The 115343-nt window shown below is 56.6% G+C and carries 103 protein-coding genes, 1 pseudogene and 1 riboswitch (2 of these 105 running past the window's edge); of the genes and pseudogenes, 49 read left to right on the forward strand and 55 right to left on the reverse strand.

Annotated features, from left to right (window positions below):
* On the forward strand, nt 1-514 hold the 3' portion of the coding sequence (locus tag CDA56_RS05585) for a DedA family protein (RefSeq protein ID WP_014227902.1). 254 nt of this gene lie to the left of the window's left edge; 514 of the gene's 768 nt are visible here — the last part of the coding sequence; the start codon falls outside the window, past its left edge; it ends in the stop codon at nt 512-514.
* Here the strand turns inward: CDA56_RS05585 and thiQ are convergent.
* From thiQ to sgrR, 4 genes are all read right to left on the reverse strand, one after another.
* Entirely contained in the window at nt 501-1202 is a 702-nt protein-coding gene (gene thiQ / locus CDA56_RS05590; protein ID WP_014227903.1) for a thiamine ABC transporter ATP-binding protein ThiQ, read from the reverse strand. The two genes, CDA56_RS05585 and thiQ, sit on opposite strands and share 14 nt — an antisense overlap.
* Complete coding sequence (gene thiP / locus CDA56_RS05595; RefSeq protein ID WP_025106479.1) at nt 1186-2796, reverse strand: thiamine/thiamine pyrophosphate ABC transporter permease ThiP; 1611 nt, start codon at nt 2794-2796, stop codon at nt 1186-1188. The genes thiQ and thiP overlap by 17 nt, the downstream gene beginning before the upstream one ends.
* Entirely contained in the window at nt 2772-3755 is a 984-nt protein-coding gene (gene thiB, locus CDA56_RS05600) for a thiamine ABC transporter substrate binding subunit (RefSeq protein WP_009654640.1), read from the reverse strand. Before thiB ends, thiP begins: the two co-directional genes overlap by 25 nt.
* A 31-nt stretch (nt 3756-3786) precedes the next feature.
* A riboswitch (TPP riboswitch) is annotated at nt 3787-3949 on the reverse strand.
* Nucleotides 3950-3986: 37 nt separating this feature from the next.
* A complete protein-coding gene (gene sgrR, locus CDA56_RS05605) occupies nt 3987-5642 on the reverse strand; it encodes an HTH-type transcriptional regulator SgrR (protein ID WP_025106480.1) in 1656 nt (551 codons plus the stop codon).
* A gap of 87 nt (nt 5643-5729) precedes the next feature.
* On the opposite strand from sgrR, the gene sgrT reads away from it, so the two are divergent.
* Nucleotides 5730-5882 (forward strand): glucose uptake inhibitor SgrT, encoded by a 153-nt coding sequence (gene sgrT, locus CDA56_RS05610; protein ID WP_004098552.1) that lies wholly within the window; start codon nt 5730-5732, stop codon nt 5880-5882.
* Nucleotides 5883-6110: 228 nt separating this feature from the next.
* Nucleotides 6111-7295, forward strand: a complete 1185-nt coding sequence (locus tag CDA56_RS05615) for a sugar efflux transporter (protein ID WP_009654594.1) — start codon at nt 6111-6113, stop codon at nt 7293-7295.
* Nucleotides 7296-7342: 47 nt separating this feature from the next.
* Here CDA56_RS05615 and CDA56_RS05620 read toward each other — a convergent pair whose 3' ends face one another.
* Nucleotides 7343-8653 carry an MFS transporter gene (locus CDA56_RS05620; RefSeq protein ID WP_025106482.1) on the reverse strand — a complete coding sequence of 437 codons (1311 nt, stop codon included), beginning with the start codon at nt 8651-8653 and terminating at the stop codon, nt 7343-7345.
* Nucleotides 8654-8883: 230 nt separating this feature from the next.
* Here CDA56_RS05620 and CDA56_RS05625 point away from each other — a divergent pair, with 230 nt between their 5' ends.
* Nucleotides 8884-9780 (forward strand): LysR family transcriptional regulator, encoded by an 897-nt coding sequence (locus CDA56_RS05625; RefSeq protein ID WP_014227908.1) that lies wholly within the window; start codon nt 8884-8886, stop codon nt 9778-9780.
* A 38-nt stretch (nt 9781-9818) separates the two neighbouring features.
* On the opposite strand, the gene aroD is transcribed toward CDA56_RS05625, so the two are convergent.
* From aroD to leuL, 9 genes are all read right to left on the reverse strand, one after another.
* Complete coding sequence (gene aroD / locus CDA56_RS05630; RefSeq protein WP_014837399.1) at nt 9819-10574, reverse strand: type I 3-dehydroquinate dehydratase; 756 nt, start codon at nt 10572-10574, stop codon at nt 9819-9821.
* Between the two features lie 33 nt (nt 10575-10607).
* Nucleotides 10608-11822, reverse strand: a complete 1215-nt coding sequence (locus tag CDA56_RS05635; protein WP_064380143.1) for an MFS transporter — start codon at nt 11820-11822, stop codon at nt 10608-10610.
* A gap of 11 nt (nt 11823-11833) precedes the next feature.
* Nucleotides 11834-12697: a shikimate dehydrogenase gene (locus tag CDA56_RS05640; RefSeq protein WP_004108154.1), complete on the reverse strand. Its 864-nt coding sequence runs from the start codon at nt 12695-12697 to the stop codon at nt 11834-11836.
* Nucleotides 12698-12707: 10 nt separating this feature from the next.
* Nucleotides 12708-14741: an oxidoreductase gene (locus CDA56_RS05645; protein ID WP_102803125.1), complete on the reverse strand. Its 2034-nt coding sequence runs from the start codon at nt 14739-14741 to the stop codon at nt 12708-12710.
* 403 nt (nt 14742-15144) lie between these two features.
* Complete coding sequence (gene leuD / locus CDA56_RS05650; protein WP_014227913.1) at nt 15145-15750, reverse strand: 3-isopropylmalate dehydratase small subunit; 606 nt, start codon at nt 15748-15750, stop codon at nt 15145-15147.
* A gap of 10 nt (nt 15751-15760) precedes the next feature.
* Nucleotides 15761-17161, reverse strand: coding sequence for a 3-isopropylmalate dehydratase large subunit (gene leuC, locus CDA56_RS05655; RefSeq protein WP_046877804.1), 1401 nt, complete (start codon nt 17159-17161; stop codon nt 15761-15763).
* Between the two features lie 2 nt (nt 17162-17163).
* Nucleotides 17164-18255: a 3-isopropylmalate dehydrogenase gene (gene leuB / locus CDA56_RS05660; RefSeq protein ID WP_025106488.1), complete on the reverse strand. Its 1092-nt coding sequence runs from the start codon at nt 18253-18255 to the stop codon at nt 17164-17166.
* Nucleotides 18255-19826: a 2-isopropylmalate synthase gene (leuA, locus tag CDA56_RS05665; protein WP_004098567.1), complete on the reverse strand. Its 1572-nt coding sequence runs from the start codon at nt 19824-19826 to the stop codon at nt 18255-18257. The genes leuB and leuA overlap by 1 nt, the downstream gene beginning before the upstream one ends.
* A gap of 95 nt (nt 19827-19921) precedes the next feature.
* The gene (leuL, locus tag CDA56_RS31655) at nt 19922-20008 is read right to left on the reverse strand and encodes a leu operon leader peptide (protein ID WP_009654551.1); all 87 of its coding nucleotides are present in this window, start codon (nt 20006-20008) and stop codon (nt 19922-19924) included.
* A gap of 603 nt (nt 20009-20611) precedes the next feature.
* Between leuL and leuO the strand changes: the two genes are divergently transcribed.
* From leuO to mutT, 23 genes are all read left to right on the forward strand, one after another.
* Nucleotides 20612-21580: a transcriptional regulator LeuO gene (gene leuO / locus CDA56_RS05675; protein WP_086073947.1), complete on the forward strand. Its 969-nt coding sequence runs from the start codon at nt 20612-20614 to the stop codon at nt 21578-21580.
* A gap of 391 nt (nt 21581-21971) precedes the next feature.
* On the forward strand, nt 21972-23696 hold the full coding sequence (gene ilvI / locus CDA56_RS05680; protein ID WP_025106489.1) for an acetolactate synthase 3 large subunit: 1725 nt from the start codon (nt 21972-21974) through the stop codon (nt 23694-23696).
* 2 nt (nt 23697-23698) lie between these two features.
* Complete coding sequence (gene ilvN / locus CDA56_RS05685) at nt 23699-24190, forward strand: acetolactate synthase small subunit (RefSeq protein ID WP_004098573.1); 492 nt, start codon at nt 23699-23701, stop codon at nt 24188-24190.
* Between the two features lie 180 nt (nt 24191-24370).
* The gene (gene cra / locus CDA56_RS05690; RefSeq protein WP_004098577.1) at nt 24371-25375 is read left to right on the forward strand and encodes a catabolite repressor/activator; all 1005 of its coding nucleotides are present in this window, start codon (nt 24371-24373) and stop codon (nt 25373-25375) included.
* Between the two features lie 626 nt (nt 25376-26001).
* The gene (gene mraZ / locus CDA56_RS05700; protein WP_009654608.1) at nt 26002-26460 is read left to right on the forward strand and encodes a division/cell wall cluster transcriptional repressor MraZ; all 459 of its coding nucleotides are present in this window, start codon (nt 26002-26004) and stop codon (nt 26458-26460) included.
* 1 nt (nt 26461) lies between these two features.
* Nucleotides 26462-27403 (forward strand): 16S rRNA (cytosine(1402)-N(4))-methyltransferase RsmH, encoded by a 942-nt coding sequence (rsmH, locus tag CDA56_RS05705; protein WP_004098579.1) that lies wholly within the window; start codon nt 26462-26464, stop codon nt 27401-27403.
* Nucleotides 27400-27765, forward strand: coding sequence for a cell division protein FtsL (gene ftsL, locus CDA56_RS05710; RefSeq protein ID WP_002888550.1), 366 nt, complete (start codon nt 27400-27402; stop codon nt 27763-27765). Before rsmH ends, ftsL begins: the two co-directional genes overlap by 4 nt.
* Nucleotides 27766-27780: 15 nt before the next feature.
* Nucleotides 27781-29547 (forward strand): peptidoglycan glycosyltransferase FtsI, encoded by a 1767-nt coding sequence (locus CDA56_RS05715; RefSeq protein WP_004098582.1) that lies wholly within the window; start codon nt 27781-27783, stop codon nt 29545-29547.
* Nucleotides 29534-31021, forward strand: a complete 1488-nt coding sequence (murE, locus tag CDA56_RS05720) for a UDP-N-acetylmuramoyl-L-alanyl-D-glutamate--2,6-diaminopimelate ligase (protein WP_071846144.1) — start codon at nt 29534-29536, stop codon at nt 31019-31021. Before CDA56_RS05715 ends, murE begins: the two co-directional genes overlap by 14 nt.
* Nucleotides 31018-32376: a UDP-N-acetylmuramoyl-tripeptide--D-alanyl-D-alanine ligase gene (gene murF, locus CDA56_RS05725; RefSeq protein ID WP_014837403.1), complete on the forward strand. Its 1359-nt coding sequence runs from the start codon at nt 31018-31020 to the stop codon at nt 32374-32376. Before murE ends, murF begins: the two co-directional genes overlap by 4 nt.
* Nucleotides 32370-33452 (forward strand): phospho-N-acetylmuramoyl-pentapeptide-transferase, encoded by a 1083-nt coding sequence (gene mraY, locus CDA56_RS05730; RefSeq protein ID WP_004098585.1) that lies wholly within the window; start codon nt 32370-32372, stop codon nt 33450-33452. Before murF ends, mraY begins: the two co-directional genes overlap by 7 nt.
* Nucleotides 33453-33454: 2 nt before the next feature.
* On the forward strand, nt 33455-34771 hold the full coding sequence (murD, locus tag CDA56_RS05735) for a UDP-N-acetylmuramoyl-L-alanine--D-glutamate ligase (protein WP_102803127.1): 1317 nt from the start codon (nt 33455-33457) through the stop codon (nt 34769-34771).
* On the forward strand, nt 34771-36030 hold the full coding sequence (gene ftsW / locus CDA56_RS05740) for a cell division protein FtsW (RefSeq protein WP_004098587.1): 1260 nt from the start codon (nt 34771-34773) through the stop codon (nt 36028-36030). The genes murD and ftsW overlap by 1 nt, the downstream gene beginning before the upstream one ends.
* Nucleotides 36027-37097 carry an undecaprenyldiphospho-muramoylpentapeptide beta-N-acetylglucosaminyltransferase gene (gene murG / locus CDA56_RS05745; RefSeq protein ID WP_014837405.1) on the forward strand — a complete coding sequence of 357 codons (1071 nt, stop codon included), beginning with the start codon at nt 36027-36029 and terminating at the stop codon, nt 37095-37097. The genes ftsW and murG overlap by 4 nt, the downstream gene beginning before the upstream one ends.
* A 47-nt stretch (nt 37098-37144) precedes the next feature.
* Entirely contained in the window at nt 37145-38620 is a 1476-nt protein-coding gene (murC, locus tag CDA56_RS05750) for a UDP-N-acetylmuramate--L-alanine ligase (RefSeq protein WP_014227921.1), read from the forward strand.
* Nucleotides 38613-39533 (forward strand): D-alanine--D-alanine ligase, encoded by a 921-nt coding sequence (locus tag CDA56_RS05755; RefSeq protein ID WP_032720383.1) that lies wholly within the window; start codon nt 38613-38615, stop codon nt 39531-39533. The genes murC and CDA56_RS05755 overlap by 8 nt, the downstream gene beginning before the upstream one ends.
* Nucleotide 39534: 1 nt before the next feature.
* The gene (gene ftsQ, locus CDA56_RS05760; RefSeq protein WP_014227923.1) at nt 39535-40368 is read left to right on the forward strand and encodes a cell division protein FtsQ; all 834 of its coding nucleotides are present in this window, start codon (nt 39535-39537) and stop codon (nt 40366-40368) included.
* Complete coding sequence (gene ftsA / locus CDA56_RS05765; protein ID WP_004098594.1) at nt 40365-41621, forward strand: cell division protein FtsA; 1257 nt, start codon at nt 40365-40367, stop codon at nt 41619-41621. The genes ftsQ and ftsA overlap by 4 nt, the downstream gene beginning before the upstream one ends.
* 62 nt (nt 41622-41683) lie before the next feature.
* Nucleotides 41684-42835: a cell division protein FtsZ gene (gene ftsZ, locus CDA56_RS05770; protein WP_004098597.1), complete on the forward strand. Its 1152-nt coding sequence runs from the start codon at nt 41684-41686 to the stop codon at nt 42833-42835.
* A gap of 100 nt (nt 42836-42935) precedes the next feature.
* Nucleotides 42936-43853 (forward strand): UDP-3-O-acyl-N-acetylglucosamine deacetylase, encoded by a 918-nt coding sequence (gene lpxC, locus CDA56_RS05775; protein ID WP_004098599.1) that lies wholly within the window; start codon nt 42936-42938, stop codon nt 43851-43853.
* A gap of 247 nt (nt 43854-44100) precedes the next feature.
* Entirely contained in the window at nt 44101-44610 is a 510-nt protein-coding gene (gene secM, locus CDA56_RS05780; RefSeq protein ID WP_165795103.1) for a secA translation cis-regulator SecM, read from the forward strand.
* A 62-nt stretch (nt 44611-44672) separates the two neighbouring features.
* Nucleotides 44673-47378 (forward strand): preprotein translocase subunit SecA, encoded by a 2706-nt coding sequence (gene secA, locus CDA56_RS05785; protein ID WP_004098603.1) that lies wholly within the window; start codon nt 44673-44675, stop codon nt 47376-47378.
* A 61-nt stretch (nt 47379-47439) separates the two neighbouring features.
* Nucleotides 47440-47841, forward strand: coding sequence for an 8-oxo-dGTP diphosphatase MutT (gene mutT / locus CDA56_RS05790; protein ID WP_046877800.1), 402 nt, complete (start codon nt 47440-47442; stop codon nt 47839-47841).
* A gap of 55 nt (nt 47842-47896) precedes the next feature.
* Here mutT and yacG read toward each other — a convergent pair whose 3' ends face one another.
* The 3 genes from yacG to coaE are packed head-to-tail and all read right to left on the reverse strand — an operon-like array spanning nt 47897 to nt 49464.
* Entirely contained in the window at nt 47897-48091 is a 195-nt protein-coding gene (yacG, locus tag CDA56_RS05795) for a DNA gyrase inhibitor YacG (RefSeq protein ID WP_004098607.1), read from the reverse strand.
* A gap of 9 nt (nt 48092-48100) precedes the next feature.
* Complete coding sequence (gene zapD, locus CDA56_RS05800) at nt 48101-48844, reverse strand: cell division protein ZapD (protein WP_014227927.1); 744 nt, start codon at nt 48842-48844, stop codon at nt 48101-48103.
* The gene (coaE, locus tag CDA56_RS05805; protein ID WP_048262398.1) at nt 48844-49464 is read right to left on the reverse strand and encodes a dephospho-CoA kinase; all 621 of its coding nucleotides are present in this window, start codon (nt 49462-49464) and stop codon (nt 48844-48846) included. The genes zapD and coaE overlap by 1 nt, the downstream gene beginning before the upstream one ends.
* A 348-nt stretch (nt 49465-49812) precedes the next feature.
* On the opposite strand from coaE, the gene CDA56_RS05810 reads away from it, so the two are divergent.
* Nucleotides 49813-50856, forward strand: coding sequence for a GMP reductase (locus tag CDA56_RS05810; protein WP_025106495.1), 1044 nt, complete (start codon nt 49813-49815; stop codon nt 50854-50856).
* A 29-nt stretch (nt 50857-50885) separates the two neighbouring features.
* On the opposite strand, the gene hofC is transcribed toward CDA56_RS05810, so the two are convergent.
* The 4 genes from hofC to nadC all read right to left on the reverse strand — a co-directional run bounded on the left by hofC (nt 50886) and on the right by nadC (nt 54985).
* Nucleotides 50886-52091, reverse strand: coding sequence for a protein transport protein HofC (hofC, locus tag CDA56_RS05815; RefSeq protein WP_032694420.1), 1206 nt, complete (start codon nt 52089-52091; stop codon nt 50886-50888).
* Nucleotides 52081-53466 carry a type II secretion system protein GspE gene (gene gspE, locus CDA56_RS05820; RefSeq protein WP_103814188.1) on the reverse strand — a complete coding sequence of 462 codons (1386 nt, stop codon included), beginning with the start codon at nt 53464-53466 and terminating at the stop codon, nt 52081-52083. The genes hofC and gspE (CDA56_RS05820) overlap by 11 nt, the downstream gene beginning before the upstream one ends.
* Nucleotides 53467-53476: 10 nt before the next feature.
* Nucleotides 53477-53908 carry a prepilin peptidase-dependent pilin gene (gene ppdD, locus CDA56_RS05825; RefSeq protein ID WP_014227930.1) on the reverse strand — a complete coding sequence of 144 codons (432 nt, stop codon included), beginning with the start codon at nt 53906-53908 and terminating at the stop codon, nt 53477-53479.
* A 183-nt stretch (nt 53909-54091) separates the two neighbouring features.
* The gene (nadC, locus tag CDA56_RS05830; protein WP_025106498.1) at nt 54092-54985 is read right to left on the reverse strand and encodes a carboxylating nicotinate-nucleotide diphosphorylase; all 894 of its coding nucleotides are present in this window, start codon (nt 54983-54985) and stop codon (nt 54092-54094) included.
* A gap of 200 nt (nt 54986-55185) precedes the next feature.
* On the opposite strand from nadC, the gene ampD reads away from it, so the two are divergent.
* Together ampD and ampE are read left to right on the forward strand one after the other, a co-directional pair.
* Nucleotides 55186-55737 (forward strand): 1,6-anhydro-N-acetylmuramyl-L-alanine amidase AmpD, encoded by a 552-nt coding sequence (gene ampD / locus CDA56_RS05835; protein WP_009654552.1) that lies wholly within the window; start codon nt 55186-55188, stop codon nt 55735-55737.
* A 9-nt stretch (nt 55738-55746) separates the two neighbouring features.
* Nucleotides 55747-56601 carry a beta-lactamase regulator AmpE gene (gene ampE / locus CDA56_RS05840; RefSeq protein ID WP_004098628.1) on the forward strand — a complete coding sequence of 285 codons (855 nt, stop codon included), beginning with the start codon at nt 55747-55749 and terminating at the stop codon, nt 56599-56601.
* A gap of 30 nt (nt 56602-56631) precedes the next feature.
* Here ampE and CDA56_RS05845 read toward each other — a convergent pair whose 3' ends face one another.
* The 3 genes from CDA56_RS05845 to aroP form a co-directional block, all read right to left on the reverse strand.
* Complete coding sequence (locus tag CDA56_RS05845; RefSeq protein WP_103814186.1) at nt 56632-57582, reverse strand: glycoside hydrolase family 43 protein; 951 nt, start codon at nt 57580-57582, stop codon at nt 56632-56634.
* Nucleotides 57582-58988, reverse strand: coding sequence for a glycoside-pentoside-hexuronide (GPH):cation symporter (locus CDA56_RS05850; RefSeq protein ID WP_014227935.1), 1407 nt, complete (start codon nt 58986-58988; stop codon nt 57582-57584). Before CDA56_RS05850 ends, CDA56_RS05845 begins: the two co-directional genes overlap by 1 nt.
* Nucleotides 58989-59165: 177 nt before the next feature.
* A complete protein-coding gene (gene aroP / locus CDA56_RS05855; protein WP_086544283.1) occupies nt 59166-60536 on the reverse strand; it encodes an aromatic amino acid transporter AroP in 1371 nt (456 codons plus the stop codon).
* 653 nt (nt 60537-61189) lie between these two features.
* Between aroP and pdhR the strand changes: the two genes are divergently transcribed.
* The 5 genes from pdhR (at nt 61190) to CDA56_RS05885 (ending at nt 68736) form a co-directional block, all read left to right on the forward strand.
* A complete protein-coding gene (pdhR, locus tag CDA56_RS05865; RefSeq protein ID WP_004098632.1) occupies nt 61190-61969 on the forward strand; it encodes a pyruvate dehydrogenase complex transcriptional repressor PdhR in 780 nt (259 codons plus the stop codon).
* Nucleotides 61970-62088: 119 nt separating this feature from the next.
* Nucleotides 62089-64752, forward strand: coding sequence for a pyruvate dehydrogenase (acetyl-transferring), homodimeric type (aceE, locus tag CDA56_RS05870; protein WP_004098634.1), 2664 nt, complete (start codon nt 62089-62091; stop codon nt 64750-64752).
* 14 nt (nt 64753-64766) lie between these two features.
* Nucleotides 64767-66656: a pyruvate dehydrogenase complex dihydrolipoyllysine-residue acetyltransferase gene (gene aceF / locus CDA56_RS05875; RefSeq protein ID WP_014227937.1), complete on the forward strand. Its 1890-nt coding sequence runs from the start codon at nt 64767-64769 to the stop codon at nt 66654-66656.
* A gap of 207 nt (nt 66657-66863) precedes the next feature.
* The gene (gene lpdA, locus CDA56_RS05880) at nt 66864-68288 is read left to right on the forward strand and encodes a dihydrolipoyl dehydrogenase (protein WP_004098637.1); all 1425 of its coding nucleotides are present in this window, start codon (nt 66864-66866) and stop codon (nt 68286-68288) included.
* A gap of 163 nt (nt 68289-68451) precedes the next feature.
* Complete coding sequence (locus tag CDA56_RS05885) at nt 68452-68736, forward strand: hypothetical protein (protein WP_014227938.1); 285 nt, start codon at nt 68452-68454, stop codon at nt 68734-68736.
* Nucleotides 68737-68787: 51 nt separating this feature from the next.
* Here CDA56_RS05885 and CDA56_RS05890 read toward each other — a convergent pair whose 3' ends face one another.
* Together CDA56_RS05890 and CDA56_RS05895 are read right to left on the reverse strand one after the other, a co-directional pair.
* Nucleotides 68788-69588, reverse strand: coding sequence for a DUF2950 family protein (locus CDA56_RS05890; RefSeq protein WP_048262386.1), 801 nt, complete (start codon nt 69586-69588; stop codon nt 68788-68790).
* Between the two features lie 10 nt (nt 69589-69598).
* On the reverse strand, nt 69599-71197 hold the full coding sequence (locus tag CDA56_RS05895; protein WP_047724456.1) for a DUF3300 domain-containing protein: 1599 nt from the start codon (nt 71195-71197) through the stop codon (nt 69599-69601).
* Nucleotides 71198-71552: 355 nt separating this feature from the next.
* Here CDA56_RS05895 and acnB point away from each other — a divergent pair, with 355 nt between their 5' ends.
* The 6 genes from acnB (at nt 71553) to CDA56_RS05925 (ending at nt 78844) form a co-directional block, all read left to right on the forward strand.
* Nucleotides 71553-74150: a bifunctional aconitate hydratase 2/2-methylisocitrate dehydratase gene (gene acnB, locus CDA56_RS05900; RefSeq protein WP_025106504.1), complete on the forward strand. Its 2598-nt coding sequence runs from the start codon at nt 71553-71555 to the stop codon at nt 74148-74150.
* Nucleotides 74151-74325: 175 nt separating this feature from the next.
* The gene (yacL, locus tag CDA56_RS05905) at nt 74326-74688 is read left to right on the forward strand and encodes a protein YacL (RefSeq protein WP_103814182.1); all 363 of its coding nucleotides are present in this window, start codon (nt 74326-74328) and stop codon (nt 74686-74688) included.
* A 181-nt stretch (nt 74689-74869) separates the two neighbouring features.
* Nucleotides 74870-75823, forward strand: coding sequence for a 2-keto-3-deoxygluconate permease 1 (locus CDA56_RS05910; protein WP_025106505.1), 954 nt, complete (start codon nt 74870-74872; stop codon nt 75821-75823).
* The gene (dtnK, locus tag CDA56_RS05915; protein WP_102803133.1) at nt 75820-77091 is read left to right on the forward strand and encodes a D-threonate kinase; all 1272 of its coding nucleotides are present in this window, start codon (nt 75820-75822) and stop codon (nt 77089-77091) included. Before CDA56_RS05910 ends, dtnK begins: the two co-directional genes overlap by 4 nt.
* A complete protein-coding gene (locus CDA56_RS05920; protein ID WP_103814180.1) occupies nt 77081-78064 on the forward strand; it encodes a D-threonate 4-phosphate dehydrogenase in 984 nt (327 codons plus the stop codon). Before dtnK ends, CDA56_RS05920 begins: the two co-directional genes overlap by 11 nt.
* Before the next feature lie 9 nt (nt 78065-78073).
* On the forward strand, nt 78074-78844 hold the full coding sequence (locus CDA56_RS05925; protein ID WP_014227944.1) for a DeoR/GlpR family DNA-binding transcription regulator: 771 nt from the start codon (nt 78074-78076) through the stop codon (nt 78842-78844).
* A 23-nt stretch (nt 78845-78867) separates the two neighbouring features.
* Here the strand turns inward: CDA56_RS05925 and speD are convergent, their stop codons facing one another.
* From speD to CDA56_RS05950, 5 genes are all read right to left on the reverse strand, one after another.
* Complete coding sequence (speD, locus tag CDA56_RS05930; protein WP_004098656.1) at nt 78868-79662, reverse strand: adenosylmethionine decarboxylase; 795 nt, start codon at nt 79660-79662, stop codon at nt 78868-78870.
* Between the two features lie 14 nt (nt 79663-79676).
* A complete protein-coding gene (speE, locus tag CDA56_RS05935) occupies nt 79677-80540 on the reverse strand; it encodes a polyamine aminopropyltransferase (protein ID WP_032694411.1) in 864 nt (287 codons plus the stop codon).
* Between the two features lie 165 nt (nt 80541-80705).
* Nucleotides 80706-82469 (reverse strand): FKBP-type peptidyl-prolyl cis-trans isomerase N-terminal domain-containing protein, encoded by a 1764-nt coding sequence (locus CDA56_RS05940; protein ID WP_032694410.1) that lies wholly within the window; start codon nt 82467-82469, stop codon nt 80706-80708.
* Nucleotides 82466-82885 (reverse strand): hypothetical protein, encoded by a 420-nt coding sequence (locus tag CDA56_RS05945; RefSeq protein WP_032694409.1) that lies wholly within the window; start codon nt 82883-82885, stop codon nt 82466-82468. Before CDA56_RS05945 ends, CDA56_RS05940 begins: the two co-directional genes overlap by 4 nt.
* A gap of 345 nt (nt 82886-83230) precedes the next feature.
* The gene (locus CDA56_RS05950) at nt 83231-83578 is read right to left on the reverse strand and encodes a YacC family pilotin-like protein (RefSeq protein ID WP_014227947.1); all 348 of its coding nucleotides are present in this window, start codon (nt 83576-83578) and stop codon (nt 83231-83233) included.
* Between the two features lie 146 nt (nt 83579-83724).
* Here CDA56_RS05950 and cueO point away from each other — a divergent pair, with 146 nt between their 5' ends.
* Nucleotides 83725-85326 (forward strand): multicopper oxidase CueO, encoded by a 1602-nt coding sequence (gene cueO / locus CDA56_RS05955; protein WP_102803134.1) that lies wholly within the window; start codon nt 83725-83727, stop codon nt 85324-85326.
* 100 nt (nt 85327-85426) lie between these two features.
* On the opposite strand, the gene CDA56_RS05960 is transcribed toward cueO, so the two are convergent.
* Nucleotides 85427-87817, reverse strand: coding sequence for a glucose/quinate/shikimate family membrane-bound PQQ-dependent dehydrogenase (locus tag CDA56_RS05960; protein WP_048262377.1), 2391 nt, complete (start codon nt 87815-87817; stop codon nt 85427-85429).
* 203 nt (nt 87818-88020) lie between these two features.
* On the opposite strand from CDA56_RS05960, the gene hpt reads away from it, so the two are divergent.
* Nucleotides 88021-88557 (forward strand): hypoxanthine phosphoribosyltransferase, encoded by a 537-nt coding sequence (hpt, locus tag CDA56_RS05965; protein WP_014227950.1) that lies wholly within the window; start codon nt 88021-88023, stop codon nt 88555-88557.
* 51 nt (nt 88558-88608) lie between these two features.
* Here hpt and can read toward each other — a convergent pair whose 3' ends face one another.
* Complete coding sequence (gene can, locus CDA56_RS05970; RefSeq protein ID WP_004098666.1) at nt 88609-89271, reverse strand: carbonate dehydratase; 663 nt, start codon at nt 89269-89271, stop codon at nt 88609-88611.
* A 107-nt stretch (nt 89272-89378) separates the two neighbouring features.
* On the opposite strand from can, the gene CDA56_RS05975 reads away from it, so the two are divergent.
* From CDA56_RS05975 to CDA56_RS05990, 4 genes are all read left to right on the forward strand, one after another.
* Nucleotides 89379-90305: an ABC transporter ATP-binding protein gene (locus CDA56_RS05975; protein WP_103814178.1), complete on the forward strand. Its 927-nt coding sequence runs from the start codon at nt 89379-89381 to the stop codon at nt 90303-90305.
* Nucleotides 90302-91072 carry an ABC transporter permease gene (locus CDA56_RS05980; protein ID WP_004098668.1) on the forward strand — a complete coding sequence of 257 codons (771 nt, stop codon included), beginning with the start codon at nt 90302-90304 and terminating at the stop codon, nt 91070-91072. The genes CDA56_RS05975 and CDA56_RS05980 overlap by 4 nt, the downstream gene beginning before the upstream one ends.
* Before the next feature lie 121 nt (nt 91073-91193).
* Nucleotides 91194-91634 carry a PTS sugar transporter subunit IIA gene (locus tag CDA56_RS05985; RefSeq protein ID WP_102803154.1) on the forward strand — a complete coding sequence of 147 codons (441 nt, stop codon included), beginning with the start codon at nt 91194-91196 and terminating at the stop codon, nt 91632-91634.
* 57 nt (nt 91635-91691) lie between these two features.
* Nucleotides 91692-92945: a polysaccharide deacetylase family protein gene (locus tag CDA56_RS05990; protein WP_025106512.1), complete on the forward strand. Its 1254-nt coding sequence runs from the start codon at nt 91692-91694 to the stop codon at nt 92943-92945.
* A gap of 1 nt (nt 92946) precedes the next feature.
* Here the strand turns inward: CDA56_RS05990 and panD are convergent, their stop codons facing one another.
* The 9 genes from panD to thpR all read right to left on the reverse strand — a co-directional run bounded on the left by panD (nt 92947) and on the right by thpR (nt 99937).
* On the reverse strand, nt 92947-93327 hold the full coding sequence (panD, locus tag CDA56_RS05995) for an aspartate 1-decarboxylase (protein ID WP_004098675.1): 381 nt from the start codon (nt 93325-93327) through the stop codon (nt 92947-92949).
* A 93-nt stretch (nt 93328-93420) separates the two neighbouring features.
* A complete protein-coding gene (gene panC, locus CDA56_RS06000) occupies nt 93421-94275 on the reverse strand; it encodes a pantoate--beta-alanine ligase (protein WP_032748013.1) in 855 nt (284 codons plus the stop codon).
* A gap of 11 nt (nt 94276-94286) precedes the next feature.
* Entirely contained in the window at nt 94287-95078 is a 792-nt protein-coding gene (panB, locus tag CDA56_RS06005; RefSeq protein WP_004098680.1) for a 3-methyl-2-oxobutanoate hydroxymethyltransferase, read from the reverse strand.
* 119 nt (nt 95079-95197) lie between these two features.
* The gene (gene folK / locus CDA56_RS06010; protein WP_064358590.1) at nt 95198-95677 is read right to left on the reverse strand and encodes a 2-amino-4-hydroxy-6-hydroxymethyldihydropteridine diphosphokinase; all 480 of its coding nucleotides are present in this window, start codon (nt 95675-95677) and stop codon (nt 95198-95200) included.
* Nucleotides 95674-97071, reverse strand: a complete 1398-nt coding sequence (gene pcnB / locus CDA56_RS06015) for a polynucleotide adenylyltransferase PcnB (RefSeq protein WP_074188821.1) — start codon at nt 97069-97071, stop codon at nt 95674-95676. Before pcnB ends, folK begins: the two co-directional genes overlap by 4 nt.
* Before the next feature lie 51 nt (nt 97072-97122).
* Nucleotides 97123-98004, reverse strand: coding sequence for a tRNA glutamyl-Q(34) synthetase GluQRS (gene gluQRS, locus CDA56_RS06020; RefSeq protein ID WP_064358588.1), 882 nt, complete (start codon nt 98002-98004; stop codon nt 97123-97125).
* A gap of 60 nt (nt 98005-98064) precedes the next feature.
* Nucleotides 98065-98520 (reverse strand): RNA polymerase-binding protein DksA, encoded by a 456-nt coding sequence (dksA, locus tag CDA56_RS06025; protein WP_004098689.1) that lies wholly within the window; start codon nt 98518-98520, stop codon nt 98065-98067.
* Between the two features lie 164 nt (nt 98521-98684).
* Nucleotides 98685-99401, reverse strand: coding sequence for a DNA/RNA nuclease SfsA (gene sfsA / locus CDA56_RS06030; RefSeq protein WP_004098690.1), 717 nt, complete (start codon nt 99399-99401; stop codon nt 98685-98687).
* A complete protein-coding gene (gene thpR, locus CDA56_RS06035) occupies nt 99401-99937 on the reverse strand; it encodes an RNA 2',3'-cyclic phosphodiesterase (RefSeq protein ID WP_014837425.1) in 537 nt (178 codons plus the stop codon). The genes sfsA and thpR overlap by 1 nt, the downstream gene beginning before the upstream one ends.
* Nucleotides 99938-100009: 72 nt before the next feature.
* Between thpR and hrpB the strand changes: the two genes are divergently transcribed.
* Nucleotides 100010-102439 carry an ATP-dependent helicase HrpB gene (gene hrpB / locus CDA56_RS06040; protein WP_102803155.1) on the forward strand — a complete coding sequence of 810 codons (2430 nt, stop codon included), beginning with the start codon at nt 100010-100012 and terminating at the stop codon, nt 102437-102439.
* 272 nt (nt 102440-102711) lie between these two features.
* On the opposite strand, the gene CDA56_RS06045 is transcribed toward hrpB, so the two are convergent.
* The 13 genes from CDA56_RS06045 to gspC are packed head-to-tail and all read right to left on the reverse strand — an operon-like array spanning nt 102712 to nt 114330.
* Entirely contained in the window at nt 102712-103509 is a 798-nt protein-coding gene (locus tag CDA56_RS06045) for a prepilin peptidase (RefSeq protein WP_014227970.1), read from the reverse strand.
* 2 nt (nt 103510-103511) lie between these two features.
* On the reverse strand, nt 103512-104270 hold the full coding sequence (locus CDA56_RS06050) for a type II secretion system protein N (protein WP_049083160.1): 759 nt from the start codon (nt 104268-104270) through the stop codon (nt 103512-103514).
* Nucleotides 104260-104745, reverse strand: a complete 486-nt coding sequence (gspM, locus tag CDA56_RS06055) for a type II secretion system protein GspM (RefSeq protein WP_032748031.1) — start codon at nt 104743-104745, stop codon at nt 104260-104262. The genes CDA56_RS06050 and gspM overlap by 11 nt, the downstream gene beginning before the upstream one ends.
* Nucleotides 104738-105931 carry a type II secretion system protein GspL gene (gene gspL / locus CDA56_RS06060; RefSeq protein WP_049083162.1) on the reverse strand — a complete coding sequence of 398 codons (1194 nt, stop codon included), beginning with the start codon at nt 105929-105931 and terminating at the stop codon, nt 104738-104740. The genes gspM and gspL overlap by 8 nt, the downstream gene beginning before the upstream one ends.
* A complete protein-coding gene (gspK, locus tag CDA56_RS06065; protein ID WP_049083163.1) occupies nt 105924-106904 on the reverse strand; it encodes a type II secretion system minor pseudopilin GspK in 981 nt (326 codons plus the stop codon). The genes gspL and gspK overlap by 8 nt, the downstream gene beginning before the upstream one ends.
* Entirely contained in the window at nt 106901-107497 is a 597-nt protein-coding gene (gene gspJ / locus CDA56_RS06070) for a type II secretion system minor pseudopilin GspJ (protein WP_046877781.1), read from the reverse strand. The genes gspK and gspJ overlap by 4 nt, the downstream gene beginning before the upstream one ends.
* Entirely contained in the window at nt 107494-107859 is a 366-nt protein-coding gene (gene gspI / locus CDA56_RS06075) for a type II secretion system minor pseudopilin GspI (RefSeq protein WP_009654631.1), read from the reverse strand. Before gspI ends, gspJ begins: the two co-directional genes overlap by 4 nt.
* A complete protein-coding gene (gspH, locus tag CDA56_RS06080; RefSeq protein WP_025107367.1) occupies nt 107856-108368 on the reverse strand; it encodes a type II secretion system minor pseudopilin GspH in 513 nt (170 codons plus the stop codon). The genes gspI and gspH overlap by 4 nt, the downstream gene beginning before the upstream one ends.
* Nucleotides 108368-108790 carry a type II secretion system major pseudopilin GspG gene (gene gspG / locus CDA56_RS06085; protein WP_004098709.1) on the reverse strand — a complete coding sequence of 141 codons (423 nt, stop codon included), beginning with the start codon at nt 108788-108790 and terminating at the stop codon, nt 108368-108370. The genes gspH and gspG overlap by 1 nt, the downstream gene beginning before the upstream one ends.
* Nucleotides 108791-108810: 20 nt before the next feature.
* Nucleotides 108811-110016 carry a type II secretion system inner membrane protein GspF gene (gspF, locus tag CDA56_RS06090; RefSeq protein ID WP_104011300.1) on the reverse strand — a complete coding sequence of 402 codons (1206 nt, stop codon included), beginning with the start codon at nt 110014-110016 and terminating at the stop codon, nt 108811-108813.
* A gap of 1 nt (nt 110017) precedes the next feature.
* Nucleotides 110018-111511, reverse strand: a complete 1494-nt coding sequence (gene gspE, locus CDA56_RS06095) for a type II secretion system ATPase GspE (protein WP_025107369.1) — start codon at nt 111509-111511, stop codon at nt 110018-110020.
* Nucleotides 111508-113454, reverse strand: coding sequence for a GspD family T2SS secretin variant PulD (gene pulD, locus CDA56_RS06100; protein WP_029946937.1), 1947 nt, complete (start codon nt 113452-113454; stop codon nt 111508-111510). The genes gspE (CDA56_RS06095) and pulD overlap by 4 nt, the downstream gene beginning before the upstream one ends.
* Before the next feature lie 36 nt (nt 113455-113490).
* A complete protein-coding gene (gene gspC, locus CDA56_RS06105; protein WP_103814176.1) occupies nt 113491-114330 on the reverse strand; it encodes a type II secretion system protein GspC in 840 nt (279 codons plus the stop codon).
* A gap of 353 nt (nt 114331-114683) precedes the next feature.
* Here gspC and pulA point away from each other — a divergent pair.
* Nucleotides 114684-115343, forward strand: a pseudogene (gene pulA, locus CDA56_RS06110) (pullulanase-type alpha-1,6-glucosidase) (it continues 2612 nt past the right edge of the window).

Here is a 115343-nt window from a genome sequence, read left to right on the forward strand (position 1 = left end):
GCATCGCTGGTCTTTTTTGAAGAAAAACAAAGCGCTGCTGGATAAAACCGAACATGCGCTGCATCAGCACAGCATGTTTACGATTCTGATTGGCCGCTTCGTCGGGCCGACGCGCCCGCTGGTGCCGATGGTCGCCGGGATGCTCGATCTGCCGGTCGCGAAGTTCATCCCGCCGAATATCATCGGCTGCCTGCTGTGGCCGCCGCTCTACTTCTTACCGGGAATCCTTGCCGGGGCGGCCATTGATATCCCGGCCGATGAGAATAGCGCCAGCTTTAAGTGGCTGCTGCTGGGGGCGGCGCTGCTGGCGTGGCTGGCGGCGTGGCTATGCTGGCGGCTGTGGCGCAGCGCCAAAAGCGCTGGCGATCGTCTCACCCGTTTTCTGCCGCGTTCGCGCCTGCTGTGGCTCGCTCCGCTCATGGTGTGCGCCGCCGGCGCGGCGCTGGTGTTTGCCTTCCGTCATCCGCTGATGCCGGTCTATCTCGACATCCTGCATAAGGTTATTTTGCGCTAATTCCCAGCAGCGCCGAGGCGCTGCTGTTGCCGCTGAGCAGCGCGGCGGTCGCGCCATCCCAGGCAATGCGTCCCTCAGCCACGACCACCGACCGCGGCGCGATGCGCGCCGCATCTTCCACGCTGTGCGAGACCATCAACAGCGTCAGCTGCCGCTGCTGGCAGACGTCGGCAACCAGCGTCAGCATCTCCAGCCTCAGCGCGGGATCGAGCGCCGAGAAGGGCTCATCCAGCAGCAGTACCGGCTGCTGGCGCACCAGACAGCGCGCCAGCGCCGCACGCTGGCGCTGGCCGCCGGAAAGCTCGCCCGGCAGCCGCTCTAACATCGCGTCAATCCCCATCTGTCCGGCAATCGCCTGCAGATGGGCGGATTGATCCGCGTTCAGCTTGAGCCCCGGGTGCATTCCCAGCGCAATGTTCTGGCGGATGGTGAGATGGTTGAACAGATTATTTTCCTGAAACAGCATCGATACCGGACGACGCGCGGGCGGCGTGTGGGTATGGGGCTGGCCGTCGAGCGCGATACTGCCGCTGGCGGGCGTTAAAAAACCGGCAATCAGGTTCAGCAGCGTGCTTTTTCCGGCCCCGCTCGGGCCAAGAACCGCGATGCGCTCACCGCGTTCGACGGAAAGCGTAAAACGCATCGGCAGATGCTGGTAAAGCCAGGTCACATCATTCAGTTTTAGCATCGCGTCCCGGAAGTTTTTCAATCACGCTAAAGAGTAAAAAGCACAGCAGCAGAAGCAGAAGGGCGGTCACGGCGCCGTCCTGGCTACGGTAAGAACCAATTTGCTGATACAGATAAAAGGGCAGCGTACGGAAATCTTCGTTGCCGAACAGCGCCACGACGCCGAAATCGCCAATCGACAGCACGCAGGCGAAGGCCAGCGCCTGGGCCAGCGGCCGCTTTAAAGCGCGAAGCTCGACCACCCGAAGGCGGGTGAAGCCGCGCATCCCCAGCGACTGGCAGAGGGTGCCGTAGCGGGCGGCGATATCGCGCATCGGGTTTTCCAGTACCTTGAGCGCATAGGGGATTGCCATCAGCGCATTGGTGAAAATCACGATACCGTCGGCGGACTCGGGCAGGCCCACGCTGTTATTGAGCAACAGGAAGAAACCGGTGGCCAGCACGATGCCCGGCATGGCGAGGATCAGCATCCCGCTCAGCTCAAGCGCCTGACCGGCCAGAGGGTGACGGCGGGCGCGAAGCTCGCGGCTGCTCCAGAGCAGCATCATGGTAAGGATGACGCTTAAGAGCCCGGCGGCAAGCGCGATACGCAGCGACGTCCACAGCGCCTGCCATAGCGCCGGCTGATGCAGCACGCTCAGCAGATTGCTGTTCAGCCCGTCGCCTATCACCGCCAGCAGCGGCGGCAGCAGCAGTAAAAGCGCCGCGCCAATCAGCGCCGCGTCGCACAGCCGGCTGTACAGCCGGTCGTCGGGATCGCGCCAGCCGCGAATATGGCTGGCCCCGATGGCGAGGGCTTTACTCAGGCGCTGGCTAAGCAGCACCAGCCCGAGGCAGCAGACCATCTGAATAAGCGCCAGCATCGCCGCGCGCGCCGGGTCGTAGTCGAAATTAAGGGCCTGGTAAATCGCCAGTTCGATGGTGGTCGCCCGCGGGCCGCCGCCCAGCGACAGCACGGTCGCAAAGCTGGCGAAACAGAGCATAAAGATCAGCGCCGCGACCGGTGGAATTTGCCGGCGCAGCCACGGCCACTCGACCAGCCGGAAGAAGACGTAGCCGCGCATGCCGAGCTGGGCGGCGATTTGCCGCTGTTCGCCGGGGATATTTTCCAGCGTCTGCAGCAGCAGGCGCGTGGCCATCGGCATATTAAAGAATACGTGCGCCAGCAGGATCCCCTGTAGCCCGTAGGGCGAGAATTCCCATTGCCAGCCAAAAACGTGGCATAGCTGGGCCAGCCAGCCCTGACGACCGTAGACGCTAAGAATGCCGAAGACCGCCACCAGTACCGGCAGAATTAAGGTCATCGCGCAAAGGCGCAGCAGCAGCGTGCGCCCGGGGAAGCGCCGCCGGTACAGGGCGCGGGCGAGGAATATCGCCGGTAGCACCGAAAAAAGCGCGGAAAGGAAGGCCTGCCAGAAGGAGAAACGCACCACGTGCCAGAGATAGCTGTCGCGGATAAGCGCGTTCCAGGAGGTCTCCGGGGCGCTGAACCATAGCGCCAGAAAGGCGGCCAGCGCCACGACGACCAGCACGATGGCCGCCGTGAGTCCCGGCAGGAGCCAGCCGAAAGCTAGCGGCTGACGGCGCGTTGCCATGCGCTAATCCAGTTCTGACGTTCGGCGGCCACCTGTTGCGGTGTGAATTCGAGGGTCGTTTGCGGTTTCATCAGCGCGTCAAAGCCTGCCGGAAGCGCAACCGTCGTCACCGGATACATCCAGTTGCCGGTGGGGATCGCGTTCTGGAAGCCCGGCGATACCATAAATTTAAGGAACTTTTCCGCCAGCTCCGGCTGTTTGCTGGCCGCGGTGCGGGCGGCTACCTCAACCTGCAGGTAGTGGCCTTCAGCGAAGTTTGCCGCGGCGTAGTTATCTTTTTTCTCTTCGATAATGTGGTAAGCCGGGGAGGTGGTGTAGCTCAGCACCAGATCGCTTTCGCCTTTCAGGAACAGGCCGTAGGCTTCGCTCCAGCCCTTGGTAACGGTAACGGTTTTCGCCGCCAGCTTCTGCCAGGCTTCCGGCGCTTTATCGCCGTAGACTTTTTGCATCCACAGCAGCAGGCCCAGGCCCGGCGTACTGGTGCGCGGATCTTCATAAATCACCCGCCATTTTTGCTCGCCCTCAACCAGCTCTTTCAGGCTTTTCGGCGGATTTTTCAGCTTGTTTTTATCGTAAACAAAGGCGAAGTAGCCGTAATCGAACGGCACGAAGGTGTCGTTGTCCCAGCCGCCGGGCACGCTGACCGCGCTGGCCGGGACGCCGCTTTTGGCGAACAGCTTGCTTTGCGAAGCGGCTTCCAGCAGGTTGTTATCCAGTCCCAGCACCACGTCGGCTTTGCTGTTTTTGCCTTCCATTCGCAGGCGGTTGAGCAGCGAGACGCCATCTTCCAGTGCCACGAACTTCAGCTCGCAGCCGCAGTCGGCTTCAAAGGCTTTTTTAACCGCTGGGCCCGGGCCCCAGTCGGCGGAGAACGAGTCGTAGGTATAAACGGTGAGCAGCGGTTTGGCAAAAACGGGCGCGGCGACCAGCGCCAGCAGGGGGAGTAATTTTTTCAACACTTTGCACCTCAGAAAAAGGGGTGGCAAAGGATTTTGAGAGGGCCTCAAATCCCTTCGCCGGCGTTATCCGGATCAGGTTCGACGGGTATTTTCTCAGCCCATACGCTTTATCTTCGGGTTGCTTCTGCGCTAACCGCGCGTTGAGGCAACTTGAATGAGATTGCGTATGTTTATTAGCACCCCGTTGAGAACGGCAGTTAGTGTAATGATTTTGTTTGCCAACGGAAAGCATTACGGCTCCGGCGGCGCGAACCACGCGGACTTAAAGTCAAACCAGCCGAGCGTGTTCATGCGTACGCCGCGCATGCTGCGCTGCCCCTGGATCATCAGCCAGTGGTGGATCAGCGGCACCACGGTTTGATTGGCCAACAGCTGCTGACTCCAGGTGGCCGGGTTCAGCTCGCCCGCGCGCCAGCGAGCGGCGTCATGTTCCCAGTCGATGGGGATACAGTTGCGAATCAGCGGAACTTCATACAGCCAGGCAAACAGGGAGAAATCGATCGGCAGCGTAAAGTTGGCGCTGTTGAGCCAAACGTCGCTGACCACCTCCCCGCGGTGCCACTCCTGATACTCCAGCTCCTGGATCTCCAGCTTAACCTGATGCTCGGCCAGCAGCGTTGCCATGATCCCGCCCATCACGCGATGCTCGACGTGATCCTGGTAGTAGGTCAGCCTGACTGTCTCAAGGCCGGCAGGCTTCTCGCAGGCGTGGCTGCGCGCATGATGCCAGCGGGGCAGCAGGCCATACGCCGGGAACCAGTTGCCCTGATAGTGCTCGCCGGCGTGATAGAGCAGGTTAGCGGGCTGGAACACATAGCTTAGCCACTGGCGTACCGCGCTGTTACCGCCCAGCGGGCTGCGGGCGTCGAACAGCAGGTAATAACACCCCTCTTCCAGGCGGCTTTCCACCGCTTTTTCGCTTTGCGTGGTGCCCTGTAACGTCAACCCGCCGTTGGGTTCTTCGCTGATTTCCGGCAGGACCCAGACGTTCACTTCATCGATCAGCGCCCGGTAGCCGAAATAGTCATCGAAGGCGTGAATTTTGAGCTGATTCTGGTTATTACGCACAACCGAGTAGGGCCCGGTCCCCACGGGGATACTGGAGAAATTCTCCATCGTTCGCCACTCATGCGGAAGGATCATGGCCGGGACCTGGCTTAACAACCACGGCAGCCAGCGGTCGGGCTGGCGGAGATGAATGTCGAGGGTCCATGCGGTGGGAGAGTCGATGCGCTCAATATGAGAGAACAGCGGCAGGGCGTTGCTGCGCTGCAGAGAGGTGATGACATCTTCCATCTCCAGCTCTCGTCCATGATGAAAATGAATCCCCGGACGCAGAAAAAAGCGCCAGTGGGTGGGGGCGATCTGCTGCCAATGGTGAGCAATATCGGCCTCCAGTTCCCCATTTTCCTCATTTACCCGCGTCAGGGCGCTAAAAATCTGCCGGGCAATATGCGTTTCCGAGCGGCGCAGCGCGCTGCCGGGCAGCAGATTTTTCATCGGCCGATAGTAGAGCACGCGCAGGATATGCCGGCCCTGACGAAAGCTGCGGCCTAAATGGGAAACCAGCATTTGCCGGACGGCGGCTTTATCGCCAACCAGCTGCACCAGCTGATCGATTCTGTCCTGATCCAGCAGATCTTCCGCCCTCTGCTGCTGCAGGGCGAGACCGGTATAGAGAAAAGAGAGGCGGGAGCGCTTGCCGCGCCCGGCCTCCGCCTCCCAGGTCAGCCAGCCGCGCGCTTCCATCATGTTGAGTAGGGTACGCATATGGCGGCGCGAGCAGCTTAGCATCTCTGCCAGCGCATTCAGCGTGGTCTCCTGCGACTTGCCATCGCAGCACTGCCACAGGCGGATGAACTGCTGTTGTAAACGACCGGAAGACATAAAAGGGGAACTCCTGATAAAAACTCAGCAATTTATTACTTCCTATATTAAGTCAATAATCAACGTCGATGAAGCGAGGAGGTGAATATGATGGGGTCAACCATGAAACAGTTCTACCAACGCTACTTTTCTGCGACGCAGGATGCGTCCTGGCTGGCCCGCCTGATGGCAGGAAGACAGCAGAAAATGCTCGGCGAACTGATGCAGTGGGGAGTTACGTCGCAGACCTCTGATCATTGACTTGCAGACATCATGTGTGACTGAGTATTGGTGTTATACTCGTCGTCTTTCAAGCTGCAGGTGCGTTGGCTGCGCCCGCTCGCCCAGGCCACATAGTTATCTATGTTTCCAGGGACTTACGTTCTGGCCGCCTGCCCGCAACTCGAAATCCATAGAGTATAGAATCACCCGCCAGCAGAATACTTCTGCTGGCTTTTTTCGTTTTCTTCGCGTGCTTAAGGATATTTCATGCTGTGGTTAATGACGATGGGGCGTCGTCTAAACGGCGTTTACGCCGCTTTTATGCTTGTCGCTTTCATGATGGGGATCGCCGGCGCGCTGCAGGCGCCGACGCTCAGCTTATTCCTCAGCCGCGAAGTGGGCGCGCAGCCGTTCTGGGTAGGACTGTTCTATACGGTTAACGCCATTGCCGGCATTCTGGTCAGCCTGGCGCTGGCTAAACGCTCCGACAGCCGGGGCGATCGCCGGCGGCTGATTATGTTTTGCTGCCTGATGGCGGTGGGAAACGCGCTGCTGTTCGCTTTTAATCGCCACTATCTGACGCTGATTACCTGCGGGGTTATGCTGGCCTCGGTGGCGAATGCCGCGATGCCGCAGCTTTTTGCCCTGGCGCGGGAATATGCCGATAGCTCGGCGCGCGAAGTGGTGATGTTCAGTTCGATAATGCGTGCGCAGCTTTCGCTGGCGTGGGTTATTGGTCCACCGCTGGCTTTTATGCTGGCGCTGAATTATGGCTTCACCACCATGTTTTCGATTGCCGCCGGGATCTTTGTTATAAGCCTGGCGCTGATCGCCGTCAAACTGCCCTCGGTCGCCCGCGTTGAGCAGCCTTCGGAAGGCGCTGACGTGCTGGTGCAGGCCGGAGGATGGCACGATAAAAACGTGCGGATGCTGTTCATCGCCTCCACGCTGATGTGGACCTGCAATACCATGTATATCATTGATATGCCTCTGTGGATCAGCAGCGATCTTGGCCTGCCGGACAGCCTCGCGGGGATTTTGATGGGCACCGCTGCCGGGCTGGAGATCCCGGCGATGATCCTGGCGGGCTACTACGTTAAGCGCTGGGGCAAACGCAAGATGATGGTGACAGCGGTTGCGGCGGGCGTGCTGTTTTATATCGGTCTGATTCTGTTCCACGACCGCGTGGCGCTGCTGGTGCTACAGCTGTTTAATGCCGTATTTATCGGGATTGTTGCCGGGATTGGCATGCTGTGGTTTCAGGATCTGATGCCCGGACGGGCGGGCGCCGCGACGACGCTGTTTACCAACAGTATTTCCACCGGGGTGATTCTGGCGGGGGTGATTCAGGGCGCGCTGTCGCAAAGCTATGGTCACGCCAGCGTCTACTGGACGATTGCCGCAATTTCGCTGGTGACGCTGTTTATGACCAGCAGGGTGAAAGATATCTGAATCGCTCCCCCTGTCCCGGCAGGATGCCAGGACAGGGGCTGGACAGGTTATTTCAACACGATCCTTTTAATATCGCCGATAATAAAAACATACGCGATAACGCCAACCAGCGCGGTTAAACCGATATAAATCAGCGCGTAGAAAAAATTACCGGTCATGGATATGATAACCCCAATAATTAATGGAGTAATAATTGATGCCATATTAGCACAGAAGTTGAAGATGCCGCCGGTCAATCCGCCCATATTCTTCGGGGCAATGTCAGAAATAAGCGTCCAGCCGAGGCCAACCATACCCTGGCCAAAAAATGCAATCGACATAATAATAATGACTGCGGTGTTGCTATCGACCCAGTTAGCAATGATGATGCAGCTCGACAGTAGCAGTCCGGAAATAATTGGCAGCTTTCTGCTAATATTTACTGAGTTGGTTTTCTTTATTATTTTATCGGATACCCAACCGCCGAAAAAGATACCGATAGCCGCGGCCAGGAACGGCCAGGAGGCGAAGAAACCCACGTGAAGCCAGGGGAGGTGACGTTCGTTAGCCAGATAAGTCGGGAACCATGTCAGGAAGAAAACCAGCGTGGTGTTACCGGCAAATTGACCAAGGCTGGCGCCGATGATTTGCCGGCAGCACAGCAGACGTTTCGCATCATGCCAGTTGAAAGGGATATTTTCATTGACGGATGTCGTATTTTCTACGCCGATATACTCCAGCTCTTCTTTATTTGCCGTTTTTGATTCATGTGGCTCGTGATAAAACTTCCACCATACAAAAGTAAACGCAATACCCAACCCACCGGTCAGGAAAAATAGCGTTCTCCAGCCATGATGCTCCAGAATTAAAAAAAGGAGCGGAGAGAATGCGGCCAGGCCAATATATTCACCGACGGTGTAAGTCGCCGTTGCCCGGGCGCGTTCATGCTGCGGAAACCATTTACTGACGACACGGCTATTAACCGGGAAACAGGGGGCTTCGCTGATGCCTAAGCCTAAACGCAGCAGCAGCAGCGATTTTAGGCCGACAGAAAAGCTTTGCAGTAAGGTAAAGGTTGACCAGAAAAAAATAGAAAGCGCGTAGGTCAGCTTATTGCCGAAGCGATCGAGAAACATCCCTCCGGGAATTTGCGCCAGCGCGTAGGTCCAGGCGAAAGCGGAAAAAACGATCCCCATCATGGCCGGGTCAATATCTATTTCGCTCGTTAACTTGGGCGCAACAACACCTAAAATAGTCCGATCGAGATAATTTATCATCGTCCCTATCGATAGTAACATTAAAATTACAATTCGCGTTTTAGTTCGCTTTTGCGTGGCCGACGGCAAAATCGGCCGTTCCTGAGCATCGATCGTCCTCATAGTGATTTCCTTTAAAGTTTAAAATATTTTTGCATGAATTTATGCAGGCAAAAATATTCTATTTGACGTTGACACTATCGATGATAAGTCACGCTTTGTTACGGCTTCTGTGACATGGCATAACAATATTTGATATGACCCCGATATTTCTCCTTTTCGGCTCATCATCGATAGCCTGTATGGTATATTAGGGGCATGAGTTTTATTCTTATATTATACGAGCAAAAATAATGAACCTAAAGCAACTTTATTATTTTAAGCGGCTGGCAGAAACCGAGCACTACACTGAAGCCGCCTCCAGTCTTTTTATCACCCAACCCTCGCTAAGCCACGCCATATCTGAGCTAGAGAAAGAGCTTGGCGTGGCGCTATTTGCCAGGAAAGGGCGTAATGTCAAAATTACGCAGAATGGTAAGCGCTTTCTGCCCTACGTCGAAGATGCCCTGGCCTCATTAGAGAATGGCCGCATGACGTTGCAAAAAAATAGCGACGAGAACAAGGAGAATATTCGCATTGCGTTTATTTATACCATGGGCGAATATGTTGTTCCGCAGTTAATTAATAAATATTCCCTTTCACCATCTCGTCACAATGTGACATTTTCTTTTACTCAGGGAACGTCGTTAACGCTTCTGCAGGAACTGAAGGCCGGGAAAAGCGATCTGGCGATTTGTTCCTATATTGCGGATGAGCCTGATATCGACTTTATTCCTATTATTCAGCAGGAGCTGGTCGTGGTGACGGCAAAAGATCACCCTCTGGCCAGGCTCTATGAAAATGAAGTCGACCTGGTGGAGACTATCCACTATCCCTATATCTATTTTTCGGAAAATAGCGGGTTACGCCCCTTTATTGATAACGTATTTATGCAGCAAAAGCTGGTGCCGGATATTGCCTGCTACGTTGATGAGGATACGGCGATGGCGGGGCTGGTCAGTATTGATTATGGTATTGCGATTATGCCGCGAATTTCCGCGCTCTCGTATTACAACGTGCATATCCTGACGATTAAAAATGCGATTCCTCCGCGTTATATCTATCTGGCAACGATGAAAGAGCGGGTACTTTCTCCGGCGATTCAGTCATTTAAAGATGTCATTATTAATGACAGCCAAAAAATCCGCTAGCAACATCGCCCGGAGGGTGACCCCCGGGCGAAGTTTTATCAGGAAAGAATATCCATCAGTTCACGCAGTTGGGTAATGGCGATTTGCCCTGGCGCAGAAGCCTGGCCGACGGTACCGAAGGTCATTGCTGAACCGAACAAACGGCCGGTTACCCGGCTCACGCCGCCGGATTTACCCATCGACATGGTGATTAACGGCCGAGTCGCGTACTTCTCTTTCATCGTCAGGGTTGCCGAGAGCAGGGTCAGGACATCCTGCGGCGACTGCGGCATAACCGCGATCTTCGGCAGGTCAGCGCCAAGATCCTGCATGCGGCGCAGGCGGTAGATGATATCTTCCTGAGCCGGCGTTTTATGGAAATCATGATTGCTCATGATAACTTTGACGCCCGCAGCGTGGGCATCGCTCACCAGCGAGCGAATTTGCGCTTCGTCGTTGAACAGCTCGATATCAATCACGTCGGTCAGACCGCTAACGGCCGCCTGGCGATTCAGCTCAAAATAGGCTTCGTCGCTGATTTCCGTTTCGCCACCCTCTTTTTTACTGCGGAAGGTGAACAGCAGCGGGATCTCTTTCAGCAGCTGGCGAATCTCGCCCAGCGCCAGTAGTACCTGCTCCGTTTCTCTGACCTGGGTGAAGTGATCGACGCGCCACTCGATAATATCGGCTCCGGCGGTAGCCAGCGCGCGCGCGTTAGTCTGCAGCTCGGCGAGCGTTTTGCCGATCAGCGGTACGCAGATTAAGGTTTCCCCTTCCTGGAAGGTGATGTTTTTTACTGTTACTGCTTGAGTCATGTTGGTATCCATTATTCTTTTTGTCATTGACCATCAGGCGGTTGCTGCAACCCGGGATGTTTTTGCAGCGGCGCGAACCTGAAGCTGACGATAACCGATGTACAGGGCGATCACAAAGCCGACGATCGCGATCAGAAGATCGAACCACATAATGCTGGCGATACCCATCTTCGACAGTTTTGCCGTGATCAGCGGGATCGTAAAGCTGGCCAGACTTCCTGCGGTATAAAAGATCCCGGTGGCTTTGCCTTTTCCGTTCGGGAAGCTCATGGCCATAATGGTCGCGCCTATCTGCAGCACGCCGCCGGCGGCGGCAAAGCCGATGATAAAGGCGAAGCCGGTCACTATCATTGGCGTAGGGAACAGGCAAACGATCAGCAGTGACATCATCGACAGGAAAGTGTAAACGATCATGGCGACGGCCGAGCTAAATACCTCTTTGACAAAGGCCGCGGTGACGAACACGCACGTCAGGGAACCGGCAGTATAGACGCTCAGGAGTTTAATGGCCGACTCGTGCGGGATGCCGGCAACGAACTCGCCGTACTGCGCTAACCACTGGCTGACCAGATAAAAAGTCGCCATACCGATATAGCCGTACAGGGTAAAGATGGCCATATCCAGCTTGCCGGCGTTCGCCTGCGGGGCTACGGCGGCGGCCGACGATTTTTCTGCGGTTTCCTTTTTCGCCCGATGGTCCGGGAAAGGCATTTTTATCAGGTAGATAGCGCTAATAATCATCAATACAGCGGCGATGATAAACGACCATCCGTACCACATATTCGCCCAAATCAGCGCACCGATAATGAACGGCAGCAGGAACTGCCCGGCAGAGACAAAGGCTTTGATCAGCACATTTGCCCGGCTGGCGGAGTTAGGGAAAGACTCCATCAACGCCGGATAGGTTCCGGAATCGAGGAAGCTGTTTGCCAGACCGGCCATAATGCCGAAGAAGTAGGCCATATAAATGTTTTTCGTCAGTAAAATACCGAGGAAAAACACCAGATAGCTGGCGATGCCGAGATAGATAAAAGGTTTACGGCCAAAACGGTCGGACAGGAATCCTGTGACGATCGTGGCGAGCTTACCGATCCCGAGCGACGAAATGACGATGGAGACGCCGGCAGCGTCGGTTCCCCACTGTTCCTGCAGATTCGCCATATTGAGGGTGATTAACAAAACCCCCATGCCGTGGATCAGGTAGTTAAGATAGAGCCCAGCCGCCGTTGGGACATATGGATTTTTCATCGCGCCCATCCTTAGAACAGGATATTTTTGACGTGTTCAACCGGCATTTCTTTGCCCGTCCAGATTTCAAAAGCGCGCGCGCCTTGCCAGAGCATCATCCCCAGACCGTTGATGGTGCGGCAGCCTTTTTTCTCGGCCACTTCCAGCAGATAAGTTTTGCGCGGGTTATAGACCACGTCAGAAACGATCAGATCCGGGCGCAGGAAGCTGTCATCAGGCAGCAGCATCTGGCCTTCAAACGGTTTCATACCCACGCCGGTGGCGTTGGTCAGAATGACGCTGCTGTCGATTTCCGCGCGCAGTTTGTCATGATCGTCCAGATCGAACAGGTGGATCTCGCAGTTGGTGTTGTTACGGATTTTGGCGACGGTCTGTTCTGCATTGGCGAAGAACTTATCTTTGCGGTTAAAGATGGAGATCGCTTTGACGCCATCGAGCGCGGCCTGAACGCAGAGCGCGGTTGCCGCGCCGCCTGCGCCCAGAACGGTCATTTTTTTGCCGATGATATCAATGCCCTCTTCTTTGAGCGCGCGCATATAGCCGGTGCCATCGGTAATGTGGCCGGTCAGTACGCCATTGTCGTTCACCACGGTATTCACCGCGCCAACCAGTTCTGCCGCCGGCGAGAGCTTGTCCAGATACTGGCAAATCTCCGTTTTGTTCGGCATGGAGACGTTACAGCCGCGCAGTTTTAACGCGCGAAAGCCCTGTACCACGTCTTTCAGCTCTTCGTTACCGACTTCGAACGCCAGGTAAACATAGTCCAGCCCCAGATGAGCAAAAGCTTCGTTATGCATGGTTGGCGACATGCTGTGGCGAATCGGAGTCGCAATCAGGCCAATCAGCTCGGTATGTCCGGTAATACGTTCTGCCATGATAAAATCCTCAATATGTTAGAAATGGAATTTTTGTCGATTCGCGGTTGCCGAGAGCCCCCATATCTTCGAGGGTGTCCAGCACGTTGCGCCCTTCGCGCACGCCATCAATGATTCGCCGGGCCATCAGGCTGTCGCCGATGTTCATTATTTTTACGTTATTGGCTCTGGCCCATTGTTCAATCTCAGTGAGACCGGCGGTGTTGGCGCACATTCCCAGGCAGACGAAGCCGTAATCGAAAGGAATGTCGAAGGTGCCATCCGCATTTTTAACGGTGAAATGCTTCGGGGTGACGGCAACCAGCTGCGTGCGCATGTGCTGTTCCACGTGATGTTCATCCAGCATGGTCAACATGGCGTTTTTGGTAATGATGTCCAGATCGCGACCCGGCGCGTCCTGCATCTCGATAAGCACGGCGCTGGCACCGCGCGCGGAGAAGTACTCGATGACGTCCAGACCCACGGCGCCTGCGCCGACGACGGCGATGCGTTTACCTGTAGCATCGGCAAACTGGTCCAGATGATGAATCATGTTGGTAATGGAGAAGACGTTCCCGCCTTCGACATCGATGTTCTCGCGCAGTCCTTCAATGGGCGGCAGCAGGGGCACTGAACCGGTGGCGTTGACGATTAAATCCGGGCGAAGAGCGGAAACGGACGCCACGGTGGCGCGTCTGCCGACCTGCAGCATCAGGTTATCGAGCGAGGCGATACGGTTTTTCATAAACTGCGGAAAATCAGCGATACGCTTTTTCTCCGGCAGCAGGGAGATCTCGCTGGCCAGTCCGCCGATGCTGTGCTTCTCTTCCAGCAGCCAGGTATGGCAGCCGACTTCAGCCGCGGTGCAGGCCGCTTCCATTCCCGCCGTACCCGCGCCGATGACCACGACGTTGGTATCGCGGATCACGCGCTGCTGCTTATACGCGTCGCCGTGGATGATATCCGGGTTGATCGAGCAGCGAAGAGGGCGGGAGCGGGCGATGCGGTGATCCGCGCAGCCAATGTTGCAGGAGATGCATTTCCGCATCAAACGTTCGTTGCCGCTTTGAACTTTTTGCACCCACTCCGGCTCGGCGATCAGGCCGCGGCCAATGGCAATCAGGTCGGCATCGCCGCTGGCGATAATATCTTCGGCGACTTTCGGGGTACGGATGTTGCCGGCAATCACCGTGGGCTTGTGGAATTTGTCGCGTACCGCGCGAGAGAGATAGCGCTTCCAGCCATCTTCCAGAGACATCTGGTCAATCTGGAAATTGAGGTTGTCGTTTTGCGCGGCGGAGACGTTGATAATATCCACTTTTTCCTGGCACAGTTCGAGGATCCGCAAGGAGTCTTCGAGCGTATTTCCACCTTTCAGAAAGTCATCGGCGCTAATACGCAGGCTGACCGGAAAACGCGGGCCTACGCAGGCCCGTACCTTATCGACGATTAGGGTTAATATTCTGGCGCGATTCTCTACGCTGCCGCCAAATTCATCGGTGCGCTTATTAAACAGCGGTGATAAAAACTGGCTAATTAAATAAGAGTGGCCGGCGTGAATTTCCACGCAGTCGAATCCAGCGCGGCGAACGCGCTCCGCCGCGTCACCAAATTTATCGACGGCATGATATATCTCATCGTGCGTCATCGGGCGGGGGATATTCCCGTTCTTTTTGGACGGCGTGCTGGAAGAAGACAGCGGCATTTCGCCGTTCAGGCGATACGCATAGGCCGACGCGCCGGCGTGGTTTAATTGAATACTGACGCAGGCACCGTGTTTATGTAAGGTTTCGGTTAATTTGAACAGGCGCGGAATATATTGATCGTTATCGATACGCAGCTGCGTAGTGCCGTTAGAGGCGAAAGGAAAATCGATGCAAATATTCTCGATAGTGATGAGTCCTGTGCCGCCCCGCGCGCGTAGCTCATAGTAGTCAATCTGCTCCTGCGTGACTTCCCCGTTCAGGCTCGCCAGGTTAGTGCCCATTGGCGGCATGATGATGCGGTTTTTTATTGTCATTCCGTTAATGGTCAACGGGGAAAAAAGATGGGGATAGTGGCTCATATGCTCTCTCCACTGGATGCCTGATAGCCTTTTACGGCGATTCTGGCCTGTCCAAAGTTAATATTTCTCTGTGGGGAAAGATAACGAGGCGTTTAATAGAAAAATAATGCTTTTTTTTGCGCGGAGCTATAGCGTGATTCTATGGGATTAACAATTTATTTACACATTAGTGTTTTTACCTTAAATATTTCAATCGATTTTTTACTTGTACTTGTGGAATGACACAAAAAGAGTAGGGGAATGATTGAATAGATGCCCAATTGATAATGATTTATTTTTATCGCGGCGAAAATGTCGCCCCGTTATAGCGACGAATATTGATATATGTGCGCCAGATCTCATTTTTACCGGCGAAAAAAAAGCCCGGATCGCGGTCCGGGCTGAGATATACATGGCGGCTGCCTTAATTCATAAAGGCCGGCTGTTTTTTCTCATAGGCTGAGATCGCCTCTTCATGCTGCAAAGTCAGGCCGATGCTGTCCAGACCGTTCAGCATGCAGTGGCGGCGGAAAGCGTCAATTTTAAAGCTGTAAGATTTATCGCCTGCTTTAACCACTTCGGCTTCCAGATCGACTTCAAACTTAATGCCCGGCTGAGAGTGGACCAGCTTAAACAGCTCATCGACCTGCGCTTCGCTCAGGGTGACCGGCAGCAGCTGATTGTTAAAGCTGTTGCCGTAGAAGATATCGGCGAAGCTCGGCGCGATGACGACTTTAAAACCGTAATCGGTCAGCGCCCACGGCGCGTGCTCGCGCGAAGAGCCGCAGCCGAAGTTTTCCCGCGCCAGCAGGATAGAGGCGCCTTTATATTCCGGGAAGTTCAGCACGAATTCCGGGTTAGGCTGTTCGCCTTTGTCGTCCAGGAAGCGCCAGTCGTTAAACAGATGGGCGCCAAAACCGGTACGCGTGACTTTCTGCAGGAACTGCTTTGGAATGATTGCATCGGTATCGACGTTCGCGGCGTCCAGCGGAACCACCAGGCCGGTATGTTGGGTAAATTTCTCTGCCATGATGGTTTCCTTATTTCAAGCTACGGATATCGGCGAAATGACCGGTAACGGCCGCCGCGGCTGCCATGGCCGGGCTGACCAGGTGAGTACGCCCGCCGCGGCCCTGACGGCCTTCAAAGTTACGGTTGCTGGTGGAGGCGCAGCGCTCGCCCGGGTTCAGGCGGTCGTTGTTCATCGCCAGGCACATGGAGCAGCCGGGTAAACGCCACTCAAAACCGGCTTCAATAAAGATTTTATCCAGGCCTTCGGCTTCGGCCTGCGCTTTTACCGGACCAGAGCCTGGCACGACCAGCGCCTGAACGCCCGGCGCGACTTTGCGGCCTTTAGCGATTTCGGCCGCCGCGCGTAAGTCTTCGATACGCGAGTTGGTGCAGGAGCCGATAAAGACTTTATCAATCGCCACGTCGGTTAACGGTACGCCAGATTTCAGGCCCATATAGGCCAGCGCTTTTTCCGCGCTCGCGCGCTCTACCGGGTCGGTGAATGATGCCGGGTCCGGGATGATATCGGTGACGGAGATGACCTGGCCTGGGTTGGTGCCCCAGGTGACCTGCGGGGCAATCTCTTCCGCCTGCAGGGTGACAACGCTGTCAAAGGTCGCGCCATCATCGGTGGTCAGGGTTTTCCAGTAAGCGACGGCGTCGGCAAAATCTTCGCCTTTCGGCGCGTGCAGGCGGCCTTTCACGTAATCAAATGTGGTCTGGTCAGGCGCCACCAGGCCTGCTTTTGCGCCCATTTCGATAGCCATATTGCACAGGGTCATGCGGCCTTCCATGCTTAAATCGCGAATGGCTTCGCCGCAAAATTCAACAACGTGCCCGGTACCGCCGGCGCTGCCGGTTTTACCGATGATCGCCAGAACGATGTCTTTGGCGGTGATGCCCGGAGCCGCTTTACCTTTGACTTCGATCTTCATGGTTTTAGCGCGGCCCTGCTTCAGCGTTTGCGTAGCCAGGACGTGCTCGACTTCAGAGGTGCCGATACCGAAGGCCAGCGCGCCGAATGCACCATGGGTTGCCGTGTGTGAGTCGCCGCAGACGATGGTCATACCCGGCAGGGTGACGCCCTGTTCCGGCCCCATCACGTGGACGATGCCCTGGAAAGGGTGGTTCAGATCGTACAGTTCCACGCCGAACTCTTTGCAGTTTTTAATTAACTCCTGCATCTGGATACGCGCCATTTCGCCGGACGCGTTAATGTCTTTCGTCTGCGTTGAAACGTTGTGATCCATCGTGGCGAAGGTTTTGCCCGGCTGACGTACCGGGCGTTTGTGGGCGCGCAGACCGTCAAACGCCTGCGGCGAGGTCACTTCGTGAACCAGATGACGGTCAATGTACAGCAGCGGGGTTTCGTTTTGCGCTTCATAAACCACGTGAGCATCAAACAACTTTTCGTATAACGTCTTCGCCATGATTACACCCCTTCAGCGACATAGCGGGCAATGATATCGCCCATTTCATCGGTACTGACCGCCGTCGCGCCGCGCGCTAAATCGCCGGTGCGTACGCCTTCTTCTAATGCGCGGTTGATCGCATTTTCAATCGCGGTTGCCGCGTTATCGGCATCCAGGCTATAGCGCAGCAGCAGCGCCAGGGAGAGGATCTGCGCGATGGGGTTAGCGATGTTTTTACCGGCGATATCCGGCGCGGAGCCGCCTGCGGGTTCATATAAACCAAAGCCTTGCTCGTTGAGGCTGGCGGACGGCAGCATGCCCATTGAACCGGTAATCATGGCGCATTCGTCAGACAGGATGTCGCCGAAAAGATTGGAGCACAGCAGGACGTCAAACTGGGACGGATCTTTGATCAGTTGCATGGTGGCGTTGTCGATATACATATGCGACAGCTCAACGTCAGGATACTGCTTACTGACTTCACTAACGATTTCACGCCACAAAATAGAAGACTGCAGCACGTTCGCTTTATCAATCGAGGTCACTTTGTGGCGACGCTTGCGGGCGGACTCGAACGCAATATGGGCGATACGCTCAATCTCAAAGCGATGATACACCTCGGTATCGAACGCTTTCTCATGCTGGCCGCTGCCTTCACGGCCTTTCGGCTGGCCGAAGTAAATGCCGCCGGTCAGTTCGCGGACGCATAAAATGTCGAAGCCGTTAGCGGCGATATCGGCGCGCAGCGGGCAAAACTCTTCCAGGCCCTGGTACAGCTTAGCCGGGCGCAGGTTGCTGAATAATTTGAAATGCTTACGCAGGGGCAGCAGCGCGCCGCGCTCCGGCTGCTCCGCGGGCGGCAGGTGCTCCCATTTCGGTCCGCCAACGGAGCCAAACAGGATCGCGTCGGCCTGTTCGCAGCCTTCGACGGTAGTCTGCGGCAGGGGAGTGCCCTGACGATCGATGGCGACACCGCCGACGTCGTGCTGGCTGGTGGTAATGCGCATATCAAAACGGTGGCGAACGGCTTCCAGTACTTTCATCGCCTGGTTCATGACTTCCGGGCCAATACCATCACCTGGTAAAACAGCAATATGGTAATTCTTCGACATTACACGGTTTCCTTATTGTTCTCTTTATTCTGAGCTTTGCGTTGCAATTCTTTTTCGACTTCAGCGGCGCGCCAGATATTGTTCAGGACGTGAACCATGGCTTTCGCGGAAGATTCCACGATATCCGTCGCCAGACCCACGCCGTGGAAGCGGCGGCCGTTGTAGTTCGCCACGATGTCCACCTGGCCCAGCGCATCCTTACCCTGACCCTTGGCGTTGAGGTCATATTTGACCAGCTCAATCTCATAGCCGGTGATGCGGTTAATGGCCTGATAAATGGCGTCCACCGGGCCGTTACCGTTGGCGGCCTCAGCTTTTGTTTCATCACCGCATGCCAGCTTCACGGAGGCGGTTGCGATATCGCTGGAGCCGGACTGCACGCTGAAGTAATCCAGGCGGAAATGCTCCGGTTCTTCCTGCTGTTTATTAATGAAGGCTAACGCTTCCAGGTCATAGTCAAATACCTGGCCCTTTTTATCCGCCAGCTTGAGGAACGCGTCATACAGATGGTCCATGTTGTAGTCGGTGTCTTTATAGCCCATCTCTTCCATACGGTGTTTCACCGCCGCGCGGCCGGAGCGTGAGGTCAGGTTCAGCTGCACCTGGTTCAGGCCGATAGATTCCGGCGTCATGATTTCGTAGTTTTCGCGATTCTTCAGCACGCCGTCCTGGTGAATACCGGAAGAGTGGGCAAAGGCGCCGGTTCCGACGATAGCTTTGTTGGCAGGGATCGGCATATTGCAAATCTGGCTGACGGTCTGGCTGGTACGCCAGATTTCCTGGTGATTAATGCGGGTGTGCACATTCATAATGTCTTTGCGCACTTTAATCGCCATGATCACTTCTTCCAGCGAGCAGTTGCCGGCGCGTTCGCCGATACCGTTCATCGCGCCTTCAACCTGGCGAGCGCCGGCGTGGACCGCTGCGAGGGCGTTACCGACCGCGATGCCTAAGTCGTCATGGGTATGGACGGAGATAATGGCCTTGTCGATGTTAGGCACGCGTTCGTACAAACCGGTGATGATGTTGGCGAATTCGAACGGCATGGTGTAGCCGACGGTATCCGGAATATTGATGGTCGTTGCGCCTGCATTAATCGCGGCTTCAACGACGCGAGCCAGATCGGCAATCGGCGTACGGCCAGCGTCTTCACAGGAAAACTCGACATCGTCAGTGTAGTTGCGTGCGCGCTTCACCATATAGATGGCACGTTCAATAACCTCATCCAGGTTACTGCGCAGCTTGGTGGCGATATGCATCGGCGAGGTGGCGATAAAAGTGTGAATACGGAACGCTTCCGCCACTTTTAATGATTCTGCTGCAACATCGATATCTTTTTCTACGCAGCGGGCCAGGGCGCAAACGCGGCTGTTTTTGATCGTGCGCGCGATGGTTTGCACGGATTCAAAGTCGCCTGGAGACGAGACTGGGAAGCCCACTTCCATGACGTCAACGCCCATCCGCTCCAGGGCCATAGCAATCTGCAGTTTCTCTTTCACACTCAGGCTGGCTTGTAACGCTTGTTCACCGTCGCGTAAGGTCGTATCGAAAATAATGACTTGCTGGCTCATGGTTTAGATCCTTGGTCTGTGTCCTGGCGCCTTGCTTACGAGCATAAAAAAACCCGCGCATTGGCGCGGGTTTTATAGTCTTGCTGGAAGATGACTTAACGATGAACGTCGCCCAACAGCCTACCGCGCAAAATGGATGCGTTTAGTAGTAGTAGGCTGAGAAAGCGAATGCTGCGAATCATTGCGTCATGCTCCAGATGAAATCGTTATGCATTTAGAGTTACTGGATATGGGGTTTGATGTCAACCCTTGGGTGAAGAAAAGGTCTTTTTACCCGCGAGAAGAATTAGCTAATTGTGCTGACGATCGCGCTTTTTTGCCGATGATCCTTTTTAGGACATCAGCGCATGTTGAGATATTTTCACTATTTGATAATTTTGATTTTCGTTGAGAGCCGCAAGGATAGCGCGCCTGGCCAGAATCATATCTTAATGAAATAGCTGAATTTATTTGTTTGCTGAATGTGTCCATGTTTGTAAGGGGGAATTATCAATGATAATAAAATGTGAATGTTAAGGGCAGCTTAAACCGATATTGTAATAGTGCTTAAATTATAGTTAACCGCTGCTGTTATTGTTTATTTTTGATATTTATGGGTACACTTGGTTTTATCAAGTAAACAATATGGTTAGGGGGTTGCGAGTACGTTCAACCGCAGAATTTTCGTCGCCACTCATAACCTTAATATATTCCTAAAATTCATCTTTGCCCTTTTGTAAATGTCATATGCATGGTAAATGATATTTTCAGAATTAATTACTGCACTTTGGCAAAGGGAATTTAGCGTGACAGTGGAGTTAAATATGTTAAAAGAAAATACTGAATATAAGCCGGACTCAGAGGTGGAAAACGCAAAACCTCAGCTGAGAATGGTCGACCTGAATCTGTTAACCGTATTTGATGCGGTAATGCAGGAACAAAATATCACCCGTGCGGCACATTCCCTGGGGATGTCGCAGCCGGCGGTCAGCAATGCCGTATCAAGACTGAAAGTGATGTTTAATGATGAGCTGTTTGTTCGTTATGGGCGCGGCATCCAGCCAACGGCGCGTGCTTATCAGCTATTTGGTTCTGTACGACAGGCATTACAATTAGTGCAGAACGAGTTGCCGGGCTCGGGCTTCGAGCCGCTCAGCAGCGAGCGGGTCTTTAATTTATGCGTTTGCAGCCCGCTGGATAATGCATTGACTTCGGTTATTTTCAATAAAGTTGGCGAGATTGCGCCCAACATTCATTTGGTCTTTAAATCGGCATTGAATCAAAACACGGAACATCAATTACGTTATCAGGAAATTGAATTCGTTATTGGTTATGAAGAGTTTCGTCGCCCTGAGTTTGCCTGCGTGCCTTTATTTAAAGATGAAATGGTGCTGGTGGCGAGCCGGAAACATCCGCGTATTTCTGGCCCAATGATGGAAAATGATATTTATCAGGAGGAGCACGCGGTTGTCGCTCTCGATCGCTACGCTTCATTTAGCCAGCCGTGGTATGACACCGCGGATAAACAATCGCGTATTGCTTATCAAGGTAACGCGATGGTCAGCGTATTAAATGTGGTTTCCCAGACCAATATGGTTGCTATCGCACCGCGCTGGTTAGCCAGCGAGTTTGCCGATAAGCTGGATTTGCAAATATTACCGTTGCCGCTGAAAGTGAATAGCCGTACCTGCTATCTTTCATGGCATGAAGCGGCGGGCCGTGATAAAGGGCATCAGTGGATGGAAGAATTGCTGGTCAATATCTGCCAGCGCTAAACGGTCGCGATACAAACGGGGGCTTCGGCTCCTGCTTTGTGTGACAAAAATTACTAAACGTAGAATTTTATTCTGTTTGCGCTTGTCCGCCCCCGGCGCTGCCCGTTAAAAAATGGATGATTTGCTGTAGTTGGTTATTTTCCCCGAGCATTGACTATCATATTTTCTTATCTCCGAAGTTTTTCACCGTGTTTTAGCTGCGAACCTTTCTTTTATCCTTTTAATGCCTCTTAGGTGCCGACGGTCGCCAATTGCCTGCCCGTTAGCGAGCAGTTATGGTAACGGCATGCAGTCTATTCACCTCAGGACGAAGCTTTTGCGCTTCGTCTTGTGCGAGCGCGCGGAAATCGGATTCCGCTGTCGTTAAAAACTATAAGCCGGGAGGCAAACCATGGAGATGTTGTCAGGAGCCGAAATGGTCGTCCAGTCGCTGGTCGATCAGGGCGTCAAGCAGGTGTTCGGTTATCCCGGGGGCGCGGTCCTCGATATCTATGATGCGTTACATACCCTTGGCGGAATCGATCACGTACTGGTCCGCCATGAGCAAGCTGCCGTGCATATGGCGGATGGCCTTGCGCGCGCAACGGGCGAGGTCGGGGTAGTCCTGGTGACCTCGGGTCCGGGGGCGACTAACGCGATTACCGGCATTGCGACGGCTTATATGGATTCCATTCCGCTGGTGATTCTTTCCGGTCAGGTCGCGACGTCCTTAATTGGCTACGATGCTTTCCAGGAGTGCGACATGGTGGGGATCTCCCGACCGGTGGTAAAACACAGCTTTCTGGTTAAGCAAACCGAAGATATTCCCGGCGTGCTGAAAAAAGCGTTCTGGCTGGCGGCCAGCGGGCGTCCCGGCCCGGTCGTCGTGGATCTACCGAAAGATATTCTCAATCCGGCGAAAAAACTGCCGTACGCCTGGCCAGATACGGTCAGCATGCGCTCTTATAATCCGACGACGTCGGGTCATAAAGGGCAGATTAAACGTGCGCTGCAGACGCTGGTGGCGGCCAAAAAACCGGTGGTTTACGTCGGTGGCGGGGCAATAAACGCGCAGTGTGAACCGCAGCTATTTGCGCTGGTTGAGAAACTGAAGCTGCCGGTGGCGTCTTCGCTGATGGGGCTGGGCGCCTTCCCTGCCTCGCACCAGCAGGCGTTAGGGATGCTGGGCATGCATGGGACCTATGAAGCCAATATGACCATGCACCATTCCGACGTGATTTTCGCCGTTGGCGTGCGCTTCGACGATCGTACAACGAATAATCTGGCCAGGTACTGTCCGAACGCGACGGTGCTGCATATTGATATCGATCCCACTTCGATATCCAAGACCGTTCCTGCCGACGTGCCTATCGTTGGCGACGCCCGCCTGGTACTGGAACAGATGCTGGAACTGCTCGACCATGAAGAGACTCAGCAGCCGCTGGATGAAATCCGCGACTGGTGGCAGCAGATTGAGCAGTGGCGCGCGCGTCATTGCCTGCAGTACGACACGCAAAGCGGCAAGATTAAACCGCAGGCGGTAATTGAGACCATCTGGCGGCTGACGCACGGCGATGCGTACGTGACGTCCGATGTGGGTCAGCATCAGATGTTCGCGGCGCTTTATTATCCTTTCGACAAACCGCGGCGCTGGATCAACTCAGGTGGTCTGGGAACGATGGGATTTGGCCTTCCCGCCGCGCTGGGCGTGAAGATGGCGCTGCCGGAAGAAACGGTGATTTGCGTGACCGGCGATGGCAGCATCCAGATGAATATTCAGGAGCTCTCCACCGCGCTGCAGTACGAGCTGCCGGTGCTGGTGCTGAACCTCAATAACCGCTACCTCGGGATGGTGAAGCAGTGGCAGGATATGCTTTACTCTGGCCGTCATTCACAATCCTATATGGAGTCATTGCCTGATTTTGCTCGCGTCGCGGAAGCCTACGGCCACGTGGGGATTCGTATCAGCGACCCGCAGGAGCTGGAAGCGAAGCTCGCTGAGGCGCTGGAGCAGGTGCGTAATAATCGACTGGTTTTCGTTGATGTAACGGTTGACGGCAGTGAGCATGTATACCCCATGCAGATTCGCGGCGGCGGTATGGACGAGATGTGGCTGAGCAAAACGGAGAGGACCTGATTATGCGCCGGATATTATCAGTATTACTGGAGAACGAATCGGGCGCGCTATCCCGCGTGATCGGCCTCTTTTCACAGCGCGGTTATAATATTGAAAGCCTGACGGTTGCGCCGACGGACGATCCGACGTTATCCAGAATGACGATTCAAACCGTTGGCGATGAGAAAGCGATTGAGCAGATAGAAAAGCAGCTGCACAAGCTGGTAGACGTGCTGCGCGTTAACGAGCTCGGACAAGGCGCGCACGTTGAGCGTGAAATTATGCTGGTGAAGGTCCAGGCCAGCGGCTATGGACGCGATGAGGTCAAGCGCAATACGGAAATCTTCCGTGGGCAAATTATCGACGTCACGCCGTCTATCTATACCGTTCAGCTGGCGGGAACCAGCGATAAGCTGGATGCGTTTTTGGCTTCGCTGCGCGACGTGGCGCGAATTGTTGAAGTCGCCCGCTCGGGCGTAGTCGGATTGTCGCGCGGCGACAAAATCATGCGCTGAGCCGCTTAAACCGACGTAAAAATAGCCCGACACAGCCTGTCGGGCTATTTTTTTGCGAAATCGGTGGGAACTGTGGACTAAAGCGGTTGCTGCGCTTACTTTTCTGCGCTTAGATGTTATAAAAACGAATCCATACCTGAAGAATGGTTATGTTCTGTACTTATTACCCAAGGGGCAATTGTGAAACTGGATGAAATCGCCCGGCTGGCCGGTGTCTCGCGAACGACCGCTAGCTATGTGATTAATGGGAAAGCGAAGCAGTATCGCGTTAGCGATAAAACTGTTGAAAAGGTGATGGCGGTGGTTCGTGAGCACAACTATCATCCGAATGCGGTTGCTGCAGGCTTGCGTGCAGGACGTACGCGGTCCATTGGTCTGGTTATCCCGGACCTGGAAAACACCAGCTATACGCGCATCGCTAATTACCTGGAGCGTCAGGCGCGCCAGCGCGGCTATCAGCTATTGATCGCCTGCTCCGAGGATCAGCCGGATAACGAAATGCGCTGCATTGAGCATCTGCTGCAGCGTCAGGTCGACGCGATAATCGTTTCCACCTCATTACCGCCTGAACATCCGTTCTATCAGCGCTGGGCTAACGATCCGTTCCCGATTGTCGCTCTCGACCGCGCGCTAGATCGAGAGCACTTCACCAGCGTGGTGGGCGCCGATCAGGACGATGCTGAAATGCTCGGTGCGGAATTGCGTAAGTTTCCGGCTGAAACGGTGCTGTACCTTGGCGCGCTGCCGGAGCTTTCGGTGAGCTTCCTGCGCGAGCAGGGATTCCGTACGGCATGGAAGGACGATCCGCGAGAGGTGCATTTCCTCTATGCAAACAGCTACGAGCGCGAAGCCGCGGCGCAGCTCTTTGAAAAGTGGCTGGAAACGCATCCAATGCCTCAGGCGCTGTTTACGACTTCGTTTCCGCTGCTGCAGGGCGTGATGGACGTCACGCTGCGCCGGGAAGGGAAGCTGCCTTCCGAGCTGGCTATTGCCACTTTTGGCGATAATGAGCTGCTGGATTTCCTCCAGTGTCCCGTTTTAGCCGTGGCCCAGCGCCACCGCGACGTGGCGGAGCGCGTGCTGGAGATCGTGCTCGCCAGCCTTGATGAACCGCGTAAGCCGAAACCAGGGTTAAGCCGTATCCGGCGCAATCTTTATCGTCGCGGCAGCCTGAATCGCCGCTAAGCGCGTGACCAGGATTATTCGTAGAGCATTCGCCAGACGGAGACGCGTCTGGCGATAATCCGCTGAGATGACGTAAAAATTGCAGGGTTAAGGATCTTTCAGACAAATCCTTAATCTTCCTGACATCTCTTTTAATTTTATTCTTCGTGCCATTTATTCCACGGTTTAATTAGCCCATAAAAGGATTAGCGTATTTATTTGTATTATTTTGTTACATTCAGCGGGTGAGTTGCTGAATTAACACTCATTTCCTCGCTATTATGGTAGCGATAAGCGCTGTACCCCGCAGTAAGAGTGCCTCTCCTGTGAAAACTGGTGCTGTTAACGGTCATCAGAATGGCCTAAAATGCCGCTCGCGTCGCAAACTGACACTTTATATTTTCCCTTCGAAGATATTTTGCTGCTTTAACTGTTACAAGTTTGTTGGTTGTTTTCTTACCGATATTCATAACGTTAATTTGCCTCGTTTGTTGGTTGATTTTTCCTCAGGGCGAATATCGGCTGTAAATAATGGGTTTTTGAGCTCTGTTGGCATCCGTGCTGGCTTGACAAGCTTTTCCTCCGCTCCGTAAACTCCTTCTTGTGGGAATTTGTGGGGTAAAGTGGCGAAAAGGGGTGAGGCTGGCATGTTCCGTGGGGCAACGTTAGTCAATCTCGACAGTAAAGGCCGTCTGGCCGTACCGACGCGCTACCGCGACGGGCTGATCGAGAACGCTTCCGGTCAATTGGTATGCACCATTGACATCCATCACCCGTGCCTGCTGCTTTACCCTTTGCCTGAATGGGAAATCATCGAGCAAAAATTATCGCGTTTATCGAGCATGAACCCCACCGAGCGGCGCGTACAGCGTTTGCTTCTGGGACATGCCAGCGAATGTCAGATGGATAGCGCCGGGAGGCTATTAATCGCCCCGGTGCTGCGGCAACACGCCGGGCTGACAAAAGAAGTGATGCTGGTCGGGCAGTTCAATAAGTTTGAGCTGTGGGACGAAACGACCTGGTATCAACGGGTCAAGGAAGATATCGACGCTGAGCAGTCCGCTTCCGGGGAACTGTCGGAGCGCCTGCAGGATTTGTCTTTGTAAAATGATGGAAAATTATAAACACACTACGGTACTTCTGGATGAAGCCGTTAACGGCCTGAATATTCGTCCTGACGGTATCTACATTGATGGTACCTTTGGCCGCGGCGGTCACTCGCGCCTGATTCTCTCCCAGCTGGGAGCGGAGGGACGCCTGCTGGCGATCGATCGCGACCCGCAGGCTATTGCCGTCGCGAAAACTATCGATGATCCCCGCTTTTCCATCGTTCATGGTCCTTTTTCTCAGCTGGCCGACTATGTTGGCGAGCGCAATCTAACCGGCAAGATCGACGGTATTCTGCTCGATCTTGGCGTCTCTTCACCGCAGCTGGATGACGCTGAACGTGGCTTCTCTTTTATGCGCGATGGTCCGTTGGATATGCGCATGGATCCGACGCGCGGCCAGTCAGCCGCTGAATGGCTACAAACCGCCGACGAAGCCGATATCGCCTGGGTCATCAAAACCTTCGGCGAAGAGCGCTTTGGTAAACGCATTGCCCGCGCCATCGTCGAACGCAACCGCGTCGAACCGATGACGCGTACCAAAGAGCTGGCGGAGGTCGTTGCGGCGGCGACGCCGGTGAAAGATAAATTCAAACATCCCGCGACCCGTACCTTCCAGGCGGTGCGCATTTGGGTGAACAGTGAACTGGAGGAGATAGAGCAGGCGCTAAAAAGCTCGCTCAGCGTGCTGGCCCCGGGCGGGCGGCTCTCAATCATCAGTTTCCACTCGCTGGAAGACCGTATTGTGAAGCGCTTTATGCGCGAGCAAAGCCGCGGTCCGCAGGTTCCGGCAGGGTTACCGATGACCGAAGAGCAGCTTAAAAAACTGGGCGGCCGTGAGCTAAGAGCATTAGGCAAGTTGATGCCGGGCGAAAAAGAGGTAGCTGAAAATCCTCGTGCCCGTAGTTCAGTTCTGCGTATTGCAGAGAGGACGAACGCATGATCGGCAGAGTGACAGAAGCCCTAAGCAAGGTGAAAGGGTCGATAGGAAGCAACGAGCGCCATGCTTTGCCTGGCGTGATCGGAGACGACCTTCTGCGGTTTGGGAAGCTGCCACTCTGCCTGTTCATTTGCATCATTATTACGGCGATTACGGTGGTGACAACGGCGCACCATACTCGCCTCTTAACCGCGCAGCGCGAACAGCTGGTGCTGGAACGCGACGCGCTGGATATTGAATGGCGCAACCTGATCCTCGAAGAAAATGCTCTCGGCGATCACAGTCGGGTTGAGCGGATCGCGACCGAGAAGCTTCAGATGCAGCACGTCGATCCATCACAAGAAAATATCGTTGTACAGAAATAAGGATTATTGCGACGCATGAAAGCAGCGCCGAAAACGCCGAAAGCAAAACGTCAGGAAGAACAGGCCAACTTTATCAGTTGGCGTTTTGCGTTGCTGTGCGGCTGTATTCTGCTGGCGCTGGGCTTCCTGCTGGGCCGCGTGGCCTGGCTACAGGTGATTAGCCCGGACATGCTGGTACGCCAGGGCGATATGCGTTCTCTGCGCGTGCAGGAAGTCTCTACCGCGCGCGGAATGATAACCGATCGTTCCGGCCGCCCGCTGGCGGTGAGCGTGCCGGTAAAAGCTATCTGGGCTGACCCGAAAGAGCTGCATGAAGCCGGGGGCGTGACCCTGGACAACCGCTGGAAGGCGCTGGCCGATGCGCTGAATATGCCGCTGGATCAGCTGGCATCGCGCATCAATACCAATCCACGGATGCGTTTTATCTATCTGGCGCGTCAGGTGAACCCTGATATGGCCGACTACATCCGTAAATTGAAGCTGCCGGGGATTCATCTGCGGGAAGAGTCCCGCCGCTACTATCCGTCTGGCGAAGTAACCGCTCACCTCATTGGCTTCACTAACGTCGATAGCCAGGGGATTGAGGGCGTAGAGAAGAGCTTTGATAAGTGGCTTACCGGCCAGCCCGGCGAGCGTATCGTGCGTAAAGACCGCTATGGTCGGGTAATCGAAGATATTTCGTCCACCGATAGCCAGGCCGCGCATAACCTGGCGCTGAGCATTGACGAACGCCTGCAGGCGCTGGTGTATCGCGAGCTGAATAATGCGGTGGCGTTCAACAAAGCGGAGTCAGGTACCGCGGTTCTGGTCGACGTTAACACCGGCGAAGTGCTGGCGATGGCCAACAGCCCGTCGTACAACCCGAATAATTTCGCGGGCACCTCCAAAGATACGATGCGTAACCGCGCCATTACCGACGTGTTTGAGCCGGGTTCAACGGTGAAGCCGATGGTGGTGATGACGGCGCTTCAGCGCGGCATTGTTAACGAAAATACCGTACTGAACACCATTCCCTATCGAATTAACGGCCACGAAATCAAAGACGTGGCGCGCTACAGCGAATTGACCCTGACCGGGGTACTACAGAAGTCGAGTAACGTCGGTGTTTCTAAGCTGGCGTTAGCGATGCCGTCCTCAGCGTTAGTAGATACTTACTCACGTTTTGGACTCGGAAAAGCGACCAATTTGGGGTTGGTCGGAGAACGCAGTGGCTTATACCCTCAAAAACAACGGTGGTCTGACATAGAGAGGGCCACCTTTTCTTTCGGCTATGGGCTAATGGTAACCCCGTTACAGTTAGCGCGAGTCTACGCAACGATCGGCAGCTACGGCATATATCGCCCGCTGTCGATTACCAAAGTTGATCCACCGGTTCCGGGCGAGCGCGTCTTCCCGGAATCACTCGTTCGTACCGTTGTTCATATGATGGAAAGCGTGGCGCTGCCCGGCGGCGGCGGCGTGAAGGCGGCGATCAAAGGCTATCGCATCGCCATTAAAACCGGTACGGCGAAAAAAGTAGGGCCCGACGGCCGCTACATCAACAAATACATTGCTTACACCGCAGGCGTTGCGCCCGCCAGCCATCCGCGCTTTGCGCTGGTGGTGGTGATCAACGATCCGCAGGCGGGTAAATACTACGGCGGCGCCGTTTCCGCGCCGGTCTTCGGTGCCATCATGGGCGGCGTACTGCGCACCATGAACATTGAACCGGATGCGCTGGCAACGGCTGAAAAAAGTGAATTAGTGATTAATCAAGGCGAGGGAACAGGTGGCAGATCGTAATTTGCGCGACCTTCTCGCTCCGTGGGTGCCAAATGCGCCGGAGCGAATTCTGCGAGAAATGACGCTGGACAGCCGGGTGGCTGCTTCTGGCGATCTTTTTGTCGCGGTTTTAGGTCATCAGGCGGACGGGCGTCGTTATATCCCGCAGGCGATAGCGCAAGGTGTTGCTGCCATTATTGCTGAGGCCAAAGATGAGGCCCATGACGGCGAAATCCGTGAAATGCACGGTGTGCCGGTTATCTATCTGAGCCAACTCAACGAGCGCTTATCCGCGCTGGCCGGGCGTTTTTACCATCAGCCTTCGGAACAACTGCGCCTGGTGGGCGTCACCGGGACTAACGGCAAGACCACCACGACACAACTGCTGGCGCAGTGGGCGCAGCTGCTGGGGGAAACCAGCGCGGTAATGGGAACCGTAGGCAATGGCCTGCTGGAGAAAGTTATCCCAACGGAAAACACCACCGGTTCGGCCGTTGATGTTCAACACGTACTCTCTGGCCTGGCAGGGCAGGGGGCGACGTTCGCCGCGATGGAAGTCTCTTCCCACGGGCTGGTGCAGCATCGCGTAGCCGCGCTGCAGTTTGCCGCCTCGGTCTTCACCAACCTGAGCCGCGATCACCTCGATTACCACGGTGATATGGAACATTACGAAGCGGCGAAATGGCTGCTCTACTCAACCCACCATTGCGGGCAGGCGATTGTTAATGCGGACGATGAAGTCGGTCGCCGCTGGCTGGCGAAGCTGCCGGATGCGGTTGCCGTATCGATGGAAGATCACATTAACCCGAACTGCCGGGGTCGCTGGCTCAAAGCGACCGCCGTGAGCTATCACGATAGCGGCGCCACCATTCAGTTTGCCTCCAGCTGGGGGAACGGCGAGATCGAAAGCCGCCTGATGGGCGCCTTTAACGTCAGCAATCTGCTGCTGGCCTTAGCCACCCTGCTGGCGCTGGGCTATCCGCTTGCCGATCTGCTGAAAACCGCCGCGCGCCTGCAGCCGGTATGCGGGCGTATGGAAGTGTTCGCCGCGCCGGGTAAACCGACCGTGGTCGTTGATTACGCCCACACGCCTGATGCGCTGGAAAAAGCGCTGCAGGCGGCGCGTCTGCACTGTCGCGGTAAACTGTGGTGCGTATTTGGCTGCGGCGGGGATCGCGACAAAGGCAAGCGTCCGCTGATGGGCGCTATCGCCGAAGAGTTTGCCGATATCGTGGTTGTCACCGACGACAACCCGCGCACCGAAGAGCCGCGGGCGATTATCAACGACATTCTGGCCGGCATGCTGGACGCGGGCCATGCCAGGGCGGTGGAAGGTCGTGCGGAAGCGGTCACTAATGCGGTGATGCAGGCGAAAGAAAACGACGTCGTTCTGGTGGCGGGCAAAGGCCACGAGGACTATCAAATCGTCGGCAATCGCCGACTCGATTACTCTGACCGCGTCACCGTAGCGCGTCTGCTGGGGGCGGTAGCATGATTCGCTTGACTCTCAGCCAGCTCGCCGGCATCACGCATGGCGAGCTGCACGGCCGCGATGTGGCGATTGATGACGTCACCTCCGATACCCGTAAAATCACGGCGGGCTGCCTGTTCGTGGCGCTAAAAGGCGAGCGCTTTGATGCGCATGACTTTGCCGAACAGGCGAAAGCTGCCGGCGCGGGCGCACTGTTGGTCAGCCGTCAGCTGGCCTGCGATCTACCGCAGGTGGTGGTGAAGGATACGCGTCTGGCGTTTGGCGAACTGGCCGCGTGGGTGCGTCAGCAGGTGCCGGCGCGCGTGGTCGCGCTGACCGGATCTTCCGGAAAAACCTCGGTTAAAGAGATGACCGCGGCGATTCTGAGCCAGTGCGGCAATACGCTGTATACCGCAGGTAACCTGAACAACGATATCGGCGTGCCGATGACGCTGCTGCGTCTCACCAAAGAACATGACTACGCGGTCATCGAGTTAGGCGCTAATCACCAGGGGGAAATTGCCTGGACAGTTAGCCTGACCCGTCCCGAAGCCGCGTTAGTGAATAACCTGGCCGCCGCGCACCTGGAAGGCTTTGGCTCTCTGGAAGGCGTGGCGAAAGCCAAGGGCGAAATTTACACCGGTCTGCCGCTCAACGGCATCGCGATTATGAACGCCGACAATAATGACTGGCTGAACTGGCAAAGCGTGATTGGCGAGCGTAAAACCTGGCGTTTTTCGCCGAACGCCGCCCACAGCGATTTCACGGCAACCAACGTTCATGTGACCTCGCACGGGACTGAATTTACTCTGCAGACCCCAACGGGCAGCGTTGATGTACTGCTACCGCTGCCGGGGCGCCATAACATCGCCAACGCGCTGGCTGCCGCGGCGCTGTCAATGGCGGTGGGGGCGACGCATGAGGCGATCAAAGCGGGTCTGAAAGATCTGAAAGCGGTACCGGGGCGGTTATTCCCGATTCAGCTGACCGACAGCCAGCTGCTGCTGGATGATTCCTATAACGCCAACGTCGGCTCGCTGACCGCTGCGGTACAGGTGCTGTCTGAGATGCCGGGCTACCGGGTACTGGTCGTTGGCGATATGGCCGAACTCGGCGCGGAAAGCCAGGCGTGCCATCGTCAGGTGGGCGAAGCGGCAAAAGCGGCCGGGCTCGATCGCGTACTGAGCGTCGGTACGTTGAGCGCAGAGATCAGCGGCGCCAGCGGCGTTGGCGAACATTTTAGCGAGAAGGCCGCGCTGGTGACCCGCCTGCGCGAGCTCACCGCAGAACATAAAATTATGACCATTTTAGTGAAGGGTTCACGTAGTGCCGCCATGGAAGTGGTAGTACGCGCATTACAGGAGAACGGAACATGTTAGTATGGCTGGCCGAACATTTGGTCAAATATTATTCAGGCTTTAACGTCTTTTCCTACCTGACGTTTCGCGCCATTGTCAGCCTGCTGACCGCGCTGTTCATCTCTCTGTGGATGGGCCCGCGCATGATCGCCCGTCTGCAAAAACTCTCCTTTGGCCAGGTTGTACGTAACGATGGCCCGGAATCTCACTTTAGTAAGCGCGGTACGCCGACCATGGGCGGGATCATGATCCTGACCGCCATTGTTGTCTCCGTTCTGCTGTGGGCCTATCCATCTAACCCCTACGTCTGGTGCGTGCTGACGGTACTGGTGGGCTACGGCATCATCGGCTTCGTTGATGACTACCGTAAGGTGGTTCGCAAAGATACCAAGGGCCTGATTGCCCGCTGGAAATACTTCTGGATGTCGGTGATTGCGCTGGGCGTCGCCTTTGCGCTGTATATGGCGGGTAAAGATACGCCGGCGACTCAGCTGGTGGTGCCGTTCTTTAAAGACGTGATGCCGCAGCTGGGCCTGTTCTACGTCCTGCTGGCCTATTTTGTTATCGTCGGGACCGGTAATGCGGTCAACCTGACCGACGGCCTTGATGGGCTGGCGATTATGCCAACCGTATTCGTTGCCGCCGGCTTCGCGCTGGTTGCCTGGGCGACCGGGAACATGAATTTCGCCAACTACCTGCATATCCCTTATTTGCGTCACGCCGGTGAACTGGTGATCGTCTGTACGGCGATTGTCGGCGCGGGCCTGGGCTTCCTGTGGTTTAACACCTATCCGGCACAGGTCTTTATGGGCGATGTGGGTTCGCTGGCTCTCGGCGGCGCGCTGGGGATTATCGCCGTGCTGCTGCGCCAGGAATTCCTGCTGGTGATTATGGGCGGCGTATTTGTGGTGGAAACGCTCTCGGTGATTCTGCAGGTCGGCTCCTTCAAGCTGCGCGGTCAGCGCATCTTCCGCATGGCGCCGATTCACCATCACTATGAACTGAAAGGCTGGCCGGAACCGCGCGTTATCGTGCGTTTCTGGATTATTTCGCTGATGCTGGTGCTGATTGGCCTGGCGACGCTGAAGGTACGTTAATCATGGCAGATTATCAGGGTAAAAAAGTCGTCATTATTGGGCTGGGTATGACCGGCCTGTCATGCGTGGACTTTTTCATGGCTCGCGGCGTGACGCCGCGGGTGATGGATACCCGCGTTGCGCCGGCGGGGCTGGATAAGCTGCCGGAAGCCGTTGAGCGCTATGTCGGCGGTCTGAACGAAGACTGGCTGTTGACGGCGGACCTGATTGTCGCCAGCCCTGGCATCGCGTTGGCGCATCCTTCCCTGAGCGCCGCGGCGGATGCGGGGGTAGAAATAGTCGGCGATATTGAACTGTTCTGCCGCGAGGCGCAGGCGCCGATTATTGCGATCACCGGTTCCAACGGTAAAAGCACCGTGACTTCCCTTGTGGGAGAAATGGCGAAAGCGGCGGGGTTGAACGTTGGCGTCGGGGGCAATATTGGCCTGCCGGCGCTGATGCTGCTGGATCCTGAGCGCGAACTCTATGTCCTGGAGCTTTCCAGCTTCCAGCTGGAAACCACCTCCAGCCTGCGGGCGGCCGCGGCGACGATCCTTAACGTCACCGAAGATCATATGGACCGCTATCCGCTGGGGCTTCAGCAGTACCGCGCCGCCAAACTGCGCGTTTATGAGAACGCCCGGGCCTGTATCGTTAATGCCGACGATGCGTTAACCATGCCGGTACGCGGCGCTGACGATCGCTGCATCAGCTTCGGCGTTGACGTTGGCGACTATCACCTGAACCGCCAGCAGGGAGAAACCTGGCTGCGCGTCAAAGGCGAGAAAGTGCTCAACGTCAAAGAGATGAAGATTAGCGGCCAGCATAACTACAGTAACGCGCTTGCGGCCCTGGCTCTGGCGGACGCGGCGGGTCTGCCGCGCGCCAGTAGCCTGAAAGCGCTGACCACATTCACCGGGCTGGCGCATCGTTTCCAGCTGGTGCTGGAGCACAACGGCGTGCGCTGGATCAACGATTCTAAAGCCACCAACGTCGGCAGTACCGAAGCGGCGCTCAATGGGCTGCATCTTGATGGAACGCTCTATCTGCTGCTGGGCGGCGATGGGAAATCCGCTGATTTCACGCCGTTAAGCCGTTACCTGACCGTCGACAACGTTCGCCTGTACTGCTTTGGCCGCGACGGCGCGCAGCTGGCGGCCCTTCGCCCGGACGTCGCCGTGCAAACGGAAACCATGGAGCAGGCGATGCGCCAGATTGCGCCGCAGGTTGTCGCGGGCGATATGGTGCTGCTGTCTCCCGCGTGCGCCAGCCTCGATCAGTTTAAAAACTTTGAACAACGCGGCGACATCTTTGCTCGCCTGGCGAAGGAGTTAGGTTGATGCGTTTATCACTCCCGCGCCTGAAAATGCCACGGCTGAGACTGCCGCGTCTGCCGGGAATGTTTATTTTCGCATGGCTGTTCGCCGCGCTGAAAGGCTGGGTGATGGGCTCGCGGCAAAAAGATACCGATAGCCTGGTGATGTATGACCGGATGCTGCTGTGGCTGACCTTTGGCCTGGCCGCAATCGGCTTCATTATGGTGACCTCGGCGTCGATGCCCGTAGGCCAGCGTCTGGCGAACGATCCGTTTCTGTTTGCCAAGCGCGATGGCTTATACATTCTGCTGGCGCTAGGGCTGGCGATGGTGACGCTGCGCCTGCCGATGGAGTTCTGGCAGCGCCATAGTACCGCGATGCTGATCGCCTCTATCGTCATGCTGCTGATTGTTCTGGTGGTCGGTAGCTCGGTTAACGGGGCGTCGCGCTGGATTGCGCTGGGGCCGCTGCGTATCCAGCCTGCGGAGTTTACCAAGCTGTCGCTGTTTTGCTACATCGCCAACTACCTCGTGCGTAAAGGCGACGAAGTGCGTAACAACCTGCGCGGCTTCTTAAAGCCGATGGGCGTGATTTTCGTACTGGCGATTTTACTGCTGGCGCAGCCTGACCTCGGTACCGTCGTCGTGCTGTTTGTGACCACTCTGGCCATGCTGTTCCTGGCGGGAGCCAAGCTGTGGCAGTTCATCGCCATTATCGGGATGGGGCTTTCGGCGGTCGTACTGCTGATTCTGGCTGAACCGTACCGTATCCGCCGCGTGACCTCTTTCTGGAACCCGTGGGAAGATCCGTTCGGCAGCGGCTACCAGCTAACCCAGTCGCTGATGGCCTTTGGTCGCGGCGAAATGTGGGGGCAGGGCCTGGGCAATTCGGTCCAGAAGCTGGAGTATTTGCCCGAGGCGCACACCGATTTCATCTTCGCCATTATCGGTGAAGAGCTCGGTTATATCGGTGTGGTACTCGCACTTTTAATGGTATTCTTCGTCGCTTTTCGCGCCATGTCCATTGGCCGCAAAGCGCTGGAGATTGACCACCGTTTCTCCGGATTTCTGGCCTGCGCCATTGGGATCTGGTTTAGCTTTCAGGCGCTGGTTAACGTCGGCGCGGCGGCGGGGATGCTGCCAACCAAAGGCCTGACGCTGCCTCTGATCAGTTACGGCGGTTCGAGCCTGCTGATTATGTCGACGGCGATCATGTTGCTGTTACGAATTGATTATGAAACGCGTCTGGAAAAAGCCCAGGCGTTTACACGGGGTGTTCGATGAGCGGTCAGGAAAAGCGCTTAATGGTGATGGCAGGCGGTACCGGCGGACACGTGTTCCCGGGACTGGCGGTTGCGCACCATTTAATGGACCAGGGCTGGCAGGTCCGCTGGCTGGGTACCGCGGATCGTATGGAAGCGGATTTAGTGCCGAAGCACGGCATTGAAATTGATTTCATTCAGATATCCGGCCTGCGCGGCAAGGGCCTGAAGGCGCAGATGCTGGCGCCGGTGCGTATTTTCAACGCCTGGCGTCAGGCGCGAGCGATTATGCAGCGTTTTCAGCCGGACGTGGTGCTGGGCATGGGCGGCTATGTTTCCGGACCTGGCGGTCTGGCGGCATGGTCGCTGGGGATCCCGGTTGTCCTGCATGAACAGAACGGGATTGCCGGCCTGACGAATAAATGGCTGGCGAAAATTGCCAAAAAGGTCATGCAGGCATTTCCCGGCGCTTTCCCGCATGCCGACGTTGTTGGCAACCCGGTTCGCACCGATGTGCTGGCGCTGCCGCTGCCGGAGCAGCGGTTAGTCGGGCGCCAGGGGCCGATTCGCGTATTGGTCGTCGGCGGCTCGCAGGGCGCGCGCGTGCTCAATCAGACGATGCCGCAGGTGGCGGCGAAGCTGGGTTCTGCTGTTACCATCTGGCACCAGAGCGGTAAAGGGGGCCAGGAGAGCGTACAGCAGGCCTATTCCGACGCCGGCCAGCCGCAGCACAAAGTCACCGAATTTATTGACGACATGGCGGCGGCTTATGCCTGGGCTGATGTTGTCGTATGTCGTTCCGGGGCGCTGACGGTGAGCGAAATTGCCGCCGCGGGTTTACCGGCGCTGTTTGTGCCTTTTCAGCACAAAGATCGTCAGCAGTACTGGAATGCGCTGCCGTTAGAGAAGGCAGGGGCAGCGAAGATCCTTGAGCAGCCGCAGTTTACCGTGGAGGCCGTTGCGCAAACCCTGGCGGGTTGGGATCGCGAGACGCTGCTGGATATGGCGGAGCGAGCGCGCAGAGCCTCGATTCCGGACGCGACCGAACGGGTAGCAGAAGAAGTGAGCGCCGCAGCACTGGCGCGTTAATCGCGGTGATGATCACCGTCCGAATAAAGAAGTTGATGGCGTAAAGAATGAATACACAAGATCTGGCAAAACTGCGTTCTATCGTGCCCGAGATGCGTCGCGTCCGGCACATTCACTTTGTTGGCATTGGCGGTGCCGGCATGGGCGGTATTGCCGAAGTTCTGGCCAACGAAGGTTATCAGATTAGCGGCTCCGACCTGGCGCCGAATCCGGTGACCCAGCAGTTGACTCAGCTTGGCGCCACGATTTATTTCAACCATCGCCCTGAAAACGTGCGCGATGCGAGCGTTGTCGTGGTTTCCAGCGCGATTTCTGCGGATAACCCGGAAATCGTCGCCGCCCACGAAGCGCGTATTCCGGTTATTCGCCGCGCCGAGATGCTGGCGGAGCTGATGCGTTTTCGCCACGGCATTGCCATTGCCGGCACGCACGGAAAGACCACAACCACGGCGATGGTCTCGAGCATTTACGCTGAAGCCGGGCTGGATCCTACCTTCGTGAACGGTGGTCTGGTCAAAGCCGCTGGCGTGCACGCGCGCCTTGGCCATAGTCGTTACCTGATTGCCGAAGCGGACGAAAGCGACGCCTCGTTCCTGCATTTACAGCCGATGGTCGCTATCGTAACCAATATCGAAGCCGATCATATGGATACCTACCACGGCGACTTCGAAAACCTGAAGCAGACGTTTATTAACTTCCTGCACAATCTGCCGTTCTACGGACGCGCGGTGATGTGCGTGGACGATCCGGTGATTCGTGAACTGCTGCCGCGCGTTGGCCGCCAGCTCACCACCTACGGATTTAGCGATGATGCCGACGTTCGCGTGGAAGAGTATCGTCAGGTTGGCGCTCAGGGCCATTTCCGTCTGGTTCGCCAGGATAAAGAGGTCATTCAGGTGACGCTGAACGCACCGGGTCGCCACAACGCGCTGAACGCGGCGGCGGCGGTGGCCGTTGCGACGGAAGAGGGCATTGATGATGACGCTATTTTGCGCGCGCTGGAAAGCTTCCAGGGCACCGGCCGTCGCTTTGATTTCCTTGGCGAATACCCCTTAGCTGAAGTTAACGGTAAAGAGGGTACCGCGATGCTGATCGATGATTATGGTCATCATCCTACGGAAGTGGATGCCACCATCAAAGCGGCGCGGGCGGGCTGGCCGGATAAAAACCTGGTGATGCTGTTTCAGCCGCACCGTTTTACCCGTACGCGCGATCTGTACGATGATTTCGCCAACGTGCTGACCCAGGTTGACGCGCTGCTGATGCTGGACGTTTATTCCGCGGGCGAAGCCGCTATTCCTGGCGCCGACAGCCGCTCGCTGTGCCGTACGATTCGCGGCCGCGGTAAAGTCGACCCGATTCTGGTTTCCGACCCGGCGCAGGCGGCAGAGATGCTGGCTTCAGTATTGACCGGCAACGATCTGGTGCTGGTTCAGGGGGCGGGAAATATTGGTAAAATCGCCCGTCACCTGGCGGAAATCAAATTGCAGCCGCAAAAATCGCAGGAGGAGCGCCATGGCTGATAAAATCGCGGTCCTCTTTGGCGGAACCTCCGCTGAACGTGAAGTCTCTCTCAATTCAGGTTCGGCGGTGCTCGCCGGCCTGCGTGAAGCCGGGGTCGATGCGCACCCGGTCGACCCGCGCGACGTGGATATTACCCAATTGAAAAATATGGGTTTTCAGAAAGCGTTTATTGCCTTGCACGGTCGCGGCGGTGAAGATGGTACGTTGCAGGGGCTGCTGGAGCTGATTCAACTCCCCTATACCGGCAGCGGCGTGATGGCTTCCGCTATCTCAATGGATAAGCTGCGCAGCAAACTGCTGTGGCAGGGTGCCGGGCTGCCGGTTGCGCCGTGGGTTGCGCTAACGCGTAAACAGTTTACCGCGGGGCTTTCCGCTGAGGTAGAACAGCAGATTTCCGCCCTCGGACTGCCGTTGATTGTTAAACCCAGTCGCGAAGGCTCCAGCGTCGGTATGTCCAAAGTCAGCGAAAGTTGTGCATTACAAAATGCATTGGCGCTGGCTTTTCAGCATGATGACGAAGTTCTGATTGAAAAATGGCTCAGTGGGCCGGAATTTACCGTCGCTATCGTCGGAGAAGAAATTTTACCGTCAATACGTATCCAGGCGGCTGGAACCTTCTATGATTATGAAGCAAAGTATCTCTCTGATGAAACGCAATATTTCTGCCCTGGCCTGGAAGATTCCGCGCGCGAGGCAGAAATCCAGGCTCTGGTGCAAAAAGCCTGGGATAGTCTTGGCTGTTACGGCTGGGGGCGAATTGATGTGATGCTGGACAGCGATGGCCAGTTTTATCTGCTGGAAGCAAACACCTCTCCTGGCATGACCAGCCATAGCCTGGTGCCCATGGCGGCGCGTCAGGCAGGGATGAGCTTCTCGCAGCTTGTTGTACGAATTCTGGACCTGGCGGGGTGATATGTCGCAGGCTGCGCTGAATACGCGGAACCACGAAGAGGAAGACGAAACCTCTTCGCGTCGAAGTAATGGCTCTCGTCTGGCGGGTATCTTCTTCCTGCTGGCGGTGCTCTGTACCGTGCTGGTCAGCGGATGGATGGTTCTGGGCTGGATGGAAGATGCACAGCGATTACCGCTGTCAAAGATGGTGGTCACCGGTGAGCGTCACTACACGCGCAACGATGATATCCGTCAGGCGATTCTGGCATTAGGGTCGCCGGGCACCTTTATGACGCAGGACGTCAACATTATTCAAAGCCAGATTGAACGTCTGCCGTGGATTAAGCAGGCGAGCGTCAGGAAGCAGTGGCCGGACGAATTGAAGATTCATCTGGTTGAATATGTGCCGATAGCGCGCTGGAATGATCAGCATATGGTAGACGTGGACGGAAATTCTTTCAGCGTGCCGTCAGATCGCACCAGTAAACAGAATTTACCGATGTTGTACGGCCCGGAAGGCAGTGAGAACGAAGTCCTTCAGGGATACCGCGACATGGGGCAGGTGCTGGCAAAGGATAAATTCACGTTGAAAGTAGCGGCAATGACCGCGCGTCGCTCCTGGCAGTTGACGCTTAATAACGACATTAAGCTCAACCTTGGCCGGGGTGACACCATGAAACGGCTTCAGCGCTTTATGGAACTCTACCCGGTTCTTCAGCAGCAGGCGCAGACCGACGGCAAACGGATAAGCTACGTTGATTTGCGTTATGACTCGGGAGCGGCAGTCGGTTGGGTACCGGCTCCTGTAGAGGAAACTCAACAACAACAGAATCAGGCACAGGCAGAACAACAATGATCAAGGCGACGGACAGAAAACTGGTAGTTGGACTGGAGATTGGCACCGCTAAGGTTGCCGCTTTAGTAGGGGAAGTTCTGCCCGACGGTATGATTAATATCATTGGCGTGGGCAGTTGCCCATCGCGTGGTATGGATAAAGGCGGAGTGAACGACCTGGAATCCGTGGTGAAATGCGTACAGCGCGCCATTGACCAGGCCGAACTGATGGCGGATTGCCAGATCTCGTCAGTCTATCTGGCGCTTTCAGGCAAACATATCAGCTGTCAAAATGAAATCGGTATGGTGCCGATTTCTGAAGAAGAAGTGACGCAGGACGACGTAGAGAACGTGGTACATACCGCGAAATCGGTTCGCGTGCGCGACGAGCATCGCGTTCTGCACGTTATCCCGCAGGAGTACGCCATCGACTACCAGGAGGGGATTAAAAACCCCGTAGGACTGTCTGGCGTACGCATGCAGGCGAAAGTGCATTTGATTACCTGCCATAACGATATGGCAAAAAATATTGTCAAAGCGGTGGAACGTTGCGGTCTGAAAGTCGACCAGCTTATTTTCGCCGGTTTAGCCGCCAGCTATTCCGTATTAACGGAAGACGAACGTGAACTGGGTGTCTGCGTGGTGGATATCGGCGGTGGTACAATGGATATTGCGGTCTATACCGGCGGCGCGCTGCGTCATACCAAAGTGATCCCGTACGCGGGCAACGTGGTGACCAGCGATATTGCCTACGCTTTCGGTACGCCGCCGAGCGACGCAGAAGCCATTAAAGTGCGTCACGGCTGTGCGCTGGGTTCCATCGTTGGTAAAGACGAGAACGTGGAAGTCCCCAGCGTGGGCGGGCGTCCGCCTCGTAGTCTGCAGCGTCAGACGCTGGCCGAGGTGATTGAGCCACGTTATACCGAATTGCTCAACCTGGTGAATGAAGAGATCCTGCAGCTGCAGGAACAGCTCCGTCAACAAGGTGTGAAGCACCACCTGGCGGCTGGCATTGTATTAACCGGCGGTGCGGCGCAAATTGAAGGACTTGCCGCCTGTGCGCAGCGCGTATTCCATACGCAGGTGAGAATTGGCGCGCCGCTGAATATTACCGGATTAACGGATTATGCCCAGGAGCCGTATTACTCGACGGCGGTTGGGCTGCTGCACTACGGGAAGGAATCTCATCTCAGTGGTGAAGCAGAGGTGGAAAAACGCGTAACGGTCGGGTCGTGGATCAAACGACTCAACAGTTGGTTGCGAAAAGAGTTTTAATTTTTTAAGAGAACGCAGAAAATTAGCGTTCTCAGGCGACAGGCACAACGGAGAGAGAAATTATGTTTGAACCTATGGAACTGACCAACGACGCGGTGATTAAAGTCATCGGCGTCGGCGGCGGCGGCGGTAACGCCGTTGAGCACATGGTGCGCGAGCGCATTGAGGGTGTTGAATTTTTCGCGGTGAACACCGACGCGCAGGCTCTGCGCAAAACGGCTGTTGGCCAGACTATCCAGATCGGTAGCGGTATTACCAAAGGTCTGGGCGCAGGCGCAAACCCGGAAGTCGGCCGTAACGCGGCGGATGAAGACCGTGAAGCGCTGCGTGCCGCCCTTGACGGCGCCGATATGGTGTTTATCGCAGCCGGCATGGGCGGCGGTACCGGAACCGGTGCTGCGCCAGTGGTGGCTGAAGTTGCAAAAGATTTAGGTATCCTGACCGTTGCCGTGGTGACTAAGCCGTTCAATTTTGAAGGCAAGAAGCGCATGGCGTTCGCTGAGCAGGGCATCACCGAGCTGTCCAAGCATGTGGATTCGCTGATCACCATCCCGAACGACAAGCTGCTGAAGGTTCTCGGCCGCGGCATTTCTCTGCTCGACGCTTTCGGTGCGGCCAACGACGTGCTGAAAGGCGCGGTGCAGGGTATCGCTGAGCTGATCACCCGCCCAGGCCTGATGAACGTCGACTTTGCGGACGTGCGTACAGTGATGTCTGAAATGGGCTACGCCATGATGGGCTCCGGCGTGGCGAGCGGTGAAGACCGTGCGGAAGAAGCGGCTGAAATGGCGATCTCTTCTCCGCTGCTGGAAGATATCGATCTGTCCGGCGCGCGTGGCGTTCTGGTCAACATCACTGCGGGCTTCGACCTGCGTCTGGATGAGTTCGAGACCGTAGGTAACACTATCCGCGCATTTGCTTCGGATAACGCCACCGTGGTTATCGGTACCTCTCTGGACCCGGATATGAACGACGAGCTGCGCGTAACCGTCGTTGCTACCGGTATCGGTATGGACAAACGTCCGGAAATCACCCTGGTCACCAACAAACAGGTGCAGCAGCCGGTGATGGATCGTTACCAGCAGCACGGTATGTCTCCACTGACGCAAGAGCAGAAACCGGCCGCAAAAGTGGTCAACGACAATACGCCGCAGGCTGCGAAAGAGCCAGATTATCTGGATATTCCAGCCTTCCTGCGTAAGCAAGCCGATTAAGAATTGGCTGGAAGTTGGGCATCTGCGCTCTTTGTGCTAAACTGGCCTGCCGAATGTATAGTACACTTCGGTTGGATAGGTAACTTGGCGAGATTATACGATGATCAAACAAAGGACTCTTAAACGTATCGTTCAGGCGACTGGCGTCGGTTTGCATACCGGCAAGAAAGTCACCCTGACGTTACGCCCTGCGCCGGCAAATACCGGGGTCATCTATCGTCGCACCGACTTGAATCCACCGGTTGATTTTCCGGCTGATGCCAAATCTGTGCGTGATACCATGCTCTGTACTTGCCTGGTCAATGAGCATGACGTGCGGATATCGACGGTTGAGCACCTCAATGCCGCGCTGGCTGGCTTGGGTATCGACAACATTATTATTGAAGTCGATGCGCCGGAAGTCCCAATTATGGACGGTAGTGCGGCTCCGTTCGTTTATCTGTTGCTGGATGCCGGCATCGATGAACTGAACTGCGCTAAGAAATTTGTGCGTATCAAAGAGACAGTTCGCGTTGAAGATGGCGATAAATGGGCCGAATTCAAACCGTACAATGGTTTTTCACTGGACTTCACCATTGATTTTAACCATCCGGCGATTGACTCCAGCAGCCAGCGCTACGCAATGAACTTCTCGGCTGATGCGTTTATGCGCCAGATTAGCCGCGCGCGTACCTTCGGTTTTATGCGTGATATCGAATATCTGCAGTCCCGCGGCCTGTGCCTGGGCGGCAGCTTCGATTGTGCCATCGTTGTTGACGATTATCGCGTACTGAACGAAGACGGTTTGCGCTTTGAAGATGAGTTTGTCCGTCACAAAATGCTGGATGCCATTGGCGACCTCTTTATGTGTGGTCACAATATTATCGGCGCATTTACGGCGTACAAATCCGGTCACGCGTTGAATAACAAACTGCTGCAGGCTGTTCTGGCAAAACAGGAAGCCTGGGAGTATGTGACCTTCGAGGACGACGCAGAAATGCCGCTGGCGTTCCGCGCCCCGACGCTGGTTCTGGCATAAGTCAGACCCGGCAGTAAATTCGACTGGTAACCTGGTACTCTCTCCGGCCAGGGAGCCAGTCGTTTTCTTTTTTATATTCCCGCTGCGTCCTGCTTTGATTTTTAACTGCATTTTTTGCGCGTTCGTTCCTTTTTTAAACGTTTTTCCCCCGCCTGAGACCTCATTCCTGCTGCCGTGACGGCGTATTAATGTTAGTATTTGGACGCAAAATATTTCTTAGGGTTGCTACCAACAAAAGGTAACGTAAGTGAGTGGATTGCTGACGCGCTGGCGACAGTTTGGCAGACGGTATTTCTGGCCGCATCTCCTGTTGGGGATGGTCGCGGCTAGCCTCGGCCTGCCTGCGCTTAGCAATGGTCATGAGCATGAGACCGCGTCGCCCGCTAAAACGACGTCCAGCAACCATAATCCTGCTAAAGTTAATTTTTCTCAGCTAGCGCTGCTGGAATCTTCCAGTCGTCGGCCCAATTTCACGGTTGATTACTGGCATCAGCACGCCATTCGTACGGTCATTCGCCACCTCTCTTTTGCGATGGCCCCGCAGGCGCTGCCGGTAGTGGAAGAGTCTTCACCGCTTCAGGCGCAGCATCTGGCCCTTCTCGACACGCTTAGCGCGCTGTTGACGCAGGAGAGCAAACCTCCGGCCATTGTTCATCTGGCGGCATATAACCCCTCTATTTCCCACTGTGCGTTTCGCGTCTGTACCTGGATTAGCCAGGTGGCCGGCATACGCGCAGGGCCTCAACGTCTCAGCTAAACCAAAAACGGACCATTCTATTTTTTTGTGACTCCGCACCGCGGGGCGTTTGAGATTTTATTATGCTAATCAAATTATTAACTAAAGTATTCGGTAGTCGTAACGACCGTACGCTGCGTCGTATGCGCAAAGCCGTCAACGTGATCAACGCCATGGAACCGTCCATGGAAAAACTGTCCGACGACGAACTGAAAGGGAAAACCGCTGAGTTCCGCGCTCGCCTGGAAAAAGGCGAAGCCCTGGAGAGCCTGATCCCGGAAGCCTTTGCCGTCGTGCGTGAAGCCAGTAAACGCGTCTTCGGCATGCGTCACTTTGACGTTCAGCTGCTGGGCGGCATGGTTCTCAACGACCGCTGTATTGCAGAAATGCGTACCGGTGAAGGTAAAACGCTGACCGCAACTCTGCCTGCCTATCTGAATGCGCTGACCGGTAAAGGCGTTCACGTGGTGACCGTCAACGACTATCTGGCGCAGCGTGATGCCGAGAACAACCGCCCGCTGTTTGAATTCCTGGGGATGACCGTTGGCATTAACATGTCCGGCCTGCCTGCGCCGGCCAAGCGTGAAGCCTACGCAGCCGATATTACTTACGGTACCAACAACGAATACGGCTTTGACTATCTGCGCGACAATATGGCCTTCAGTCCTGAAGAGCGCGTCCAGCGCAAACTGCACTATGCGCTGGTGGATGAAGTCGACTCCATTCTGATCGATGAAGCGCGTACCCCGCTTATTATTTCCGGCCCGGCTGAAGACAGCTCGGAAATGTATAAGAAGGTGAACAAGATCATTCCGCACCTGGTGCGTCAGGATAAAGAAGACTCCGAAACCTTTACCGGCGAAGGGCACTTCTCCGTCGATGAGAAAGCGCGTCAGGTAAACCTGACCGAACGCGGCCTGGTGTTGATTGAAGAGCTGCTGGTGAATGAAGGTATTATGGAAGAAGGCGAGTCGCTGTACTCACCGACCAATATCATGCTGATGCACCACGTGACCGCCGCGCTGCGCGCGCATGTGCTGTTCACCCGCGATGTTGATTACATCGTGAAAGATGGCGAAGTGATCATCGTCGACGAACACACCGGCCGTACGATGCAGGGGCGCCGCTGGTCCGATGGCCTGCACCAGGCCGTTGAAGCGAAAGAAGGCGTTGATATTCAGAACGAGAACCAGACGCTGGCTTCAATTACCTTCCAGAACTATTTCCGCCTGTACGAGAAGCTGGCAGGGATGACCGGTACCGCCGATACCGAAGCGTTTGAATTTAGCTCAATCTATAAGCTGGATACCGTTGTGGTTCCGACCAACCGTCCGATGATTCGTAAAGACATGGCGGACCTGGTCTATATGACCGAAGCGGAAAAAATTCAGGCCATTATCGAAGATATTAAGCAGCGTACCGCCGCGGGGCAGCCGGTGCTGGTGGGTACCATTTCTATCGAAAAATCAGAAGTGGTCTCTAATGAATTAACGAAGGCGGGCATCAAGCACAACGTGCTGAACGCGAAATTCCACGCCAGCGAAGCGGACATCGTTGCGCAGGCGGGCTATCCGTCTGCGGTAACCATTGCAACTAACATGGCCGGCCGTGGTACCGACATTATGCTTGGCGGTAGCTGGCAGGCCGAGGTCGCCCAGCTGGAAGACCCGACTCCAGAACAGATTGCGCAGATCAAAGCCGACTGGCAGGTTCGTCACGATGCGGTACTGGCTGCGGGCGGTTTGCATATCATCGGCACCGAACGCCATGAATCCCGCCGTATTGATAACCAGCTCCGCGGTCGTTCAGGCCGTCAGGGGGACGCCGGTTCTTCCCGTTTCTATCTGTCGATGGAAGATGCCCTGATGCGTATCTTCGCGTCTGACCGCGTGTCCGGCATGATGCGTAAACTGGGTATGAAGCCGGGTGAGGCTATCGAGCATCCATGGGTGACCAAAGCGATTGCCAACGCGCAGCGTAAAGTCGAGAGCCGCAACTTCGATATTCGTAAGCAGCTGCTGGAATATGACGATGTGGCTAACGATCAGCGTCGCGCTATTTACACCCAGCGTAATGAGCTGCTCGATGTGACCGACGTGAGCGAGACGATTAACAGCATTCGTGAAGACGTATTTAAAGCGACCATCGATGCCCATATTCCTCCGCAGTCTCTGGAAGAGATGTGGGATATTGAAGGCCTGCAGGAGCGTCTGAAAAATGACTTCGACCTCGAGTTGCCGCTCAAAGAGTGGCTGGATAAAGAGCCGGAGCTTCATGAAGAAACGCTGCGTGAGCGCATTCTGCAGAGCGCCATTGAAACCTATCAGCGTAAGGAAGAAGTGGTTGGCGCTGAGATGATGCGTCACTTTGAAAAAGGCGTCATGCTGCAAACGCTGGACTCCCTATGGAAAGAGCACCTGGCGGCGATGGACTACCTGCGTCAGGGGATCCACCTGCGCGGCTATGCGCAGAAAGATCCGAAGCAGGAATATAAGCGTGAATCTTTCTCCATGTTCGCTTCAATGCTGGAATCCCTGAAATATGAAGTGATCAGTACCCTGAGCAAAGTTCAGGTGCGGATGCCGGAAGAGGTTGAGGCGATGGAGCAGCAGCGTCGTGAAGAAGCTGAGCGTCTGGCGCAGATGCAGCAACTGAGCCATCAGGACGATGATAGCGCAGCCGCGGCCGCGCTGGCTGAACAAACCGGCGAGCGTAAAGTGGGTCGTAACGATCCTTGCCCGTGCGGTTCTGGCAAAAAATACAAGCAGTGCCACGGTCGCCTGAGCTAAGCTTTTACAATATTGAATACCAGGGCGCAGATATCTGCGCCTTTTTTATGGAATGAAGACAATGAAAACGCTGCAAATTTCAGTGGGTATTATCCGTAATTCGCAAGGGGAGATTTTTATCACTCAGCGGGCCGCCGATGCGCATATGGCGAACAAGCTTGAATTCCCGGGCGGTAAAATTGAAGAGGGCGAGTCGTCCGAACAGGCCTTAGTACGTGAGCTGCAGGAAGAGGTCGGCATTACAGCCAAAGCTTACAGCCTGTTTGATAAGCTGGAGTACCAGTTTCCCGATCGCCATATCACGCTATGGTTCTGGCTGGTGAACAGCTGGGAAGGCGAGCCGTGGGGGAAAGAAGGGCAGCCGGGCCGCTGGATTGCGCAGAGCGCGCTCGTTGCTGAGGATTTTCCGCCGGCAAACGAACCCGTCATTACGAAGTTAATTCAAGGTTCTCTGATCGGGTAGGGGCGCCTGCATCCGGCAAATCAGGGCGGGCCTGTACATGCCCGCCCGAAATCCGTTACTCTTTTTCTTCGCTCCAGCCGTCGCTATCTGACAGATCGCTGCTGCTTGGGATACGTTTCTCTTCCGCTGCCCATTCGCCTAAATCGATAAGCTGACAGCGTTTGGAGCAGAACGGGCGATGCGGGCTCTGCTCATTCCAGACCACAATTTTGCCGCAGGTTGGGCAGTTGACGGTTATCTCTTCTGACATATTGACTCCTTAACAGCAGGCCAGTTCAAAATCAAAACGCTCTGGCACGATGCCGTGCTCGCTGTCCAGCGGCATAAAGCGGATGGCAAAGCGGCTCTTGTGGCCTGATATTTGGGGGTAGAGCTGGCTGGCAAGATCCAACCGCAGACGCAGCAGATCGGCATCTTCGCCGTTGTCCTGATAAAAACCGTTCAGGCTGGTCTGCTTACGGAAGGGGGCCGAGTTACGGATGAGATCGAGAATGAGCATCAGCGATTGCGTCAACGGTTCCAGGCTGGCCAGCCACTTACCGACCTGCTCATCGCGATATTCCTGCGGCATATGCAGCCAGATGTGCAGCGTCGGAAGATCGAAGCTACAGCAGCCGCCCGGGATACTCAGGCGTTGGCGTACCAGGGCGATCAGGCGATCCTCTCGCAGGTACTGGCCGATACGCGGCGCCGACATTAACGTACTGCCTGATTGCTTCAGCTGCTGACGCAGTTCGTTGATACGATCCTGATCAACCCCAGGGACTTCCGCCCAGGATTGCAGCTTCCTCTGCTGGCGATCCAGCTCTTTCATCAGATCGGTACGTACTTCACCGCGTTCAAAAACATCTAAAAGATCGCCGATATTGCGGAAAAAATGCAGCGCATCCGCATGGCTGGTAATGGCGGGATGTACGGTCAGCTGCTGGAGCAAAAACTCAATACGCAGCCAGGTGCGCATTTTTTCATTAAGCGGATGTTCAAATAGAACAGGGGTAGACATTACGGTTTTTCCTGTGAGGCGGCCTGCGTTGCCAGCTGTTGATACTTTGCATGCAGGCGGGCGACAGCTGATGCGATGGCATCAGGTGAACCCATATTTTCAATAACATCATCCGCAACGGCAAGGCGCTGCTCGCGCGTTGCCTGAGCGGCAAGAATATGTTCCGCATGTTGCCGACTGACCCGATCGCGAAGCATCGTGCGCGCTATCTGCGTCTCTTTCGGCACATCGACAACAAGGACCCGATCGGCTTTGGCGGACAAACGGTTTTCGACCAGTAAAGGTACAACCCAGAGAATATAAGACGAGGTGGCAAGCTGCATCTGGCGACGCGTTTCCTGCTGAATTTGCGGGTGCAGCAGCGCGTTTAGCCAGTTCTTATCCTCTGCGTGAGCGAAAATATGCTCACGCAGAGCGCGACGGTTAAGGGTGCCATCTTTATTCAGGATCTGCGGACCGAAGCGTTGAGCAATCGCGTTTAGCCCCGGAGTACCGGGCTCGACCACCTGGCGCGCGATAATGTCAGCATCAATAACGTTAACCCCGAGGTGTGAGAATGCGTCGGCTACGGTACTTTTACCGCTACCGATGCCGCCTGTTAACGCTACCGTGTATGTCATACACCTCAATCCTGAAACTGACTACATGCACATTTTTCAATAACAGAGCCGTGATTTACGACGCGACGACGCCACTGCGACAGTGGTTTTATCGACGTGATATCAACCAATAAATGGCTGTCACCACGTACCCTGGTTCTTTTTGCGCATGTAAATCAAATGGTTAAAAATGATACGCCTGCGATGGGATATCGCAAATTCGCTTTTGGCTGTTCACCAGGTAAATTTATACGATTGTAGCGTAAAAAAAGTGAAAATCGCAGTCTTGCGCGGCCATGATTCGTGCGTATGATAACGTCACTGGAGTTGTGCTCTCACAATAATGCAATTAACCCCAGGAATTCGCACATGCGTATTGAAGAAGATTTGAAGCTTGGTTTTAAAGACGTTCTTATCCGCCCGAAACGTTCTACCCTCAAAAGCCGTTCTGACGTACAGCTGGAACGTGAATTCACTTTCAAACATTCTGGCCAGACCTGGTCTGGTGTGCCGATCATTGCTGCTAACATGGACACCGTTGGCACGTTTGCCATGGCTAAAGCCCTGGCTTCATTTGGCGTTTTGACCGCCGTACATAAGCATTACAGCGTTGAACAGTGGCAGGCGTTTGTTCAGAGCGTATCGGCAGATGTCGTGCAGCACGTCATGGTCTCTACCGGCACCTCCGATGCGGATTTTGAAAAAACAAATCAGATTCTGATCCAAAATCCGCAGCTTAGCTTTGTGTGCATTGACGTGGCGAATGGCTATTCAGAGCACTTCGTGCAGTTTGTCGCGAAAGCCCGCGAAGCCTGGCCGCAGAAAACCATTATTGCGGGCAACGTTGTTACCGGCGAAATGTGCGAAGAGCTGATTCTTTCGGGGGCTGATATCGTTAAGGTGGGTATCGGTCCGGGCTCCGTATGTACAACCCGCGTGAAAACCGGCGTCGGCTATCCGCAGCTTTCCGCAGTGATTGAGTGTGCCGATGCGGCGCACGGCCTGGGCGGGCAGATTATCAGCGACGGCGGATGTACTATGCCGGGCGATGTGGCTAAAGCCTTCGGCGGCGGCGCGGATTTCGTGATGCTTGGCGGTATGCTGGCCGGTCACGAAGAGAGCGGCGGTACCGTGGTTGAAGAAAACGGCGAAAAATTCATGCTGTTCTACGGCATGAGCTCGGAGTCGGCGATGACCCGTCACGTTGGCGGCGTAGCCCAGTACCGTGCGGCTGAAGGCAAAACCGTTAAGCTGCCTCTGCGCGGCCCGGTTGAAAACACCGCGCGCGATATTCTTGGCGGTCTGCGTTCCGCATGCACCTACGTAGGTGCTTCGCGGCTGAAAGAACTGACTAAACGCACGACTTTTATTCGCGTACAGGAACAAGAGAACCGCGTGTTCAACAGCCTGTAATGCCGTTCGCTGGCGCGTTTGCGCCAGCGTTATCCCCCCATCCCGCTAATGGCGTCGCCCAGATGAAAAATGGGTAAATACATCGCCACCACCAGCACGCCGACAATCGTTCCGGTCACTACCAACATCATCGGTTCCAGCAAGGTCGCCAGATTATCTGCCTGCTGATGCGTCTGCTCACTATGGTGACGAGCCAGATTTTCCAGCATGGTATCCAGCGAACCCGAGGCTTCACCGGTACGGATCAGTTGTAGGCAAAGCGGCGTAAAGCCTCCGCCGTTGGCGAGCGCCTGCCAGATGGGATCGCCGTGGGTAATTTGCCGGCAAACCTGCTGGAGCCTCTGCCGCCATAGCGGGCAGCTCAGGGTTTCCTCCACGCTTTGCAGACCTTGCAGAAAGCTGATTCCGGCGCTTTGCGTCAATGCGAGTACGGTAAAAATCTGGCTAAGCCGCTGGCCGCATAGCAGTTTGCCAAACACCGGCAGCGTATGGAGCAGCTTCTGACGGTACAGCAGCCAGCCTGGCCGCTGGCAAATCAGCCGGTTGAGTATTGCAGGTAAAATACCCAGGGCCGCGAGCAGTGGCCAACAGCGAGTTAACCCTTCGCCAATGCTTATTACCGCGCGGGTCAGCCACGGCAGCGGGGTGTTGAAGGTTTGATATATAGCAGCGAATTCCGGTAAGACAAAGCACAGCATTCCCATAACCACCAGCAGCGCCAGGGATAAGATAATCAACGGGTAGCGCAGCGCTTTTTTCACTTTTTCGGTGAGGAGCAGCTGCTCTCGCTGCTGCCTGGCCAACTGAGCGCAGCAAAGTTCCAGTTTACCGGTAAGTTCACCGGTGCGAATCATGGCCAGATAGAGCGGAGGGAACGCCTCAGGCCATTTTTCCAGGGAGCCTGAAAGCGAAATGCCCTGCGCCAGATCCTCCGCCAGGGTTTGCAGCAGCGCCTGCCATTGCGCATTGGGCTGCTGCTGCGCCAGCAGTTCCAGCCCCTCGGCCAGGGGGAGACCGGCCTGAAGAAGCGCGGCCAGCTGGCGGATGATTTCGCCACTGTAGCGCGGATGCCAGAGGGCGCTTTGCACGCTACAGCGGCGCAGCGTCAGCGGGATAATTCGCTGCCGCTGCAGAGCCTGCAATGCCTCAGGGCGATTATCCTGCCAGAGCGTTCCCTGGCAGGGAATGCCCTGGAGAGAGAGACCGCGCCAGCGCCACAGTCGTTTAGTCGCCATGCGGTATCCCCAACACGCGAACGACCTCTTCCAGACTTGTCATCCCACGTTCGACGGCCAGACAGCCGCTCTCAAACAGCGTCATCATGCCGGATTCGCGCGCCAGGGACTCGATCTCTCCGGCGCTAAGACCCTGAGTAATCGCCTGCCGTAACGCGGTGGTGACGGGGAGCAGCTCAAATAGCGCCAGGCGACCGTAGTAGCCGTGATAGCAGTGCTGACAGCCCGGAGCCTGCCAGCGAGGAAGCGCCCGTGGCCACAGGCTGTGTGGAACATCGGCCGAACTGCCGGTTTCCTGGCGGCAGTGCGGGCACAGTTTGCGTACCAGGCGTTGAGCAACCACCAGAGAAAGCGCGGATGAGATCATCCAGCGCGCAACGCCCATCTGCTGCAGGCGAACCAGCGTTTCACTGGTTGAATTGGTGTGCAGCGTTGAGAGAACCAGGTGCCCGGTTTGCGCTGCTTTTATCGCAATTTCAGCGGTTTCTGCATCGCGTATCTCTCCGACCATCACGATATCGGGATCCTGGCGTAGCAGGGCGCGCAGTACGCTGTGAAAGGTTAAGCCCGCCCGCGGATTAATCTGCGTCTGATTCATCCCCACGATGGGGATCTCCAGCGGATCTTCAACGCTGCATATATTGACCTCGTCGCGATTCCGCGCCTGCAGCGCACTATACAAAGTGACGGTTTTCCCACTTCCCGTCGGGCCGGTGACCAGCATCAGCCCCTGAGGTTGGTTAAGCGCCGAGCGAAAGGCGGCAAGCTGCTGAGACGATAGCCCCAGCGCTTCGAGGTCCAGCGCTTGTTCGACCTGGTGTAATAAGCGAAGGACGATTTTTTCCCCGCCGCGGCAGGGAAGCGTGGCGATCCGAAACGAGATCGGGCGGTCTGCGAGCGTGAGGGTAAACTGGCCGTCCTGCGGTACCCGGTGTTCAGCGATATCCAGATTGCTGAGCACTTTAAGTCGGGCGGTGATGGGGGCGGCGAGTTCCGGCGCAAGCGGCGCAAGAGAATGGAGTACGCCATCTACCCTCAGGCGAATTCTCAGGCGATCGTCACCGGGTTCAATATGAATATCCGATGCGCGCTGGCGCAGGGCCTGTTCCAGAAGGCTATTTACCTGTTCAACGATGCTGGCCAAGGCTTCAACAGGCGGGGTGAGGGTTGATATTCCCGGCGTCTGCAGCCGCTTGTCCATCTGGTCCTGGCTCCAGCACTCGATATCAATCCTTTTCTGCGTCGCGAAACGTAACGCTTCCAGCAGCTCCGGGGCGGGGGCGTCAACCACGGCGATAGCGATGGTGTGTTCATTACTATCGAGCAGTAAGGCCTGATAGCGCTGGCAAAGAGGTATCAATTGTTCAGTTTTCATTGCCGCGCCCTCAGTTAAAACGGAACACGTCTTCACAGGCCTGCTTGAGTGCGCTATCGCCGGTAATGTTGCACACTCGCTGCCAGCCGGTGATGCCGTTAGCGTTATCCCAGGTCGGCGTCAGCGTGACGCTTAAGCCATTAAGGCTTTCCTGCCCGGTGAGCGTGACAACGCCTGTGGCGACGGTCATAGCCGAGACGTAGCGGGTTGTGGCGGGCGAGGGAATACCGTTGCTGCCGCCATCGCAGGTGGTTAATCCGCCGTGCTCCAGCGCGCACAGCTCAATGGCGGTGCGGAACGGGACGAAGGTTTGCAGCATATCGGTAAGCGCCGCTTTTCGCAGATAGTTCTGATAAGCCGGAATGCCGATTGCGCTGAGAATGGCGATGATCCCAATGACCACCATAAGTTCGATGAGGGTAAAGCCGCGTTGTTTGTCCATAAGTTGCTCCTTGTTATCTTCGGGAGCACTTTGCCGGGGTTTGTTTAGCGATACGAGCGGCAGATCGCGCCTGGAGAAGCACGCTTCCAGGCTTTTTTTGCGGGTTGCATTGAGGGATTATTGGCGTGCGAGCCGGCTCGCAAAAGTGCGCCCCGGCATCAACGACGAACCGGGGCAGGGGAATTAGCGGAAGCGCATAGAGAGATCGAGAGCGCGGACGTGCTTGGTCAACGCGCCAACGGAGATGTAATCGACGCCGGTTTCAGCAAATTCACGAATAGTCTCGAATGTGACGTTGCCGGAGACTTCCAGCGCCGCCTGGCCGTTGGTGTGTTTGACCGCTTCGCGCATCAGGTCGGTAGTGAAGTTGTCGAGCATAATGATGTCAGCGCCGGCTTTCAGCGCTTCATCCAGCTCTTCAAGGGTTTCGACTTCCACCTCAACCGGCACATCCGGGTGCAGCCAGAACGCTTTTTCAACCGCCTGCCGTACCGAGCCGGAAGCGATAATATGGTTCTCTTTAATCAGAAAGGCATCGGAGAGGCCCAGGCGATGATTGGCCCCGCCGCCGCACAGGACCGCATATTTCAGCGCCGTGCGCAGGCCCGGCAGCGTTTTGCGCGTATCGAGCAGTTGAGTTTTGGTGCCTGCCAGCAGGTCGACATAGCGGCGGACTTCGCTGGCCACCCCGGAGAGCGTCTGCACGAAATTGAGTGCGGTACGTTCGCCGGTGAGCAGGATCCGCGAAGGGCCTTCCAGCTCGAATAGCGGCTGATTGGCTTTTACCGCGTCGCCATCGGCAACGTGCCAGGTGAAGTTAACGTCGTCGCCCGCAAGCTGAATAAAGACTTCTTCTACCCAACGTTTACCGCAAAACACGCCGTCTTCACGGGTGATGACGACGGCATGCGAGCGCGCATCCTGCGGCAATAATTGCGCGCTAATATCGTTGTTCGCATCCACTTCACCGCCTAAATCTTCCCGCAGGGATTGAGAGACGGCATCGGTAATATCAAGATTAATACGCTCCAGCAGCGCGTCACGGCGGCGGTCGGGATTGTAGCGACGAGGCGTCATGATAAAGCTCCAGATAGATAAGATTCAGAAGTGGGAAACATGCTAACCTGAACGACGTTTCTGTACCACATCCGCGTCCTTTCGTCGGCGGCGCCAGCGTGAAGTTTTGGCGTTAGCCAACCGAGCGAGCGTGGGTATGATGCCGGGGATTGTTTGGTCACGGTGCCGCGAATGCATAAGCTAGTAAAAGGAGACTCAACATGCAGTTGAACGGGGGATGGCTGGAAGAGGCGCGTCGGGTTCCTTCGCCGCACCACGATAGCCGCCCGGATAATGAAACCCCCTCTTTGCTGGTGGTGCATAATATAAGCCTGCCGCCCGGCGAATTTGGCGGGCCATGGATTGATGCCCTGTTCAGCGGTACGCTCGATCCCCATGCCCATCCTTTCTTTGCTGAAATCGCGCATCTTCGCGTTTCGGCACACTGTCTGATTCGCCGCGATGGTGAAATCGTGCAGTATGTGCCTTTCGACCAGCGCGCCTGGCACGCGGGGGTTTCCAGCTATCACGGGCGCGAGCGCTGTAATGATTTTTCGATAGGCATTGAGCTGGAAGGGACCGACGAGCTGGCTTATACCGACGCGCAGTATCAGCAGCTGGTTGCCGTTACCCGTCAGCTTATCTCGCGCTATCCGGCGATAGCTGACAATATCACCGGCCATAGCGATATTGCGCCAGTGCGTAAAACGGATCCCGGCCCGGCTTTTGACTGGGTCAAATTTCGCGGTCTGTTAACCCCGTCGTCAGAATAAGGAGATGCCATGACGTTGTTCACTACGCTGTTAGTCCTCATTGCCGAGCGTTTGTTTAAGCTGGGCGAGCACTGGCAGCTCGATCACCGGCTGGAAGTGCTGTTTCGCCGGGTAAAGCATTATTCCCTGCTCACTACCCTACTGATGACGGTCGCGGCGGCGGCGGTCGTGTTTATTATTCAGCGCCTGCTGCAGGGGCAGCTGTTTAACATTCCTCTGCTGGTGTTCTGGATCCTGCTGGGCCTGCTGTGCATCGGCGCGGGCAAAGTCCGTCTGCACTATCACGCCTACCTGAAGGCGGCGGCGCGCGATGATAGCCGCGCCTGCGACGCCATGGCCAGCGAGCTCACCCTGATCCACGGCGTGCCGCCCGGCTGCGACCAGCGTGAATATCTGAGCGAGCTGCAAAACGCGCTGCTGTGGATTAACTACCGCTACTATCTCGCTCCGCTGTTCTGGTTCGTTGTCGGCGGGCCGTGGGGACCGTTAACCCTGATTGCCTACTGTACGCTGCGGGCCTGGCAGACCTGGCTGGCGCGTTATCAGACGCCGCGTCATCGCTTACAGTCGGGTATTGACGGCATTCTGCACGTTGTCGACTGGGTTCCGGTACGTCTGGTCGGCGTGGTGTACGCGCTGGTTGGGCACGGGGAAAAGGCTTTGCCTGCGTGGTTTGCCTCGCTTGGCGACCGCCACTCTTCGCAGTATCAGGTGCTGACGCGCCTGGCGCAGTATTCGCTGGCGCGCGAGCCGCACGTGGATAAAGTGGCGACGCCGAAGGCGGCGGTCTCCATGGCGAAAAAAACATCGCTGGTGGTGGTGGTGATTATGGCGCTGCTGACGATTTACGGTACGCTGATTTAAGCACCTGCCCGCTGGGGGCAGGTTCCGCTTTTAATCCGTATCTGCTGCCGGGATGCCAAAATCAGGCATCCCGTTTTCGTCCCAGCGGACAAGCTTCAGGCGGGTATGGCGATTCGGATCGTACAGCGGGTCGCCTTCGATTTCGGTGTAGTTGCGCGCGTGGTACACCAGCACATCTTCTCCCTCCGGCGTTTGCGTAAAGCTATTGTGTCCGGGCCCATACTGACGATTCTCATAGCTGGTACGAAACACCGGCTGCGGCGCTTTATGCCAGTTTTCCGGCCGCAGCGGGTCGGCGTTAACGTCTATCCACAATAATCCCATGCAGTAGTTTTCGTCGGTGGCGCTGGCGGAGTAGCTGACGAACAGCTTGTCGCCGTGGAACAAGACCGCCGGGCCTTCATTCACCAGAAAACCCCGGCACTCCCAGTCAAACTCGGGTTGACTCAGCCTGACCGGCTGACCTTTTAGCGTCCACGGATTTGCCAGTTCAGCCAGATAGAGGTTGGTATTGCCCTTAATTTCCGGATCTTTTTGCGCCCACAGGTACCACCGTTTACCCTGATGGCGGAAGGTGGTGGCATCCAGCGCAAAGGTATCAAGCGGCGTTTTAATCTGGCCTTTTTCCTGCCATTTACCGGTTAACGGGTCGCTGTCAGCGCATTCGAGCGCGAACATGCGGTGCTGGAACATGCCCTGCGCATCCAGATCGTGGGTGTGGCTGGCGGCAAAGTAGATATACCATTTGCCGTCAATCTCATGCAGCTCCGGGGCCCATATGAGCTGGCTCAGCGGGCCGCTGTCCGGCTTACGCCAGACGACCACCGGCTGCGCGTGGCGCAAGCCTTCAAGGGTTGCAGAGCGACGGATTTCCAGACGGTCATACTCCGGCACCGAGGCAATAAAGTAGTAGCTCTCCTGATGGCGCAGAATATAAGGGTCCGCGCGTTGTTCAATAAATGGATTCGGCCAGTTTTTCATTACGCTTTCCTTACCTGTTCGCCGGTTTTCAGTTCCTGATAGTCGTTGAGCTCGCTGTAGTTGACCCGGCGTTTCTCGAGGTCGGACTGAATTAGCCGCATAAATTCGCGGTTTACCTTCAGCATACGCACCACCCCCGCGGTAATCAGATAGCCGATGCCGGGGATAACGCTGAATAACAATACGATACCGTTAATCGCGGAGGCGCTTTGCTGCTTCGCACCGGCATCGTAACCGTACCAGGAGAGCAGGAAGCCAACCATCGCGCCGGCGATGGCCAGACCGACCTTCAGGAAGAACAGGTTGCCTGAGAAGCTGATGCCGGTGATGCGTTTGCCGGTCTTCCATTCGCCGTAGTCATCCACGTCGGCCATCAGCGACCAGTGCAGCGGCGAGGGGATCTGATGCAGAATGTTCAGCAGGAAGTAGAGCACCATAATCATCATGGTGGCGTGCGGGTCGAAGAAGTAGAAGGCGCAGGAGAAAATCGCCAGCACGATGTTGGTCCAGAAAAACACCTGCAGTTTGCACCAGCGGTCGGTCAGTACTTTAGCCAGCATACTGCCGATCATCATTCCGACTACCCCGAGGCTGATAAACAGCGTGGCGAAGTGGGTGCTTTGCTGCATCACCCAGGTGACGTAGTACATGGTGGCGGCCATGCGAATAAAGCCCGGACAAACGTTGCACAGCGTTAGCAGCAGGATGCGAACCCACTGGTCGTTTTTCCAGACGTCTTTCAGATCTTTTTTCAGCTCGTCGTTGGTCTGGACGGCGGGTTTTACGCGCTCACGAACGGTGGCAAAGCAGAACAGGAACATGCACATACCGATAATCGCCAGCACGGTCATCGCCATCTGATAGCCTTTGGCTTTATCCTCACCGCCGAACCAGTCCGCCATCGGCAGCAGCGTCAGGGAGAGCAGGAGCGTGGCGATACCGACCATCACGAAGCGATAGGACTGGCAGGCCACGCGTTCCTTCGGGTCATTCGTAATCACGCTACCCAAGGAGCAGTAGGGGATGTTGATCGCGGTGTAGGTCAGCGAGAGCAGGAAGTAGGTGACGAAAGCATAGATAACCTTGCTATTGTACGACCACTCCGGGGTGGTAAACATCAGCACGCTGAACAGCGCGTACGGGAAGGCAATCCACAGTAGCCATGGGCGAAAGCGCCCGTATTTACTGCGGGTACGGTCGGCCATCGCCCCCATGATCGGATCGGTGACGGCATCAATAACGCGTACGGAAAGCAGCAAAACGCCCACCAGCGCCGGCGCGAGACCAAAAATATCCGTATAAAAATAGTTAACAAACAACATGATGGCGCCGAATATGATATTGCATCCGGCATCACCCATCCCGTAGCCTATTTTTTCTTTAACTGAAAGCTTATTGCCATTCATCGCAGCGATCTCCCCGTGGCGGTATGGAGAGAATTATTAGCCGGGTAATGGACTAATGCGTTGCAGGATAGGGTTAACGATATGGATAAATCGGTTATCAGGGGGAAAGTGTGAAGCAGATAACAATGCGCCGTGTCCGCCCAGCGGCGGGCGGACACAGCTTGTGGAGATACAGGATTATGCTTTAATGGCGCTGGCGGTTTTCTGTTTAAACAGGTAGCCGACGCCGAGAACGGCAATCCATACCGGGATAAGGTAGACGGAAATCGCCATGCCAGGGGTCATCAGCATGATCACCAGCACTCCCGCCATAAACAGCAGGCAGATCCAGTTGCCCAGCGGATAAAGCAGCGCCGGGAAGCGGGTGACCACGCCCTGCTGCTGCTTAGCGCGACGGAACTTCATGTGCGCCAGGCTAATCATCGCCCAGTTGATCACCAGGGCTGAAACCACCAGCGCCATCAGCAGACCAAACGCGGATTCCGGCGCGAAGTAGTTAATCAGTACGCACAGCGCGGTGACCACCGCGGAGACGAGGATGGTGTTAACCGGCACGCCGCGTTTATCGACGCTCATCAGCGCTTTTGGCGCGTTACCCTGCTGGGCCAGACCGAACAGCATCCGACTGTTGCAGTATACGCAGCTGTTGTAAACGGAGAGCGCCGCGGTTAATACCACAATATTCAGCGCATTCGCGACGAAGGTATCGCCCAGTTCGTGGAAAATCAGGACGAACGGGCTGGTATCGGCGGTTACGCGGCTCCACGGCAGCAGCGAAAGCAGAACGGCCAGCGAGCCCACATAGAAAATCAGGATGCGGTAGATGACCTGGTTGGTGGCCTTCGGAATGCTCTGCTCCGGGTTATCCGCTTCGGCTGCGGTAATACCGACCAGCTCCAGCCCGCCGAAAGAGAACATAATAATCGCCATCATCATTACCAGCCCGGTGAAGCCGTGCGGCAGGAAACCGCCCTGCTCCCACAGGTTGCGTACGGTGGCCTGCGGGCCGCCGTTGCCGCTGAACAGCAGCCAGCCGCCGAACAGGATCATCGCCACGACGGCGACGACTTTGATGATCGCGAACCAGAACTCCATCTCGCCGAACACCTTGACGTTCGTCAGGTTGATGGCGTTGATAGCGATAAAGAAAACGGCCGCAGAAACCCAGGTAGGAATTTCCGGCCACCAGAACTGGACGTATTTCCCGACCGCGGTCAGCTCGGCCATCGCGACCAGCACGTAAAGCACCCAGTAGTTCCAGCCGGAAGCGAAGCCTGCAAAGCCGCCCCAGTATTTGTAGGCAAAATGACTAAATGAGCCGGCTACCGGCTCTTCGACGACCATCTCGCCCAGCTGACGCATAATCAGGAAAGCAATAAAACCGGCAATTGCGTAGCCCAGAATAATACCGGGACCCGCGTTTTGGATGACGGATGCGCTACCCAGAAACAAACCGGTACCGATAGCGCCTCCCAGCGCAATAAGCTGAATATGGCGGTTTTTAAGGCCGCGCTTTAGCCGATCGCCATGCTGTTGACCTTCCATCATGAAACCTCGTGTGTGGTTATGGTTATTATGTTTGTCCGCGTCATCCATCAGGTGACTTCTTCGCTGTCCATCCCTGCCTGATAGCATAGTCAGCGAAATTTCACTGAGCCTGCGGCCCGTTTTGCCCCGAGTGATGTAGCGCACATATTGTTGTGTTTGTGTAATTATCAAATTCCGTAGATGTACTTATTTCTTTACGCAAGGCGGAGAGGGAATTCATGAAAAGGCCTTTCGTATCATGGAGAATAGTGATAAGCGCCGCTGAATGCACCTGCTTTATGAAGGGATGATGACGAAGCGAGCAAAAAGACGCCATTTGTAAATCCCACCCCCATGCGCCAGTGCCTACCCATTATTTGTCATCCATGCAAATTTATTGAATTTATATTCACTTCATAAGGCGTTGAATCGGTTCAGATAGCGTAATTTTTCGTTTCTATTACGTTAACACTACCTCTTTGTGAGTAAACACAACATTTGTGCAAGGTTACATTTTTGAAATGTTATTTCTGTAAGGTTGTTAAAACGTGCCGGGTTTAATGATTTCAATCAAAACCTGTATGGACAGAAGGTGAATACTTTGTTACTTTAGCGATACGAACTATGAATTGGTAAGACCAATTGACTCCGGGCTAATGGCAGAGACAGGGAATATGGCCTACAGCAAGATCCGCCAACCAAAACTATCCGATGTGATAGAGCAGCAGCTGGAGTTTTTAATCCTTGAGGGGACGTTGCGCCCCGGTGAAAAACTCCCGCCAGAACGTGAACTGGCAAAACAGTTCGACGTTTCCCGTCCCTCGCTCCGTGAGGCTATTCAACGCCTCGAAGCTAAGGGCTTGTTGCTTCGTCGCCAGGGGGGCGGAACGTTTGTACAAAGCCGCCTGTGGCAGAGCTTCAGCGACCCGCTGGTAGAGCTACTGTCCGACCACCCTGAATCCCAATTTGATCTGCTGGAAACCCGTCACGCGCTTGAAGGCATCGCGGCTTATTACGCGGCGCTGCGCAGCAATGATGAAGACCGCGAACGCATTCGCGAGCTGCATCAGGCCATTGAGCGGGCTCAGCAGTCCGGCGATCTCGACGCCGAATCCGATGCCGTCGTCCAGTATCAAATCGCCGTCACCGAAGCGGCGCACAATGTGGTGCTGCTCCATCTACTACGCTGTATGGAGCCGATGCTGGCCCAGAACGTTCGCCAGAATTTTGAATTGTTGTACGCCCGTCGGGAGATGCTCCCGCAGGTCAGCAATCATCGTACTCGCATTTTTGAGGCGATAATCGCCGGGGAACCGGAGCAGGCGCGTGAAGCGTCGCATCGTCACCTGGCGTTCATTGAGGAAATTTTGCTGGATCGTAGCCGTGAGCAGAGCCGTCGTGAACGCTCACTGCGTCGTTTACAGCAACGAAAAGATGAGAACTCCGGTTCTTAAGCGCCATTTTTAGAGCGCGGCAACTAAACGCAGAACCTGTCTTATTGCATTCTCTGACGAGAATTCAATGGGACAGGTTCCAGATTAATCAACGATTAGATAGATAAGGAATACCCCCCATGTCAGAACGTTTACCAAATGACGTGGATCCGATCGAAACTCGCGACTGGCTACAGGCGATCGAATCGGTCATCCGTGAAGAAGGTGTTGAGCGCGCTCAGTATCTTATTGACCAACTCCTTTCTGAAGCCCGCAAAGGCGGGGTGAAAGTGGCTGCTGGCGCATCGACCGGCGGTTACGTGAACACTATTGCCGTTGAAGATGAGCCGGAATACCCGGGTAATCTGGATCTGGAACGTCGTATCCGTTCTGCGATCCGCTGGAACGCGATTATGACCGTTCTGCGCGCATCGAAAAAAGATCTCGAACTGGGCGGCCACATGGCTTCCTTCCAGTCTTCCGCAACCTTCTATGAAGTGTGCTTTAACCACTTCTTCCGCGCACGCAACGAGCAGGACGGCGGCGACCTGGTTTACTTCCAGGGCCACATCTCTCCGGGCGTCTACGCGCGTGCTTTCCTGGAAGGTCGTCTGACTGAAGAGCAGATGAACAACTTCCGTCAGGAAGTTCACGGTAAAGGTCTGTCCTCTTATCCGCACCCGAAACTGATGCCGGAATTCTGGCAGTTCCCGACCGTCTCTATGGGGCTGGGTCCAATCGGTGCGATTTATCAGGCTAAGTTCCTGAAGTATCTGGAACACCGCGGCCTGAAAGACACTTCCAAACAAACCGTTTACGCTTTCCTCGGCGACGGCGAGATGGACGAGCCGGAATCCAAAGGCGCGATCACCATCGCGACCCGTGAGAAGCTGGACAACCTGGTCTTCGTTATCAACTGTAACCTGCAGCGCCTTGACGGCCCGGTTACCGGTAATGGCAAGATCATTAACGAACTGGAAGGCATCTTTGGCGGTGCTGGCTGGAACGTTATCAAGGTTATCTGGGGCGGACGCTGGGATGAGCTGCTGCGTAAAGATACCAGCGGTAAACTGATCCAGCTGATGGAAGAGACCGTTGACGGTGACTACCAGACCTTCAAATCCAAAGACGGCGCTTACGTGCGTGAGCACTTCTTCGGTAAATATCCGGAAACCGCAGCGCTGGTTGCCGACTGGACTGACGAGCAGATCTGGGCCCTGAACCGCGGCGGTCACGATCCGAAGAAAGTCTACGCTGCGCTGAAAAAAGCACAGGAAACCAAAGGCAAAGCCACCGTAATCCTCGCCCATACCATTAAAGGTTACGGCATGGGTGACACCGCTGAAGGTAAAAACATCGCTCACCAGGTTAAGAAAATGAACATGGACGGCGTTCGCTACGTCCGCGATCGTTTCAACGTGCCGGTTGCCGATGCTGATATCGAAAAACTGCCGTACGTGACCTTCCCGGAAGGTTCTGAAGAGCACACCTATCTGCACGCCCAGCGTCAGAAACTGCACGGCTATCTGCCGAGCCGTCAGCCAAACTTCGATGAGAAGCTGGAGCTGCCGACCCTGGAAGATTTCGGTCCGCTGCTGGAAGAGCAGAATAAAGAGATCTCTACCACTATCGCGTTCGTTCGTGCCCTGAACGTGATGCTGAAGAACAAATCCATCAAAGACCGCCTCGTGCCGATCATCGCCGATGAAGCGCGTACCTTTGGTATGGAAGGCCTGTTCCGTCAGATTGGTATCTACAGCCCGAACGGTCAGCAGTACACTCCGCAGGACCGTGAGCAGGTTGCTTACTACAAAGAAGACGAGAAAGGCCAGATTCTGCAGGAAGGTATCAACGAACTGGGTGCCGGTGCATCCTGGCTGGCTGCTGCGACCTCCTACAGCACCAACAACCTGCCGATGATCCCGTTCTACATCTACTACTCCATGTTCGGGTTCCAGCGTATCGGTGACCTGTGCTGGCAGGCCGGCGACCAGCAGGCTCGCGGCTTCCTGATCGGCGGGACTTCCGGTCGTACCACGCTGAACGGCGAAGGTCTGCAGCACGAAGATGGCCACAGCCACATTCAGTCTCTGACCATCCCGAACTGTATCTCTTACGATCCGTCTTACGCGTACGAAGTTGCGGTCATCATGCACGATGGTCTGGAGCGTATGTACGGTGAGAAACAAGAGAACGTTTACTACTACATCACCACGCTGAACGAAAACTACCACATGCCGGCAATGCCAGCAGGCGCCGAGGAAGGTATCCGTAAAGGTATCTACAAACTCGAAACCGTTGAAGGTAGCAAAGGTAAAGTTCAGCTGCTGGGCTCCGGTTCTATCCTGCGTCACGTCCGTGAAGCAGCGCAGATCCTGGCCAAAGACTACGGCGTAGGCTCTGACGTTTATAGCGTCACCTCCTTCACCGAACTGGCGCGCGATGGCCAGGATTGTGAACGCTGGAACATGCTGCATCCGCTGGAAACGCCGCGCGTTCCGTACATCGCTCAGGTGATGAACGACGCTCCGGCAGTCGCATCTACTGACTATATGAAACTGTTCGCTGAGCAGGTTCGTACTTACGTACCGGCCGATGATTACCGCGTACTGGGTACCGACGGCTTCGGTCGCTCTGACAGCCGTGAAAACCTGCGTCACCACTTCGAAGTTGACGCTTCCTACGTGGTGGTAGCAGCGCTGGGCGAACTGGCTAAACGTGGCGAAATCGATAAGAAAGTGGTTGCGGAAGCCATCACTAAATTCAACATCGATGCAGATAAAGTTAACCCGCGTCTGGCGTAAGAGGTAAAAGAATAATGGCTATCGAAATCAAAGTACCGGACATCGGGGCTGATGAAGTTGAAATCACCGAGATTCTGGTCAAAGTGGGCGACAAAGTTGAAGCTGAACAGTCGCTGATCACCGTAGAAGGCGACAAAGCCTCTATGGAAGTCCCGTCTCCGCAGGCTGGCGTCGTTAAAGAGATCAAAGTCTCCGTCGGCGACAAAACCGAGACCGGTAAACTGATCATGATTTTCGATTCCGCCGATGGTGCAGCAGCCGCTGCACCTGCGCAGGAAGAGAAGAAAGAAGCGGCTCCGGCCGCCGCAGCACCGGCAGCCGCCAGCGCGAAAGAAGTTCATGTACCGGATATCGGCGGTGATGAAGTTGAAGTCACGGAAATCATGGTAAAAGTGGGCGACACCATCGCCGCTGAACAATCCCTGATCACCGTAGAAGGCGATAAAGCCTCTATGGAAGTGCCGGCGCCGTTCGCCGGTACCGTGAAAGAGATCAAGATTAACACCGGCGACAAAGTGTCCACGGGTTCCCTGATCATGATCTTCGAAGTGGCGGGCGCAGCGCCTGCCGCGGCGCCGGCGAAAGCGGAAGCCGCTCCGGCTGCTGCTGCACCGGCAGCTTCAGGTTCTAAAGAAGTTCACGTGCCGGATATCGGCGGCGATGAAGTTGAAGTGACTGAAGTGATGGTGAAAGTGGGCGATAAAATTGCCGCTGAACAGTCATTGATCACCGTTGAAGGCGACAAAGCTTCCATGGAAGTGCCTGCGCCGTTCGCGGGTACCGTGAAAGAGATCAAAATCAGCACCGGCGACAAAGTCTCCACCGGCTCCCTGATTATGGTCTTCGAAGTGGAAGGCGCTGCGCCTGCCGCAGCTCCGGCTGCCGCGGCTGCCCCAGCACCAGCTGCTGCACCGGCTCAGGCTGCTAAACCAGCTGCACCTGCTGCAAAAGCAGAAGGCAAATCTGAGTTCGCTGAAAACGACGCTTACGTTCACGCTACCCCGCTGATTCGTCGCCTGGCGCGCGAGTTCGGCGTAAACCTGGCGAAAGTGAAAGGAACTGGTCGTAAAGGCCGTATCCTGCGCGAAGACGTTCAGGCCTACGTGAAAGAAGCGGTTAAACGCGCTGAAGCCGCGCCTGCTGCTACCGGTGGCGGTATCCCGGGCATGCTGCCGTGGCCGAAAGTGGACTTCAGCAAGTTTGGTGAAGTGGAAGAAGTTGAACTGGGCCGCATCCAGAAGATCTCTGGTGCTAACCTGAGCCGTAACTGGGTGATGATCCCGCACGTTACGCACTTCGACAAAACCGATATCACCGATCTGGAAGCGTTCCGTAAACAGCAGAACGCTGAAGCTGAGAAGCGTAAGCTGGACGTGAAATTCACTCCGGTGGTCTTCATCATGAAAGCCGTTGCTGCGGCGCTTGAGCAGATGCCGCGCTTCAACAGCTCCCTGTCTGAAGATGCACAGCGTCTGACGCTGAAGAAATACATCAATATCGGTGTGGCGGTTGATACCCCGAATGGTCTGGTTGTTCCGGTCTTCAAAGACGTGAACAAGAAGAGCATTACCGAGCTGTCTCGTGAACTGACCGTGATTTCCAAGAAAGCGCGTGATGGTAAGCTGACCGCTGGCGAAATGCAGGGCGGTTGCTTCACTATCTCCAGCATCGGCGGCCTGGGTACCACCCACTTCGCACCGATTGTGAACGCGCCGGAAGTGGCTATCCTCGGCGTGTCCAAGTCCGCGATGGAGCCGGTATGGAATGGCAAAGAGTTCGTGCCGCGTCTGATGATGCCGATCTCTCTGTCCTTCGACCACCGCGTGATCGACGGTGCTGATGGTGCGCGCTTTATCACCATCATCAACAATATGCTGAGCGACATTCGCCGCCTGGTGATGTAAGCAAAAAGCCGGCCTGACGGCCGGCTTTTTTCTGGTAATCTCTTCTGCGTTTTGAAGTTACCAGCAATAAAGGACAAAATCGTTTGCCGTTTGTTGTTTCAAAATTGTTAACAATTTTGTAAAATGCTTGCGGATAGAACGTCCCGGTGGACATGGGCGTAAAAACAATAGCGTCAGACCCGCCGGATACAAATAACAGAGGTCATGATGAGTACTGAAATCAAAACTCAGGTCGTGGTACTTGGGGCAGGCCCCGCAGGTTATTCTGCTGCCTTCCGTTGCGCTGATTTAGGTCTGGAAACCGTCATCGTAGAACGTTACAGCACCCTCGGCGGTGTTTGCCTGAACGTCGGCTGTATCCCTTCTAAAGCACTGCTGCACGTTGCTAAAGTTATCGAAGAAGCGAAAGCGCTGGCCGAACACGGCATCGTTTTCGGTGAACCGAAAACTGACATTGACAAGATTCGCACCTGGAAAGAAAAAGTCATCACTCAGCTGACCGGCGGTCTGGCTGGCATGGCCAAAGGGCGTAAAGTGAAGGTGGTTAACGGTCTGGGTAAATTTACCGGCGCTAACACCCTGGAAGTGGAAGGCGAAAACGGTAAAACCGTCATCAACTTCGACAACGCTATCATCGCGGCGGGTTCCCGTCCGATCGAACTGCCGTTCATTCCGCATGAAGATCCACGCGTATGGGACTCCACCGATGCGCTGGAGCTGAAAACCGTACCAAAACGCCTGCTGGTTATGGGCGGCGGTATCATCGGTCTGGAAATGGGTACCGTATACCATGCGCTGGGTTCAGAGATTGACGTGGTTGAAATGTTCGACCAGGTTATCCCGGCTGCCGATAAAGACGTGGTGAAAGTCTTCACCAAGCGCATCAGTAAGAAATTCAACCTGATGCTGGAAACCAAAGTGACCGCCGTTGAAGCGAAAGAAGACGGTATCTACGTTTCCATGGAAGGCAAAAAAGCCCCGGCTGAAGCGCAGCGCTACGACGCCGTGCTGGTAGCTATCGGCCGCGTACCGAACGGTAAAAACCTCGATGCCGGTAAAGCAGGCGTTGAAGTTGACGAGCGTGGCTTTATCCGCGTTGATAAACAGCTGCGTACCAACGTGCCGCACATCTTCGCTATCGGCGATATCGTCGGTCAGCCGATGCTGGCGCACAAAGGCGTTCACGAAGGCCACGTTGCTGCCGAAGTTATTGCCGGCATGAAGCACTACTTCGACCCGAAAGTTATCCCGTCCATCGCCTATACCGAGCCGGAAGTTGCGTGGGTTGGTCTGACTGAGAAAGAAGCGAAAGAGAAAGGCATCAGCTACGAAACCGCCACCTTCCCGTGGGCTGCTTCTGGCCGCGCCATCGCTTCCGACTGCGCTGACGGTATGACCAAACTGATTTTCGACAAAGAATCTCACCGCGTTATCGGCGGGGCGATTGTCGGCACCAACGGCGGCGAGCTGCTGGGTGAAATCGGTCTGGCGATCGAAATGGGCTGTGACGCTGAAGACATCGCGCTGACCATCCACGCTCACCCGACTCTGCACGAGTCCGTTGGCCTGGCAGCAGAAGTCTTCGAAGGCAGCATCACCGACCTGCCAAACGCGAAAGCGAAGAAAAAGTAAATTTTTCTTTCAGGCAAAATCCAAAAAGCGGCTCAGTGAGCCGCTTTTTTTATCGGTGATGTTTAGAACTGTGTCGCCGTTAATAAAATTGCATATCTTATTAATGCTTGAAAAATAGTTACTCAGTAAACTTATAGGTAGTTAACTATATGTGAGGTGTGTGATGAAAAAAGTTTTAACGACGACGCTGCTGGCAGCAACGCTGGTCTCGGGTATGGCCTGCGCGGCCGATGCCGCTATTCCCTGGGCTGATAACAGCGGCGGGACCGAAAGCACCCATATTGCGGCGATGGGCCAGGATTTGAATATGCAGCATCAGCAGATAACAAAGACCAGCGAAGGGGTATGGGCGGCGAATTCCGGCAGCATCAGCTCTGATGAAGCGGCGTTGACCAGCACTAAACCGGCTTTTGCGGGTGACCCGTCTCTGATGCCCCATCAGGGCTAAATCAGCACACAGATATGGCGCGGCGGCGTTATCGCACGCCGGGCTTTTTTTCTATTGATTGATGGCCTGCCAGGCTGAATCCGGCGAAAACTGCGAAATGGCGCGCGCTTTGCTCTGCGTCTCATCCCCTAAATTAGCCTGATAAACCTCATCATTCTGGTTGACCATAAAGCTCATGATGCCGGTTTTTCCCCATTCCACAGGCCACGCCAGCAGGGCGAAGCCCTGACCCTCGCCATCTTGAATGATGCGAAAACGGTAGCCGTGATAGCCTTCTCCGGGTTCGGCGGGGCTAAACGCGGGCCCAAGCGGGCTGGGCGCTTCGCCGGGAGCGGCAGGCCAGTAGAGGCCGTCTTTCTTGCCATCGCTGCTGATAATCCTCTGCGCCCAGGTGTGGTTTAGCCGATAAAAATCCTGCTGGGCATCAACGTAAGCGTGCATCGCCTGAATGGCTGACAGCTCATTGCGGCCAATCGCGCGAGTCAGGATCTCATCTTCAGCAGCGGCCATATCAAAACGCCAGCCGCTCTTATCCTTAATGATGGGGATCGGTAGCCGCCATGCTTCCTGTCCCACCTCCAGCCAGGCGCTATTCTGCTGCTGAACGATACGATGGCTGACTTTCCAGTCGCGCTGAAAGCGAGCGACGGCGTCAGGGTCGATGCCCTCCGGCGGTAAAAATTGCTGCCAGCTATCGCCGAGCAGCCCGTTGAGGGCAGATTCATCATGCCTGCCGATTGCCTCAGCCAGCGCGCTTGCGGCCTGTTCCGGAGAGGAAAACTGCTGCTGAGCCAGCGCCATGGCGGGCGTCATGGCCAGCGCCAGCAGCGTCATTTTTAAAAATTTTTTCATCTGATTATCCTCAGCGGCGGCGCAGTTCACGGTGTTCGGAAAGATGTTCTCTGGCCGCGCTGCGCTGCTCGCTGCTTAAACCCGAGATATGGCGGCTCTGCAGGCCGCGCTCCTGCTGAGACTGCCAGGAGGGAGAGCGGATATCGTTACCGCTCAGGGCATTGGCGTGCAGATTATTCAGCTTCTGCTGACGTTGTTCGGGCGTTGCGGCCCGGAACTGTTCACGGCGCTGTTGCTGCTGCGCCGTCGGATGCTGAATTTGCGTTTTGACCGCTTCCCGATGCTGCTGTTGTACGGCGCTATTTTTTACCGCCGGCGTGGCGTCATAGCCGCGATAGTTATTGCGCTGGGTCACCTGATGGAGCTGCTGCGACGCGGCCTGGCGCTGGGCATCGCGGGAAGGCGCGTGATTAAGCGCGTTATCCGCAGGCCCGGTACGCTGCTGTAGCTGCGTCATGGCCGCCTGACGCTGCGCGTTGCGATCGGCGGGCTGATGTTGGGTCGCGCTAAGCCCGCCGGGAACATTGGTCTGATGGTAATGCTGCGCAATCGTATTGTTCGGATAGGGAATATTGCCGCGGTAGGCCGGATTATGCTGCCAGCTGGCGTGGTTTCCCGGCAGGTTCTGCCCGGTAATATGGTTGAAATTATTGACGTTGATGTTGATGTTATCGCCGTTGTGCGCGTAGCCGCCGTGATGATCATCATCGTGATGGTGATCGTCATCGTCATGGTGGTGATGATCGTCATCATCCCAGTCGATGCTGCTGAACAGAGCGTAGGTTGTGGCGACGCCGAGGCTATAGCCAAACCCCTTGACGAAGCTGTCGGTAAACTGCTCCCCCGGAGGCGGCGGCAGGTAGACCGGCGGATAGGCGGTGTCAGGCCAGGCGCCGTAAACAACTGAAGGGTTATAGGCCGGCACGTACACCACATTTGGATTGGTTGATTCGATTTTAATCACCTGCGCCGGGGCGGAGGATGTCACGGCGCTGCTGCTGCGGGAAGCGGTGGCCGTGGACGTTGCCGGAGCCGGTGCCGGTGCCGCGGAGCGGGTGGCGGTGATGACTTTCTGCTGCGGCGTGGATTTTAACGTTCCGGTCTGCTGGGCGATGGCGCGTAAGCGCTGCACCGAATCCATGACGTCCTGCGGCTGGGCGAGAAAGGCGTTACCCAGGTTTTCCACCCACGGCGCATTTTCTCCCATTAACGCGAGCAGGGAAGGGAAGGCGACCAGCGATTTTACGCTGGGATCCCAGGGCTGATTTGCCACCGCTTGCACCGCCGCGTCGCCCTTCATTGTGGGGTTATCCTGCGACCACTCTACCGCCTGGACAACGTTACTCGGGTAGGTCGAAGCCATCAGCACCTGCGACAGCAGATTGTCCGGATAGAGCGCGATTGGCGCGACCCACTGGTCTATCTGCGCGGGTGTATAGGTCGTGGTCACCGGCTGGGCGGCGGCGGTTGCCTGCGCCGTTTGCGCAACGGCGGGGGGCTCGGGAACCGTTTGCGGCTCCCGGCTTTTGACGTAGAGCGTACCCGCGGCGGCTAATAGCCCGGCGCTACAGAGCAGCGCGAGCAGATGGGGTTTGAAAGGCAGTGTCATGAGAACTCCCGGCACAATAATTGGCCCGTTTTGACAGAGTATTGTCGAAAAGCGGGGGATTGCCTGAGTATAGAGAGCGCGTATTTGCGTTTTTGATTTTAGTTGGGATTTTGCTCAATTATGTGTAACAGAATTAATTTTATATACCGCTAAATTGACAGAAAACCTGCATTATTCTGCCCTTAACGATTCAGCTAATTTTTAATGTTGCTTTTTTGTAAACAGATTAACACCCCGCCAAAATCCTGCTATGCTGCCGACGCGGTATCGGGCATTTACCCTACAAACTGCTGTCTCACAGGAGCGTGAAGAGAATCGCCTACCGCATTTTACAATGAGAGCGAGGAGAACCGTCGTGCTAGAAGAATACCGTAAGCACGTAGCTGAGCGTGCCGCCGAGGGGATTGTACCGAAACCCTTAGATGCAACCCAAATGGCCGCGCTGGTAGAACTGCTGAAAAACCCGCCAGCGGGTGAAGAAGAATTCTTGTTAGACCTGTTAATTAACCGCGTACCGCCGGGCGTCGACGAAGCCGCCTATGTTAAAGCCGGATTCCTTGCCGCGATCGCCAAAGGCGAAGCGACTTCTCCACTGGTTACCCGTGAAAAAGCTGTCGAACTGCTGGGCACCATGCAGGGCGGTTACAACATCCATCCCCTGATTGACGCGCTGGACGACGCAAAACTGGCGCCGATCGCCGCGAAAGCGCTGTCCCACACCCTGCTGATGTTCGACAACTTCTACGATGTAGAAGAGAAAGCCAAGGCGGGCAATGCCTACGCCAAACAGGTTATGCAATCCTGGGCCGACGCTGAGTGGTTCCTGAGCCGTCCTCAACTGGCTGACAAAATCACCGTGACCGTTTTTAAAGTCACCGGCGAAACCAACACCGATGACCTGTCTCCGGCCCCTGACGCCTGGTCCCGCCCGGACATTCCGCTGCACGCGCTGGCAATGCTGAAAAACGCCCGCGAAGGCATCGACCCGGATCAGCCCGGCGCCGTTGGCCCGATTAAACAAATTGAAGCACTGCAGCAAAAAGGTTTCCCGCTGGCGTACGTCGGCGATGTCGTGGGTACCGGCTCATCGCGTAAATCCGCCACCAACTCGGTGCTGTGGTTTATGGGCGACGATATTCCGAACGTGCCGAACAAGCGCGGCGGCGGTCTGGTTCTCGGCGGCAAAATTGCGCCTATCTTCTTTAATACCATGGAAGATGCCGGCGCGCTGCCGATTGAAGTGGACGTAAACAACCTGAACATGGGCGACGTGATCGACGTTTATCCGTTCAAAGGTGAAGTCCGTAACCACGAAACCGGCGAACTGCTGGCGACCTTCGAGCTGAAAACCGACGTGCTGATCGACGAAGTGCGCGCCGGCGGCCGTATCCCACTAATCATCGGCCGTGGCCTGACCACCAAAGCGCGTGAAGCGCTGGGCCTGCCGCACAGCGATGTGTTCCGTCAGGCGAAAGACGTGGCGGAAAGCAGCCGCGGATACTCTCTGGCGCAGAAAATGGTGGGTCGCGCCTGCGGCGTGGCCGGGGTTCGTCCGGGCGCTTACTGCGAACCGAAGATGACTTCCGTAGGCTCTCAGGACACCACCGGCCCGATGACCCGTGATGAGCTGAAAGACCTGGCGTGCCTGGGCTTCTCTTCCGACCTCGTGATGCAGTCCTTCTGCCATACCGCCGCCTATCCGAAGCCGGTGGACGTCACCACACACCACACGCTGCCGGACTTCATCATGAACCGCGGCGGCGTATCGCTGCGTCCGGGCGATGGCGTTATCCACTCCTGGCTGAACCGTATGCTGCTGCCTGATACCGTGGGTACCGGCGGTGATTCGCATACCCGTTTCCCGATCGGTATCTCCTTCCCGGCAGGCTCAGGCCTGGTGGCGTTTGCCGCCGCAACTGGCGTCATGCCGCTGGATATGCCGGAATCGGTACTGGTACGTTTTAAAGGCAAAATGCAGCCGGGCATCACCCTGCGCGATCTGGTACACGCCATCCCGCTGTATGCGATCAAACAGGGTCTGCTGACCGTGGAGAAGAAAGGTAAGAAAAACATCTTCTCCGGCCGCATTCTGGAAATTGAAGGTCTGCCGGATCTGAAAGTTGAGCAGGCGTTTGAGCTGACGGATGCCTCCGCCGAGCGTTCCGCTGCGGGCTGTACCATTAAGCTGAACAAAGAGCCGATCGTTGAGTATCTGACCTCCAACATCGTCCTGCTGAAGTGGATGATCGCCGAAGGTTACGGCGATCGTCGTACGCTGGAGCGTCGCGTTCAGGGCATGGAAAAATGGCTGGCGGATCCGCAACTGCTGGAAGGCGACGCGGATGCGGAATATGCGGCGGTGATCGATATCGATCTGGCCGATATCAAAGAGCCCATCCTCTGCGCGCCGAACGATCCGGACGATGCGCGTTTGCTGTCCGACGTGCAGGGCGAGAAGATCGATGAAGTGTTTATCGGTTCCTGCATGACCAACATCGGCCACTTCCGCGCGGCCGGTAAGCTGCTGGACAACCACAAAGGCCAGCTGCCGACTCGTCTGTGGGTGGCGCCGCCAACCCGTATGGACGCCGCGCAGCTGACTGAAGAGGGCTACTACAGCGTGTTTGGTAAGAGCGGTGCGCGTATTGAAATCCCTGGCTGTTCCCTGTGTATGGGTAACCAGGCGCGCGTTGCCGACGGTGCGACGGTGGTCTCTACCTCAACCCGTAACTTCCCGAACCGTTTAGGTACCGGCGCTAACGTCTTCCTGGCCTCTGCGGAGCTGGCGGCCGTGGCCGCGCTTATCGGTAAACTGCCGACGCCGGAAGAGTATCAGACCTATGTTGCTCAGGTGGATAAAACCGCAGCGGATACCTATCGCTATCTGAACTTCGATCAGCTGGGTCAGTACACCGAGAAGGCCGACGGGGTTATTTTCCAGACCGCGGTGTAATGCGCTAACTCAGCGCTGTACATAATCCCGCCAATGCCCGGTGAACTTTGCGTCACCGGGCATTTTTATTTCCCGTCCCTCCGTCTACCACGCTTTTTTTCTCTTCCACTGCTGCGATAATGACTGTATGGGTACAGTGCAGCGGTGACGCACTGCCCTTGCAGAGGAAAAGACTATGGATTACGAATTTCTGCGCGATATTACCGGAGTGGTAAAGGTGCGAATGTCGATGGATCATGAGGCGATCGGCCACTGGTTCAACGAAGAGGTTAAAGATAACCTTGCCCTGCTGGACGAAGTCGAGCAGGCCGCGCGCACCGTTAAAGGCAGTGAACGTTCCTGGCAACGCGTCGGCCATGAATACACGCTATGGCTGGACGGCGAAGAAGTGATGATCCGCGCTAACCAACTGGATTTTTCCGGCGATGAGATAGAAGAGGGGATGAGCTACTATGACGAAGAAAGCCTCTCGCTATGCGGCGTGGAAGACTTTCTTCAGGTCGTCAACACCTATCGAAAATTTGTAGGTCAATCCTGAGCAACGTTAATCATTTCCACGGCCGGACAGTTATGTCCGGCTTTTTTTTGGCCTTAACGGCCTGGTTTGATTTTTATTAATCATTTTAAAACTGTGATCTGGCGCGTTTGTGAAGTTTATTTGATTGAATATAATCTTTATGATTTTATTTAATCACAGCATAACAACAGGCGGGAAGACCATGAACATCAAAAAGGCTATAGAACGTGTACCTGGCGGCATGATGGTTGTGCCACTGGTGATCGGCGCCATTATCAATACCTTTGCCCCGCAAGCGCTTGAGATCGGCGGGTTCACCACCGCGCTGTTTAAAAACGGCGCAGCGCCGCTGATTGGCGCCTTCCTGCTCTGTATGGGAGCGGGAATTAGCGTCAAGGCAGCGCCACAGGCTCTGTTGCAGGGCGGTACCATTACGCTGACCAAACTCCTGATCGCCATTGCGATTGGCCTCGGCGTGGAACAGCTCTTTGGCGCTGAAGGGATCTTCGGCTTAAGCGGCGTGGCGATCATCGCTGCGATGAGTAACTCGAATGGCGGGCTTTACGCCGCGCTGGTTGGCGAGTTTGGTAACGAGCGTGATGTGGGAGCGATCTCCATCCTGTCACTGAATGACGGGCCATTCTTTACGATGATCGCGCTGGGCGCGGCGGGGATGGCCAACATTCCCATTATGGCGCTGGTCGCCGTGCTGGTGCCGCTGGTGGTGGGAATGATCCTGGGTAACCTCGATCCCAACATGCGCGACTTCCTGACCAAAGGCGGCCCGCTGTTGATTCCGTTCTTCGCTTTTGCGCTGGGCGCAGGGATCAACCTTGAAATGCTGCTACAGGGCGGTCTGGCGGGCATTCTGCTCGGCGTGCTGACGACCTTTATCGGCGGTTTCTTTAACATTCGTGCCGACCGTCTGGTGGGCGGAACCGGGATTGCCGGCGCGGCGGCGTCCAGTACCGCCGGAAACGCCGTGGCGACGCCGCTGGCGATTGCCCAGGCCGATCCCTCTCTGGCAGAGGTTGCCGCCGCGGCCGCGCCGCTGATTGCCGCATCGGTGATCACCACCGCGATTCTGACGCCGGTCCTCACCTCATGGGTGGCTAAGAAGCAAGCGCGTCAGGTTGCAGAGGAGAAAAAAGCATGAAAATGATCGTTATCGCCGACGACTTTACGGGTTCTAACGATACCGGCGTGCAGCTGGCAAAGAAGGGGGCGCGCACGGAAGTGATGCTAACGCCGGATCAAAAACCTTCGCGTCGCGCTGATGTGCTGGTGATCAACACCGAAAGCCGCGCGATGCCTGCAGCTGAGGCCGGGAAAGCGGTAGCGCAGGCGTTAGCGCCGTGGTGCGATGGTGATGCGCGTCCGCTGGTTTACAAGAAAATCGACTCTACTTTCCGCGGCAACGTGGGGGCTGAAGTGACGGCGGCAATGCGTGCTGCAAACCGGAAGCTGGCCGTAATTGCGGCGGCTATCCCCGCAGCCGGGCGCACCACCCGCGACGGATTATGCCTGGTCAACGGTACGCCACTGCTGGAAACCGAATTCGCCAGCGATCCGAAAACGCCCATTATCTCCTCACGCATTGCGACGTTGATCGCCCTGCAAAGCGATATCCCGGTTCATGAAGTGTCGCTCGAAGACGTTCGTCGGGGGCAATTGAGCGCCCTGTTGACGGCTTTTTCAGCCGAGGGGGAGTGCATGGTGGTGGTGGATGCCGTGGAAGATCGCGATCTGTTGCTGATTGCCCAGGCTATTTGTGAACAAAAGGAGATGCCGCTGTTGGTGGGCGCTGCCGGGCTGGCGAACGCGCTACCGGTCAGCACCTTCATGCAGGAAAAGCAGGAGCTACCGGTACTGGTGGTGGCCGGATCGATGAGCGAGGCCACGCGGCGGCAGGTTGAAAAAGCGCTCTGCCAGGCGCGCGCCAGCGTCGTGGATATTGACGCCTCGCGGCTGGCCTCGGCGCAGTACGAGCAGGAAATGGCCGCGGCGGTTGAACAGGCCTGTGCGCTGCTCAGTCGCCAGCAGCACACCATTTTACGTACCAGCCGGAGTGCGGATGATCGGCAGATGATCGACGGCCTGTGCGCTCAGGCTGGCGTAAGCCGCCAGCAGCTCGGTGAGATGCTTAGCGAACGCCTCGGAATGATTACGCTGCGCATTATCGAACAGGCTCGTATTGGCGGGCTGTTCCTGACCGGAGGAGATATCGCCACCGCGGTCGCCGCCGCGCTCGGGGCGGAAGGCTATCGCATTCAGAGTGAGGTGGCGCCCTGTATTCCCTGCGGGACGTTCGTTAACAGTGAAATCGACGATCTGCCGGTTATCACTAAAGCCGGCGGATTCGGTTCAGACAGCACCCTTTGTGATGCGCTTTATTTTATTGAGGAGATGTACAGTGGTAACTAAAACAATTGCGATTACGATGGGCGACCCGGCGGGCATCGGTCCGGAAATTATTGTCAAAGCGCTTTGTGAAGACGAGCTCAACGGCGCGCCGCTGGTGGTGGTCGGGTGTCTGAAAACCCTGAAACGTCTGCAGGACAAAGGGCTGGCGGAAGGCGTCACCTTTCGCGCGATCGCCGAGGTCGCGGAGGCGCGATTTGCTCCAGGCGTGTTTCATGTCATCGACGAGCCGCTGGCCCAGCCGGACGCGCTGGAGCCGGGTAAAGTGCAGGCCCAGGCGGGCGATCTGGCCTACCGCTGCGTGAAGCGGGCGACGGCGCTGGCGATGAAAGGCGACGTACACGCCATCGCGACCGCACCGCTGAATAAAGAAGCGCTTCATCTGGCCGGGCACAATTATCCTGGTCATACCGAGCTGCTGGCGACGCTGACTGAAAGCCGTGATTACGCCATGGTGCTCTACACCGACAAGCTGAAGGTCATTCATGTCTCGACCCACATTGCGTTGCGTAAGTTCCTCGATACGCTTAATGGCCAGCGCGTGGAGACGGTCATCGGCATCGCGGATCGCTTCCTGAAACGCGTCGGATTCACCCAGCCGCGCATTGCCGTTGCCGGGGTCAATCCCCATGCGGGCGAAAACGGTCTGTTTGGCGATGAAGAAATACGCATTGTGTCGCCGGCCATTGAAAACATGAAAGCGAAGGGAATCGATGTTTACGGGCCCTGCCCGCCGGACACCGTGTTTCTACAGGCGTACGAGGGGCAATATGACATGGTGGTGGCGATGTACCACGATCAGGGACATATTCCGCTCAAACTGCTTGGCTTCTACGATGGGGTGAATATCACCGCGGGTCTGCCGTTCATCCGCACCTCTGCCGATCACGGCACCGCGTTTGATATAGCCTGGACGGGAAAAGCAAAATCTGAGAGCATGGCCGTATCGATTAAACTGGCAATGCAACTGGCGTAATTTCCTGTTATGAAAGGACAACACCGTCTGGATAAGATTGTGGCGTATTTGAAAAATCATACGCTGGTGACCGTGGAACAGCTGGTGGATGCGGTAGAAGCATCGCCTGCAACGATACGACGCGATCTGATCAAACTGGATGAGCAAGGCGTGATCAGCCGCAGCCACGGCGGTGTTGCCCTGCGGCGCTTTGAGCCTTCTCAGCCTACCACCAATGAAAAGCAGCTACGATCGCCTGCGGAAAAGCGGGCGATTGCGCGTTTTGCCGCCTCGATGGTGCAGGCGGGCGACGCGGTGGTACTGGATGCCGGCACCACCATGCTGGAGCTGGCAAAATGCCTGACCCATCTTCCGCTCAGGGTGATCACAGTCGATCTGCATATCGCTCTGTTTTTATCCGAGTTCCGGCAGATAGAAGTGACCATCGTCGGTGGCCGCATTGATGACAGCAGTCAGTCCTGTATCGGCGAGTTTGGTCGTAAGATGTTACGTAGCGTCTATCCCGATATCGCTTTTATGAGCTGTAACAGCTGGAGCGTGGAAAAGGGCGTGACGACGCCGACGGAAGAAAAGGCGGGGCTGAAGCAGGAGATCATTGCCAACGCCCAGCGTAAGATCTTACTGGCCGACAGCAGCAAATATGGCGCCCACTCGCTGTTCAACGTCGCTCCGCTGGGCCGCTTCACTGACATTATTACCGATGTGAGTCTGCCTCTTCCCGTTCAGGCTGAGCTGAAAGCGCAGTCCGTTGCCCTTACGCTGGTACAGCCTGAACGTTAAGGATACCGCCAGCCGATACGGTGTTACACGCTCGGTATATTACGTCCGTAGTAGATTTCGCGCATCTCTTTCCAGAGCAGGTCGGTAATCACCTTACGCTCCTCTTCGCTCAAATCTTCCGGCTTCGTGTGGAACATATAGTGCTTAAGGTCGAACTCCTTAAGCAACATCTTAGTATGGAAAATATTTTCCTGATAAACGTTCACGTCCACCATGTCATACAAAGACTTAATATCTTCGGACATGAAGTTCTGAATGGAGTTAATTTCATGATCGATGAAGTGCTTCATGCCGTTCACATCGCGGGTAAAACCGCGAACGCGATAATCAATCGTGACGATATCGGATTCTAGCTGGTGAATCAGATAGTTCAGGGCCTTCAGCGGTGAAATGACCCCGCAGGTTGAGACTTCAATATCGGCGCGGAAGGTGCACAGTCCGCCCTCAGGATGGCTTTCCGGATAGGTGTGAACGCAGATATGGCTTTTATCGAGATGCGCCACCACGGTTTCCGGTAGCGGACCCGGGTGTTCTGTCTGATCGATAAGCTGCGGATCGACTGGCTCTTCGCTGACCAGGATCGTCACGCTGGCGCCCTGCGGTTCATAATCCTGGCGGGCAATGTTAAGAATATTGGCGCCGATAATCGAACAGGTCTCTGACAAAATTTCCGTCAGGCGGTTGGCGTTGTAGAGTTCGTCAATATAGGCGATGTAGCCATCGCGCTCCTCTGCCGTTTTTGCGTAGCAGATATCGTAAATGCAAAAACTCAGGCTTTTGGTCAGATTGTTAAAGCCGTGCAGCTTCAATTTTTTCAATTTAGATCACCTCCTTACTTAACGGTGGATAGCGCATCCAGTAAATACTGCGGTAAAGCAAATGCCGCCGCGTGAATGGCCGGATTGTAATAACGGCACTTCAGGTTCGACTTGTGAAAACGGGCCTGGATGATTTCACTGGAAAGATGGCGCAGCGCTTCGTTGTCCGTGGCCCATGCGAAGGTCATGATGCCGCCGTAGTAGGTGGGAATCGCCGCCTGATAGAAGCTTACGTCGCTAAAGTAATGGCTGAGCTTGCGATGGCTATCGACGGCCTCATCTTGTTGCAGGAAGCTGACGCCGTTCTGAGCGACAAAGATCCCGCCTGGGTTGAGGCAGCGCTTGCAGCCTTCATAGAAGGCGGAAGTAAACAGGCTCTCGCCGGGACCAATAGGATCGGTGCAGTCGGAGATAATGACGTCAAACGTTTGCGCCGTCTGGTTAACAAAATTGACGCCATCGTCAATCACCAGGGTAAAGCGCGGGTCGTCGTACGCACCCGCATTATGGTTGGGGAGGTACTGGCGACAGAATGAAACCACGCCAGCGTCAATTTCTACCATGGTGATGGTTTCGACGCTGCGGTGACGGGAGACTTCGCGCAGCATGGCGCCATCGCCGCCGCCGATAATTAACACATGTTTCGCCTGGCCGTGGGCCATCAGAGGAACATGGGTCATCATTTCATGGTAGATAAACTCATCACGTTCGGTGGTTTGTACCACGCCGTCCAGCGCCATCACGCGGCCAAAGGCTGCGTTTTCGAAAATGATTAAATCCTGATGCTCGGTTTTCTCATGATACAGAACGTTATCAACGCTGAAATACTGACCAAAATGGTCGTGCAGCGTTTCATGCCACAGATTGCTATCGGCCACGGGCAGATCCTCCTTTGTTAACACCTGTTACACCCATTAAAAATGAGCGCAACATCATAGCCAACTATAGAAGATGATGCACGGTGGATATTTCAGCAAATGAAGCGTGGAACATTACCCGTTCACAAAGAGGGGAAAACGCCTCCCCGGTGGGAGGCACCAGGATCAGGGTTTTTTAACCTGTGGTTCCGCCGCAGTGGCGTCAACGATTCTGACGGTATATACCATGGTCGCTCCCGGCGGGATTTTAGGCGGCTTGCCTTCGCTGCCGTAGGCGAGATTGGGAGGGATCACGACCGTTATCGCTCCGTGGTTTCCCAGCCGCTTGAGTGGCCCAAGGAAGATGGGAGGATAAGATTTCAGAGGCTGGGACCAGACTTTCCCCTCCGCTTCCATATCGTTAATGACGGTTCCGTCGGTAAGCGTTTCCTTGATGGTGACGGTAACGATATCGCTGTCGAGAATCTTGCCCTTGCCGGCATAATCTATGCGACTGTAAATGCCGTCTTTCAATACCACCCCTTTTTGCTTCGCGAAGTGTTGTTGATATTTCTTTCCTTCGCTAAGGGTTTGCTGTTCGAGCTTCTTTAGGTTCTGAAAGACTTTTTTAGACACATCGAATAAGGCTTTATTGCGCGCTTTCTCATCAAGGGCGATATCCCCTGAAAAAGAATCCATAATCCCCTGTAAAACGGTATCTTTACTGGTTTTTACGCCCTGAGATGCCCGGGTAGATAAGAGCTGCAGCACCTCCTCGCCCATCGATACGCCGATAGCGTAAGCCTGCCGCAGAGGCTCTTTTGCAAAGTCGATAGCCAGCGGCTTTTTCGCCTCGGCGTCAGCAAGCCTGGCCTTTAGCCGGGTAATTTCATCGGCGCTGGCCTGCTGTAGGGCGTGGTCTTGATCGGCCTGCTGACGGACAGCATCCGCCTGAAGGGACGGCTGGGGCTTACTGATGATAACGGCGTCTAGTTTAGCCGTGAGCGCCTGTTTTTCTACTGCCGCGGCCGCCAGCTTTGTCGTTAAATCTGTTTTTTCCGCTTCACTGGCGGCGAGCTTCGCTATCGCTGCTTTCTGCTCGGCTTGAGACGCATCGAGTTTCGTTTGCAGCGCCCGCTGTGCGGCGTCAGCCGCGGCGAGTTTTGTCAGCATTTCCTGCTGATCTGCCTCTGCAGCAGCGAGCCTTGTTGCGAGGGCTTGCCTCTCTTTCGCCTCTGTCGTGAACTTACCGGTGAGCGCTTGTTTCTCTGCTGCGGCCGCCGCCAGCTTTGAGAGCGTATCCTGTTTTTCTGTTTCCAGCGCTGCGAGCTTCTGCTGCAGGGATTGCTTTTCGGCGGTTGCCTCAGCCAGCTGACGCTCAACTTTTTGTTTCGCGGATTCTATTAATGCCACTCTTTTTTCCTGCTGCAGCGTTTTATTTTCTGTGGCATTACGCTGACCCTCGATCTGTTTTATTTCAGCCGCGGCGGATAGCGCGTTATCTATTAATTGTTGTTTTTCGGCTACGGCAGTCGCTAACTTTTTCTCAAGCAGCTGAATTTTATCCTTCAGCGCTTTTTGGTTGTCTGCTTCGGCGTTCATCATGGCCGGCTTCGCATCAAGCTGCTGCCGAAGTTGGCGGATGAGTTTATCTTTTTGAGCAATTATTGCAGCCTGACGGGAAACTTCATGGGTATTCAGGACGGTTTTTTTATTCGTTGTTTTTGTATTATTGCTTTTCTCCTCAACGGGCTTTACCGGCTCGCTGATTTTTTGCGCCTGATGCTCTTTAGCATAATTTAAAAATGCCGGGCCTGAAGCATCACTATTTGAGCTTGCCGTGACGCTAATAAGGGCATCTTTTTCCGCATAGACATCCGGCGATAGCGCCAGCACAAAAACTGCTGCCAGCGATACCGGATTGAAGTTTTTGGCTATTTTCCCGTTCATGGCTGAACATTTTCACCACGTTTAACAAGGCTATCGATCAGCTCCTTTTCAATATCAGCGCACAGCTTGATTGATTTGAACTGGTACATCGAATCGATCCCCTGTTTTGTCGGTTCTGCCACTTTACTGCGCACAGAATTATATTGTGATGCCGCGCTAAGCAGGGCAGTGAACTCATTGCCGAGTTTGTCCGCCTGTTTGGGGTTCACTTCTTTCAGCGACTCCAGCGCTTTACGGCAAGTGTCTAAACGCGCTTGCTCATCGGCGATTCTCTGCTGTTCGGTTTGCTGTTGGCTTAATGTCGACTCAGATAAGGGTTTCACTAATCCGGCGGATTGCCTGGATTGTATTGAATTACAACCCGCTAATAAAATGAGGGCCAGAGGCGCTATGCTTGTAAATAAGGATCTGTTCAAGGTTTCATTCCATTGATAAAAAGAGGTGTTATCGGGCGATAATAGTGTGCGAAAAAGAAGAATGCAATAATAGAGTTTATGATTTTTGATGGCGTACTTTTAATATTAGTTATACCCGTCATATTTCACGCTGCTTATGCGTTGGCTACGCTCGCTCACCCCTTGTCGCCTTCAAGTAACTCTAATTATTTAGGGTATATATTAATATGTTGAATGCTTAATGAATTATCATTGAATTCTATGAATTGAGATATAAATTAAGTGCTGTTGTTAATTGAATTGCTATTATTACGCGGCGCCATAGCCGTATTCGCACGGCTACCGTATTATGAAATGAAGGGGGGGTTATTTCACGTAAGCGAGCAGGCTAAGCGAATCGCGGGCCAGCGCTTTGCATTTTTTAGTGGTGGGAATCTGGATTCCGCTAAGGTCCCGGTAGCTATCTTCGCCGAGCGCTTTCATATTGAAGCTGTCGTAATTGCTTAAATCCCATTGATTCTGCTGAGCAAAAAAGACCAGGGCACGGCGAATCTGCGTGTTAGGCAGATTTTGATAACCGCAGTCGTTCTTCAGGAAGACGAATACTGCCGTTAAATCAGCCATATCTTCCGCTTCGGACTCGCTTAATGCATAGCTATTGGCGGAGAGAGTCAGCAGGCTGCCAAGCACTATTGTTCTGAAAAGCGTCTTCATTTTTTCTACCATTGAATCACGGACAAACAAAGTTAGCACACTTCGTTACAGTGCGCCGAGCTTTATTCTTACTCTTCTGCTTGACCTTCCTGTTGGGGGAGGGTTTAAGCTCAATTATTCACCAGCAGAATAAAAAGGATGTGAAAATGCAACGTCGTGAGTTTCTTAAACTAACCGCTGCGGTCAGCGTGGCCAGCGCATTGCCGCTATGGAGCCGCTCGGTTTTTGCCGCCAGCCGCCCATCTTTGCCTGTACCCGAACTGCTTACCGCCGACGCGCGTAATCGCATCTCGTTAATCATTCAGGCTGGAAAAACGCAGTTCGGCCCTCATCTGGCGACCACCTGGGGCTATAACGGCAATCTGCTGGGCCCGGCCCTACAGCTTAAGCAGGGTGAGGAGGCGACCATCGACATTCATAACCGTCTGGCGGAGGAGACCACCGTGCACTGGCACGGTCTGGAGGTTCCCGGCGCCGTGGACGGCGGTCCCCAGGACGTGATTGCCGCCGGAGGCTCCCGCACGGTGACCTTTACCCCAACGCAGCGGGCGGCGACCTGCTGGTTCCATCCCCATCAGCATGGTAAAACCGGCAGACAGGTCGCGATGGGGCTGGCAGGGCTGGTGCTGATTTCTGATGCAGAAAGCGAAAAGCTGCTCCTGCCAAAGCAGTGGGGAATTGATGATGTCCCGGTGATTGTGCAGGATAAAAAATTCACCTCAGCGGGAGAGATTGATTATCAGCTCGATATTATGAGCGCAGCCGTGGGCTGGTTTGGCGATACGCTGCTCACTAACGGCGCGCTGTACCCGGAGCACGCTGCGCCTCGCGGCTGGCTACGTTTACGTCTGCTGAACGGCTGTAATGCGCGTTCTTTGAATTTCGCCACCAGCGATAAGCGGCCCATGTACGTCGTGGCAAGCGATGGTGGTCTCCTGGCTGAGCCGGTGAAAGTTAACGCGCTGCCGGTGCTGATGGGCGAGCGTTTCGAAGTGCTGGTAGATACCACTGACGGGAAGCCCTTCGATTTAATTACGCTCCCGGTCAACCAGATGGGGATGGCGATCGCTCCGTTTGATCGGCCGCAGCCAGTGTTACGCGTGCAGCCGCTGACTATCCAGGCTTCCGGTAAGCTGCCGGATGTGCTGGCCGCTATGCCAGCGCTGCCCTCGCTTCAGGGCCTGACTCAGCGTACTTTGCAGCTCTCGATGGATCCGATGCTCGATATGATGGGCATGCAGGCGCTGATGCAAAAATATGGCGACCAGGCCATGTCCGGCATGGACCATGGCATGATGATGAATCACGGAGAGATGGGGAATATGAACAATATGAACCACGGTGACATGGGAAGCATGAATCATGGCGGCACGGCGCAGATGAAGCACGGTAATAAGGAGTTTGATTTCCATAATGCGAATCGGATCAACGGTAAAGCCTTTGATATGAATGTTCCCCTGTTTGCGGCGGCGAAAGGGCAGTATGAGCGGTGGGTGATTTCTGGCAAAGGCGACATGATGCTGCATCCGTTCCATATTCACGGCACTCAGTTCCGTATTTTGTCCGAAAACGGTAAAGCGCCGGCACCCCACAGGAGCGGCTGGAAAGATACCGTCAGGGTTGAAGGCGATGTCAGTGAAGTACTGGTGAAATTTGATCACGATGCGCCGAAAGAACATGCCTATATGGCGCACTGCCATCTGCTGGAGCATGAAGATACGGGAATGATGCTGGGATTTACGGTGTAGAATTCGCTTCCCGTCTAAGGGCAGGGCGTGTGACTTGCTTCGATAGAAAAGAGAGAGATGTACCATAGAGAGAAGGCCCGGAAACCGGGCCTTCTGTTTTTTACTTCGCGTCGTCCGGTAAAGCATAAGCGACGATATAGTCGCCCATCTTCGTGCCAAACGAACCGTGACCGCCCGCAGAGATGACAACGTACTGCTTGCCATTCACTTCATAGGTCATCGGCGTCGCCTGGCCGCCCGCCGGCAGACGTGCCTGCCATAATTTTTCACCATTGCTCATATTGTACGCGCGCAGGTAGTTATCCGCGGTCGCGCCGATAAACAGCACATTGCCGGCCGTCGAAATTGGACCGCCCAGCATCGGCATACCCATTGTGAACGGGAGCTTAATCGGCATCGGGAACGGCAGGCTATCCTGCGGCGTACCGATACGTTTTTTCCACACCACTTCGTTGGTTTTCAGATCCAGCGCGGAGATATAGCCCCAGGCTGGCTGTTTGCAGGGCAGACCAAACGGTGACAGGAACGGATTAAGCGTAACGCCGTAAGGGACACCGTACTGTGGCTGAATACCGGCTTCGGTACCGGAACCCTTGGCGTCTTTTGGCTGCTCCATCGGGTTACCTGGGCCGCGAGGGATCAGTTTTGAGACAAACGGCAGCGCCATCGGGTTAGCAATCGCCACCTGGCGGTTCGGATCGACGGAGATGCCGCCCCATTCGAACATCCCCAGGTTACCCGGGAATACCAGCGTGCCTTGTTCTGACGGCGGGGTGAAAATCCCTTCGTAGCGCAGCTGATGGAAGATAACGCGGCACACCAGCTGGTCGAACATGGTGGCGCCCCACATGTCCGCGCCGGTCAGGTCTTTCTTCGGACGGAAGCTCAGGTCGGAGAACGGCTGAGTTTTCGCGACGTAGTCACCTTTCGCCGCCCCTTGCGGAACCGGTCTTTCCGGCGCCGGGACAACCAGTTCACCGTTGCGGCGATCGAGGACAAAAATATTACCGGTTTTTGCCGGAGCGTAGATCACCGGCACGGTTTTACCGTTGACGTCGATATCCGCCAGCGTCGGCTGAGACGGCATATCCATATCCCACAGATCGTGGTGAACGGTCTGGTAGCTCCACGCCAGTTTACCGGTCGTCGCGTTCAGCGCCACGATGGAGCTGGCATAGCGCTCTTGTTCAGGCGTACGGTTGCCGCCCCAGATATCCGGGGTGGTTACGCCCATAGGCAGGTAGACCAGATCCAGCTTCGCGTCATAGGCCGCTGGCGCCCAGGAGTTTGGTGAATTCAGCGTGAAATGATGTTCATCATCAGGAATCGCGTTGGGATCTTTCGCGCCCGGGTCAAAGGCCCACAGCAGTTTACCGGTATTCACATCAAAGCCACGGATAACGCCCGACGGCTCGCGGGTGGAGAAGTTATCGGTCACGGCGCCGGCAATGACGATAGTTTTGTCGGTAATAATCGGCGGTGATGTTGGTTCATACATACCCGGCGTAGTGACAGGCATGTTGGTTTGCAGATTGAGAATGCCTTTATTGGCAAAGGACTCGCACAGCTTACCGGTTTCGGCATTGATGGCGAACAGGCGACCATCGTTGACCGGAAGAATGATACGACGCGGGCAGTCGGCAACCACATCCGCCGGCGCGTTATCCGCTTTGGCTTCATGATATGAAACGCCGCGGCAGGTCACGTGCTGGAAAGAGGGGTCAGCGTTGAGCTGCGGATCGAAATGCCACTTTTCTTTACCGGTGGCCGCGTCAAGCGCGAACAGGCGCTGATGAGCGGTACACAGATAAAGCGTGTCGCCCACTTTAATCGGCGTGACTTCATTGGTGATTTCACCCGGATCGTTAGGCTGCTTGAGATCGCCCGTACGGAAGACCCAGGCTTCTTTCAGGTTCTTCACGTTATCGGCGTTGATCTGCTTCAGCGGCGAGTAGCGCTGGCCTTCCTGATTGCGGCCATACGCCGACCAGTCGCCATCGGCTACGTCGGAAATGGGGGCCGCTGGCGTTGCATCAGCGCTCAGCGTACCGTTGACTTCCTGCGGGTCGTTGAAGCCGGCCCAGGTCAGGATACCGCCGCTAATCAGCAGGGCGACAACCAGCCCGGCAACGGCGCCAGAGGAGGGAATCGGCAGGCGGCGCCAGACAAACGGCAGGATAAGCCAGATGCCGAAGAAGACCAGAATGTCGCTACGCGGGGTCAGCGCCCAGAAGTCGAAACCAACTTCCCATACGCCCCAGATCATAGTGGCAAGCAGCAGCGCGGCGTACAGCCAAAGCGCAGAACGCTTGCCGCGGAACAGCATAACGGTGACGCCCAGCATGACCAGGCCTGCGACAGGGTAGTACCATGAGCCGCCAAGAGCGACCAGCCAGGCCCCGCCCGCTAAAAGATACAGGCCACAGAACGCTGCAAAAAGAGCCGTCAGCGTCACGAGTAGCCGTGATTGTTGAGATTTTGTTTCTGCCATAGAAGGACACTCGTTTGTTTGTTAATTTTTTAACTGCAATTAATTATAGGATTTAACAAGTGTGATCGGAATCACAAAATGGGCTTTATTAATCACTGCATCGCATATTTCTTTTTACTGGTATACTGCGTGGCTTGCCGGTCAACGTCGGTGCAATCGCAGCGGCTTTGATGATTTACATTAAGAATCAAGTGGTTAGTTTTATGAAACATACTGTAGAAGTGATGATCCCGGAAACTGAGATCAAAGCCCGTATCGCTGAGCTCGGTCGTCAAATTAATGAACATTACAAAGATAGCGGCAGCGAAATGGTGCTGGTGGGGCTATTACGCGGTTCATTTATGTTTATGGCCGACCTGTGCCGTGAGGTTCAGGTACCCCATGAAGTGGATTTCATGACCGCCTCGAGCTACGGCAGCGGCATGTCCACCACCCGTGACGTCAAAATCCTCAAAGACCTGGATGAAGATATCCGCGGTAAAGATGTGCTGATCGTGGAAGACATCATCGACTCTGGCAATACGCTGTCAAAAGTGCGTGAAATCCTCAGCCTGCGTGAACCAAAATCGCTGGCGATTTGTACGCTGCTCGATAAGCCAAGCCGCCGCGAAGTGAAGGTGCCGGTTGAGTTTGTCGGTTTTGCGATCCCGGACGAGTTCGTGGTGGGGTACGGTATCGACTATGCTCAGCGCTATCGCCACCTGCCGTATATCGGCAAAGTGACGCTGCTGGACGAGTAACGCGGAGTGTCTATCCCGGCTTATCCGGGATAGTTAAGAGGGGCGCGTGAATTACCTGTGATTGACGTGCTTGCTTTTAAGGTTGGAAATGCCCTGGCGATAGCGCTGCTCCAGCGTTTCGCGGCTGACGGCGGTCACGTCCAGATCGCGTAACATGCCATCGTGAATGCCGTAGGCCCAGCCGTGAATCGTCACCTTCTGTCCACGCTTCCACGCCGACTGCATAATCGTTGAATGGCCAAGGTTGTAAACCTGCTCCATCACATTCAATTCACACAGCGTATCAAGGCGGCGCTCTTCGGGCATTTCCCCCAGCAGCGAGCTGTGCTTAAACCAGATATCGCGAATATGCAGCAGCCAGTTGTCGATAAGGCCAAGCTCGGTATTTTCAATCGCCGCCTGCACGCCGCCGCAGCCGTAGTGGCCGCAGATGATGATGTGTTCAACTTCCAGTACGTCGACCGCGTACTGCACGACGGAAAGACAGTTCAGATCGGTATGAATCACCAGGTTGGCGACGTTACGGTGTACAAACAGCTCGCCAGGTTCCAGGCCGGTCAAACGTTCAGCGGGGACGCGGCTATCTGAACATCCAATCCACAGAAAGCGCGGCTTCTGCGCCTGTGCCAGTTTCTCAAAGAAACCGGGGTCTTCCTCCACCAGCATTTTTGACCATAGTGCATTGTTGCTGATGAGTGTATCTATATCGTTCATGGATGTTTACGGGCCTGTAACCAAGTAAGTGCGTTGCGCTAATATAGGTTAACCTCACATTTTTTAAAACAACCCATCGCGTGTCACGACACGAGAAGAGACATTTAATGACCATTGCTCTGGAATTAAAACAGCTTAAAAAAACCTACCCCGGCGGGGTTCAGGCGCTGCGCGGAATCGATCTGCAGGTTGAGGCGGGCGATTTTTACGCGCTCCTGGGGCCAAACGGCGCGGGAAAATCCACCACTATCGGCATTATCAGTTCGCTGGTGAATAAAACCTCCGGCGAGGTCAACGTGTTTGGCTATGACCTGCAAAAGGATGTGGTGAACGCCAAGCGCCAGCTCGGCCTGGTGCCGCAGGAGTTCAACTTTAACCCGTTTGAAACCGTGCAGCAGATTGTGATTCACCAGGCGGGCTACTACGGCGTCGAGCGCAAAGAAGCGATCGCCCGTAGCGAAAAGTACCTTAAACAGCTCGATCTTTGGGAAAAACGCAACGAACGCGCGCGGATGCTCTCCGGCGGCATGAAGCGCCGCCTGATGATTGCCCGCGCGTTGATGCACGAGCCGAAGCTGCTGATTCTTGATGAACCCACGGCGGGAGTGGATATCGAGCTGCGTCGTTCGATGTGGGGCTTCCTGAAAGATCTCAACGATAAAGGCACGACGATTATCCTCACTACCCACTATCTGGAAGAGGCCGAGATGCTGTGTCGCAATATTGGCATTATTCAGAACGGTGAGCTGGTGGAAAACACCTCGATGAAGGCGCTGCTATCCAAACTGAAATCGGAAACCTTTATTCTCGATCTGGCGCCTAAGAGCCCATTACCGGTACTGGAAGGCTATCAGTATCGTCTGGTTGATACGTCGACGCTGGAGGTTGAGGTGCTGCGTGAGCAGGGGATTAACAGCGTATTTACTCAGTTAAGCGCGCAGGGCGTACAGGTATTAAGTATGCGTAACAAAGCTAACCGTCTGGAAGAGCTGTTTGTCACGCTGGTCCAAGACCGGAAAGGAGAATCAGCATGATGCAGCTTTATTGGGTCGCGCTGAAAAGCATCTGGACCAAAGAGATCCACCGCTTTATGCGTATCTGGATCCAGACGCTGGTGCCGCCGGTCATAACTATGACCCTCTACTTTGTTATTTTCGGCAATCTGATCGGCTCGCGCATCGGTGAAATGCACGGTTTCACCTATATGCAGTTTATCGTGCCGGGCCTGATTATGATGGCGGTGATCACCAACGCCTACGCCAACGTGGCGTCCTCGTTCTTCAGCGCGAAATTTCAGCGCAATATTGAAGAACTGCTGGTCGCGCCGGTTCCCACCCACGTGGTTATCGCCGGCTATGTGGGCGGCGGCGTTGCCCGCGGTCTGTGCGTCGGGATTCTGGTGACGGCGATTTCGCTGTTTTTCGTACCGTTCCAGGTTCACTCATGGATATTCGTCGCCCTGACCCTGGTGCTGACCGCCGTGCTATTTTCGCTGGCCGGTCTGCTGAATGCGGTGTTTGCCAAAACCTTTGACGATATCAGCCTTATTCCGACCTTCGTGCTGACGCCGCTGACCTATCTCGGCGGGGTTTTTTATTCGCTGACCCTGCTGCCGCCGTTCTGGCAAGGGCTGTCGCATCTGAACCCGATCGTCTACATGATCAGCGGTTTCCGCTACGGTTTCCTCGGCATTAACGATGTTCCGCTCGCCACCACTTTCGGCGTGCTGGTGGTGTTTATCGTCGCGTTTTATCTCTTGTGCTGGTATCTGATCCAGCGCGGACGCGGGCTTCGCAGCTAATTTAGCCAACCACGGCGCTTCGCAGCCCCGTTCAGCGAAGCGCCGGCAAACAATTTTGATTGTCATCACCGATATTCATCTCTTCCCTTGCTACATTGTTTGCCTGCTAAGGAGGTGGGCGATGTTAGGTTGGGTGATTACCTGTCATGACGAACTGGCGCAGGAGATGCTGGATCGTCTGGAGAAAAAGTTTGGGCCGCTGACGCAGTGTCGGGCGGTCAACTACTGGCGTAATCTCAGCAGCAATATGCTGAGCCGCATGATGTGCGATGCGCTGCACGAGACGGACGGCGGAGACGGGGTCATTTTTCTGACCGATAAAACCGGCGCGGCGCCTTATCGCGTGGCGGCGCTGCTGAGCCATAAGCACACCCACTGTGAAGTGATTTCCGGGATCGACTATTCATTACTGGAATGTATGTATTTGCTGCGGCAGAACCTGAGCAGCGAAGCCTTCCGACACGCCATTGTCAGCGCCGGAGGCCCGGCGGTGAGCAGCCTCTGGCATCAGCAGCAAAAAAATCCGCCGTTTCGACTACTGCATGAGCCGTACGGGAATTAAGCGTTGGTATTGATGAGGCTTTTGTTACAATGACGGCAGTTCTTGTCTACCGGCTTGATGCGCATGTTTGCCCGAATTCTTGCTTTACTCCTCCTGTTCACGGCGCTAAGCGCCTCTGCCAGCCTGTTAAGCCAGCAGGGTGTGCCGGCACGTTATATGCAAACGACCGAAGATGCGGATATCTGGGCGCAGGTTGGCAATCAGGTGGTGAGCGTCGGCAACGTGCGGGCAGGGCAAATTCTGGCGGTAGTACCGACGGCGGCGGATTACTATGAGTTTAATTTTGGCTTTGCGACCGGCTTTATCGATAAAGGCCACCTGGGGCCGGTACAGGGTAAGCAGCGGGTGGAGGATAGCCTTGGCGATCTGCATAAGCCTCTAAGCAACCAAAACCTCATTACCTGGAAAGATACGCCAATCTATGATGCCCCCGCCGTGGGCAGCGCGCCATTTGGCACCCTGGCGAATAATTTGCGTTATCCGATTATCAGCAAACTCAAAGATCGGCTTAATCAAACCTGGTTTCAGATTCGTATCGGCAACCGCCTGGCGTGGGTGAGCAGTCTGGATGCGCAAGAAGATAACGGCATCCCAGTACTGACTTATCACCATATCCTGCGTGATGAAGAAAATACCCGCTTTCGCCATACCTCAACGACGACTTCCGTGCGCGCCTTCAGCAATCAGATGACCTGGCTACGCGACCAGGGCTACACCACGCTCAGCATGTATCAACTGGAAGGCTATCTGCGTAATAAAGTGAATCTTCCGGCGCGTGCGGTGGCGATCACCTTTGACGATGGGCTGAAGTCGGTCAACCGCTATGCCTACCCGATTCTCAAACAGTATGGCTTTCACGCCACGGCGTTTATTATCTCGTCGCGCATCAAGCGCCATCCGCAGAAATGGGCGCCGAAATCGCTGCAGTTTATGAGTATTTCCGAGCTAAAACAGATCCAGGACGTCTTTGACGTGCAGTCGCATACCCACTTCCTGCATCGGGTTGATGCTGAACGTCATCCGATCCTCCTCAGCCGCAGCTATCACAATATTCTGTTTGATTTTGCGCATTCGCGGCGGGCGCTGGCGCAGTTTAACCCCCACGTACTGTATCTCTCTTATCCGTTTGGCGGCTATAACGCTAAGGCGGTCCAGGCCGCCAACGACGCCGGTTTTCATCTGGCGGTGACTACGGTGAGAGGGAAGGTAAAGCCGGGCGATAATCCGTTCTTGTTGAAAAGGCTGTATATATTAAGAACGGATTCGCTGGAGACAATGTCGCGGCTGATAAGCAACCAGCCGCAGGGGTAGATCAGGCAACCTGCACCGGAATAGCTTTGGCCTGGCGCTTCATTTCGTTTTCGCCTTCGAAATAGGCCACTTTCGGCTGCCAGGTGCGGGCTTCTTCGTCAGGCATGGTGACGAAGCTGGCGATAATCAGAATATCGCCGACGCTTGCACAGTGTGCCGCCGCGCCGTTCACGGAGATAATTCGCGAACCGCGCTCCGCGGCGATGGCGTAGGTGGAGAAACGATTACCGTTGGTCACATTCCAGATATGAATAGCCTCGTTTTCAAGGATGCCGGACGCATCCAGGAAATCCTGATCAATAGCGCAGGAGCCTTCATAGTGCAGGTCGGCCTGCGTGACTTTTACGCGGTGGAGTTTGCCCTGCAGCATATTACGAATCATAACGTCTACCTTTAAAGCTTAACGATAACAAAGCGGACGTGACGCCCGCCTTGAGGAAATTCCAGGCAGTATTGCCCGATTTTTAACCCGTGTCTACCGAACGAGCGCCACTATCTGGTTGTCGATCAAACGCGCTTCGCCGAGCCATGCCGCCATCAGGATCACCGCGCGCTGGCTGTTTTCCGTCAGGTCGAGCAGCGTGTCGGCATCGCGGATCTGGATATCATCGGCGCGGAAGCCTTTTTCGTTCAGCTCCTGCGCGGCAATCGCGATAATCTCGTCAAGATTGCGCTCGCCGGCCGCCAGCTTCTCCGCCGCGCCATTCATCACCTTATACAGCCCCGGCGCAACTTTGCGCTGGTCTGCGCTGAGATAGCCGTTGCGCGAACTGAGTGCCAGCCCATCTTTCGCGCGCATTATCGGCACGCCGATAATCTCGATGTCGTAGCCCATATCGGCCACCATTTTGCGGATCAGCGCCAGCTGCTGGAAGTCTTTTTCGCCGAAGCAGGCGACGTCCGGCTGGATCAGGTTGAACAGCTTGCTGACGATAGTGGAAACGCCGCGGAAGTGGCCCGGACGACTGGCGCCCTCGAGCATCGTCGACAGCCCCGGAACATCCACGTAAGTCTGATTTTCGATGCCGTGCGGATAGATTTCCGCCGCGGCAGGGGCAAAGACAAAATCGACCTTACGCTTGTTCAGCTTTTCGCAATCGTCCTGCAGGGTACGCGGGTAGCGCGCCAGATCCTCGGCGCGGTCGAACTGCATGGGGTTGACGAAGATACTGGCCACCACCACATCCGCGCTGGCTTTGGCGGTATCAACCAGCTTCATATGACCATCGTGCAGGTTGCCCATGGTGGGAACCAGCGCAATGCGCTTGCCTTCCTGGCGTAAACGACGGATATGCTGGCGCAGCAGCGGCAGGGTTTCAATAATCAGCACAACAACACTCCTTAATGGAAACTGTGTTCTTCGCCCGGATAGACGCCGGACTCCACTTCGGCAACATATTGCCGTACCGCGGCGCGCATGTCGCCCGCTGTGCTCAGGAAATTTTTGGCAAATTTGGGAATATGGCCGCCGGTAATGCCGAATGCGTCATGCATGACGAGGATTTGCCCGTCGGTGACGTTGCCCGCGCCGATGCCGATCACCGGGATGGTTAACGCCTCGGTGACGCGTTTCGCCAGCTCGACCGGTACGCACTCCAGCACCAGCAGCTGTGCGCCCGCCGCTTCTAGCGCCAGCGCGTCATCCAGCAGAACTTGCCCGGCATCGCCGCGGCCCTGAATTTTATAGCCGCCGAAGACGTTCACCGACTGGGGCGTCAGACCGAGGTGCCCGCACACCGGCACCGCGCGCTCGGCAAGCATTTTCACGGTGTCCGCCAGCCATGCGCCGCCCTCGATTTTGACCATATTGGCCCCCGCGCGCATCACGATGGCGGCGTTCTCGAAGGTCTGTTCCGGCGTGGCGTAAGCCATAAACGGCAGATCGGCGAGCAGCAGACAGTTGGGCGCTCCGCGGCGCACCGCGCGCGTGTGATAGGCAATGTCTTCTACGGTCACCGGCAGGGTGGAGTCGTGGCCCTGCACCGTCATGCCCAGCGAGTCGCCGACCAGCATCACGTTGATACCCTCATCGGCAAACAGCTTTGCAAAGCTGTAGTCGTAGGCGGTGATAGTGGCGAAGCGTTTCTTCTCCTGTTTGCATTTCTGCAGCAGGGCGATAGTGGTCGGTTTCATAACGTTTCCTGATGATGAAAGTCATTTTAACCGGCATTCTAGCAGCCGCATTCAGGGGGGCAATGGTTTTAGGCAACCGATTACCACGATCGCCGTAATTGCTAAAAAATGAAGGGGTATTACCAGGCGGCGGGTTTTTCCGCGCCGAGATTGGCCAGCACGTCGCGCAGCGCCGGGCCGTCGGGGAAACGCAGCTCAGGGGCGATTTCAAACAGCGGCCACAGCATAAAACCGCGGTTTTGCATATCGTAGTGCGGCACGGTCAGGCGCGGGGTGTTAATCACCTCATTGCCAAACAGCATGATGTCGAGGTCCAGCGTGCGCGGTCCCCAGCGTTCAGCTTTACGCGTGCGGCCCTGCTGCAGCTCAATGCGCTGGGTGTGATTGAGCAGCGCGTCTGCGTCCAGGGTCGTTTCCAGCGCCACGGCGGCGTTGAGATAGTCAGGCTGATCCTGTGGCCCCAGCGGCGGCGTACGGTAGAAAGAGGAAACGCTTATTATTCGGCTGTCCGGTATTTCCGCCAGCGCGTTAACGGCAGCGTTGACCTGCTCCAGCGGCGAGGCCAGATTGCTGCCGATAGCGATATAAGCGAGCGTCATGCGCTGCCTTCGCGGCGCGGCGCGCGTTTACGCGGACGACGATGGCGGCGGCGCGGAGCCGGATCGTCGCCTAAATCATCCAGCATATCTTTCTGATCCGGCGGCGCGGCGACCTGGAACTCGCCCCACCATTTGGTCAGACGCTGCAGTTCGCTGTTGTTTTCGGCGCCGGCGCGCAGCTCCAGCAGATCGTAGGCGGCGCGGAATTTGGGATGCTCCATCAGCTTCCACGCGCGTTTGCCCTGACGGCGGGACATCCGCAGCTGAAGCTGCCAGATGTCGCGCACCAGGGTGGTGATGCGTTTCGGGATCGCCAGCGTGCGGCAGGCTTCGTCCAGCACGTCGTTCATCGCCAGCGCGAAGGCGTCGTAGTAGGCCAGCCCGCTCTCCTGGGCGATTTTCTGTGCGGTTTCCAGCAGCGGATACCAGAACATTACCGCGAACAGGAACGCCGGGTTAACGCGCATATCGTTGCGAATGCGGTTATCGGTATTCTTCAGCACCTGGCTGATGATGCGCTCCATCGGACTATCGCCGCGCTCGGTGAAGTAGCGGGTAATGGTCGGGAACAGCGGCTGGAACAGATTATATTCGCGCAGCAGAATATAGGTTTGATAGCCGTCGCCGGCCTGCAGCAGTTTTAACACCTCTTCAAACAGGCGCGCCGGCGGCACATCGTGCAGCAGCGTCGCCAGGCGCGGGATCGGCTCGGCGGTCTCTTCGCTGATGCTCATACTGAGCTTCGCCGCAAAACGCACCGCGCGCAGCATGCGCACCGGATCTTCGCGATAGCGGGTTTCCGGATCGCCGATCAGCCGGATGACGCCATCCTGCAGATCTTTCATGCCGCCGACGTAGTCGCGGACGGTGAAATCCGCCACGCTGTAATAGAGGCTGTTGATGGTAAAGTCGCGACGCTGGGCGTCTTCTTCAATCGAACCGAAGATGTTGTCGCGCAGCAGCATGCCGTTCTGGCCGCGCTGGGAGGTGACGCGATCGGTGGTGTGGCCTTCGTGATGGCCGCGGAAGGTCGCGACTTCGATAATTTCCGGCCCGAACATCACGTGCGCCAGGCGGAAGCGACGGCCGACCAGACGGCAGTTGCGGAACAGCTTACGCACCTGCTCCGGCGTGGCGTTGGTGGTGACGTCAAAATCTTTGGGTTTTTTGCCCAGCAGCAGATCGCGTACGCCGCCGCCGACCAGCCACGATTCGTAGCCCGCCTTATTGAGTCTGTACATGACCTTGAGGGCATTTTCACTGATATCTTTGCGGGAAATTGCATGCTGCTCGCGCGGGATAACCGTCATATGTAGTTGTTCGACGGCGGCTTCTGCCTCGCGCTCTTCACGGCTTAGCACCTTACGGCAAAAATTAGCGACTCGGGTAAAAATGGTACACCTCGTAGTGTCAGACGGACTTCAGGACAAAAAAATAGCGGCTAATCATAGCTCAGCGGAACGCATTTGAGAATGCTGGATTTGTTCCGGCCGCCAGTTCGCTATCGCGTACTTGAGTAAATCCTCAATGCTCAGCGTCTGCCATTCCTGAATGACATCCTGATTAAGAAACGTTAGCGCCCGCACAATTTCCGGGCGCGGATCGCCTGTAGATAACGCCGGAGCGTGGTTTTGCTTCGACAGTTTATTGCCCTGCGCATTGAGGGCCAGCGGCAAATGGATATAGTCCGGCGCCTGCCAGCCAAAATGCTGATAGAGCGAAATTTGCCGCACCGTCGGCTCGATAAGATCGGCACCGCGGACGATTTCGCTGACGCCCTGAAAATGATCGTCCACCACCACCGCCAGATTATAGGCGAACAGCCCATCGCGGCGATGGATAATAAAATCTTCACGCGCCAGAGGTTCGTCGGCGACGATGGTGCCGCGTAGCTGGTCATAAAATTCAAGGACCGGACGCGTTTGCCGCAGGCGCAGAGCGGCGTTTTCCGCGCCGAGGCGTAAATCCCGGCAGTGGCCGTCGTAAAGGCCGCCAATAGCGTGGATACGCGCGCGGGTGCAGGTGCAGTAGTAGCAGAGGCCCTGCTCGCGTAGCCAGGCCAGGCGCTCACGATAGGCTTCGTGGCGTTTTGACTGCCAGAGTACCTCTCCGTCCCAGTGCAGGCCGAAGTGCTCTAACTGGCGAAGAATAGTCTCGGCGGCGCCGGGGACTTCACGCGGCGGATCGATATCTTCAATGCGCACGCGCCAGATACCGTTCTGCGCCCGAGCCTGCAGATAGCTGCCAAGCGCGGCAATCAATGAGCCGAAGTGGAGTTCGCCGGAAGGTGAGGGGGCAAAGCGCCCGATGTAGTGGGAATCTGTCATCGTATGACTAAAGCATCAGGGCGGGAGAAAGCTCCCGCCAGAGATGCATCAGCGAAGTGATTAGCCTGCCATCTGTTTTTCGCGAATTTCCGCCAGCGTTTTGCAATCAATGCACAGGTCGGCGGTCGGACGCGCTTCCAGACGACGGATACCAATCTCAACGCCACAGGATTCACAGAAGCCGAAATCTTCGTCTTCGACTTTTTTCAGCGTTTTCTCGATCTTTTTGATCAGTTTACGTTCGCGGTCGCGGTTACGCAGCTCCAGGCTGAACTCTTCTTCCTGAGCGGCACGGTCTACCGGATCCGGGAAGTTAGCAGCTTCATCCTGCATATGCGTTACGGTGCGATCCACTTCATCCCTAAGTTGATTACGCCACGCTTCAAGAATGCGCTTGAAGTGCGCCAGCTGGGCTTCGTTCATATACTCTTCGCCCGGCTTCACTTGGTACGGCTCCACCCCAGCGATGGAGAGAATACTCAGGGACGATGTTTTACGGTTTTGCCCTTCTTGCATGTTGCTTCTCCTTAACACGCACTATCGATCCCCGTGTTGGGGGAAAAATCAGGCCGCTATAAATAGCAGATGCTTTTCCGGATAGCAATTATCTAAACGTTACACTTGACAACCCTGTGAGGAAAAGCGTATTTGCGCTCGCGACCCGAATACTATTTAGCCGTTTATTTACCGGGGGTTAACACCACGGTAATCGGCTTATTCAGAGTCATCATCTCGGTAGAAAGTTCCGCCTTGTAGGCGAGAATTTCCACCCCCTTGTTTTGCGCCTCAATCAATAGCTGTGCGTATCTGGCATCAATATGATGCGCGGGTGAGAAACGGTCTATCGCCGAGTGCAGCACGGCGAACAAAATCACCGCCCGATCGCCCGCTGCCGCCACGCTCATCAGCTCCCGCAGGTGCTTCTGACCGCGTGCGGTAACCGCATCGGGGAAGTAACCGTATTCCTTTTCCGCCAACGTAACCGATTTCACTTCAATATAGCAGTTTTGTTGGTCATCTGCTTGTAACAGAATATCAATGCGGCTGCTTTCATCACCATACTTCACTTCGCTTTTCAGCGTGTTATAGCCCAAAAGCTCGGGAATATTTCCTGCCAGAATCGCCTCTTTTGCCAACGTGTTAGCACGTAGAGTATTAACACAAATTGTCGCGCCCTCTACGGTTTCAGTTAATTCCCACGTGTGGGCATATTTACGCTTAGGATTATCTGAGGTGGAATACCAGACGGTATCGCCCGGCGCGGCGCAGCCGGTCATGGCGCCGGTGTTGGGGCAGTGCAGGGTCAGCTCGCGGCCGTCGGGGGTGACCACGTCGGCGAGAAACCGTTTGTAACGTTTAACCAGGGTGGCGGACTGCAGGGGAGGAGTGAACAGCATCAGCTTTCCTTGTCGAAGGGATAACGTTCCAGCGCCTGATAGCGGGTACGCCCGCGGCTAAAGCTGGATTCGTAGAGCACAAATTCGTTGACCGCAAACGCCCAGCTAAATCCGGGCGGTGGAATCGGCACCGCGTGGCGCGCGTCGCGCAGCAGGGTGATATGCGGATGAAACGGCTGCGGGCTCTGATAGCAGCCGCTGCGGGCGGCCTGGGCGCGCAGCATATTCGCTAATTGCAGCACCCCGCGCGGCGGCTGACGGGTGCCCAGCCACACTACCCGCGAACGCAGCCACTGCCCGGCATCGTCAAGCGTCAGGGTAAAGCCCGGCTGGCGGATCCGTCCGGCCATCGCTGACAGCGCCCGCTGCTTGTCCGCGCTCACCTCGCCAAGAAACGCCAGCGTCAGATGGAGGTTAGCCGCCGCCACCGGTCGACCCGCATCGCCGGGAAAGCTGGCGGCGCGCCAGTGCACGATCTGCTGCTGAACGTCCCCGGGAAGTTCAATGGCGAAAAACAGCCTTTTCGGCTCGGACATGATAGAGACTCGGTAATGAATTACCGGGATGCTACAATGCTTGCCCGCAAATGTTAACCTCCGGAGCGTTTCGTGTCCTCATTGCCGGTTGCCGCCGTCCTCCCTGAACTTCTCTCTGCCCTGCAGCATGCGCCGCAGGTTCTGCTTAATGCGCCAACCGGCGCCGGGAAATCCACCTGGCTGCCGCTGCAAATCCTCGCCGAAGGTAACATCAACGGACGCATAATCCTGCTGGAGCCGCGGCGGCTGGCCGCGCGTAACGTGGCGCAGCGGCTGGCGGAACTGCTGGGAGAGAAGCCCGGCGAGACCGTGGGCTATCGCATGCGCGCGGAGACCTGCGTCGGGCCGAACACGCGCCTCGAAGTGGTGACCGAAGGTATTTTAACGCGGATGATCCAGCGCGATCCGGAGCTGAGCGGCGTGGGGCTGGCGATCCTCGATGAATTCCACGAACGCAGCCTGCAGGCGGATCTGGCGCTGGCGCTGCTGCTCGACGTTCAGCAGGGACTGCGCGACGATCTCAAACTGCTGATTATGTCGGCGACGCTGGACAATGAACGCCTGCAGCGGCTGCTGCCGGAGGCGCCGGTTATCGTTTCCGAAGGGCGCGCGTTTCCGGTTGAGCGGCGTTTTCTGCCGCTGCCGGCCCATCAGCGCTTTGACGAGGCGGTGGCGGTGGCCGCCGCGGAGCTGCTGCGCAGCGAAAATGGCTCAATGCTGCTGTTTCTGCCCGGGGTGGGAGAGATTCAGCGCGTTCAGGAGCGGCTGGCGGAGCGGGTGGCGAGCGATGTGATCCTTTGCCCCCTGTACGGCGCGCTGCCGCTGAGCGAGCAGCGTAAGGCGATACTGCCCGCGCCCGCCGGGATGCGCAAGGTGGTGCTGGCGACCAATATCGCCGAAACCAGTCTGACCATCGAGGGGATTCGGCTGGTGGTGGATAGCGCCCAGGAGCGGGTCGCCCGCTTTGACGCCCGCACCGGGCTCACTCGCCTGGTCACGCAGCGCATCAGCCAGGCCTCAATGACCCAGCGCGCCGGACGCGCCGGGCGTCTGGAACCGGGGATCTGCCTGCATCTGCTGGCTAAAGAGCAGGCCGAGCGCGCGGCGGCGCAGGGCGACCCGGAAATTCTGCAAAGCGATCTGTCGTCGCTGCTGCTGGAGCTGCTGCAGTGGGGATGCCAGGACCCGGCCCAGCTCAGCTGGCTGGATCTGCCGCCTGCGACCAACCTGGCGGCGGCCCGGCGTCTGCTCACCGACCTTTCTGCGCTGGAAGGCGAGCGGCTGTCGGCGCACGGGCGCAAAATGGCGGCGTTGGGCAACGATCCGCGCCTGGCGGCGATGCTGACCGCGGCGGAGGATGCCGATGGCGCCGCCACGGCGGCTAAACTGGCGGCGATCCTTGAAGAGCCGCCGCGCGGCGGCAATAGCGATCTTAGCGCGGCGTTTGCCCGTCAGCAGGGTAACTGGCAGCAGCGGGCGCAGCAGCTGATGAAAAGGCTGGCGGTTCGCGGCGGTCAGCCCGACGCCGACAGCATCGCGGCGCTGCTGGCCTCCGCTTTTGCCGACCGTATCGCCCATCGTCGCGGCCAGGAGGGGCGCTACCAGCTGGCTAACGGGATGGGGGCGATGCTCGACGCCGACGATGCGCTGGGCCGCCACGAATGGCTGATTGCGCCGCTGCTGCTGCAGGGAAGCGCATCGCCGGACGCGCGGATCCTGCTGGCGCTGCCGGTCGATATTCACGCGTTGATTGAGCAGTGTCCGGCCCTGGCCCGGCGTTCCGATATCGTCGAGTGGGATGAGGCGTTAGGAACGCTGAAGGCCTGGCGGCGCACCTGTATCGGACGCCTGGTGATTAAGACCCAGCCGCTGGCGAAGCCGTCGGAGGAGGAGCTGCACCAGGCGATGCTCAACGGGATCCGCGAGAAGGGACTGAGCGTGCTCAGCTGGACGCCGGAGGCGGAGCAGCTGCGTCTGCGGCTACACTGCGCGGCGCGGTGGCTGCCGGAGGAGGCGTGGCCGGCCGTTGACGAGGCGTCGCTGCTGGCCTCGCTTGAACAGTGGCTGCTGCCGCAGATGGCGGGCGTCCATTCGCTGCGCGCCCTGAAGGCGCTGGACGTGCGTCAGGCGCTGCAAAACTGGCTGCCGTGGCCGCTGCGCCAGAAGCTGGACAGCGAGCTGCCCACGCACTATACGGTGCCGACCGGTAGCCGCATCGCCATTCGTTATCACGATGAAAACCCGCCGGCGCTGGCGGTGCGGATGCAGGAGATGTTTGGCGAGGCGACCACTCCGACTATCGCCCAGGGGCGCGTGCCGCTGGTGCTGGAGCTGCTTTCGCCGGCGCAGCGCCCGCTGCAGATCACCCGCGATTTAGGCGCCTTCTGGCAGGGGAGCTACCGCGAGGTGCAAAAAGAGATGAAAGGGCGCTATCCCAAGCACGTCTGGCCCGACGATCCGGCCAATACCGCCCCGACCCGGCGCACCAAAAAGTATTCGTAGCCGGAGAGTTCCCGGGTTGCGGCATAAACGCCTTACCCGGGCTACCGGACCAACAGCACCCGTAGCCCCGCTAAGCGTAGCGCGAGCAGGGGATGTTTTCCCGGGTTGCGGCGTAAACGCCTTACCCGGGCTACCGGACCAACAGCACCCGTAGCCCTGCTAAGCGCAGCGCGAGCAGGGGATGTTTTCCCGGGTTGCGGCGTTAACGCCTTCCCCGGGCTACCGGACCAGCACCGCCCGTAGCCCTGCTAAGCGCAGCGCGAGCAGGGGGGTTATACCTGGCTCCACAAAAAGATGCCGCCGCCCGCCAGCGCCAGCCAGGGGCCGAAGGCCAGAGGTTGTTCGAGCGAACGACGGGTTACCAGGCGCTGCAGCAGCGTCCAGACCAGACCGCTGGCGGAAGCCAGCAGCAGCGTCTGCGGCAGCGGCTGCCAGCCGAGCCACGCGCCGAGCGCCGCCAGCAGCTTGAAATCGCCGTAGCCCAGCGCCTCTTTACCGGTCAGCAGACGGAACACCCAGTACACCGACCACAGCGACAAATACCCGACCATCGCGCCAATGACCGCCTCCGCCAGCGGCGCGAAGGTATCGGAAAGATTGAACAGCAGCCCGGCCCACAGCAGCGGCAGCGTCAGCCTGTCAGGCAGCAGCTGCGTTTGCGCGTCGATGGCGGCGAGGATCAGCAGTACGGACACGAAAATTAGCCCGCCCAGCAGCGGCATGCCCGGAGCCATCAGGTACCCCGCGAGTACAAACAGCGCGCCGGTCGTCAGCTCCATCAGGGGATAGCGACGCGAGATCGGCTGCCCGCAGCAGCGCGCGCGCCCCCTGAGCCATAAAAAGCTCAGCAGCGGGATATTGTCCCGCCAGGCGATAGGCTGACGGCACTGCGGGCAGAACGACGCGGGGAGGCAGAGATTCACCCCCTCTGCGCGTTCCATCATCAGCGGTAAACGATGGATAACGACGTTAAAAAAGCTGCCGAACGCCAGTCCGGACAGGAATAAAAAGCCGCCCCAGATTGACGGGTATTGCGCGGCGAACTCGGGTAACAGCGCGATATTTTCCATCTCTATTTTTTCTCCCCGGAGCGCCACTGCCCCTGCCACTGCCACGGCGTGCGCCCCTGCTCATCTTTGCGGCCGTTTTGCGCGAGCAGCAGCGTCAGCAGCGCCGGAGCCGTCTGGCGGGTCTGCAGCGTACCGTTAAACGTAAAGCGCCCGTTGGGCGTCAGAACGCCCTGTCCTGCGAGGCTAAGCTGACGGGAGTCCTGGGTCAGGGCGACAGCCAGCGCGCCCGCCGGGGTACAGCTTAATTTGCCGTTGACCTGGGCCAGTTCGAGCGACCCGGCGGGGGAGCTGAGCGCCGCGTCCCGCCACTGCACGGTGCTGGCGGTCATCTGTCGGCAACCGCCGGCGTTAAAGCGGGCCTCGGGCAGCGTCAGCACAACCTGACCGCGGGCCTCCAGCGGTATGCCGGATGCTAACCGCTGGCCGATCGTCCGGGCCGGCGCCGCGAGTCGTCCCTCGCGCACCACAACGTCGTTCAGACCGTGCAGCCAGGCCTGGCCGCGCAGGCCGGAGGGGTCGTTAAACGCGATATGCCAGCCGGGAAGCCACGACGAAAAGCCAAACTCCCAGCGTAAATGGGCGATGTCAAAACCGCGCCAGCTGGCCTGACGGGCTTCTCCTTGCCACAGGGTGCCCGTGGTTTCGCCGAGCCGCGCGCCGTCCGGTAGCGCCAGAGTGAGCAGCCGCGCCGGCGCGCTAAACAGCAGCCAGAAGAGATAGACCGCCGCCAGCAGCAGGGCGATAGTGAGTTTATTTTTCATCGCTGCGCTCCAGCACCAGCGTATTAATCGTCACCCAACCGGGCTGCTGCGCCACGGCGGTCACCGCCAGGGTGGCGGTGGTCATCCCCGCCTGCCCCAGCGCGTCCAGCCATGCCATCAGCGCCTGGAAATCGGCGGGCTGCACGGTAAGGCTCAGGCGGGAGCCCTGCGGCTGCAGGCGAACGATAGCGATACCGTGGCGGCCAGCTTCGCGCATAATCACCGTCGAGGGTTCTTCCGGCGCGGCAGAAGGTTTCCGCTGGTTAAGCTGCTGGAGAAGCGGGGTCTGCTGGCGCATCCACCGCAGGCTGGACTGCTCCCTGGCCAGCGTTTGCCGCCACTGCGCCTCGCGATTTTGCCAGGGCTGCCAGAGGGCGTAATAAATCAGGCCAATAAGCAGCATGACGCCCATCCCCAGCAGCAGATGCCGTTCGCGGCGCGTACGCTGTTGCCATAAGGCGAGCAGGTTATCCATCGTTACCCTCCAGCGTCAGACGCCCTTCAATACCGTCGGCGCGCGGCTTCATCTCGCCGGTCTGCACGCGAAACCCCGCCCGCGCCCGCTGGCTGAACTGCGCCAGGGCCTGCGATGAAACGGCGGATATCTCCAGCTGCAGCGCGTTGCGCCCGGCATCATAGCTCAGGGTGCGCAGGCGAATGCCCGGCGTTTCGGCGATGATTTGCTGCAGGGCGCCGAGCCGTGAGATGAGCACTGGCCGGGCGCTCACGCTTTCCAGACGGCGCAGATGCTGCTGCATTTGCAGGCGTGGATTGACGAGATTTTTTTCCGCTTTGAACCACTGGCGGTAAAAATCACGGCTGGCCTGCACGGCGGCGTCGGCCTGACGCGCCAGGGCGAGATGGTCGTGGAGGCGATTTCCGCTCCACAGCAGCAGTAGCGCCAGGGTTGCGACAATCGTCGGCCGCCAGCGTCGGGGCGTCGGCGGCCGGCGTTTCGCGGCAAAATTGCCCTGGCGTAAGCAGATTTTGCGCGCCTGCGGGTTGCTCGCCGCCAGCGCCAGCAAATCCTGCGCCGGGCGAGGCTGCCACGGCGCGGCGATATCCGGCGGCGGTGAGTAGCAGGCGATGGGCGCGAGGTCAGGCCAGTGAACCAGCAGTTCGCCGAGCCATGGGGTTTCCACCGCCATACCGCTGCACGTCTCGCAGCGAAACAGCCACTGTTCGCCGCAGCGTACGGCGCTCCAGCCGGTCGGGTTCTGCGGCAGGGCAAGGGCATCCGGCGTCAGGGCCAGCACGTTCAGTCCGAGCCCCTCGCACCAGGCCTGCCATGCGCGCATCTTCTCCCGCCCGACCACCGCCACGGCACAGTCGCTTTTATCCCGGTGGATCAGGGCAAAATGGCTCTCTTCGATCTCCGTTGCCAGCTGTTCTTCGAGTAAAAACGCCAGCGCCTGCTGCGCATTTCGGCGCGCGCCGGCGGGCAGGGTAACGCGATGAAACGCGCAGTCGCTGGCGGGCACCAGCACCCAGGCCGGATGACGCTGCGCCAGCAGGCTGAGCGTCGGGTCACCAGCGTCAGGATGCCACTCGCCAGTCTGCGCCGCGTCGCCCGGCGCGGCCAGCCGCCATATCGCCGTCGCGGCATCGGGATTGAGGCGAATAATCAGCACGGCGGCGGAAAAAGTATGGTGGTTATTCATCGGCTACCCAATAGATTCCGTAGCGCCGCTGGACGACGCTGAAGGTTCGCCCCTGCTTTTGCAGGAGACTGCGTTGCTGATAGCGGGCGCTGCCCATCACCACGCTGAATGTGGCGATAAAGCGCTCGCTGTGCACCGCCAGCCACGGACGCGCGGCGGCGGTATCGGTTTTTTGTAATAGCGGCTGCGACAGGAAGGCGGCGACGCTGTTCCAGCCGGTGGCCGCGCGGGCCTGCAGCAGCTGCCGGGCTTCGGCGAGGGTGAGTTCAGCGGGGAAGAGCGCCGCCAGCAGCGCGGCCTGAGCGGGCTGCAGGGTATTGACGTTTACCTGCAGCGTCTCGTCCGCCAGGGCGCAGACGTAGGGCAGCAGACGCTGATAGAGCGCGGCGTCCATCCCGGCCAGCAGACGCAGTTCGCTGACGTCCTGCAGCGGCTGATTGCCGGTCAGATAGCCGGGGGATTGCGCCATATAGACTTCGTCTTCCGCGCCGTTCAGCAGCGCCTGGCGATCGCTATCCACCCAGTCGCGCAGGGCGGCGGTCAGCTGTAAGGCGCGCAGCGGCTCGCTGCCGAGGTTTTCCAGCAGTCGGGTAAAAACCTGCGCGGGATAAGGGATTTCAACGCTTTCGTCGCCGCTGAGCTGGTTAATGGCGTTGAGATTGAAGCAGGCCTGAGCGTCGGTAATCGTGGCGTAGATCTCGCCATCATTGACCGCAAAGCGGCGCCCCTGCTGGGCCCAGTTCTGCGCCAGATGGGTCTGGTTCGGCGAGTCGAGCGCGTCGCGTTGCAGCAGCGCCGCCGCCAGGGTTTCCGCCCCCAGCGCGTACCATTTAGCCTGCAGGTTATCGAGGGTAGTGGCGGTTTGCTGATACATCCGCGCGCTGCGTTCGGTCATGGCGCTCGCCAGCACCATCATCAGAGCGAGGATCAGCAGCACCATAAGCAGGGCGACGCCGCGCTGGCGGGTATTCATTGGCTGCCTCCTGGCGTAAGCAGAAACAGCCGGCGGATCTCGCCGGACTGTTCCAGCGTCAGGGTGACTTCCAGCCCCTGCGGCAGCGTCTGCGTCTGCTGCCATTCATCCTGCCAGCGGCCGCTGGCGTAAAAGCGCAGGCGAAACGCCTGCACGTTGCGCTGCATAACGGTCACCGTGGGCAGACTACCGGGCAGCGGGTCCTGCTGGTCGTAGCTCAGACGCTCCAGCCGATCCCCGCGCAGGCGGTAGCTGACGTTCTGAATTTCCGAACGCGGCAGGATCCCCAAAGGATTGGGCCAGCCGTTGCGGTTAAAGGCGATCGCCCAGTCGTCGCTGCCGAGCTGAAAACGTCCGGCAAAAAAGAGGCTCGCGCTGTCGCGGCTGCGGCGGGGAATGATTTGGCTAAAGTCCGCCGCCATCTGGCTGAACGTTAGCTGTAACGCCTGCATGCGCCCGCCCTTATCGCGGGTGAGCGTATCGGCGCGCATCACGTTTTGCAGCACCGTGACCGCAGCGACGCTGAGCGCGGCGAGGATAGCCAGCGCCAGCAGCATTTCGACGAGGGTAAATCCGCGAGCGCGCTGGATCATGGCGGCGTCACGTAGGTGCGCAGCGAAGAGACGGGCATTTTATCGCTTTTGGCGCGGCGGACTTCAACGTCCAGCGCCCGCAGCTGCGGCAGGTCGGTCTCCACCCCCTGCCAGCGAATGTGCCAGCTGACGCCCGCCGCCTGCACCGTGGTTTCCGACCAGCTCAGCGCGGGCCAGCGATTTTCCAGCCGGAGCTGCACCAGCTGATTATCCGCCAGCCAGCCGGCCAGGGTTTTCTCCTCCATACGACCCAGCTGGCGGGTTTGCTGGAGCGTGGCCTGCATCACCGCCAGCCCGGCGAGGGCGAAGACCGCCAGGGCGACCATCACTTCAATCAGCGTCATACCGGCCTGCTTTTTCATGGCGCCTCCTGCGGTTCGGGCAGGCTTTCGCCGCGCGCATTAAACGCGATACCCGGTCCCTCGCCGACGGTCAACCGGAACGGCGTCATCTCACCGCCGGGAAAGATCAGCACATCGGGATTGTCGCCCGGCGTCCAGGCCTCGCCCTGCGGAAAAGTGAGATGCAGCGTGTTCCCGGCGACGCTGCCCGAGGTGGCGACGCGTCCGGCGCGCAGGGGGAGCCAGCGATAGCCGTTCCAGTCGTCGCCGGCCGGGGGCGGGTCGTTGCTTTCGCGGGGCTGTAAGACCAGAAACTGCCAGCGATCGGGATGCACCGAGGCGCCAAAAAACTGGCCGGTTTGCAGCCCTCGCTGCTGGACAAAGCGCAGCTGCGCCTCAAAGCGCGCCAGCGCCTGCGCCGAGCTATCGTCGCGCGAGGCGGGGAAGGCCAGCATCACCATGCCCGCGCTGACGCCGATCAGCAGCAAAATGAGCATCATCTCCAGCAACGTAAAGCCGCGCTGTCGCACTATTTCTTCCCGATTGTCCAGTTGCCGATATCGTCATTGCTCTCCGGTACGCCGTCCGGCCCGAGGCTGAAAATATCCACCTGTCCGTGCTGGCCGGGGCTCAGCAGCTGGTAATCGCTGCCCCAGGGATCCTGCGGCAGACGGCGAATATAGCCGCCTTCAGGATAGTTGCGCGCGTGCGGCTCGGCCGATGGCGCGCTGACCAGCGCCTGCAGCCCCTGCTCGGTGGTGGGATAGCGGCTGTTATCCAGTTTGTACATGTCCAGCGCCCCCTCGAGCGCCACAAGATCGCTGACCACTTTTTGCCGGTCGGCCTTTTCCTTGTTGCCCATCAGGTTGGGCACCACGAGGCTGGCGAGCACGCCGAGGATAACAATCACCACCATGATTTCCAGTAAGGTGAATCCGCGCTGTCGTTGCATATTTTTCTCCATTAGAACAATTACATACTCATCAGGGTATTGAGCTGCAGTATCGGTTGCAGGATGGCGAGGACGATAAACAGCACCATGCCGGCCATCGCCACTATTAGCAAAGGTTCAAACAGGCTGAGGGCCAGCTGAATTTGCGCGCTCAAATCCCGGTCCTGGTTATCCGCCGCGCGCTCCAGCATGCCGTTGAGCTCGCCGCTCTGTTCGCCGCTGGCGACCATGTAGCGCATCATCGGCGGGAACAGCTGGGTCATTTCGAGCGCGCGATGCAGGCTGACGCCTTCGCGAACCGCGTCGCTGGCGGCTTCCAGCTGGCGCTTCGCCCAGGCGTTGCTTAATACTTCCGCGCTGATGCGCATCGCCAGCAGCAGCGGAACGGCGCTGGCGTTGAGAATGCTCAGGGTGCGGGCGTAGCGGGCGCTGTTAACGCTGCGCGCGACCCGGCCAATCAGCGGCAGGCGCAGCAGCAGCCTGTGCCAGGCCAGCCGCTTTGCCGGCTGCCGCAGCAGGTAGCGCAGCAGCAGAGCGACGAGCACGGCGGCCAGCAGCAGCCACGGACCGGCGGCGCGCAGCACATCGCTCATCGCCATCAGCAGGCGGGTGGAAAACGGCAGCGCCTGCTTAAGGTGGATAAACTGCTCGACAACCTTCGGCACCACCGTCGATAGCAGAATGACGATCACGCTGACCGCCACCAGGGTCAGCACGATGGGGTAAATCATCGCCTGCAGCAGCCGGGCGCGCAGCTGCTGGCGCTGTTCGGTATAGTCCGCCAGCCGGTTCAGCACGCCGTCGAGGTGGCCGGAGGCTTCTCCGGCGGCGACCATCGCGCAGTAGAGCGCGTCGAAGCAGCCCGGGTAGCCGCGCATCGCTTCCGCCAGCGAATGGCCTTCCAGCACTTTGCCGCGCACGCCGGCAATCAGGGTTTTCAGCTGGTTTTTTTCACACTGCAGGGCCACCGCGTCGAGCGCTTTTTCCAGCGGGATGGCGGCGGCGACCAGCGTCGCCAACTGGCGGGTAACGAGGGCGAGATCGCGGGCGTTGGTGCGGCGAATAAAACGCAGTTGCCCGCCGCTGCCGGCTGCCGGGGCGATGTCCAGCGCCAGCCAGCCCTTTTCCCTCAGCAGCTGGCGAGCGTGGCGGGCGGAGTCCGCCTGCTGGACGCCGCGCCGGGTTTTACCGTTTTCATCAACGGCCTGATAGCGAAAAAGCGCCATGTCAGGAGGCCTCCGCGATCTGCTGTTCGCTAACCCGCAGCACCTCTTGCCAGCTGGTGATCCCCGCCAGCGCCTTGTCCCGTCCGGCGTGGCGTAGGGTGATATAGTCCGCCCCCAGCTGCTGGATCAGCGTCACCTCGTTTTCGCCGCGGTGGATTGCCATACGCACGCGATCGTCCACCAGCAACAGTTCGTGAATGCCGGTACGTCCGCGATAGCCGGTAAAGCCGCACTCGGCGCAGCCCCGGGGCTGCCAGAGCGCCGTGCCGGGAGCGATCTCCATCTGGCGGGCGGTGTCGGCATTGGCCGGTTCCTGCTGGCGACAGTGCGGGCAGAGCCGGCGCACCAGCCGCTGCGACATCACCGCCAGCAGCGAGGTGGAGAGCAGAAAAGGCTCCACGCCCATATCCTGCAGGCGCGAGATTGCGCCCAGCGCGCTGTTGGTGTGCAGCGTTGAGAGCACCAGATGACCGGTTAGCGAAGCCTGAACGGCGATCTGCGCCGTTTCGCCGTCGCGAATTTCGCCCACCAGCACCACGTCAGGGTCCTGGCGCAAAATGGCGCGCAGCCCGCGGGCAAAGGTCATATCGACTTTCGCGTTAACCTGGGTCTGACCGATGCCCTCCAGCTCATATTCGATAGGATCTTCAATGGTCATGATGTTGCGTTCGCGGGCATCAAGGCGGCTCAGCGCGGCGTAGAGGGTGGTGCTTTTTCCCGAACCGGTCGGCCCGGTCACCAGCACGATGCCGTGCGGGCGGGCGATCAGTCCATCCACCTGCTGAAGCAGCGCGGGCGACATGCCGAGGGTCAGCAGGTCGAGATTGACGCTGTTTTTATCGAGCAGACGCAGCACCACGCGTTCGCCGTAGCTCGACGGCAGGGTGGAGACGCGCACGTCGACGGCGCGTCCGCCAATGCGCAGCGCCATGCGACCGTCCTGAGGAATGCGCTTTTCGGCGATATCAAGGCTCGCCATCACCTTAATGCGCGAGATCAGCAGCGCGGCGAGGCGGCGCTGGGGGCGCAGGATTTCGCGCAGTACGCCGTCGACGCGAAAGCGAATTTGCAGGTGGCGTTCATAGGTTTCGATATGAATATCCGACGCTTTCTCTTTGATAGCCTCGGTGAGCATGGCGTTAATCAGGCGGATAATCGGCGCGTCGTCTTCGCTATCCAGCAGGTCGTCGGTGTCCGGCAGCTCTTCGGCAAGGGTGTACAGATCCAGCTCGTTGCCGATATCCGCCATCATGCGCCGGGCCTCGGCGGAGTCGCGCTGATAGCTCAGCACCAGCAGCTTTTCGAACGCCTCCGCTTCCAGTCGTTCGAGGCTGAACGGCATCCCGGCCACCCTACGGGCTTCCAGCAGCGCCTGCGGCGCGGTGGCGGCGAGGCAGAAAACCTCGCAGCTTTCGCCGTTGCTCAGGAGCATCACGTTGTGCGCGCGGGCGTAGCCGAAGGGGAGCAGCGGGCGTCGTTCAGCGGCGGGGGTCATAGATTGCCTCCCAGATTGAAGGCGTCGATGGCGGCGCTGACCTGGCGGAACGCGGCGGTATCCTGGCGCGGGTAGATCTCCAGCAGATCGTTACTCAGCATCGCGTCGTTGTTCTCTTTGCCGCGCTGCTTGCTCTGGGCGTCGTTAAACGCGGTGTACTGCCCGGATGAAGCCTGACGGTACTCGTCGCGGTCGCGGATCACCGTCGGGCGGATAAACAGCATCAGGTTGCGCTTGGAGACCTTTTTGCTGGTGGAGCGGAACAGCGCGCCAATCACCGGGATATCGCCGAGCAGAGGGACTTTGTCGGCGGTGTCGGAGACGCTTTTATCCAGCAGTCCGCCGACGACCACCGTTTCGCCGCTGCCGACCAGCACGGCGTTATTGACCGTACGGGTATTGAAGGTCGCGCCGAGATCCGAGCTGGTGCTGGAGGCGGCGTCCGCCACGCTGGAGACCTCCTGTTCGATCTCCAGCAGAACCGAATCGCCTTCGTTGATCTGCGGCTTCACTTTTAGCTTGATGCCGACGGTTTTGCGCTCGACGGTATTGAAGATGTTATCGCCGGAGGTAGTTTGCGAGCCGGTCAGCACCGGGACCTCCTGGCCGACGTTAAAGGTGGCTTCCATGTTGTCGAGGGTGACGATACTCGGCGTCGCGAGAATATCGTTCTTGGTGCTGCTGGAGAGGGCGGTTAACAGCATCGCCCAGTTGCCCTGGTAGAAGCCAGCGGCAATGCCGTTGAAGGAGCTTAAGGCGCTCGCCAGCGAGCTGCTGACGGTGCCGTCTTTGTTGTACTGGTTGGCCCCGGCGATGGCCGTGGATATCGGCAGACCGCTGTTGGTGAACTGGGTCATCCCGGCATTTTTATTGGCCCACTGGATGCCGAGGTTGAGACCGTCAGCGTCCTGCACTTCGGCGATAATCGCTTCGACCAGCACCTGCGGGCGGCGGATATCCAGCTGGGCGATCACCCGCTCCAGATCGTTCATTACGTCCGGGGCGGCGGTGACAATCAGGGCGTTGGTCTGACCGTGCGCTTTGATAATGATATTTTTATCCAGCGCCGCCACCGGCTTCGCGGCCTGCTTTTCGCTCTGCATCGTGCTGCTGATGCCGGTCAGCACTTCCACCAGGTCGGAGGCTTTGGCGTATTTCAGGTAGATCACTTTGGTATTGCCCTGGGTCGCCTGCTGGCGGTCGAGCTGCTTAATCATCGCGATGATCCGCTGGCGGGAGTTCGGCTCGCCGCTGACCAGCACCGCGTTGGTGCGTTCATCGGCCACCACGTTGGCGACCATTGAGCCGGGCAGCGCCGATTTGCTGGTGTCTTTGTTGAGTTCGGTCACCAGCTTGACCACATCGGCGGCGGAGGCCCAGGCGAGGGGAACGGTCACCACGCTGCGGTCTCCGGCGTTATCGACGCGTTCGACGATGGTTAGTAGGCGCTTGATGACCGCCGCGCGGCCGGTCATCAGCAGGACGTTGGAGGGTTCATAGTGCACCACGCTGCCCGCGCCGGCGTTATCGTTAAGCTGGCGCAGCAGCGGTGCCAGATCGCGGGCCGCGACGTTGGTCAGGGGCACGACGCGGGTGACGACCTCATCGCCAATGCCCGGCGCGGCATCGCTCGCCACCGGCACCGCGGCGGTTTTCGCATCCTTCGAACGAACGACTTTCAGGACGCCGTTATTCATATTAATCACCGCGAAGCCATAGACATCGAGGACGCTGAGGAAGAATTGATAATATTGCTCTTCGTTGAGCATATCGTAGCTGCGCACGGTAATGGTGCCGCGTACGCTGGGATCGATAATGACCGTTTTATTCAGGTTTTTACTCACCGTATTGATAAATTCCTGAATATCGGTGCCCTTAAAGCTGGCGGAAAACTCTTCCGCCGCGGCCGGTTTGAATAACAGCGCGGCGAATACCAGCAGCATCAGGGAAAATGGGCGAATGACGTTGGCGATGATCAATTATTCATCCCTCAGGGCTAGATAAATATCTTGTTTCTGGCCGTCGCGTTCAACGGTAAGGGTTATTTCAGTTAATTCCGGTAGCTGGGCTAATGCCTGGCGGGACTGTTCTTTATCGCGAAGATCCAGGCCGTTCAGGGCTATCGCCAGATCGTTTTCCTTGAGACCCGCCTGGCGAAATAGCGCCGGGTCTTTGCCCGGATTCAGACGATATCCGCTGAGCTTGTCGTTAACCATGACCGGCGAAATATTGAGGTAATGAAGAATATTTTGCGGCTGCGCGCGGAGCTCCTGCGCCAATTGGCGGGCTGGCGGCGCGGCGCTATTTTTGCCGGCGGCGGGCGGGTCGTTAAACAGCGGGATAGCCTCATTTCTGCCGCGGTAATTAACAATCAGGCGGTCGGGGAAAATAGCGACGATTTTCGCCTCTCCGCCCGGCGTGCTATCGCCAATCCCCAGGCTAACCTGTTGATTCCCTTCCATCATGATGGCAATGGCGCGAGAGGGAACGGTGCTGGCGAGCAGGCCGGTAACGCGCAGTTTGAGCGCCGAAACGGGCGCCTGGTCGAGGTTGCCGCCGTGCGCGGAGGCGGAGGTTTTCTCCGCAAGGCCAAACAGCGTAAAGCGCGGCAGCGCCGTTTCCGGGGAGGGGGTTGCGGGCGCCGTCATATCGGCAGGGCTCAATGCGTTATCCGTAAAGTTTACCGGGAGAATTATTTTCCAGGTTAATTGGGCGAACTGCTGGCAGATAAAAAATAATATGATGGACGTCACAATATGAGGCGCGTAATTAATTATTTTTTTATTTGATATTGTTAGTCTCATCACGGAATTATGCATTTTTATTCCTTTGCTCATTCTATTTCCCTCAGCAAAAGGTACCGCCCTACCGATATTGGTGGGGCTTTTTTTATTGTGAGCGTGCTTATTGCGGGAATCTGCGTAGGTCGCTGCGAATCATAAAGAGTTTGGCTATTGCGGTCGTCATTCCCTTTTTATTTTTTCTCCTCCGGCCGCCTACGCCCCCACGTAATGAGCGAATGGATGATTGAACCGGAGAGAGCAAGAATATCTAATTATCGGCGCTTTAAAGATATGCTCGTTATTTTTTTTATGGTGCTTAAGTGCGCCAGGAATAGTTTCGCGTATATAACACTTCATATAATTTAATCAGCATGTATAGGGACTATCGAATGCTCAGATATACCCGTAATGCCCTGGTTCTGGGATCGCTGGTTTTACTTAGCGGCTGCGATAACGGATCCTCTTCTTCTTCCTCTGGAAATCCCGACACTCCTGGTAATCAGGATGTGGTTGTACGTTTACCTGACGTTGCCGTACCCGGCGAAGCGGCCACGGCGACAGAAAAGCAGGCGGTCATTCACCTGGTGGATATCGCCGGCATCACCAGCAGTAGCGCTGCGGACTACAGCAGTAAAAACCTCTACTTATGGAACAACGAAACCTGCGACGCGCTGAGCGCGCCGGTAGCGGACTGGAATGACGTCAGCACCACGCCGAGCGGCAGCGATAAATATGGCCCGTACTGGGTGATCCCGCTCAACAAAGAGAGCGGCTGTATTAACGTTATCGTTCGCGACGGCACCGATAAGCTGATCGATAGCGACCTGCGGGTGTCGTTTGGCGACTTTACCGATCGTACGGTATCGGTGATCGCCGGCAACAGCGCGGTCTATGACTCCCGCGCCGACGCCTTCCGCGCCGCTTTTGGCGTCGCGCTGGCCGAAGCCCACTGGGTCGATAAAAATACGCTGCTGTGGCCGGGGGGCAGGATAAGCCCCTCGTGCGCCTCTACTACAGCCACAGCAGTAAAGTGGCGGCCGACGGCGAAG

It is taken from the genome of Klebsiella michiganensis, from assembly GCF_002925905.1.
GTDB classification, from domain to species: domain Bacteria; phylum Pseudomonadota; class Gammaproteobacteria; order Enterobacterales; family Enterobacteriaceae; genus Klebsiella; species Klebsiella michiganensis.

Bases quoted from the DNA above. Each gene is read 5' to 3' on its own strand.
- thiQ (WP_014227903.1), bottom strand. From the start codon at position 1,202: ATGCTAAAACTGAATGATGTGACCTGGCTTTACCAGCATCTGCCGATG.
- thiP (WP_025106479.1), bottom strand. From the start codon at position 2,796: ATGGCAACGCGCCGTCAGCCGCTAGCTTTCGGCTGGCTCCTGCCGGGA.
- sgrR (WP_025106480.1), bottom strand. From the start codon at position 5,642: ATGTCTTCCGGTCGTTTACAACAGCAGTTCATCCGCCTGTGGCAGTGC.
- sgrT (WP_004098552.1), top strand. From the start codon at position 5,730: ATGATGGGGTCAACCATGAAACAGTTCTACCAACGCTACTTTTCTGCG.
- CDA56_RS05615 (WP_009654594.1), top strand. From the start codon at position 6,111: ATGCTGTGGTTAATGACGATGGGGCGTCGTCTAAACGGCGTTTACGCC.
- CDA56_RS05620 (WP_025106482.1), bottom strand. From the start codon at position 8,653: ATGAGGACGATCGATGCTCAGGAACGGCCGATTTTGCCGTCGGCCACG.
- CDA56_RS05625 (WP_014227908.1), top strand. From the start codon at position 8,884: ATGAACCTAAAGCAACTTTATTATTTTAAGCGGCTGGCAGAAACCGAG.
- aroD (WP_014837399.1), bottom strand. From the start codon at position 10,574: ATGACTCAAGCAGTAACAGTAAAAAACATCACCTTCCAGGAAGGGGAA.
- CDA56_RS05635 (WP_064380143.1), bottom strand. From the start codon at position 11,822: ATGAAAAATCCATATGTCCCAACGGCGGCTGGGCTCTATCTTAACTAC.
- CDA56_RS05640 (WP_004108154.1), bottom strand. From the start codon at position 12,697: ATGGCAGAACGTATTACCGGACATACCGAGCTGATTGGCCTGATTGCG.
- CDA56_RS05645 (WP_102803125.1), bottom strand. From the start codon at position 14,741: ATGAGCCACTATCCCCATCTTTTTTCCCCGTTGACCATTAACGGAATG.
- leuD (WP_014227913.1), bottom strand. From the start codon at position 15,750: ATGGCAGAGAAATTTACCCAACATACCGGCCTGGTGGTTCCGCTGGAC.
- leuC (WP_046877804.1), bottom strand. From the start codon at position 17,161: ATGGCGAAGACGTTATACGAAAAGTTGTTTGATGCTCACGTGGTTTAT.
- leuB (WP_025106488.1), bottom strand. From the start codon at position 18,255: ATGTCGAAGAATTACCATATTGCTGTTTTACCAGGTGATGGTATTGGC.
- leuA (WP_004098567.1), bottom strand. From the start codon at position 19,826: ATGAGCCAGCAAGTCATTATTTTCGATACGACCTTACGCGACGGTGAA.
- leuL (WP_009654551.1), bottom strand. From the start codon at position 20,008: ATGATTCGCAGCATTCGCTTTCTCAGCCTACTACTACTAAACGCATCC.
- ilvI (WP_025106489.1), top strand. From the start codon at position 21,972: ATGGAGATGTTGTCAGGAGCCGAAATGGTCGTCCAGTCGCTGGTCGAT.
- ilvN (WP_004098573.1), top strand. From the start codon at position 23,699: ATGCGCCGGATATTATCAGTATTACTGGAGAACGAATCGGGCGCGCTA.
- mraZ (WP_009654608.1), top strand. From the start codon at position 26,002: ATGTTCCGTGGGGCAACGTTAGTCAATCTCGACAGTAAAGGCCGTCTG.
- rsmH (WP_004098579.1), top strand. From the start codon at position 26,462: ATGATGGAAAATTATAAACACACTACGGTACTTCTGGATGAAGCCGTT.
- ftsL (WP_002888550.1), top strand. From the start codon at position 27,400: ATGATCGGCAGAGTGACAGAAGCCCTAAGCAAGGTGAAAGGGTCGATA.
- CDA56_RS05715 (WP_004098582.1), top strand. From the start codon at position 27,781: ATGAAAGCAGCGCCGAAAACGCCGAAAGCAAAACGTCAGGAAGAACAG.
- murF (WP_014837403.1), top strand. From the start codon at position 31,018: ATGATTCGCTTGACTCTCAGCCAGCTCGCCGGCATCACGCATGGCGAG.
- mraY (WP_004098585.1), top strand. From the start codon at position 32,370: ATGTTAGTATGGCTGGCCGAACATTTGGTCAAATATTATTCAGGCTTT.
- murD (WP_102803127.1), top strand. From the start codon at position 33,455: ATGGCAGATTATCAGGGTAAAAAAGTCGTCATTATTGGGCTGGGTATG.
- ftsW (WP_004098587.1), top strand. From the start codon at position 34,771: ATGCGTTTATCACTCCCGCGCCTGAAAATGCCACGGCTGAGACTGCCG.
- murG (WP_014837405.1), top strand. From the start codon at position 36,027: ATGAGCGGTCAGGAAAAGCGCTTAATGGTGATGGCAGGCGGTACCGGC.
- murC (WP_014227921.1), top strand. From the start codon at position 37,145: ATGAATACACAAGATCTGGCAAAACTGCGTTCTATCGTGCCCGAGATG.
- CDA56_RS05755 (WP_032720383.1), top strand. From the start codon at position 38,613: ATGGCTGATAAAATCGCGGTCCTCTTTGGCGGAACCTCCGCTGAACGT.
- ftsQ (WP_014227923.1), top strand. From the start codon at position 39,535: ATGTCGCAGGCTGCGCTGAATACGCGGAACCACGAAGAGGAAGACGAA.
- ftsA (WP_004098594.1), top strand. From the start codon at position 40,365: ATGATCAAGGCGACGGACAGAAAACTGGTAGTTGGACTGGAGATTGGC.
- ftsZ (WP_004098597.1), top strand. From the start codon at position 41,684: ATGTTTGAACCTATGGAACTGACCAACGACGCGGTGATTAAAGTCATC.
- lpxC (WP_004098599.1), top strand. From the start codon at position 42,936: ATGATCAAACAAAGGACTCTTAAACGTATCGTTCAGGCGACTGGCGTC.
- secA (WP_004098603.1), top strand. From the start codon at position 44,673: ATGCTAATCAAATTATTAACTAAAGTATTCGGTAGTCGTAACGACCGT.
- mutT (WP_046877800.1), top strand. From the start codon at position 47,440: ATGAAAACGCTGCAAATTTCAGTGGGTATTATCCGTAATTCGCAAGGG.
- yacG (WP_004098607.1), bottom strand. From the start codon at position 48,091: ATGTCAGAAGAGATAACCGTCAACTGCCCAACCTGCGGCAAAATTGTG.
- zapD (WP_014227927.1), bottom strand. From the start codon at position 48,844: ATGTCTACCCCTGTTCTATTTGAACATCCGCTTAATGAAAAAATGCGC.
- coaE (WP_048262398.1), bottom strand. From the start codon at position 49,464: ATGACATACACGGTAGCGTTAACAGGCGGCATCGGTAGCGGTAAAAGT.
- CDA56_RS05810 (WP_025106495.1), top strand. From the start codon at position 49,813: ATGCGTATTGAAGAAGATTTGAAGCTTGGTTTTAAAGACGTTCTTATC.
- hofC (WP_032694420.1), bottom strand. From the start codon at position 52,091: ATGGCGACTAAACGACTGTGGCGCTGGCGCGGTCTCTCTCTCCAGGGC.
- gspE (WP_103814188.1), bottom strand. From the start codon at position 53,466: ATGAAAACTGAACAATTGATACCTCTTTGCCAGCGCTATCAGGCCTTA.
- ppdD (WP_014227930.1), bottom strand. From the start codon at position 53,908: ATGGACAAACAACGCGGCTTTACCCTCATCGAACTTATGGTGGTCATT.
- nadC (WP_025106498.1), bottom strand. From the start codon at position 54,985: ATGACGCCTCGTCGCTACAATCCCGACCGCCGCCGTGACGCGCTGCTG.
- ampD (WP_009654552.1), top strand. From the start codon at position 55,186: ATGCAGTTGAACGGGGGATGGCTGGAAGAGGCGCGTCGGGTTCCTTCG.
- ampE (WP_004098628.1), top strand. From the start codon at position 55,747: ATGACGTTGTTCACTACGCTGTTAGTCCTCATTGCCGAGCGTTTGTTT.
- CDA56_RS05845 (WP_103814186.1), bottom strand. From the start codon at position 57,582: ATGAAAAACTGGCCGAATCCATTTATTGAACAACGCGCGGACCCTTAT.
- CDA56_RS05850 (WP_014227935.1), bottom strand. From the start codon at position 58,988: ATGAATGGCAATAAGCTTTCAGTTAAAGAAAAAATAGGCTACGGGATG.
- aroP (WP_086544283.1), bottom strand. From the start codon at position 60,536: ATGATGGAAGGTCAACAGCATGGCGATCGGCTAAAGCGCGGCCTTAAA.
- pdhR (WP_004098632.1), top strand. From the start codon at position 61,190: ATGGCCTACAGCAAGATCCGCCAACCAAAACTATCCGATGTGATAGAG.
- aceE (WP_004098634.1), top strand. From the start codon at position 62,089: ATGTCAGAACGTTTACCAAATGACGTGGATCCGATCGAAACTCGCGAC.
- aceF (WP_014227937.1), top strand. From the start codon at position 64,767: ATGGCTATCGAAATCAAAGTACCGGACATCGGGGCTGATGAAGTTGAA.
- lpdA (WP_004098637.1), top strand. From the start codon at position 66,864: ATGAGTACTGAAATCAAAACTCAGGTCGTGGTACTTGGGGCAGGCCCC.
- CDA56_RS05885 (WP_014227938.1), top strand. From the start codon at position 68,452: ATGAAAAAAGTTTTAACGACGACGCTGCTGGCAGCAACGCTGGTCTCG.
- CDA56_RS05890 (WP_048262386.1), bottom strand. From the start codon at position 69,588: ATGAAAAAATTTTTAAAAATGACGCTGCTGGCGCTGGCCATGACGCCC.
- CDA56_RS05895 (WP_047724456.1), bottom strand. From the start codon at position 71,197: ATGACACTGCCTTTCAAACCCCATCTGCTCGCGCTGCTCTGTAGCGCC.
- yacL (WP_103814182.1), top strand. From the start codon at position 74,326: ATGGATTACGAATTTCTGCGCGATATTACCGGAGTGGTAAAGGTGCGA.
- CDA56_RS05910 (WP_025106505.1), top strand. From the start codon at position 74,870: ATGAACATCAAAAAGGCTATAGAACGTGTACCTGGCGGCATGATGGTT.
- dtnK (WP_102803133.1), top strand. From the start codon at position 75,820: ATGAAAATGATCGTTATCGCCGACGACTTTACGGGTTCTAACGATACC.
- CDA56_RS05925 (WP_014227944.1), top strand. From the start codon at position 78,074: ATGAAAGGACAACACCGTCTGGATAAGATTGTGGCGTATTTGAAAAAT.
- CDA56_RS05940 (WP_032694410.1), bottom strand. From the start codon at position 82,469: ATGAACGGGAAAATAGCCAAAAACTTCAATCCGGTATCGCTGGCAGCA.
- CDA56_RS05950 (WP_014227947.1), bottom strand. From the start codon at position 83,578: ATGAAGACGCTTTTCAGAACAATAGTGCTTGGCAGCCTGCTGACTCTC.
- cueO (WP_102803134.1), top strand. From the start codon at position 83,725: ATGCAACGTCGTGAGTTTCTTAAACTAACCGCTGCGGTCAGCGTGGCC.
- CDA56_RS05960 (WP_048262377.1), bottom strand. From the start codon at position 87,817: ATGGCAGAAACAAAATCTCAACAATCACGGCTACTCGTGACGCTGACG.
- hpt (WP_014227950.1), top strand. From the start codon at position 88,021: ATGAAACATACTGTAGAAGTGATGATCCCGGAAACTGAGATCAAAGCC.
- can (WP_004098666.1), bottom strand. From the start codon at position 89,271: ATGAACGATATAGATACACTCATCAGCAACAATGCACTATGGTCAAAA.
- CDA56_RS05975 (WP_103814178.1), top strand. From the start codon at position 89,379: ATGACCATTGCTCTGGAATTAAAACAGCTTAAAAAAACCTACCCCGGC.
- CDA56_RS05980 (WP_004098668.1), top strand. From the start codon at position 90,302: ATGATGCAGCTTTATTGGGTCGCGCTGAAAAGCATCTGGACCAAAGAG.
- CDA56_RS05985 (WP_102803154.1), top strand. From the start codon at position 91,194: ATGTTAGGTTGGGTGATTACCTGTCATGACGAACTGGCGCAGGAGATG.
- CDA56_RS05990 (WP_025106512.1), top strand. From the start codon at position 91,692: ATGCGCATGTTTGCCCGAATTCTTGCTTTACTCCTCCTGTTCACGGCG.
- panD (WP_004098675.1), bottom strand. From the start codon at position 93,327: ATGATTCGTAATATGCTGCAGGGCAAACTCCACCGCGTAAAAGTCACG.
- panB (WP_004098680.1), bottom strand. From the start codon at position 95,078: ATGAAACCGACCACTATCGCCCTGCTGCAGAAATGCAAACAGGAGAAG.
- folK (WP_064358590.1), bottom strand. From the start codon at position 95,677: ATGACGCTCGCTTATATCGCTATCGGCAGCAATCTGGCCTCGCCGCTG.
- gluQRS (WP_064358588.1), bottom strand. From the start codon at position 98,004: ATGACAGATTCCCACTACATCGGGCGCTTTGCCCCCTCACCTTCCGGC.
- dksA (WP_004098689.1), bottom strand. From the start codon at position 98,520: ATGCAAGAAGGGCAAAACCGTAAAACATCGTCCCTGAGTATTCTCTCC.
- sfsA (WP_004098690.1), bottom strand. From the start codon at position 99,401: ATGCTGTTCACTCCTCCCCTGCAGTCCGCCACCCTGGTTAAACGTTAC.
- thpR (WP_014837425.1), bottom strand. From the start codon at position 99,937: ATGTCCGAGCCGAAAAGGCTGTTTTTCGCCATTGAACTTCCCGGGGAC.
- CDA56_RS06045 (WP_014227970.1), bottom strand. From the start codon at position 103,509: ATGGAAAATATCGCGCTGTTACCCGAGTTCGCCGCGCAATACCCGTCA.
- CDA56_RS06050 (WP_049083160.1), bottom strand. From the start codon at position 104,270: ATGAAAAATAAACTCACTATCGCCCTGCTGCTGGCGGCGGTCTATCTC.
- gspM (WP_032748031.1), bottom strand. From the start codon at position 104,745: ATGGATAACCTGCTCGCCTTATGGCAACAGCGTACGCGCCGCGAACGG.
- gspL (WP_049083162.1), bottom strand. From the start codon at position 105,931: ATGAATAACCACCATACTTTTTCCGCCGCCGTGCTGATTATTCGCCTC.
- gspK (WP_049083163.1), bottom strand. From the start codon at position 106,904: ATGAATACCCGCCAGCGCGGCGTCGCCCTGCTTATGGTGCTGCTGATC.
- gspJ (WP_046877781.1), bottom strand. From the start codon at position 107,497: ATGATCCAGCGCGCTCGCGGATTTACCCTCGTCGAAATGCTGCTGGCG.
- gspI (WP_009654631.1), bottom strand. From the start codon at position 107,859: ATGAAAAAGCAGGCCGGTATGACGCTGATTGAAGTGATGGTCGCCCTG.
- gspG (WP_004098709.1), bottom strand. From the start codon at position 108,790: ATGCAACGACAGCGCGGATTCACCTTACTGGAAATCATGGTGGTGATT.
- gspF (WP_104011300.1), bottom strand. From the start codon at position 110,016: ATGGCGCTTTTTCGCTATCAGGCCGTTGATGAAAACGGTAAAACCCGG.
- gspE (WP_025107369.1), bottom strand. From the start codon at position 111,511: ATGACCCCCGCCGCTGAACGACGCCCGCTGCTCCCCTTCGGCTACGCC.
- pulD (WP_029946937.1), bottom strand. From the start codon at position 113,454: ATGCTGCTGGTATTCGCCGCGCTGTTATTCAAACCGGCCGCGGCGGAA.
- gspC (WP_103814176.1), bottom strand. From the start codon at position 114,330: ATGCATAATTCCGTGATGAGACTAACAATATCAAATAAAAAAATAATT.